At 41.5% G+C, this 115,343-nt stretch carries 96 protein-coding genes; 48 read left to right on the forward strand and 48 right to left on the reverse strand.

All coding sequences use genetic code 11. The annotated features are described in order from the left end of the window. The 7 genes from R8P61_35620 to R8P61_35650 form a co-directional block, all read right to left on the reverse strand. A partial coding sequence (locus tag R8P61_35620) for a flavin reductase family protein (protein MDW3652461.1) occupies window positions 1-593 on the reverse strand: 593 nt, incomplete at its 3' end. A 6-nt stretch (window positions 594-599) separates the two neighbouring features. After that, window positions 600-1,835 carry a fumarylacetoacetase gene (gene fahA, locus R8P61_35625; protein MDW3652462.1) on the reverse strand — a complete coding sequence of 412 codons (1,236 nt, stop codon included), beginning with the start codon at window positions 1,833-1,835 and terminating at the stop codon, window positions 600-602. A 50-nt stretch (window positions 1,836-1,885) separates the two neighbouring features. After that, window positions 1,886-3,049: a homogentisate 1,2-dioxygenase gene (locus R8P61_35630; GenBank protein MDW3652463.1), complete on the reverse strand. Its 1,164-nt coding sequence runs from the start codon at window positions 3,047-3,049 to the stop codon at window positions 1,886-1,888. A 141-nt stretch (window positions 3,050-3,190) separates the two neighbouring features. After that, window positions 3,191-3,667, reverse strand: a complete 477-nt coding sequence (locus R8P61_35635; protein ID MDW3652464.1) for a DUF1569 domain-containing protein — start codon at window positions 3,665-3,667, stop codon at window positions 3,191-3,193. Between the two features lie 733 nt (window positions 3,668-4,400). Further along, window positions 4,401-4,928, reverse strand: a complete 528-nt coding sequence (locus R8P61_35640) for a hypothetical protein (protein ID MDW3652465.1) — start codon at window positions 4,926-4,928, stop codon at window positions 4,401-4,403. Window positions 4,929-5,025: 97 nt separating this feature from the next. Then, window positions 5,026-8,559, reverse strand: coding sequence for a COR domain-containing protein (locus tag R8P61_35645; GenBank protein MDW3652466.1), 3,534 nt, complete (start codon window positions 8,557-8,559; stop codon window positions 5,026-5,028). Window positions 8,560-8,626: 67 nt separating this feature from the next. Continuing rightward, window positions 8,627-9,061: a (4Fe-4S)-binding protein gene (locus tag R8P61_35650; GenBank protein MDW3652467.1), complete on the reverse strand. Its 435-nt coding sequence runs from the start codon at window positions 9,059-9,061 to the stop codon at window positions 8,627-8,629. A gap of 566 nt (window positions 9,062-9,627) precedes the next feature. Between R8P61_35650 and R8P61_35655 the strand changes: the two genes are divergently transcribed. From R8P61_35655 to R8P61_35700, 10 genes are all read left to right on the forward strand, one after another. After that, window positions 9,628-10,626, forward strand: coding sequence for a ThuA domain-containing protein (locus R8P61_35655; protein MDW3652468.1), 999 nt, complete (start codon window positions 9,628-9,630; stop codon window positions 10,624-10,626). Window positions 10,627-10,671: 45 nt separating this feature from the next. Further along, window positions 10,672-11,520: a sugar phosphate isomerase/epimerase family protein gene (locus tag R8P61_35660; protein MDW3652469.1), complete on the forward strand. Its 849-nt coding sequence runs from the start codon at window positions 10,672-10,674 to the stop codon at window positions 11,518-11,520. Between the two features lie 21 nt (window positions 11,521-11,541). Further along, window positions 11,542-12,351 (forward strand): alpha/beta fold hydrolase, encoded by an 810-nt coding sequence (locus R8P61_35665; GenBank protein MDW3652470.1) that lies wholly within the window; start codon window positions 11,542-11,544, stop codon window positions 12,349-12,351. 86 nt (window positions 12,352-12,437) lie between these two features. Further along, on the forward strand, window positions 12,438-13,253 hold the full coding sequence (locus R8P61_35670; GenBank protein ID MDW3652471.1) for a sugar phosphate isomerase/epimerase: 816 nt from the start codon (window positions 12,438-12,440) through the stop codon (window positions 13,251-13,253). A gap of 89 nt (window positions 13,254-13,342) precedes the next feature. Then, window positions 13,343-14,998: a ribulokinase gene (locus R8P61_35675; protein ID MDW3652472.1), complete on the forward strand. Its 1,656-nt coding sequence runs from the start codon at window positions 13,343-13,345 to the stop codon at window positions 14,996-14,998. After that, window positions 14,999-15,697: an L-ribulose-5-phosphate 4-epimerase gene (locus R8P61_35680; protein MDW3652473.1), complete on the forward strand. Its 699-nt coding sequence runs from the start codon at window positions 14,999-15,001 to the stop codon at window positions 15,695-15,697. Between the two features lie 726 nt (window positions 15,698-16,423). Then, window positions 16,424-18,208 carry a DUF1800 domain-containing protein gene (locus R8P61_35685; protein ID MDW3652474.1) on the forward strand — a complete coding sequence of 595 codons (1,785 nt, stop codon included), beginning with the start codon at window positions 16,424-16,426 and terminating at the stop codon, window positions 18,206-18,208. Between the two features lie 8 nt (window positions 18,209-18,216). After that, window positions 18,217-19,635 (forward strand): DUF1501 domain-containing protein, encoded by a 1,419-nt coding sequence (locus R8P61_35690; GenBank protein ID MDW3652475.1) that lies wholly within the window; start codon window positions 18,217-18,219, stop codon window positions 19,633-19,635. 11 nt (window positions 19,636-19,646) lie between these two features. Continuing rightward, a complete protein-coding gene (locus R8P61_35695; GenBank protein ID MDW3652476.1) occupies window positions 19,647-22,565 on the forward strand; it encodes a hypothetical protein in 2,919 nt (972 codons plus the stop codon). Between the two features lie 19 nt (window positions 22,566-22,584). Further along, window positions 22,585-23,682: a T9SS type A sorting domain-containing protein gene (locus R8P61_35700; GenBank protein ID MDW3652477.1), complete on the forward strand. Its 1,098-nt coding sequence runs from the start codon at window positions 22,585-22,587 to the stop codon at window positions 23,680-23,682. 201 nt (window positions 23,683-23,883) lie between these two features. Here the strand turns inward: R8P61_35700 and R8P61_35705 are convergent, their stop codons facing one another. Further along, window positions 23,884-26,658, reverse strand: coding sequence for a glycoside hydrolase family 2 TIM barrel-domain containing protein (locus R8P61_35705; protein ID MDW3652478.1), 2,775 nt, complete (start codon window positions 26,656-26,658; stop codon window positions 23,884-23,886). A gap of 148 nt (window positions 26,659-26,806) precedes the next feature. Between R8P61_35705 and R8P61_35710 the strand changes: the two genes are divergently transcribed. Beyond that, the gene (locus R8P61_35710) at window positions 26,807-28,372 is read left to right on the forward strand and encodes a 7TM diverse intracellular signaling domain-containing protein (GenBank protein ID MDW3652479.1); all 1,566 of its coding nucleotides are present in this window, start codon (window positions 26,807-26,809) and stop codon (window positions 28,370-28,372) included. Between the two features lie 134 nt (window positions 28,373-28,506). Continuing rightward, window positions 28,507-30,540 carry a T9SS type A sorting domain-containing protein gene (locus R8P61_35715; GenBank protein ID MDW3652480.1) on the forward strand — a complete coding sequence of 678 codons (2,034 nt, stop codon included), beginning with the start codon at window positions 28,507-28,509 and terminating at the stop codon, window positions 30,538-30,540. Here R8P61_35715 and R8P61_35720 read toward each other — a convergent pair whose 3' ends face one another. Then, window positions 30,541-30,831, reverse strand: a complete 291-nt coding sequence (locus tag R8P61_35720) for a putative quinol monooxygenase (GenBank protein MDW3652481.1) — start codon at window positions 30,829-30,831, stop codon at window positions 30,541-30,543. Between the two features lie 293 nt (window positions 30,832-31,124). Here R8P61_35720 and R8P61_35725 point away from each other — a divergent pair, with 293 nt between their 5' ends. Genes R8P61_35725 through R8P61_35735 form a run of 3 tightly spaced genes read left to right on the forward strand, consistent with a single transcriptional unit; the run spans window position 31,125 to window position 32,657 of the window. Continuing rightward, window positions 31,125-31,481, forward strand: a complete 357-nt coding sequence (locus R8P61_35725) for a hypothetical protein (protein MDW3652482.1) — start codon at window positions 31,125-31,127, stop codon at window positions 31,479-31,481. Between the two features lie 39 nt (window positions 31,482-31,520). Next, complete coding sequence (locus tag R8P61_35730; protein MDW3652483.1) at window positions 31,521-32,078, forward strand: hypothetical protein; 558 nt, start codon at window positions 31,521-31,523, stop codon at window positions 32,076-32,078. Window positions 32,079-32,096: 18 nt separating this feature from the next. Next, window positions 32,097-32,657 carry a hypothetical protein gene (locus R8P61_35735; GenBank protein ID MDW3652484.1) on the forward strand — a complete coding sequence of 187 codons (561 nt, stop codon included), beginning with the start codon at window positions 32,097-32,099 and terminating at the stop codon, window positions 32,655-32,657. Between the two features lie 57 nt (window positions 32,658-32,714). Here the strand turns inward: R8P61_35735 and R8P61_35740 are convergent, their stop codons facing one another. The 4 genes from R8P61_35740 to R8P61_35755 form a co-directional block, all read right to left on the reverse strand. After that, complete coding sequence (locus R8P61_35740) at window positions 32,715-33,809, reverse strand: Gfo/Idh/MocA family oxidoreductase (protein MDW3652485.1); 1,095 nt, start codon at window positions 33,807-33,809, stop codon at window positions 32,715-32,717. 50 nt (window positions 33,810-33,859) lie between these two features. After that, on the reverse strand, window positions 33,860-34,894 hold the full coding sequence (locus tag R8P61_35745) for a hypothetical protein (protein MDW3652486.1): 1,035 nt from the start codon (window positions 34,892-34,894) through the stop codon (window positions 33,860-33,862). A 131-nt stretch (window positions 34,895-35,025) separates the two neighbouring features. Beyond that, a complete protein-coding gene (locus tag R8P61_35750; GenBank protein MDW3652487.1) occupies window positions 35,026-36,906 on the reverse strand; it encodes a PAS domain-containing protein in 1,881 nt (626 codons plus the stop codon). Between the two features lie 199 nt (window positions 36,907-37,105). Then, window positions 37,106-38,050: a sugar phosphate isomerase/epimerase family protein gene (locus tag R8P61_35755; protein ID MDW3652488.1), complete on the reverse strand. Its 945-nt coding sequence runs from the start codon at window positions 38,048-38,050 to the stop codon at window positions 37,106-37,108. Between the two features lie 87 nt (window positions 38,051-38,137). Between R8P61_35755 and R8P61_35760 the strand changes: the two genes are divergently transcribed. Both R8P61_35760 and R8P61_35765 read left to right on the forward strand, forming a co-directional pair. Beyond that, on the forward strand, window positions 38,138-39,853 hold the full coding sequence (locus tag R8P61_35760) for a GMC family oxidoreductase (GenBank protein ID MDW3652489.1): 1,716 nt from the start codon (window positions 38,138-38,140) through the stop codon (window positions 39,851-39,853). A 2-nt stretch (window positions 39,854-39,855) separates the two neighbouring features. Beyond that, window positions 39,856-40,575, forward strand: a complete 720-nt coding sequence (locus R8P61_35765) for a gluconate 2-dehydrogenase subunit 3 family protein (protein MDW3652490.1) — start codon at window positions 39,856-39,858, stop codon at window positions 40,573-40,575. A gap of 113 nt (window positions 40,576-40,688) precedes the next feature. Here the strand turns inward: R8P61_35765 and R8P61_35770 are convergent, their stop codons facing one another. Both R8P61_35770 and R8P61_35775 read right to left on the reverse strand, forming a co-directional pair. Then, window positions 40,689-41,633 carry a retropepsin-like aspartic protease gene (locus tag R8P61_35770; protein ID MDW3652491.1) on the reverse strand — a complete coding sequence of 315 codons (945 nt, stop codon included), beginning with the start codon at window positions 41,631-41,633 and terminating at the stop codon, window positions 40,689-40,691. 136 nt (window positions 41,634-41,769) lie between these two features. Next, entirely contained in the window at window positions 41,770-42,036 is a 267-nt protein-coding gene (locus R8P61_35775; GenBank protein ID MDW3652492.1) for a GlsB/YeaQ/YmgE family stress response membrane protein, read from the reverse strand. A gap of 214 nt (window positions 42,037-42,250) precedes the next feature. Between R8P61_35775 and R8P61_35780 the strand changes: the two genes are divergently transcribed. Continuing rightward, window positions 42,251-44,746, forward strand: a complete 2,496-nt coding sequence (locus R8P61_35780) for a DPP IV N-terminal domain-containing protein (protein MDW3652493.1) — start codon at window positions 42,251-42,253, stop codon at window positions 44,744-44,746. A gap of 86 nt (window positions 44,747-44,832) precedes the next feature. On the opposite strand, the gene R8P61_35785 is transcribed toward R8P61_35780, so the two are convergent. Next, window positions 44,833-45,453, reverse strand: coding sequence for a hypothetical protein (locus R8P61_35785; GenBank protein ID MDW3652494.1), 621 nt, complete (start codon window positions 45,451-45,453; stop codon window positions 44,833-44,835). Between the two features lie 42 nt (window positions 45,454-45,495). Here R8P61_35785 and R8P61_35790 point away from each other — a divergent pair, with 42 nt between their 5' ends. The 5 genes from R8P61_35790 to R8P61_35810 all read left to right on the forward strand — a co-directional run bounded on the left by R8P61_35790 (window position 45,496) and on the right by R8P61_35810 (window position 51,932). Beyond that, window positions 45,496-46,668, forward strand: a complete 1,173-nt coding sequence (locus R8P61_35790; GenBank protein MDW3652495.1) for a 4-hydroxybenzoate 3-monooxygenase — start codon at window positions 45,496-45,498, stop codon at window positions 46,666-46,668. A 64-nt stretch (window positions 46,669-46,732) separates the two neighbouring features. Continuing rightward, on the forward strand, window positions 46,733-47,875 hold the full coding sequence (locus R8P61_35795) for a helix-turn-helix domain-containing protein (protein MDW3652496.1): 1,143 nt from the start codon (window positions 46,733-46,735) through the stop codon (window positions 47,873-47,875). 105 nt (window positions 47,876-47,980) lie between these two features. Then, window positions 47,981-48,580: a hypothetical protein gene (locus R8P61_35800; GenBank protein ID MDW3652497.1), complete on the forward strand. Its 600-nt coding sequence runs from the start codon at window positions 47,981-47,983 to the stop codon at window positions 48,578-48,580. Window positions 48,581-48,590: 10 nt separating this feature from the next. Continuing rightward, entirely contained in the window at window positions 48,591-49,778 is a 1,188-nt protein-coding gene (locus tag R8P61_35805) for a serine hydrolase domain-containing protein (protein ID MDW3652498.1), read from the forward strand. 531 nt (window positions 49,779-50,309) lie between these two features. Beyond that, window positions 50,310-51,932 carry a T9SS type A sorting domain-containing protein gene (locus R8P61_35810; GenBank protein MDW3652499.1) on the forward strand — a complete coding sequence of 541 codons (1,623 nt, stop codon included), beginning with the start codon at window positions 50,310-50,312 and terminating at the stop codon, window positions 51,930-51,932. Between the two features lie 52 nt (window positions 51,933-51,984). Here the strand turns inward: R8P61_35810 and R8P61_35815 are convergent, their stop codons facing one another. Beyond that, a complete protein-coding gene (locus tag R8P61_35815; GenBank protein ID MDW3652500.1) occupies window positions 51,985-52,620 on the reverse strand; it encodes an START domain-containing protein in 636 nt (211 codons plus the stop codon). Between the two features lie 126 nt (window positions 52,621-52,746). Between R8P61_35815 and R8P61_35820 the strand changes: the two genes are divergently transcribed. The 4 genes from R8P61_35820 to R8P61_35835 all read left to right on the forward strand — a co-directional run bounded on the left by R8P61_35820 (window position 52,747) and on the right by R8P61_35835 (window position 56,182). Further along, window positions 52,747-53,607, forward strand: a complete 861-nt coding sequence (locus R8P61_35820; GenBank protein ID MDW3652501.1) for an N-acyl homoserine lactonase family protein — start codon at window positions 52,747-52,749, stop codon at window positions 53,605-53,607. Window positions 53,608-53,641: 34 nt separating this feature from the next. After that, a complete protein-coding gene (gene bla / locus R8P61_35825; GenBank protein MDW3652502.1) occupies window positions 53,642-54,640 on the forward strand; it encodes a class A beta-lactamase in 999 nt (332 codons plus the stop codon). 118 nt (window positions 54,641-54,758) lie between these two features. Next, the gene (locus R8P61_35830) at window positions 54,759-55,166 is read left to right on the forward strand and encodes a hypothetical protein (GenBank protein MDW3652503.1); all 408 of its coding nucleotides are present in this window, start codon (window positions 54,759-54,761) and stop codon (window positions 55,164-55,166) included. Between the two features lie 5 nt (window positions 55,167-55,171). Next, window positions 55,172-56,182, forward strand: a complete 1,011-nt coding sequence (locus R8P61_35835) for an IS3 family transposase (GenBank protein ID MDW3652504.1) — start codon at window positions 55,172-55,174, stop codon at window positions 56,180-56,182. 61 nt (window positions 56,183-56,243) lie between these two features. On the opposite strand, the gene R8P61_35840 is transcribed toward R8P61_35835, so the two are convergent. The 3 genes from R8P61_35840 to R8P61_35850 are packed head-to-tail and all read right to left on the reverse strand — an operon-like array spanning window position 56,244 to window position 57,960. Then, window positions 56,244-56,624, reverse strand: coding sequence for a hypothetical protein (locus tag R8P61_35840; protein MDW3652505.1), 381 nt, complete (start codon window positions 56,622-56,624; stop codon window positions 56,244-56,246). Window positions 56,625-56,629: 5 nt separating this feature from the next. After that, window positions 56,630-57,061, reverse strand: a complete 432-nt coding sequence (locus R8P61_35845; protein ID MDW3652506.1) for a VOC family protein — start codon at window positions 57,059-57,061, stop codon at window positions 56,630-56,632. Beyond that, window positions 57,058-57,960 carry a helix-turn-helix domain-containing protein gene (locus R8P61_35850; GenBank protein ID MDW3652507.1) on the reverse strand — a complete coding sequence of 301 codons (903 nt, stop codon included), beginning with the start codon at window positions 57,958-57,960 and terminating at the stop codon, window positions 57,058-57,060. The genes R8P61_35845 and R8P61_35850 overlap by 4 nt, the downstream gene beginning before the upstream one ends. Window positions 57,961-58,600: 640 nt before the next feature. Between R8P61_35850 and R8P61_35855 the strand changes: the two genes are divergently transcribed. Genes R8P61_35855 through R8P61_35865 form a run of 3 tightly spaced genes read left to right on the forward strand, consistent with a single transcriptional unit; the run spans window position 58,601 to window position 64,299 of the window. Continuing rightward, the gene (locus R8P61_35855; GenBank protein MDW3652508.1) at window positions 58,601-60,217 is read left to right on the forward strand and encodes a tetratricopeptide repeat protein; all 1,617 of its coding nucleotides are present in this window, start codon (window positions 58,601-58,603) and stop codon (window positions 60,215-60,217) included. A gap of 5 nt (window positions 60,218-60,222) precedes the next feature. Beyond that, window positions 60,223-61,596, forward strand: a complete 1,374-nt coding sequence (locus R8P61_35860) for a tetratricopeptide repeat protein (protein ID MDW3652509.1) — start codon at window positions 60,223-60,225, stop codon at window positions 61,594-61,596. A gap of 27 nt (window positions 61,597-61,623) precedes the next feature. Beyond that, a complete protein-coding gene (locus tag R8P61_35865) occupies window positions 61,624-64,299 on the forward strand; it encodes a TonB-dependent receptor (protein MDW3652510.1) in 2,676 nt (891 codons plus the stop codon). Window positions 64,300-64,687: 388 nt separating this feature from the next. Here the strand turns inward: R8P61_35865 and R8P61_35870 are convergent, their stop codons facing one another. The 5 genes from R8P61_35870 to R8P61_35890 form a co-directional block, all read right to left on the reverse strand. After that, a complete protein-coding gene (locus R8P61_35870; protein MDW3652511.1) occupies window positions 64,688-65,155 on the reverse strand; it encodes a hypothetical protein in 468 nt (155 codons plus the stop codon). 66 nt (window positions 65,156-65,221) lie between these two features. Further along, a complete protein-coding gene (locus tag R8P61_35875) occupies window positions 65,222-66,235 on the reverse strand; it encodes a c-type cytochrome (GenBank protein ID MDW3652512.1) in 1,014 nt (337 codons plus the stop codon). 83 nt (window positions 66,236-66,318) lie between these two features. Further along, complete coding sequence (locus R8P61_35880) at window positions 66,319-66,996, reverse strand: Tat (twin-arginine translocation) pathway signal sequence containing protein (protein ID MDW3652513.1); 678 nt, start codon at window positions 66,994-66,996, stop codon at window positions 66,319-66,321. A gap of 476 nt (window positions 66,997-67,472) precedes the next feature. After that, a complete protein-coding gene (locus R8P61_35885; protein MDW3652514.1) occupies window positions 67,473-68,858 on the reverse strand; it encodes a S41 family peptidase in 1,386 nt (461 codons plus the stop codon). 107 nt (window positions 68,859-68,965) lie between these two features. Beyond that, complete coding sequence (locus tag R8P61_35890) at window positions 68,966-69,763, reverse strand: AraC family transcriptional regulator (protein ID MDW3652515.1); 798 nt, start codon at window positions 69,761-69,763, stop codon at window positions 68,966-68,968. Between the two features lie 133 nt (window positions 69,764-69,896). On the opposite strand from R8P61_35890, the gene R8P61_35895 reads away from it, so the two are divergent. Beyond that, window positions 69,897-70,367, forward strand: coding sequence for an SRPBCC family protein (locus R8P61_35895; GenBank protein MDW3652516.1), 471 nt, complete (start codon window positions 69,897-69,899; stop codon window positions 70,365-70,367). Here R8P61_35895 and R8P61_35900 read toward each other — a convergent pair. From R8P61_35900 to R8P61_35930, 7 genes are all read right to left on the reverse strand, one after another. After that, window positions 70,349-71,596 (reverse strand): sigma-70 family RNA polymerase sigma factor, encoded by a 1,248-nt coding sequence (locus R8P61_35900; protein ID MDW3652517.1) that lies wholly within the window; start codon window positions 71,594-71,596, stop codon window positions 70,349-70,351. The two genes, R8P61_35895 and R8P61_35900, sit on opposite strands and share 19 nt — an antisense overlap. Continuing rightward, a complete protein-coding gene (locus R8P61_35905) occupies window positions 71,589-71,921 on the reverse strand; it encodes a YciI family protein (protein ID MDW3652518.1) in 333 nt (110 codons plus the stop codon). The genes R8P61_35900 and R8P61_35905 overlap by 8 nt, the downstream gene beginning before the upstream one ends. A 77-nt stretch (window positions 71,922-71,998) precedes the next feature. Continuing rightward, window positions 71,999-73,267, reverse strand: a complete 1,269-nt coding sequence (locus tag R8P61_35910; GenBank protein ID MDW3652519.1) for an OmpA family protein — start codon at window positions 73,265-73,267, stop codon at window positions 71,999-72,001. Between the two features lie 258 nt (window positions 73,268-73,525). Further along, entirely contained in the window at window positions 73,526-74,365 is an 840-nt protein-coding gene (locus R8P61_35915) for a hypothetical protein (protein ID MDW3652520.1), read from the reverse strand. Between the two features lie 16 nt (window positions 74,366-74,381). After that, a complete protein-coding gene (locus R8P61_35920; protein MDW3652521.1) occupies window positions 74,382-74,777 on the reverse strand; it encodes a VOC family protein in 396 nt (131 codons plus the stop codon). 31 nt (window positions 74,778-74,808) lie between these two features. Further along, on the reverse strand, window positions 74,809-75,213 hold the full coding sequence (locus R8P61_35925; GenBank protein MDW3652522.1) for an AraC family transcriptional regulator: 405 nt from the start codon (window positions 75,211-75,213) through the stop codon (window positions 74,809-74,811). Window positions 75,214-75,285: 72 nt separating this feature from the next. Then, complete coding sequence (locus R8P61_35930) at window positions 75,286-75,834, reverse strand: calcium-binding EGF-like domain-containing protein (GenBank protein MDW3652523.1); 549 nt, start codon at window positions 75,832-75,834, stop codon at window positions 75,286-75,288. Window positions 75,835-75,990: 156 nt separating this feature from the next. On the opposite strand from R8P61_35930, the gene R8P61_35935 reads away from it, so the two are divergent. Further along, the gene (locus R8P61_35935; GenBank protein ID MDW3652524.1) at window positions 75,991-77,868 is read left to right on the forward strand and encodes a CocE/NonD family hydrolase; all 1,878 of its coding nucleotides are present in this window, start codon (window positions 75,991-75,993) and stop codon (window positions 77,866-77,868) included. A 155-nt stretch (window positions 77,869-78,023) separates the two neighbouring features. Here the strand turns inward: R8P61_35935 and R8P61_35940 are convergent, their stop codons facing one another. Then, complete coding sequence (locus R8P61_35940) at window positions 78,024-78,302, reverse strand: DUF2262 domain-containing protein (GenBank protein MDW3652525.1); 279 nt, start codon at window positions 78,300-78,302, stop codon at window positions 78,024-78,026. Window positions 78,303-78,364: 62 nt separating this feature from the next. Between R8P61_35940 and R8P61_35945 the strand changes: the two genes are divergently transcribed. Next, a complete protein-coding gene (locus tag R8P61_35945) occupies window positions 78,365-78,982 on the forward strand; it encodes a hypothetical protein (GenBank protein ID MDW3652526.1) in 618 nt (205 codons plus the stop codon). 4 nt (window positions 78,983-78,986) lie between these two features. Here R8P61_35945 and R8P61_35950 read toward each other — a convergent pair whose 3' ends face one another. The 6 genes from R8P61_35950 to R8P61_35975 form a co-directional block, all read right to left on the reverse strand. Continuing rightward, window positions 78,987-79,541, reverse strand: coding sequence for a Crp/Fnr family transcriptional regulator (locus R8P61_35950; protein ID MDW3652527.1), 555 nt, complete (start codon window positions 79,539-79,541; stop codon window positions 78,987-78,989). A 51-nt stretch (window positions 79,542-79,592) separates the two neighbouring features. Next, a complete protein-coding gene (locus tag R8P61_35955) occupies window positions 79,593-80,168 on the reverse strand; it encodes a hypothetical protein (GenBank protein ID MDW3652528.1) in 576 nt (191 codons plus the stop codon). 633 nt (window positions 80,169-80,801) lie between these two features. Then, window positions 80,802-81,254: a hypothetical protein gene (locus R8P61_35960; protein MDW3652529.1), complete on the reverse strand. Its 453-nt coding sequence runs from the start codon at window positions 81,252-81,254 to the stop codon at window positions 80,802-80,804. Window positions 81,255-81,332: 78 nt separating this feature from the next. After that, window positions 81,333-82,613: a T-complex 10 C-terminal domain-containing protein gene (locus R8P61_35965; protein ID MDW3652530.1), complete on the reverse strand. Its 1,281-nt coding sequence runs from the start codon at window positions 82,611-82,613 to the stop codon at window positions 81,333-81,335. 107 nt (window positions 82,614-82,720) lie between these two features. Further along, window positions 82,721-83,365, reverse strand: coding sequence for a class I SAM-dependent methyltransferase (locus R8P61_35970; protein ID MDW3652531.1), 645 nt, complete (start codon window positions 83,363-83,365; stop codon window positions 82,721-82,723). Window positions 83,366-83,399: 34 nt separating this feature from the next. Next, entirely contained in the window at window positions 83,400-84,293 is an 894-nt protein-coding gene (locus R8P61_35975; GenBank protein ID MDW3652532.1) for a LysR family transcriptional regulator, read from the reverse strand. Here R8P61_35975 and R8P61_35980 point away from each other — a divergent pair. Continuing rightward, window positions 84,292-84,435 carry a hypothetical protein gene (locus R8P61_35980; protein MDW3652533.1) on the forward strand — a complete coding sequence of 48 codons (144 nt, stop codon included), beginning with the start codon at window positions 84,292-84,294 and terminating at the stop codon, window positions 84,433-84,435. The genes R8P61_35975 and R8P61_35980 overlap by 2 nt on opposite strands. Before the next feature lie 16 nt (window positions 84,436-84,451). Here R8P61_35980 and R8P61_35985 read toward each other — a convergent pair whose 3' ends face one another. From R8P61_35985 to R8P61_36015, 7 genes are all read right to left on the reverse strand, one after another. Beyond that, window positions 84,452-85,000, reverse strand: coding sequence for a DUF1697 domain-containing protein (locus R8P61_35985; GenBank protein MDW3652534.1), 549 nt, complete (start codon window positions 84,998-85,000; stop codon window positions 84,452-84,454). A gap of 140 nt (window positions 85,001-85,140) precedes the next feature. Then, window positions 85,141-85,902, reverse strand: coding sequence for an isocitrate lyase/phosphoenolpyruvate mutase family protein (locus R8P61_35990; protein ID MDW3652535.1), 762 nt, complete (start codon window positions 85,900-85,902; stop codon window positions 85,141-85,143). 77 nt (window positions 85,903-85,979) lie between these two features. Beyond that, a complete protein-coding gene (locus tag R8P61_35995) occupies window positions 85,980-86,645 on the reverse strand; it encodes a hypothetical protein (protein ID MDW3652536.1) in 666 nt (221 codons plus the stop codon). Window positions 86,646-86,932: 287 nt separating this feature from the next. Then, window positions 86,933-87,415 carry a nuclear transport factor 2 family protein gene (locus R8P61_36000; GenBank protein MDW3652537.1) on the reverse strand — a complete coding sequence of 161 codons (483 nt, stop codon included), beginning with the start codon at window positions 87,413-87,415 and terminating at the stop codon, window positions 86,933-86,935. Window positions 87,416-87,447: 32 nt separating this feature from the next. After that, the gene (locus R8P61_36005) at window positions 87,448-87,993 is read right to left on the reverse strand and encodes an ankyrin repeat domain-containing protein (protein ID MDW3652538.1); all 546 of its coding nucleotides are present in this window, start codon (window positions 87,991-87,993) and stop codon (window positions 87,448-87,450) included. A 400-nt stretch (window positions 87,994-88,393) separates the two neighbouring features. Further along, window positions 88,394-88,861, reverse strand: coding sequence for a nucleoside 2-deoxyribosyltransferase domain-containing protein (locus R8P61_36010; GenBank protein ID MDW3652539.1), 468 nt, complete (start codon window positions 88,859-88,861; stop codon window positions 88,394-88,396). Window positions 88,862-88,992: 131 nt separating this feature from the next. Beyond that, window positions 88,993-89,334: a hypothetical protein gene (locus R8P61_36015; protein ID MDW3652540.1), complete on the reverse strand. Its 342-nt coding sequence runs from the start codon at window positions 89,332-89,334 to the stop codon at window positions 88,993-88,995. A gap of 203 nt (window positions 89,335-89,537) precedes the next feature. Between R8P61_36015 and R8P61_36020 the strand changes: the two genes are divergently transcribed. The 13 genes from R8P61_36020 (at window position 89,538) to R8P61_36080 (ending at window position 111,938) form a co-directional block, all read left to right on the forward strand. Beyond that, entirely contained in the window at window positions 89,538-90,866 is a 1,329-nt protein-coding gene (locus R8P61_36020; protein ID MDW3652541.1) for a GntP family permease, read from the forward strand. A gap of 267 nt (window positions 90,867-91,133) precedes the next feature. Next, window positions 91,134-92,009, forward strand: a complete 876-nt coding sequence (locus R8P61_36025; protein MDW3652542.1) for an AraC family transcriptional regulator — start codon at window positions 91,134-91,136, stop codon at window positions 92,007-92,009. A gap of 228 nt (window positions 92,010-92,237) precedes the next feature. Continuing rightward, entirely contained in the window at window positions 92,238-95,321 is a 3,084-nt protein-coding gene (locus tag R8P61_36030) for a TonB-dependent receptor (protein MDW3652543.1), read from the forward strand. 79 nt (window positions 95,322-95,400) lie between these two features. Beyond that, window positions 95,401-96,981, forward strand: a complete 1,581-nt coding sequence (locus R8P61_36035) for a RagB/SusD family nutrient uptake outer membrane protein (protein ID MDW3652544.1) — start codon at window positions 95,401-95,403, stop codon at window positions 96,979-96,981. 75 nt (window positions 96,982-97,056) lie between these two features. Continuing rightward, window positions 97,057-98,970: an FG-GAP-like repeat-containing protein gene (locus R8P61_36040; protein ID MDW3652545.1), complete on the forward strand. Its 1,914-nt coding sequence runs from the start codon at window positions 97,057-97,059 to the stop codon at window positions 98,968-98,970. Window positions 98,971-99,107: 137 nt separating this feature from the next. After that, window positions 99,108-100,250 (forward strand): mandelate racemase/muconate lactonizing enzyme family protein, encoded by a 1,143-nt coding sequence (locus tag R8P61_36045; protein ID MDW3652546.1) that lies wholly within the window; start codon window positions 99,108-99,110, stop codon window positions 100,248-100,250. A 3-nt stretch (window positions 100,251-100,253) separates the two neighbouring features. Then, the gene (locus tag R8P61_36050; GenBank protein ID MDW3652547.1) at window positions 100,254-101,912 is read left to right on the forward strand and encodes a sulfatase; all 1,659 of its coding nucleotides are present in this window, start codon (window positions 100,254-100,256) and stop codon (window positions 101,910-101,912) included. A gap of 60 nt (window positions 101,913-101,972) precedes the next feature. Then, window positions 101,973-104,822 (forward strand): glycoside hydrolase family 2 TIM barrel-domain containing protein, encoded by a 2,850-nt coding sequence (locus R8P61_36055; GenBank protein ID MDW3652548.1) that lies wholly within the window; start codon window positions 101,973-101,975, stop codon window positions 104,820-104,822. Between the two features lie 40 nt (window positions 104,823-104,862). Further along, a complete protein-coding gene (locus tag R8P61_36060) occupies window positions 104,863-107,424 on the forward strand; it encodes an alpha-L-rhamnosidase N-terminal domain-containing protein (GenBank protein MDW3652549.1) in 2,562 nt (853 codons plus the stop codon). 154 nt (window positions 107,425-107,578) lie between these two features. Continuing rightward, a complete protein-coding gene (locus tag R8P61_36065) occupies window positions 107,579-109,357 on the forward strand; it encodes an amidohydrolase (protein ID MDW3652550.1) in 1,779 nt (592 codons plus the stop codon). A 61-nt stretch (window positions 109,358-109,418) separates the two neighbouring features. Further along, the gene (locus tag R8P61_36070) at window positions 109,419-110,246 is read left to right on the forward strand and encodes a hypothetical protein (protein ID MDW3652551.1); all 828 of its coding nucleotides are present in this window, start codon (window positions 109,419-109,421) and stop codon (window positions 110,244-110,246) included. Window positions 110,247-110,276: 30 nt separating this feature from the next. Next, window positions 110,277-110,984: a galactosamine-6-phosphate isomerase gene (locus tag R8P61_36075; GenBank protein MDW3652552.1), complete on the forward strand. Its 708-nt coding sequence runs from the start codon at window positions 110,277-110,279 to the stop codon at window positions 110,982-110,984. A 33-nt stretch (window positions 110,985-111,017) separates the two neighbouring features. Continuing rightward, entirely contained in the window at window positions 111,018-111,938 is a 921-nt protein-coding gene (locus R8P61_36080; protein MDW3652553.1) for an ROK family protein, read from the forward strand. A 20-nt stretch (window positions 111,939-111,958) separates the two neighbouring features. Here R8P61_36080 and R8P61_36085 read toward each other — a convergent pair whose 3' ends face one another. Both R8P61_36085 and R8P61_36090 read right to left on the reverse strand, forming a co-directional pair. After that, window positions 111,959-112,657, reverse strand: a complete 699-nt coding sequence (locus R8P61_36085; protein MDW3652554.1) for a response regulator transcription factor — start codon at window positions 112,655-112,657, stop codon at window positions 111,959-111,961. A 299-nt stretch (window positions 112,658-112,956) separates the two neighbouring features. Then, window positions 112,957-114,210, reverse strand: coding sequence for a HAMP domain-containing sensor histidine kinase (locus R8P61_36090; GenBank protein MDW3652555.1), 1,254 nt, complete (start codon window positions 114,208-114,210; stop codon window positions 112,957-112,959). A gap of 180 nt (window positions 114,211-114,390) precedes the next feature. On the opposite strand from R8P61_36090, the gene R8P61_36095 reads away from it, so the two are divergent. Beyond that, window positions 114,391-114,801, forward strand: coding sequence for a hypothetical protein (locus tag R8P61_36095; protein MDW3652556.1), 411 nt, complete (start codon window positions 114,391-114,393; stop codon window positions 114,799-114,801). Window positions 114,802-115,343: the final 542 nt, after the last annotated feature.

The following is a 115,343-nucleotide window of genomic DNA, read 5'->3' on the forward strand; positions in this document are numbered from 1 at the left end:
TTTGCTCGGCTATACCAGGCTCCCCCCATTCTCCCTACCAGATCAATTTTTTCAGTATCTACTTTCCGATTTTCGTCCAGATACTTTTCCTGATAATGCATGCGTAAAACTCTGCAAATCACCAGATTACCTGAGCTGCCTTCATTCCCTAGTTCAATTACTTGTTCTACTTTACACTCAAAGGCCGCAGGTGCTTCGGCTACCCGGGGAGGTTTTACTACATCAGAAGCGATTTCCGTAAAACCTGCTTTTACAAATTCATTTACTCCTTTATCATAAGCTGTACTCGCGAGTGACATTTGTTCTACCATAGGATAGTTGACAATATTGATCACTACTTCCGCGACTTCTTTTACATTTTGATGCGTATGTTTTTCTGATCCATCTCTTCCACTTCTGGCCGGAGAAAAGATCATGATCGGCGGATTTGAGCTAAATACATTGAAAAAGCTGAAGGGACTTAGATTTACCGTTCCTTCCTTATCTACTGAACTCACAAAGGCTATTGGTCTTGGTGCTACAGCAGCCAATAAATAGCCATGCCTTTGTGGAACAGGCATTTCCATAGGGTCGAGACTCAGGTATTTTGACATAGATATTTACTTTGCAGGTAAAACTTTGCCACTAACAGAGCCGAATCCCACCCGTATGCCTTCTTTTTTTGCATATCCTTTTAAGGTGACGGTATCTCCATCCTGAATAAAGGACCTGCTACTTCCATCAGAAAGTGTGAGTGGGTTTTTTCCTCCAGATGAAATTTCCAGCATAGATCCATAGGAATGTTCGTCCTTGCCGGAAATCGTTCCAGAGGCCATCATATCTCCAACTTTCACATTACAGCCATTGACTGTATGGTGGGCGAGCTGTTGAGCTTTATTCCAATACATATACTTATAATTGGAATTAGAGATGATATTTTCCTCTCCGTTTTCAGGTGTCAGGCTTACTTGGAGATTGATATCAATATTACGATCTCCCTCATATTGCAGATAGGACAGTACCTCAGGTTCCTGTTTGGGACCTGCTACTCTAAAAGGAGCCAAAGCTTCGAGGGTTACGACCCAGGGAGATATGCTTGAGGCAAAATTCTTTCCCAGAAAGGGTCCAAGTGGGACATATTCCCATTTTTGTATATCTCTGGCCGACCAATCATTGAAGAGAACCATTCCAAAAATGTAATCCTCGGCCTTTTTGGTCGAAATGTTTTTACCCAGCTTGCTATTCTTTCCGATAATAAAAGCCATCTCCAATTCGAAATCCAGACGCGCGCAAGCTTGATACACCGGATCGCTATCGACAGGTTTTACCTGACCTTTGGGACGATGAATCGGACTTCCATCCAGAATAATGGAAGAAGCACGGCCATGATAACCTACGGGAAGGTGTCGCCAATTGGGTAAAAGGGCATTTTCGGGGTCGCGCCACATTTTACCAAGATTGGTGGCATGCTCAATACTCGAATAGAAATCCGTATAATCTCCCACTTTTACCGGCAGATGCATTTTTACGGATGACATATGATAGAGCAGGCCATTTTGATCCTTGTGAATAGGAGAATCTGCATCACATAACCAGTTTTGCACCCTTTCTCGTACATCGCCTGTGATAGATTTCCCCAAGCGGATGAAACTATTGAGGTATTTCCTTCTGAAAACTTTGGGATCAACGATGATATCAGCAAAAACGCCACTTTTGGCCAGCTTATACATATCGATGACATGATCACCTATTGCTATACCGACGCGGGCACTTTTTTTCCCTTTTGAAAAAATGCCAAAAGGAAGATTGTATATACTAAAATCTGAATCTGGCGCGATTTCCAGCCAGGATTGCAGTTCTTTCATATGGATATTGTTAGTGAGATTGACAAATATACTGTATTGGCTTAGCTATGATCAAGCCAGGATTGATAATAAATTCCATCATCAATATTCAAGGCATTTTCTGTGATTTGAAGCGGCCTGAAGGTATCGATCATAACAGCCAGTTCTTCGGTTTCTTTTTGTCCGATACTTCTTTCATATGCACCAGGATGCGGTCCGTGGGGAATTCCTCCGGGATGTAAAGTAATGTAGCCCTGGTCGATATTGTTTCTGCTCATGAAATCTCCATCTACATAGTAGAGCATTTCATCCGAATCAATATTTGAGTGATTATAAGGAGCCGGAATAGCTTTGGGATGATAATCATACAATCTTGGGCAGAAAGAACAAACCACAAAAGCTTTGGTCTCAAAAGTCTGGTGAACGGGTGGGGGCTGATGAACACGCCCGGTAATGGGCTCAAAATTATGGATCGAAAAGCCATAGGGGAAGTTATAGCCATCCCAGCCAATGACATCAAAAGGATGTGATGCATAAACCAATTCATGCAAATGTCCCTGCTTTTTTATCTTCATCAGGAATTCACCCGATTCATCATAAGTCTCTAATTCTTCCGGTAGTTTGTAATCTCTTTCGCAAAATGGAGAATGCTCCAACATTTGTCCAAACCAGTTTCGATACCTTTTAGGAGTATAGATAGGATGGAAAGACTCTGAATAAAGGATACGATTTTCCTCTGTATCAAAATCAATCTGATAGATCATGCCGCGGGGTATGACCAGATAATCTCCATATTCAAAACGAATATTACCTACGAGGCTGCGTAAAGTTCCACTTCCTTTGTGAATAAAGAGCAGTTCATCGGCATCAGCATTCTTATAGAAATACTCTCTGAGAGATTTTTTTGGGGCTGCAACTCCAATATGGATATCACTATTGACCAATAAAGGGACCCTGCTTTCCAGGTAATCATCTTTGGGGGGAACATTGAAACTGACAAGCTTGCGGGCCATCATATTTTTTCCGACCGCAATTTTTGGCGTGAGATCTATGGATTCCCCTATATGCTTTACCATGGTAGGTCTTTGGACATGATAGAGTAGGGAAGACATGCCATCAAATCCAATGGTACCAAAGAGTTGTTCGTAATAGAGGCCTCCTTCAGGTTTTTCAAACTGGGTATGTCTTTTGGGAGGTAATTTTCCGAGTTTATGGTAGATAGGCATATGAAAAATCTTTATACGAATGAGCGTTAGTAAAAATACTAACAATTGATACGATGATCAAATAGTAAGAAGACTTTCTGAAATAAAAAATCCGTAGCACAATACAAAATCATGCTACGGGAATTCTTTTCGTATGGGTAATTAAACTACCTCTTCGGGTTCAGCTATGACGGAAAATTGCATGAGGTGATGATCCAAATGCTTAACATGAAATTCCAGCCATTCTGGATAGGTGAAGGTGTTCATGAAGGGGTGGGGATTTTCCTGCTCAGGATGTCCCTGATAGTGATCCATAAATTCCTGCACGGATTGCTTCATCATGACTTTGGCAGCTTCCATGTTTTCCGATTTCAATTCTGGTGGACTGGGTGGGTCCTGGCTCTGCAAGGGTACACGTCTTGGAAAGGGGTAAGCAGTGCTGAAAAAATGTGCTTTTCCTTTAGCGGCTTTTTCTTCGTCCCCACTAAAAGGAACACCAAATTTGCCTGTAGAGAATTCAAAAACGGAAGCGAGGTGCTCGACCATGTGTTGTGGTCCCATCACCCCCCATTTTCTGGAGGAATCGTCACTGATCTCGTTCAACACTAACTGTACCTTATCTTGGAGTTGTGTTAGCATGCTGGAAATTTCTCTTAAAAATCGTTGCTAGACAATAGGAAGTTCATGGTGTGTAAGTTTTTAACTGTGAACGGTTATAAATCCTTATTAAAATTGTAGGATAGATATAGTAAAGAGTACAAGATTCTGAATTTACTCTGCGAAATACAGGTCAAATGAGGTTAGAAAGTGTAGAAAAATAAGCTAAAATGGTTCGCTATTTGCGAATAGCGAACTAAAACAATATGACACTTATTTGAAATATCAATAAATGTAAAGCATGTATGACTGATTTAAATAGATCACTTACTGCGAAACATTTCATCCCAAAATGACCCCTTTTGTATCCTTTTCATCTCAATGGTGCATGAAATTCATTGCTGATCTATTGAGGGGCGGATAGGTCAACTTTAAGTGCTTTTGTATAATGTATTGATATATAGGGATTTATAGAAAGAGGTATTTCCATACTTACTCAATGCCGCCTGGGAAAGAAAATAGGCCTGAAATGCTATAGAATAAAGATATTTTGCCCCCATACCCTTAATATATCTATAATAGAAAGAGATGCCCTGAATTACTCGTCAATACTTTTAGGCCAAAAAGCACTCTTTATTTCAAGTATCAGAAGATTAACTCACTGATAAGCAGCCTATAGCTGCTGGGGATGTTAAATGCGAGAATTTCAGGGAGGCTATGTGCTTTATTTAGGAAGGATTTCTTTGTGCGAGTCAATCAGGGTAGGGGCCCATGATTAGGGCAGAACCAAACTGATTGCCTGACTCTCTTCCGCCTTCCAGCTAGCGTTTCCTTTCCACTTACTGAATGAATTTTTCCCGGAATCATGACAAGTATCACAACTACGGATGAGCTTAGCATAATGGCTGCGAAATTTTTCCTGGTCTTTATCCCGGATACTGAATTCGATATTAGCTAAAGTTTTACTTGAAGTCCGTTGGAAACGAGGAGTTAAGTCTTGATCTCCCACCGTTAACTGAAAGCTTTCCAAATCATGCAATAAAGCTTTTAACTCTGTGTAGTATAGATCTGCCTTATTCCAGTTATTACTTTCTCCTGCAATCCAGAGCTTGGTGCTATAGCGCTGTAACTCTTGCATAGAATGCCTCAGGATTTTTTTATCCTGATTTTCACTTTTCAGAGATTTGATTTGTTGAATTTCGCTTTCCATAGCATCAATCCTGTTCTGCGATCTATGCAAAGAAAAGCCGGTAAGCAATATGCTCATGCCTAGCAAGAAGGATAATACGGGTTCGCGTTTCATAAAAGCAAGCTAGACAGCTGATTCATGAAATGGGAACGTTATGCAGTTGGAATATAACCTATGTAATAATTGTTGCGAGATCCAATAGTTGGCATAATTATCTTTTTGACCTATCATTACTGATTAAGATCTGCAAAGATGATTTATTTTTTTTGCTAAAATTCAAGCTTCTTTTTGCAAATTCGAAGGCAAACGGAATTGCTTTACCATTACATAAAGCATCATAAAAACTTGTTGCAAACTCTATTGCTTGGCTATCCTCAATGGTTTCTCTAATCCCAATAACGTATGGAACATGATTTGCTATGTGCTTAGCCTGATTTTCGGTATAACAAGCATTTAAGATTACGCATTCAACTGTATCAGAGAATAATTCGAATAGACCATCTAACTCTTTGGGCTTTAATTTCTCTAACCTCTTATTTTTTGTTTCTATGTGTATTCCTGATTCACTATCTCCAGAACTTGTAAAATGAATTATTCTAGGAGTTTCTTCTAAAATTGCTCTACTTAAATCTCTGCGATTTAAAATAGTCCTAGTCCTAAAGGAAAATGTGTCTCTATTTTTGGATCTTTTTATACTCTCTAATATTTCCCGTTGTTCCTGTCCTAATCGTTGTCTACCTGTATCGGTTGGTCTTGATGCTAAAAACAATATCTTGATTTTCTTATCATCTGAAGTTACTGGTTCATATAATGGTACTAAATCTTGTTGTGTTTTTTTCAATCGATTTTCTTTTATCTCCTGTTCTCTATTTTCACTTCTGGTAGATTTTGATTCGTAGCCATCTAGTAGGGTAGCGACTGAAAAAGATTTTCTCAGTCCAGGGCTAAAAAAACTATCTATACCTTCTTGTTCCATTACCAGTAAGTCATTATAGTTGTATAAGATTTTACTTTCAATATCTAAAGGAATATATTCTTCTACTTTAATCCCAGAGAGAGTCTCATGAATATTTTTTAGATATCTTCTAATAATGGATAACAAGCCTCTTTTATTCCCAATCCCAACAACTTCAATATTTATTGTTTTTTCTCCTGGGTCAGCTATAATAAGTGCCTTACAGTTTTCCTCAGATATAATTACTCCCGAACGCCAAAAGTTTTGTTCTAAAATTAAGTCATGGATATTTGATATAAAACGAGAAATAATAACATCTGGCATTATGTTGTATTGATATTGGAATTTGAGCATAGGAGCATTAGAGTGCTCCCATTTTATCGACTTAGGTCTATCAAGCGGAAAAGCTCCTGGAATAAAAAATTTCCCTTCTAGTTGAGGTAATCGGAAGCTCAATTGGAATCTCTCCATCATTTCCATAATAAATCTCCATTCTTTTATAGAGGGATATGATTCCGATTTTAGTAATTTTCCAGCTTCCTTTAATGTTAATATACCTTTTCGTTTATTCAGATATCTTGAGGTAATTATTTTGTATACACCTTTTGTGACCCACTCTGGATTTAAAACCTGAGTTTCAGCTAAGGATTGGCGGATGTCATCTCTGAAGTTTAACATTACTCCAAGATCATGCAATAATTTTATTAGTCTTTCTTTCTGGTAAGATTCCATTTCTGGATACAGGTTTTTACATAATTTTTCATATTCTGGATAAGACATATAGTCTTTGTTTTTTAGCTCAAGTTCTCCTTTAATTTTTAAGTCGCCTTCTAACATTATATCGTCAACGTGCTGCATGTTTTTCTGCTTTAACGCATTAATAACTTGAGTTTTCAGGGAATCTATTCCAATTTCATTTCTAGCCGAGGTTTCGATAATTTCGACTATATTGGGATATTTATCCATTAAACTTCCTTTACCAATATCCATTTTATGTGCATCGCACTTATTCAGACAAATAATTATTGGGATTTTAGCGCCTGCATAAGAGTGTATTATTCTAAGCCAGTAATCTAATTCTGTATCACCGTATTTGTCGTCCATTCTGGAGGTAACGACTAGCACGTAGATTGACCTCTTCGTCATAAAAAATCTATGTGTAGCATGCATAATTTCTTGTCCTCCGAAATCCCAAATATTAAGTTTAATATTTGTTAAATCTCGATTAATTGCCCAAGGGTAAATATTTATTCCCTCAGTCATAGACTCCTCTTTATTAAAAGGCTTTCCAAGTAAACGTTTAATAATCGAGGTTTTACCAACTTCACCTGAGCCTATAAATATTAATTTTGCTTCGTGTAATGGTTTCGCTTTTCCAAGTTTCAGAGCATCTTGAACTGATAAAATATGATCGATTTGTCGTTTAGGAGAAAAATTAAATATTTCTTCAGGTAAGCCAAAATTATTTCCTCGCAGGGATATTATTTCAATTGAAGCTAAATCTTTAAGTGAAGACGGCAAATGTTTTAATTGGTTATTAGATAAATCAATTATTTCAAGGTTGGTTAAATTCCCGACAGATTTTGGTATTTTTTGTAATTTATTCCCTGAAGCAATTAAGATTTTTAAACTCCTTATATTTCCAAGACCTTCATCTAAGCTTGTTAAGTTATTTCCTGAGACATCAAATCCCTCCAATTTTTTTAAATTTCTAATTACTTTAGGAAATTCTTTTAGTCTTGTTTTGGCTAATATTAAATGCTCTAACTCTAAATCTTTGAGATAGGTTGGAATTTCTTTTAAAGGGTTAGAGGACATATATAGAACTCTTAATTTGCTTAGACTTGAGAAAAATCTAGGAATTGAGCTGATTTTATTTTGTTGCCCATTTATATATTCAAGTTGTGTTAATCGTCCTATAAAGTCTGGAATTATTTCAACCTCATTGCCCCAGAAATATATTTCATTTATTTGATTAAGATTCTCGATTACCGGAGGTATTTCTCCAATTTTATTTCCACCTATATTTAAAATTTTTAGGTTTTGTAATTGCTCAAATTCTGAGGGGATTGATAGGATACGATTACTCCATACCGATAATCTCTTAAGGTCAATAAGATTACTTAAGAAAGTTGGAAGCTCTTTTAAATTGTTAGATCCTAAGATTAAATCTTCTAAAGATTTATTAAGAAGGATAGATTCAGGTATGTAGTCAATTGAATTATGTGACAAATCCAATTCTTTGAGAAGTTCTAACTTTTTCAAAGAGTTGGGGATAACTTTAAGATTATTAGTTGATACATTAAGTGTTTGTAAATTAGAGCAACTAAATATGGAATCTGGAATTTCATCTAAACCACAGCCTTCCAAATTTATTGATTTTAGATTCGGTAGTTTTTTAAGAAAAGAAAATCCTGATATTAAGTTGTTTTTCGATAAATTAAAGGACTCCAGCTTCTTCAAATCGACAATATAATTTGGTATTTTAGTGATTTTGTTCTCACTTATATCAAGGTGCCTTAAATTGCCCAACCGCGTAATCTCTGGAGGTAACTCTAGTATCTGATTTCGTCTATTATAGAATTCTCTTATTTGATAATAGGTATTGAATTCTGTATCATAAATTGAATTTCTAGTATTCCCAACTAGAAGTTCTTCAAGCCAATTCAATTTGAATATTTCAAATGGAATCTCTTTCAGTTCCAAATTTCTTAGGTCTAGAGACTTAGATTTTTCAGAGATACATTTTTGGATTCTTTGATCAATAAACGTAGAATTCATTTCAGGCATATAGCATTGCTTAGTGTTTTCTAACTTCTTTTTAATATTTCTGAATTCAGGTTATTTTAAATTTAAATCATCCTTGAAAATCAATCTTTTTGTGAGAACCGTCGCAATAGGGTTTATTATTTGATGCCCCACATCTGCAAAAGGCTGTCATATTTTCCTTAGCTACCTCAATTCCTTCAACATCTATAACTATGCAACTTCCTTTAAGGATCAGCGGACCATTGGGTGCTACCTGGATAGACACAGGATCGGCAGAAGCCTTTGCCTGCTGTTCTCCTTCCGCATTTGAGAAATAAGAAAGAGCTCCGGATGGGCATGTCTGTACTTGCTTTACAATGGTTTCAGAATCACTGGCTTCAACATTGACCCAGGGCCTTTGTTTAGGATTAAAGACACGGGGAAGTCCGTGGAAACACTTTTCAGAGTGAATACACATAGCTGGCTGCCAGACAACAGTTATCTCGCCATTGCTATAATGTTTGACAATTTTCTTCTCGCTCATATTGATTTCCTGCTTTTTCTTAAACTACAAATTTCTACCGATTTTATTCATACTTCATCCTGTCCATAAGGGATAAAAGATTTGCTCTTTAGCTGAAGAAGTAGAATAGCAGATGATTTCAGGAAATCCTTTAAGGAGATTTATGTACTACTCTTATCCTTTTCAGTTGTACATATGTGTTTTGAAGTAGGAAGTCCGAATCCCGGCTGAATACATTTCCCAAAAAGAAAAAAGGCTCCATACCCTGAGGGCAGCAGCCTTTTCCCTTTCCAACCTATTTTGTGTGTTAAATTTGACTTGATATATAAGTCCCTTTAAGACAGTTAATTAGGTCTTTTTGTTTAAAGTGTTTGCTCAATAAAATGGCTTAAAGTATTACTTGATTACCCCCTTAGAATAGGATTCATGAATTAGTTCTGCAAGGGATAAAAAGTGTAATGTGGAAAAGGATTTTTCCCAAATAATGAAAATGGGCCAATTTGTTTTTCAGGAGATTGCTCTCTAATATTAAGAGGAATTTAGATGCTATACTACGGGTTATTAAGCTACTACAAATTTAACCTGACATGAAATATAAAATACTACTACAATTGGCAGGCCTCGCTTGTCTTATTGGATTCCTAATTTCCTGTAAATCCACAAGTGGTGCAGAGGACAAAAATTCTGTTGAATCACCGCCACTTAAAGCCCTGATCATAGATGGCCAGAATAACCATGATCATTGGCCAAAGACATCTATCATGATGAAAAGCTATCTCGAAGCCAGTGGACTTTTTGAGGTGGATATAGATCGAACAGCTTTTGCCTGGAAAGGAAAAGATAAGCTCAAAGATTATGCTCTGGCAGATCAGCCTACGGAATTACTGGATGAGCCAAAGTCTGATCCTAATTTCAAACCTGATTTTTCTTCTTATGATGTCGTCATTTCCAATTTTGGCTGGAATGCAGCAGATTGGCCAGAGCAAACCCAGAAAGCCCTGGAGGATTATATATCTAAAGGAGGTGGACTAGTTGTGGTCCATGCAGCAAATAATTCCTTTCCTAATTGGGAAGCTTATAATAAGATGATTGGTCTTGGTGGTTGGGGAGGAAGAACGGAAAAGGATGGTCCTTATATCTACTTTAATGAAAATGGCGAAGTAGTTCGGGATGAAAGTCCCGGAAGGGGAGGAGCACATGGTCCTCAGCATGAATTTACCATCACCATACGGGATAGCGAACATCCCATCACAAAAGGGATGCCTGCACAATGGCTGCATAGCCAGGATGAATTATATGACAGATTGCGAGGACCTGCTGAAAATATGACGGTAATAGCGACTGCATTTTCCTCAGAGGAAAATAAAGGAACGGGAAGACATGAACCCATGCTGATGGTTCTGGAATATGGTGAGGGGAGAATATTTCATACACCCATGGGGCATGCCGACTATTCTTTTGAATGTGTAGGCTTTATCAGTACTTTTAATAGAGGCACTGAGTGGGCGGCTACTGGCAAGGTGAGTCAGGCCATCCCGGATGATTTCCCGACTGCAGAACAAACAAGTACAAGAGCATTTAAATAAAGGAATTCCCTTTATTCACCTTAGTAATAAAATCACCCAATAAGAATGAAAATAGGAATGAACCTGTTGTTGTGGACAACAGATATCAATGAAGACCTTTATCCCATTTTAGATAAGATAAAAGAAACAGGATTTGATGGGGTAGAAGTTCCCATCGGAGATGAAGGGAAAGAGAATTATACCAAGCTGGGAAAGCGGATCAAAGAATTGGGATTGGGCTGTACTGCTGTCACCTCAATTTTTGAGGATGGAAATCCGGCTAGTTCTGATCCTAAAGTGAGGGAGAAAGCTGTAGATCAGATGAAATGGAGGATAGATATGGGAGCTGAATTAGGAGTAGAAGTGATTTGTGGACCTTATCATTCTGCATTTGCCTACTTTTCCGGGGAGCCTCCTAGAGAAGATGAACGGAAGTGGAGTACAGAGGTCATGCGCAAGGCCGCCGAATATGCCGAGGGTACAGGAGTTATCCTGACACCTGAAGCCCTCAATCGTTTCGAATGCTATCTCTATAATACCCTGGCCGATATCTCTGTCATGATCCGGGAAGTCGATCATCCCAATATGAAGATGATCTTTGACACCCATCATGCTCATATAGAAGAAAAAAGTCATGCCGAGGCCATCGCTACTTATGCAGACTTGATTGGACATGTTCATATCTCTGAAAATGATCGTGGAACGCCCGGTAGTGGTCAGGTTGCCTGGGAAGATACCTTCTCCGGATTACAGGAAATCGGATATGATGGCTGGCTAACGATAGAAGCCTTTAGTCGAAACAAACCCGAATTCGCCTCCAATATCAATGTCTGGAGAAATTATGCGGATTCTATGGAAGCCATTTACAAAGGGGGCTATGATTTCATCAAAGCTATGTGGGCCAAATACGCCTAGTACATTCCTCAAAATTGAACTATGAATACGAAAAACGGATATGTCGACTCAAACGGCAGCCAAATCTACTACCAGGAAAGGGGAGAAGGTGAACCCCTTGTTTTGCTGATGGGCTTTGGAGCAGATGGAAATGTCTGGGAACTCCATGCGGCCGAATACGAAAAACACTTTCGGTGCATTATCCTTGATAATCGGGGAGTAGGTCTTTCGGCCCAACCTAAAGGGCCTTATTCGACAGCTATGATGGCAGATGATACGGCTGCGGTGATGGATCATCTGGGGATAGCAAAAGCCAAAGTTGCTGGAATCTCCATGGGAGGGGCCATTGCGCAGGAACTTGCCCTCAATCATCCAGATAAGGTGAGTTGTCTAGTCTTGATCAGTACCTGGCCAGTGTTTAACAATTACGCCAAAACGGTTTATCAAAACCTGATCAAACTCCGCAGAACTTCCAAAGCGGATGATTTCATGGAGCTTTTGCAATTATGGATTTTCGCTCCTCCTTATTATGAAGATAATATGTCTGATCTTAAGGAAGGCCAGGCTGGAGCAGCCGCCAATGAAAATCCCCAAAGTCAGGACGGCTTTGAAGGACAGCTCCATGCCTGTATGAATCATGATAGCGTTTCTCGACTTCATCAGATCAAGGTACCGACCCTGGTCACGATTGGGAGTATGGACATTTTTACCCCTCCGCCTTTCTCTGACATTTTGCATGAAAAGATTGCCGGTTCAGTTATGGAAACTTTTCCTACGGGTGGGCATGTACATCACTGGGAGGATTTGGAAAGATTTAATCGAGTAACGAGGGATTTTTTAATTGATAATTAAAAATGTGTTAGCGTTCGTGGGTGTTAGGGTATTAGAGTTCTCTTATAACCCTCGCATGCTAACACACAAACACACTAACACCAACGATGAGTAACATCAAACTCGCCTGCGAGACCTATACATGGCAAATGCCAGGCGAACAATATAAAGGAAGGCTTGAGCACATTATGGAGGTAGTTTCTCAGGCGGGCTTCACCGGGATTGAGCCAGAGACCAGCTTTATGCAGCATCTGGAAGATCCGATCCTGATGAAAGAGGCTCTGGATACGTATGGACTTGATCTGTCTGTTTTATGTGTGGTAGAGGATTGGTTGGGGCCGAAAGAAAGTCCGGAAGAACGGGCGCGAGCTGATAAGTGGATAGACTTCTTGCAGCATTTTCCTGATACCATCCTGCTGACTGTTCAAATGCCTCAAGCAGATCGTAGCAATCTGCGCGAGCGCCAAAACAATATGATTGCCTGTGTCAATGATTTTTGTCGCAGAGCAAGCGAGAAAGGCATTACTTGTTCCAATCACCCTAACTCTCCAGGAGGATCAGTATTCAGGATAGCCGAAGATTATGAAATCCTCCTGGAAGGTCTGGACCCGGAAGCTTGTGGATACTGTCCGGATGTAGGCCATATCGCCAAAGGAGGAATGGATCCCCTCGAAATCGTTAAAAAATATCGCTCCCAGATCAATCTTATGCATTATAAAGATATGTATACAGATGGTCGTTGGGCAGAAACCGGTAAAGGAGCCATAAATTTTGCAAGCGTAACCAAAGAGCTGGTCGATACGGGCTATGAAGGCTGGATCATCATGGAAGATGAATGTGATGAGTGCATCACCGACCCGGATGGAGTTACAGCCAGGGATGGGATTTATATTAAAGAGGTGCTTGCGCCGATGTTGAAATAAAAAATATGTGTTTTAGTGTTATGGTGTTGTAGTTAAGATACCTGATTACTACCGTACGATAACACTATAAAACGACAACACTTTTAAAAATGAACAACTCTCTCGTCATAGGCCTGGATTACGGATCAGATTCCGTGCGTTCCGTCTTGATAGATACTGAAAATGGAGCCGAACTGGCTTCAAAAGTCTTTTATTATCCTCGATGGTCGAAGGGAATGTACTGTGATGCACCCAATAATCAGTTTCGCCAACATCCACTCGACTATATTGAAGGTCTGGAAGAAAGTATAAAGGGATTATTTGAGGGCGAAAGAGCAGGTCTGGCCAAAGCTGTAAAGGGGATTTCTGTAGACACAACGGGTTCTACACCTGTTGCAGTAGATGCAAGTGGAACTCCCCTGGCCATGTTGTCAGAATTTTCAGAGGATCCTCATGCGATGTTTATTCTCTGGAAAGATCACACAGCCATCAAAGAGGCCGAAGAAATCAATAGACATGCTGAAAAATTCCCAACAAATTACCTGAAATACGTAGGGGGAATATATTCCTCAGAATGGTTTTGGGCCAAAATCCTGCGAACTTTACGCGTTTCAGAAGCCATGCAAAAGCATGCGCATTCCTGGGTGGAACATTGTGATTGGATTCCCTTTTTGCTGACAGGAGGAAAGGATGTACGGGAAATGAAAAGAAGCCGATGTGCAGCAGGTCATAAAGCCATGTGGCATGAAGAGTTTGAGGGATTACCTCCTGAGGAATTCTGGGCATCTTTGGATCCCTTATTGGCAGGATTGAGGGAAAGATTGTTTGCGGAAACCCAAACCTCCGAGCTCTCAGCAGGGAACTTGACCGCTGAATGGGCAGAAAGATTGGGCTTGAGCACAGATGTAGTCGTAGGAGTTGGAGCCTTTGATGCACATATGGGAGCTGTTGGAGGAGAAATAAAACCTTATTCTTTTTCTCGGATCATGGGGACATCGACCTGCGATATTCTGGTGGCCCCAATGGAAGAAATGGGAGATTATTTGGTAAAAGGGATTTGCGGACAGGTAGATGGCTCTGTTTTACCGGGTATGTTAGGAATGGAAGCTGGGCAATCTGCCTTTGGAGATGTTTATGCCTGGTTTAAAAACCTCATTTCCTGGCCGATAGATGAATTGCTGCCTACTGATCTTCCAAATCGTGCGGAGGTCGCTGCCAAAATGAAGGATAATATTATCCCAGCTCTCAGTAAAGCAGCGGAACAAATCTCCCCTCAGGAAAGTAGTGAATTGGCACTTGACTGGATGAACGGAAGACGGACACCCGATGCAGATCAGTCACTGAAAGGAGCCATTTTCAACCTCAACCTGGGTTCTGATGCCCCCAGGGTTTTTCGCGCTTTGGTTGAAGCAACCTGTTTTGGGGCAAGAGCAATTGTGGAAAGATTTGGCAGAGAAGGTGTACCGATCAAAGAGGTGATTGGACTAGGAGGCGTAGCCAAGAAATCTCCATTCGTAATGCAAACCCTGGCAGATGTTCTGAATATGCCCATTAAAATTGCAAGATCAGAGCAAACCTGTGCCCTCGGGGCCGGTATGTTTGCCGCAGTTGCTGCAGGCATTTTCCCCAATTTACAGGAAGCTCAATCAGCTATGGGACAAGGATTTGAAAATTCTTATGAGCCGATTGCTGAGCATGTAGCCTTATACGATAAGCTTTACGCCTCTTATATGAAAGCTGGGGCATTGGTGGAAAAATTGAAATAAATGTCTGATTATCAGAAGATAAAACAAGAAGCCTACGAAGCCAATATGCGCTTGCCCGAACTGGATTTGGTCCTCTTTACCTTCGGAAATGTAAGTGTGGCTGATCGGGAGAAGGGGGTCTTTGCCATTAAACCCAGCGGTGTACCATACAAAGAATTGGACCCGGAAGAAATGGTTATTGTGGATTTTGATGCGAATGTAGTGGAAGGGCAATTACGGCCTTCTTCTGACACAAAAACCCATGCCGTCTTGTACAAACATTGGGAAGAGATTGGCTCTGTGTCCCATACCCATTCTACCTATGCTACTGCATGGTCCCAGGCACAAAGAGATATTCCCATTATGGGTACCACGCATGCAGATCACTTAACAAATGATATTCCCTGTGCGCCCGTGATGAGTGATGATATGATAAAGGGAGATTATGAATACCAAACCGGATTTCAAATCCTCAATGCCTTTAAGGATAAAGGCCTGGATTACCGTGAGGTAGAAATGGTTCTAATTTCCAATCACGCTCCTTTTACCTGGGGGAAAAATGCCCAAAAAGCAGTCTACAATAGTGCTACCCTGGAGGAAATTGCCAGAATGGCTTATTTAGCATTGCAGATCAATCCCCAGGCTCCTCGCCTCAAGGATTCGCTAATCGACAAACACTGGCAACGGAAACATGGAAAAGATGCCTACTATGGTCAATAAAGGAAGAAACTAAATTTCAGACCTTTTACGCAAAGATCGGATTTCTGTGAAATCGCTCTTACAAAGGTGCCTTAGGCTAAATGCCTTCATATGAGTATGCTAGCACTGTTTTTTGTAATTTTTTAAGTTAAATTAATATTCAAAAAATAATCGAGCTTTCGTACTATTTCTGAAATGGGAGGAGATTTTAGGAATAATTTCTATCTTTACTGCAAGGTACTATTACACATTTCCCAGACAAACATACAAGCAAATCGAGCAGTTTGAGCTTATCAGCAGGCTTGAGTAATTAGGTCTTATTGAAAGACACTGTTATCGATACTTTGAAGATGTAGGGACAGACAATAGGGGTAGGACGAATTATATAAGAAGCTCTGATGAAAGGGTGGTTTGGGGACCACAATCGTCTTTTTTGTTCATATGCAGGATAGGCTTTGCTGCCGAAATATTTCCATTGTAACCTCTGGAAGGGCTATCCATATGGAGACTCTTTCAGAAAATAAAAGAGATGCTCATTCATAAACTTTACCTGACTTTAACCGATTCCTTGCCATTAAACCCACCAAAAAACTCCCGCATTCCGCCGGGGGATTATCTACCATTCTATCTAAACCATTAAAAGAGAGGCAGTTGATCTCAAATATGAGGCATTTTGCACGCTCAAAAGCTGTTTGGGCTCATTTCCTGCCACTAACCAATTAACACGATTGTTTTAAGCCATTCAAAATGAAATTACCCAAGACTAATTTCAGGATTTTCACCTATGCTATAGCAGGGATTCTTTGTATGTGGGGAGGCGAAAGTATAGGTCAAACCTATAAAGACTATTTTGGGAACGGCCACCAGATAGGAATACAAGCCACTTCAAGTGATACTTCAAGCACAGATCATGCGACTGAAAGTATTTCCGGAACAGGCATGATTCCTGATCTCAAGGGTTCTTCCCGTTTTCTTGCTCAGGCAACCCTGGGATACAACTATGATGATATCCAAAACCTCAGCCAAATAGGTATTGATGCCTGGTTGGATGGACAGTTCGCCGAATCTGATACTTCTTATTTACAGATGTACTGGTCCCAATTGGGCATGACGGGCCTGCCAGATGTAACTGATCTTCAGGATCTTAAAAGTTACTATCTGAGTAGAAGCTTTTACTATAATGTGGTAAAACGGGAGGATCAACTCAGACAAAAACTGGGATTCGCGCTCAGCCAGATTCTGGTTACTTCCATCGCAACAGGTGGAAACTGGGGAGACCAATACGCCGAGTATTATGATATCCTGTACCGCAATGCATTTGGCAACTACCGAGACATTTTGGCTCAGGTAACCTATTCGACAAGTATGGGAAGATACCTGAGTTCCATCAAGAACCCCAAAGCGGATTATGGGCTAAATACCCTGCCGGATGAAAATTATGCCCGTGAGATCATGCAGCTATTTACTATCGGATTGTTGGAGCTCAATAATGATGGGACCCTGAAACTTGATACAGAAGGCAATCCCATTCCGACTTATACCAATGAAGATATTCAGGAAATGGCCAAAGTTTTTACAGGATTAAACTATGCGACAGACAGGATGGGAGCCCCCAACAATAACTGGAACATAGGATATAATAGTTACGGGCGGATAAACGGAATGAAAGTCTTTCCGAACTATCATGATGTTACCTCAAAACGGATGATAGATGGGACTGTTTTACCAGCTGGTAGAAGTGGCAATCAGGATATTGAAGATGTCATTGATCTTTTATTTAATCATCCGAACACCGGACCCTTCGTCAGTATTCGGCTTATTCAAAATTTTGTCAAATCCAATCCTACTCCTGCCTATGTAAATCGGGTAGCTACTGTATTTAACAACAATGGCAAAGGAGAAAGAGGAGATTTACAAGCCGTAATCAGAGCCATTCTGGTTGACCCGGAAGCAAGAGATTGTTCCTGGATAGATGATCCTCAAAATGGAAAACTGGCTCAGCCCATCGAGCGGACAAGTCGCTTGTTGGCAGCTTTTAATGTATATGATACACCGGATACCCTCTATTTAAGAGATGTTTCAGAAACACAATTGGGACAAACTTTTATGAATGCACCTACGGTATTCAATTATTTCTCTCCTTTTTATCAGGAAGAAAAATACATAGCGCCTCAAAACCTCGTTTCACCGGAATTTGAAATCCTAAATGATGTAACAGCCATTGAAAACCTCAACCTGACGGAAAACCGAATCAAAAGCAGGCCTTTCAGGAACAGGTATCCCAATGGAAATAATCCTGCATTGGACCTGAGTGAGGAGATCAATCTGATGGGATCACAGGGTATTTCTGCTGTTTTGGATCGTCTGGATATCCTCTTGTGCAGAGGACAACTTTCCACAGAAACCAGGAATACCATCATCAGTACCATCGACCAGTACAAGGCCAATATCAATAACTACTCTGACGAAAGAGCAGTTGAAGATGCCATTTACTTCCTGTTGGTATCTCCTGATTATCTCATCATCAAATAATTGAAAGCATGTCTAAGAAGAAATATTCAAGAAGAAATTTTATAACAACCTTGAGTGGGGGCTGTGCATCTGTAGGGATTACCTCTGCGTTGGCAGGAATTACCAATTTAGGTTTGGTAAATGCTGCTGCGGCTGCTAATCACTCGATGTTTAGGCCTCAAAACACCTACAAAGCCCTGGTTTGTGTCATGTTTGCCGGAGGAAATGATAGCTTCAATATGCTCATTCCCAGGGGGAATGACGAGTATAATGAGTATGCGACAGTCAGAACCAATCTGGCCATTCCCCAAAACCAGCTCCTTCCCTTGAATCCCTTAAATCAAATGAATAAGCAATTGGGGCTGCATCCCAATTTGCCAGATGTGAAGCAGATCTTTGATAATGGGGATATGGCTTTTGTCTCCAATGTGGGAGCACTGGTAGAACCGCTGACAAAATCAGTATACCAAAGTAAGCTGAAACCCGTTCCGGTGGGTTTATTCTCTCACTCTGATCAGCAAAAACACTGGCAGACTTCTGTACCTCAGGATCGGAGAGAAATCCATGGCTGGGGAGGACGATTGGCGGACATCATGTACACCAATAATGCCAACCAAAATATCTCCATGAATATCGCGATCGATAATGGAAATATTTTTCAGAAGGGCCAGAATGCTTTGCCCTATGTAATCAAGAGCAATGGAGGAGGAGGGAGTATTGTGCTGAATGGAAGTAGTAACAATAACTTTTACGAAACCCTTAAGCGCCAAACCCTGGACAACCTCCTGGATGCTACTTACCAGAATGTGCTCGAAAAAGGCTATACCAATTCTGTACAAAATGCAGTAGGTTCTTCTTTCGAATTCAATTCTGCACTTTCCGGAGCTCCACCTCTCACAACTACATTTCCTGACAACCAATTTGGCAGGAGATTGGAAATAACGGCCAAGACCATTGCTGCAAGAAATCTGCTCAATGTCTCGCACCAAACCTTCTTTCTGCAAATTGGAGGATTTGATACGCATGGCTCAATAGATGATCATAGCGATTTGATGACTGTGGTAAATGATGGCTTAAAAGCCTTCTATGATTCCCTGGTCGAAATGGGCGTACAGAATGATGTTACCACTTTTTCCATCTCTGATTTTGGGAGAAAGCTGATCTCTAATGGCACGGGTTCTGATCATGCCTGGGGAGGAAATGCGATTGTAATGGGGGGTGCCGTAAACGGCCAAAGAATCTATGGAGAGTATCCGGATTTGGCTGAAGGAAGTTCTCTGGTATTTGGAGGGGGACGGGTATTGCCGACCACTTCCTGCGATGAGTATTACTCAGAACTGGCCCTTTGGTTTGGCGCATCTACTGCTGACCTCCCTCAAATTTTTCCTAACATATCCAATTTCTGGCTACCGAATTCCGGCTCAAGCCCCCTTGGATTCATGAGCTAAGCATCTAAATAATGAAAAATATATACACCTTTATTATAAGGCCCATATATCTACTGATAAGTACTTGCTTTTTGCTCATGATTTTGAGCAATAATTCATACGCTCAGTGTGTGGATGATGGTAATACCTGGAACCAAAGTTGGAAATCCTGTATCCTTACCCCTAATCCTAATGCTGCTCGTTTAAATTCTCACTGGTTACTTTTTTCCTTTGATGAACCCCAGAACATAGATTCTACCCATATCTGGAATGCAAACCGGGCGGGGGAAAGTATTGATGGAATCAAAACAGCTATTATCGACTATTCTGTTGATGATAGTACCTGGATACAATTAGGGAGTTTCAATTTCCCACAGGGTACAGAACAAAGCGATTATGAAGGCTTTGACGGACCCAATTTAGGAGGTATCTGGGTAAAGAAAATCCTGATTACCGTTCAGGAAACCTATGGAAATGGCAGTTGCGCTTCTTTAGCGGAGATTCAATTTCAGGTTGATGAAGATGCCTGTTATGGAGAAGTGGATGCTTGTGGTAACTGTAATGGACCGGGCGAAACGGTTTGGTACAAAGATGAAGATGGAGACGGTCTGGGTACACAAAGTATAGTTACAATGGCATGTGAGCAGCCTATTGGCTATGTAGAGAATGCTGATGATGATTGCGACAATGGTTTGCTGGGATGGAATGAGATTGAATTCATTTTCATGGAAAATGGCTGTAGAGGTTGCCACGGAACCAATGGCGCAGGAGGACTTGATCTGACTTCTTATGTAAGCACCATACAAGGTGGTAACAATTGCGGGACAGATATTCTGACTGGAAACACCCTTGCCAGTATCATCATGGTAGATGGATATAATGGCTGTGGAACTCCCATCAGCTCGCCTTCTATGAATGCGAGAACTGGTGGAATGATAGATAGTACAGAACTTGCCGCTATCCAGACCTGGATAGATGCGGGTGCACCTGAAAATTGTAATTGTGTTGCCGGAGCTCCTGATAATGATGGCGATGGAATCTGTGATGCCGTAGATGAATGTCCGAATTTCAATAATAACCTCATCGGAACAGCCTGTGATGATGGACTGGTTTGTACAGATAATGATGTATGGGTGGCTACTTGCGAATGTAAAGGAACTCCTCGCCAGGATACAGATGATGATGGCGTATGTGATGACGAGGATTTGGCTCCCAATAATCCCTGTACAGCTGATGGCGTAATGGATGGAGTAGAACCTGCTGGATGGATTCCCAATCCCCTCAATGATTGTGATGTCGATGGAGTAACGGTTGTACAAGGAGACTTGAATGACTATGAAGCTTGTGTAAATGAAGTTGGAAGTCTTACGACAGCCGCTTGTAATTGTGGAACAGCTGTAACCGTAGAAGGAGGAACCTATATTAGCTCTGTTGGGATAAATAATGCACAAAGAGCAGATGGTTTACCAGACAGTAGTTTTACCAGTTACATAGGAGGAAATGATAGTTTGTATTTGCAAACCTCTTATTTAAGTGAAGGAGAAATCGTGTGTATAACTACCCGCTTTACAGATCCGGATGGGCGTATTAGGGTAGAAGCCAATGGCGAATTATTTACCCTGCTAAATGGAGATCCTGGAAATGATCAAAGAATCTGTTACGAAGTTCGAACGGATGGAATTCAGAATATTCTAATTAAAGATGGAGGTGCAGGCGGTATTTATATCGATGGACTGGATTACAACTATTGTCCCTGTACGGACTTTAGTGTGAATGGTGATCCTGATACCAGTGCAGTAGTGAAGGCCTATTCCAATCTTACCGGATGGCAGATACTTACGGATGCGACCTTCTTTGTTTGTGAAGGTGATTCATTGGCCTTGGGCCTTGAATCAGGAATAGCAAGCAGTTTTGATTGGACCGGTCCCGGGATTGGTCTGGTTCAGGCGCCAGAATTAGCAGTAGGTATTGCAAGCCCGGCTGATGAAGGCCTATATACAGCTACCTATACCAATTCCAACGGATGTGTAGTCCGCAAAGATATACAAGTCTATGTTGAAGCGGCTCCACAGATCAGCTATGTGAAGGTTGATCCGGTTTGTACAGATCCTAGCTCGGGCATTATCACCTTTAGTTTTGACAATAATCCGAATAGATCAAGCCTTGAGTTCAGTATAAATGGGCAAAACGGTCCATATCGTACGGTTGCTGATGATATTGGTAGCTTCAGTATGACGGATCTGGAAAGTGGAAGTTATGATCTTTGGGCAAGATGGGAGTCCAATCATATTGAAATCAATTTGGGGCAAGTGGTATTGATGGGCTGTAATGAGGTCGAGGTTTCTGCCTTCCTGGAAGGGCCTATGCGAAACGACAGTATGGGAACCTTTATCATAAGTCAAATGGACAATCTCGATCCTTATCTAGGATTAGATAGTTCTGCAAATATTCCTTCGAATGTGGTGGATTGGGTGCTTGTTCAAATCAGGGACAGTGCCGATAGCCGAATCGTACTTGCCCAACGGGCTGCCTTTATCACCAGCCAGGGACAAGTTATATCAACTGGAGGAAACTCGAAATTGGGCATGAGAGAGAATATTCCAGACAGGGCCTATATCGCGCTGCTGCATAGAAATCACCTGGGGGTTATGACGGCTGATCCGGTAGATCTCTCTCAGCCCCTTGATTTTAGTGATCCTAATACTGCAGTTTATGGTTTGAATCCACGCAAAATGATCAATGGAAAAGCGGTCATGTACGCAGGAGACTGTAATCAGGATGGCAGTATCAATGCAGTCGATAAAAACAACTATTGGAGATTGCAAAATGGACAACCCTTTGAGTACGGACAGGGAGGCGGTGATATGAACATGGACGGTTCAGTCAATGTCATAGACGCCAATGGATACTGGCGAATCAATAATGGTAAGCTTACCCAAATCCCTAATTAAGACCTTTCAAATATTTATCATGAAATCGAATATCATATATTACTTGAGTACATGCTTCTTCCTGGGACTGCTAGTGGCAGGGCAGGGGCTATGGGCTCAAACCACATATAACCTTTCCTTTGCCAATCCCAAACTCACCGCAAATCCTCTACAGCTTTCTGTGGATGTGATGCTCTCTTTCAATCAGGAAGGGCAATTGGGATCAAGCAATCTTGCGATCGAGTACGATCCCAAAGTGCTGACACGCCCTCAATTGATTGCCCAGCATCTATCGGATGTGCCGACTTATCTCGAGCCGAACCTCACCCTTCAAATGGAAGGGAGAGTAGCGTTAAATATTGAGCTGCTGGCCAATGGTCAGGGAGATGAGATTGGCCTGGATGGAAATGATGTCAAAATAGCTCGCCTATCTTTTGATCTCTTTTCTACCGAAGAATTGATCAATCTGAACTGGTATGAGTCTGGGACAGTAGGAACGGTAGTCTTTAGTGATGATCCGAACTTTACCCAACTGAATCCTGCAAAACTGGAAAATATGACCTTCAATCCTGCAGATTTTCCAGCCCAGGACCTTATTCTTACAGCTGTTCAGGTAGGACTTGATGCGGAACTGGAATGGGAGGATGTCGCGGATTTACAGGCCTTGAATTATGAGGTAGAAAGGTCGGTAGATGGAGATTTGTTTGAAGTGATAGCGACTGTGGATAAAAATGCCAATCAGGGAACGGGTCGAAGCTACACCTATCTGGATGAAGGGATCGTACACTCGCTGGAGGGAAGAATTTATTATAGAGTGAAGCAGAAGGAAGTAGATGGTACCTATATTACCAGTAATACCGTCGAGCTCACGATCGATGAGGTAAATGCCCTGGGTTTAGAGGCTTTCCCCAATCCTGTAGTAGATGAGGTGAAGATTCAATGGGTGGATTTGGGAGGAAAAGCCGAGATAAGTTTACTTGATGCAAAAGGTCAATTGGTAAAAACTGCCAAAACAGAAATGGGTCAATCCAGTCTCGATTGGGACTTAAGTAAGCTCAGCTCAGGCGTATATTTTATCGAATACAAAAATCTGGACCTCCAGAGCATGCGTGCTTCTGTGACGGTGCAGGTTAAATAATATTCAATTTTCAATTATAATGGTAGGTTGGTTAATTCCAGCCTGCCATTTTTCCTTTTTGGCAATCCGGGACCAATGAGAAAAACAAATAATTACATCCCTTTGAGCCTGTCGCGGGGTCTAATTATCTTCTCAGAAACTCAGATAGCTATTTTGACATAAGGGCTCTGCGCATAAGTCAGGAATGACCCTTGTCTGCTGCTATTTCTTCAACACCAAAGTAGGATCAAGAGGATACCTGCCGAAATCTTTTCCATAGATGGCAATCCCACCATTTCCCTGGGTCCTGATATCAATTTTCAACATGCCGCTTCTTGCGGCATCCCTAAATTGCTTTCTGCTAATGGGAACTTTCAGCAAAAAACCATAAGAACCGGCTTCCTGAAGTTTTGCATCCTTTCTTTCTTTGGTTTCGATCTGCGCGTGCCAGGAAAGCACCCCTCTATGGTCTGCCGGATCATCTGGCAAAGTGGTTTCCATGAGCTTCTCCCCATTCACATAAATATTGATTTTTGAGGGGAACAAATTTTCATCCGTCATAGGGTAGGAGTTGGGGTTACTGCTGGGAGCTACCCGGGAGCCCTTCATATAATCCTGGTTATTGTCGAAGGCTTGTTGATCTTTGACAAAAAATTCTTTGGCTGATGCTTCGATCAGGAAATAACTTTCCCTGGGACGGAAATCAAGGGTATTGCTTCGAATGGGAATTTCATAGGTGATAACTCCACTTCCCGCAGCATTTATTTTTTTCCCATCCATGACTTTCCAGACCTTTTGGGAAAAATTTGCATTGCTGTAATCCTCTGCAGCTACACTTACCGTTTTTGTCCCTTCTATTCGACTTTCAGAATTGATTACAAAATGCATGAAGTTCCGACCCAGGATTTGTCCACGTGCATCACTGATTCGGAAGGTTAATCGTCCTAAACCCGGCATATCCGGCATGCTGATTTTGAGGGGATCCAATTCTTTCTGCATCCAGGCCTGATAGCTGGTTTTAAAAGAGCCCGAGCTATACTTTCGACTATCCCCCACATAGTTGTCTACAAAGAGATCGTAATTTATCAGCAGCTCTGAACCATGATCTGCACTGGTCATGGCAGAGAGAAATAGGGGAATTTCAACTTCTGTTCCGCCCAATACCTCTTTACATATTTCATTTCCTGTACTGATATAAATAGGAGCATGTAAGTCGCTAAGTGTCATCCCATTAACCATCTCCCCAAATCCGGTTTCCTTTTCAGAACGGTCAAAGCGCCAATAGCCATTCCATTCATTGATGACATCATGATGCTCGGTATAAAGCCAGCCTCCGATTTTGGGGAACATGCGGAAACTATTCATCATCCGGTGATAGTCCCAACTCCAGTCAACATCTCCTGTGCTACCTGTATATCCCCAGACATTGCCACATTCCGAATTGATATTGGGTTGTCGAGCTTGTTTGAATCCTTTTTCGAAATGATGACTGCTACCTTCAAAGGTTTGTTCGTCTATATTCTTCAAATGCTCATCCCACATCCATCCCGGCAGATATTCATGCCAGCTATTGATGTCTGTTTCTGTATGTCCAGCTCCACAACAAATAGAATTATCTTCAACCAAACGACTGGGATCCAAGGATTTTGCTAAATAATACATGGATGCTACCCAGGATTGGGTTTCAGGCAGGTATTCATTTTTCTTCCCATCTCCATTTGTATCGGTTTTCAGCCCCCAGGTCTCATTGAAAACGACCCATGAAAAGATAGAAGGATGATTATAATCCCTTTTAATCATCTCCTTGAGGGTATACTCTGATTCTGCACGCATCCTCTCATCAGGTTCTCCCCAGCTATTTGGGAGATCCTCCATGACTAATAAGCCCAGTTTATCTGCCCAGTAAAGCTTGCGTGGCACTTCTATTTTGATGTGCGTTCTGATCCCATTCAGACCAATAGATTTACTTCTTTCGATTTCCTCCTTCATGAATCGATCACTGGGGAAGGTATAGAAGCCTTCCGGATGATAGGACTGATCCAAAGCCAGTTGGAGATAAATGGGCTCATTATTTAAGGCGATATAGGGATATTCTGTCCCAGGGAGATCCATGACCGATATTTTTCGCATACCGAAATAGGAATTTACCACATCATCTCCGACTCTTGCCTTTACTCCATATAAATATGGGTCATCCAGAGTCCATAAGCGGGGACTAGCTAGCTTGAGACTAAATCGAACTTTCGCCTCTCCTTTTTTAATGCTAACGGAATGAGTAAGAGGGGTTTCATTTCCCTGAATTTCGACGATTAAATTCAAATCCTCTTCTGCTTCCTCTCCTAAATAGGCTACTCCACTGATTTGCTCCTTGTCGATATCGGGAGTGATATGGAGAGCGTCGAGGTAATTTTGTCCTCTTGCTTCCAGGTAGACCGTTTGCCAAATCCCCCGGGCATTTCCATAACCCTGTTTGCCATATAAAGTGAATTCTCTTCTTGAATCATCCACTCGGATCGTGAGTTTTTGGTCACTGCCTGATTTGATATGGTCTGTAAGCTCAAATGAAAAAGGGACATAACCTCCCTGATGACTGCCAATCAGTTTTCCATCCAGCCAAACATGGGTTTCCCAATCTGAAGCTCCGATGGTAAGGAAGATCCTTTTGTTCTGCCAGCTTGAGCCTATGCGTATACTTCTTTGGTACCAGGCGATATCTGCCTCATCTTTTTGTCCTGACAATTCTGATCCCCAGGGAAAGGGAACCTGTATGCGTCTGGAAAAAGTTTTTTTCCCATTAGCCCAATTTGCATCCATTCCTTCATCATTAGCATCAAATTCAAAGGCCCAGAAGCCATTGAGATTTTGCCACTGACTTCTTTCGAAGTCCGGTCTGGGATGTTCTGCCAGAGGAATATTTTGGGCGAAAAGGGGGCTGGATAAAAGAAAAAGGAGCAGGAATGCCGCTAATGTAACGCGGCTTGATAGTAAAGTAGTCATTGTTTGAGTCCTTTTGGGCTTTCGAGTGTTTGGGCCGATCCGATGTTCCTCTATCCCGAATGTATCAATGTTTTTTCAGGATTAAAAATAGTCAATTTGAATCCTGTATTTCTGGCAGGGGAAAAATATGACTAGTCAAAATAAATCTATGCTTCTTCTACTGCTTTATAGCCTGGCTAAAGGATCCGAGATAAATGAGCTGAATAAACTGTATATTGCTTCTCAGGCAAACATAGCTTTGAAACGCATTTCCAAAAGCATTATAAGTCTCCTGCTCTTCTTATTTCTTGCCCAATTATCCTGGGGAGCCCATACTTCTTTTGTCTTTTCCTATCTGGAGGACAAGGAAGGAATCTACAGCCTTGAGGAAATTGCAGGAGGGGATTTCGCAGACAAATTTCAGCAAAGCCAAATGCATGCGCATGGTTTTGGTATCATAGCTTCACATTTTTGGATTAAGCTGGAGTTTGAGCAAAGTGAAGCTTTTACCGAAGAACACTACCTGATCCTTGAAAACCAATTGCTGGATAAGATTGAGGTCTTTGTTGAAAGAAAGGAGAATTATGAGTCAATAGGTAGGGCAGGGGCCAAGGTTCCCCATAAAGATTGGGCCATATCCAGCAATGTGCCTGTTTTTGAACTTCTCCCTACAGATCTTTCTTCAGCTATTTACCTCCGGATTTCTGTTTCTACCTTATCCAATTTGCCTATAAGGCTATTAGGGGCCAGGGAGTATTTTGAAGCAGAAGGGAAAGATCATACCCTCATGGGTATTTTCTTTGGAATTCTCTGCCTTTTCCTGCTGTACAATAGCCTGATATATGTTCGATTTCGTGCACGAATTTTCCTGTTCTACATTCCGTTTATTCTCCTGGTATTTCTATGCTGCACGATTTTTAGTGGATATGCTTATCGTTTCTTTTGGCCGAGCTTCCCAGCATTCAACTATATCGCTCCTGAATTTGCCACGAGCCTGATCACAACGGTCGCTGTACTCCTGGCTGCCTTCGTGCTTCGTGTGGAAGAGCTTTTTCCCCGATTAAAACATACTTTCCGCATACTAGCTATCCTTCCGACCCTCCTGTTGGGGATCAGTTTCTTTTTGCCGAAACCACTTACAGTCAGATTGTTTAATTCGGTCCCTCAATTGATCATGATTTTTCTGGTTGTGCTTAGTTTTTTTTCCTGGAGAAAGGGAAATCGAGCAGCTCTCTTCTTTTTTCTGGGATGGATCAGTCTCTTTTTCGGAGTGCTTATTTTCATATTGAAGGATTTCGGCTTACTCCCCTTTACTTTTATTACAGAACATATCATCCTGTTAAGCATACTCATTGATATCCTCATGTTTTCTATTGCTATGGGAGAAATTGTCAGTCAAAGCTTTGCAAAAAGACAGGAATCTGCCCTTAAACTAAAGCAATTGTCTCTGGAAGTAGAATTTCTGAAAAAGCAAGTTCAGTTGCATGGGAATACCGATGTAGAATTACCCCTTGAGCGGATCAATCTTTACCTGGAAGATGCCTTGAGCAATAGGGAGATGGAAGTTTTGGAATTACTTATTTCCGGCAAAAAGAACAAAGAAATATCCGAAGCCCTTTTCATTTCGGAGAATACCATCAAAAAGCATGTCTCTTCCATTTACCGAAAACTTGAAGTAAAGAATCGCGCCCAACTCAGTACCAAAGCGATTACCCTTGCAAATCATAAAAAGTAGGCCCCAAAAAAGGTCTTTTCCTGCATTTTCTGTCCGATTTGAGTAAAAACTACCCGAACGGGTAATTGACAAAGCGCCTCCTGATTGCAAGCTTTGTTCAAGCGACAAATAGCCATCCATTCTGTATATCCATCATGAATCCAGTGAAACCTTCATTGCAGGACCTTGCTCTTTATGCCCTCACTTTTCTGAAACATCTGCTTCTTTTGATCCTGCTTGGGGGCAGCTTTTCTCTGCAGAGCATGGCTCAACTTAATGGAAATTATAGCATAAATCCGGCTCTTCCAGCAGGGCCCACAAATTACCCTTCCTTTGCACTTGCATTCCAGGCCTTGGCAAATCAGGGAATCAATGCTCCGGTACATTTTGAGGTAAGTCCGGGCACCTATAATGAACAGCTTAGCATAGGTCCTGTCACTGGGGCCAGCGAAACCGATCAGATCCGTTTCTATTCAGCAAGTGGCAATGCCACAGACGTAATAATCGAATATGCTTCTATCCTCACTGGCATTAATTATGTCTTACAGCTGGATGGAGCGGATTTTCTCATCTTCGAGAATCTGAGTTTCCGAGCCCTAAGCAATAGTTTTGCTCGTTTATTGGAGTTGGACAATGGAGCGGATAAGAATTCTTTTCTCAATTGTCGATTTCTGGGCCAGATTCCTCCCGGAAATTCAAGCAGCAGTGATTATGCTTTGGTCTATTGTCGCGAATTTTCTAACAGTAATAGTTCGGATGCTAACCTTTTTCAGGGCAATCTCTTTCAGGATGGAAGTTGGGGAATGTATTGTCGAAATGACGGAGGCTCAGATAAAATCAGAAACTTTCAGCTGATCGATAATCAGTTTCTTAATCAGAACTGGACAGCTCTTTACTTCTATCAAACAGAGGGAAATGTGATCCGGGGAAATGAGATTCGCTCCAGTGCCATTTCTAATGGGATGTTTTTGCGGGGACAAAATGAGGAAGACTGGTTGATCCAGAAAAATCTCCTGGTGCTCAGCAATCCCAGCCGTTTAGTTTATGGCTTGAATTTAGGTATAGGAAAGCTCGGTTTTCGTACAGAAGTCAGCAACAACCTCATCAACATTGATAATAGTTCAGGTTCAGCTGGAGCAAGGGGAATATCAATAGCTTTTTGCCGGGATATGGACATCCTGTATAATACCGTCCAGGTCAGTTCAGGAAGCATCCTTCCTTCCAATTCCCAGGCTGTGCATGAGAATACAAGTTCTAGCAGTAGTTGGGGGCCGGTCCACTTTCAGAATAATATCTTTTCCAATCTGAGTAATGGCTATGTCTATAGTTTTAGATTGAATCCTTCTGCAGGATTAGGAGTCATGAACCACAACATCTACCATACTCAGGGTACGCATTTGTCCGATTGGGCGGGTACACCTCTGGCAGATATCGCTGCTTTACGTAGCAATACGAGCAAGGATGCCCAATCTGTGGAGCGGAATCCCCAACTTATTGCTGTTGATGGAGAATTACTGGTCGATGCCAGTGTCTTTACACAGCCAGATTTTGCTGCAAGTCCTATTGCTTCTGTGAGTGATGATTATTTCGGAGATCCGCGTGATGCGAACATCCCAAGAAAAGGGGCTTCGGAAAGAAATGCTTTGGGCAATATTTTTCCGGTCGAATGGCTCTATGTTGAGGCAGAGCAAAAGGGAAATGAAGTGCTTATTTACTGGGCAACAGCACTAGAACTCAACCATGACTATTTCACGATTCAAAGAAGTAATACATCCCTCATATGGCAGGATCTGGCTAGGGTTTCTCGGCCCGTTTCGGAAGGACAGGTCCGTGCCTATGAGTGGACAGATCCTAGACCCCTTTTAGGAAATGCTGTTTATCGCATAGCACAAAAAGACATAGATGGGAGCCTCAGGTACTCCAAAGGAGTTGAAATATCTTTCCAGGCAGAAGTAGATATGCGGTTTTACCCGAATCCTGTGGAAAGGAAGCTCAGACTTTCTATGAGTCCAGAGATAAGGCAGATCACTCTCAGGGATATAAGTGGGAAGCTATTGTGGAAAAAAGACCTTTCCTCTTCAGATGATCTCGTCCTCGATCTGGCAAAGCTCAATGCTGGAGTTTATCTCCTAAGTGGGCTCAATCAAAATGGCCAAAGACTTCTTACGAAAAAACTAATCCGAAATTAGTTATCCAGCATTTACCTGATCCATTTTATAGATCTTCATGCTGGCAATCTTTCCTTTACTCACCGTACGATAAGCCATAATATGCGCACTCTGGGCATGTTTGGCCAGATGAGCAGCACTCTCCCAATTTTCGTAAAAAATGAAATGATTTTCATCCTCCTGATCCTGGTGGAGATCATAATTGATACATCCCTCCTCTGCTCGTGTAGGTTCGAGGAGTTTGATCATTTCGGCTTTGAGTTCATTTGCAAAGCCTTCTTTTACATAGCATTCGGCAACAACGGATAGCATATCTTTATTTTTTTCAAAACTAGGCTTTTTCTGCATTTCCTCGATGATTTCCAGGCGCTTTCTATTGTTGATAGAGAATAGATTTTTGCATAAATCCGTAAATCTCAGAGCTGATGTCAACAATAATATGGGTTTACCTAAACCGCAACACCTGGCATAGAGACAATTCGGCTGTATCCTTATTTCCATTAGCTGCTGATTATAAATCCTTTAGGCTAAAGCTGGCCCATCTATTAGCTTGAGTTTGAAAGCCGAATCCCTTGTTTCCCCTTTACAATCCAAAATTGCCAGCTATGATTCTTATAACCTTCATTATTTTCCTCATACAAAATTTGAATCGCCCTATCGAGCGCTTTAAGAGTCAGCTTATTAAAACCAATCCCAATCCTTTCCCTTCATTCTTCAATCAAGTACGAGAAAATGGTTCGGAGGTCATCCTGAGGTATTGGGATGAAGAAGTAAAGGCTTATTACAATTTAGGCCTGGAAGAAATTCAGGTCGGACCCAATCGATTGAGAGGAGTTTTGAAACATCTTCCGGAAGTTTTCTGGGGGGCAGTTGTAATCTATGTCTTTGATCCTGTGAAAATGGGTCCTGTTAAACTGGATTATCAGCAAATCGAATATGTTGATCACTTTTTTGAGCAATAGAAACTAAGACTTATTTCATCTTCTACTCGTCCATATATTATGATTGCCTACTACTACCGAACCATAAGCTATTGTCTGCTGCTTTTTTCCATGCTGATTAGCTCTTCATGTAGTTCAACTTACTATCGTGAAATCCTGCATACTCGAGATTTTTCACATAAAGATTGGAAGCAACATCTACAAGAGAGTATAGCGGATGCAAGCATAATTATAGTTAAGGATCAGAACCTTCTTCTTTCTCACTATGGGACTTCTGGCTTATACCGTTTAGGTAATATAAGTTTTGAAGAGGAAGGACTAAAAGGAGTCCTTCTTTCAGCTCCACCTTATATGCATGGAAGCCTTCCGGAAAGGAATCGTATTTCGGCTTATTCAATACCAACCAGGGAACGAGATTTAGTATTCAACAGTCTTCGAATCCACTTGAATGTCGAACTATCGGGAGATGAAGAGATAATTTTATACCGAAATATGATTCTGACGGAATCCTTTGATCGACAAGGTTCTTCCTATAGTGGATTTCGGCGGACAGGCGATACAAATAAGAATACTGCTGCCTCTTTGATTAGCCTACTGCTTTTTATACTTCTATTTTAACTCACAGCCCTTATTTTCATGAAAAATTACAAGCACTTATCTCTGTGGATTGCAAGTACAATTTTACTGCTATGTACTTCCTGTAGCTCCACCTATTACCCTGAGGGTAAAAATAGAGATCATTCTTATGATTGTGAGTGTCAGTGGAGATCCTATATCAGGTCTTATGCCAGTCAGACTGCCAATATTGTTGTAGCTGGCCCTTCCAAAATGGAATCGGGTGTTATGAGCCGGACCATCTATTTAATAGATGATTATACATTTGAGGAGAAAGGCTTAAAAATTCAGCTAAAAACAGCTCCTCATTACTATCGGACTTTTGTTGAGGAGGGTAAAAAACTTGATCATCGTAATTTCAATCTGGCTGCTTACAAGACAGAGCTAATCAATACCATGTATATAGATATAGAAAAAGAAGTCGGTAGAGATCGGACGTATATTTTCTATGACGAAATTGATTCAATAGATCGGATTGAAAAAGTGGAAAAAAATGGACTTAAAGTTTTCAAAATTGTAGGACTTACGGTAGTAGGTACCTTGGCTAGCTTAATTGCTATTTTGGCTTTATCTGATTTTTGAAAGAGAAATTTGTCGATTAAAGGAGATTCGAAAAGACCAGTTTATCCTGGATGAGACCTATTTCCTTCTGAATTTTCGAAATTCCCTTAATTTGTCAGCTGTCTCCCTTACCAATCTTTGAACTGCTAATCCATGGGAAAGATCTGGTAGAAAGCTATCTGTCCGATTTCCAGTAAGGAACATGTAATGGGCATGCACCATAGACCTTAACCATCCTGTAGGAACATGTTTAGAAGGAAAGCTGCTTATGGGTTCATAACGGCTGCTGACAATTTTTTTGCTCCATTCGCCGCTTTCTTCGAGATAATATTCAAAGTAGTCGGCCTCATGCGTGGAAAATTTCAGGGTTCCCTTTTCTCCATACAGCTCAAAAGCGATCAAATCACCCGTTCCGGAACTGATCCGACTGGCTGACATATGCCCCACGGCTCCTGTCTTCGGTTCATACAAGGAAAGGCTGCTAAAGAGATCTGAATCTTCCGGAACATCTTCAAAATTACCTGCCTGGAAAGCACTCTGAATTTGAAGGTTTTCTCCGAGAAAGGCACAGAGCAAACTGATGCCATGTGAACCTAAATCTGCCATAGCGCCTCCATCCGGGGCGGGTGTCAATCGAGTTCTTCTTTTGTCGCGATAGGCTTGCTGGAGGTAATCTCCATGATAATATTTCAAGTCAAAATGCAAGGCTTTCCCCAGTACACCTGATTTCCAGAAATTCAGGGCTTCTCGAATAGATGAAATCTGCAGGTATTGAAAGCCGATCTGGATGCTCGTGGAAGCAGGAATGCTTCCAAGCAATTCTCCAAGGGCTTTTTCCTCTTCATGGGAGCCACAAACCGGCTTTTCCAAGTATATTTTATCTACCTGAGGCATACTAAGAGCCACTTGCAAATGCTCAAAATGAACCTTATTAGGTCCCAGAATATAGACCGTATTAATCTGAGAATTCCTGGCGAAGTTTTGCAAATCCTCTGCCTTTTCAAATGAATATCTCCGGGCAAAAGCCTCTCGACTCTCGGCCCTGCTTGAACATACCGAACTCAATTCGACTTTTGGAAGACTTTCATAATAAAAGGGAAGGGCTGTGAGCGCATATACATGGGCCTTTGCTATGCCTCCTGAACCAATAAATCCGACAGATACTTTTTCCATAATGCTGGTGAATTTAGGGATAAATCCACTCAGCAAAAAAGAGCCATTAATCAAGGTTCACAATAGGATAGAAAATTCCTTTTCACAAGGGCAGGATTTTCGATGATCTTGAAAAAATCTGCGAGATATCGCTGGATGTAAAAGCTGCTTTTTGCATCCAGATGCTCGAAGTCTGCGACTACTGCCATAAAATCATTCTCTTTGGCTTTGAATTCCTCCAGAAGTTGATACAATTCCGGATCTGACTGACATACTCCCATATAAAGTCTTTGGGTGACAGAACTGAGACCTAATTTGTCATGAGGGATTGCATAGCTGGCATTTACGAGTCCTGCATAGTCAAAGTCATAAGGAACGGCATAAACTCTTCTGTCTACCGCCGGATTGCTTTGTAGCACTTTGATGTTGTGAGTGTTCTCAACTTTCCAATCGGTATTGCCTATCGCATATTGGAAAAGGGCGACTTTCGCCATATAGTTTTGCTCAACCAGTTTTTTGCTAAATCTGGCAGGCTCTATTTCATGGCTGTCAATCCTGTCTGCCAATTTATCTACATGCTCTATTAGAAAACCATAGACCTGCATAGGTTTTCTTTTGTCCTGGCTATCGGTCAAGTTTAGCTCAACCAAACGTACTTTGAAGCTGATATCAGAAACCAGATTGAATAGTTTGTATGCTAAATACTCTTTATAGACATACTGCTGGAAAACCTTGCTATTTCGGCAAGGAACTACAAGTTTCAGCGTAGTTTGCCCTAAAAAACCGGTTTCTTTAGATTTTTCGTCTTTAAAATTCAGTTTTAGTGGGGGTAAGCTACAGTAACTTTTTCGGGAGTTTCCTCTGGCCCGAATGCGGATACTTTCTTCTATTAGATCTCCGTTCTCAAGGGTTAAATAGAGAGAAGCGGGTACATAAAGTTCTTTGTATTTCCCTTTCAGTAATTGCTTGATATCAAAATCAAGATGAATTTTTAATACTTCATCCGAAGCAAAGAGATCATAGGTCTCAGGCTTTGCAGTAAGGGATAAAAATGACTGGAGAATAAAGGCTATACAAATAATACCTTTCACATAAAGACGTTCCATGTCCTTGAATTTGAATGATTACAAACACGGAGGGATAGTCTTATTGAAATCGGAGCCACTTATTTGTACGCCTGTGAGATATTTAGGTTCAAATATTGGCCGTATTGTCAAAGATTTTACATTAAGTTAATCTAGAGACCCTGCAAATAGATGATAAATTCTGTTCCAATTCCTACTTCACTTTCTACCTGAATAAAGCCTCCCAATGCCTCTATCTGATTTTTGGTGATAAAAAGCCCTATGCCTTTGGCTTGTGGATGCTCATGGAAGGTTTTGAACATTCCAAAAACTTTCTCTTTATGGAGCTTGAGGTCTATTCCTAGACCATTGTCTTTGACAGAAAGTACAGGCTTCCCATTGTCAAAATAGGTTCTCAATTTAATGTGAGGGTTTCTGTCGGGATGTCTGTATTTAATGGCATTCGAGATAAGATTTTGAAAAATACTGTCCAGGTATGCCGGCACATAGTTGATATGGTTCCAATCATTGAAATCAGTCTCAATTATGCATCCTGTTTGGGTGATATCCATGCTCAGGATATCAAGGGTTCTATTTAATACTCGATTTATTCCGAGGTATTCTTTTTGTTGGCTGATTTCAGTTTGTATTTCTACCACTTTACTGAGATGATCAATCGTCTCTTTCAAACGGCTGAATGTCGTCTTGCCCATATCGAGAATTTTATCCAATTCACTTTTCTCGGAAGTTCGTTCGTATAATTCAATCAAGAGGGTGAAATTACTGATATGAGATCTAAGGTTATGTGATACGATGTAGGCAAAATTGGAGAAGCGTTTGTTCTGTTCGCTAATGATCTCGATGGACTTATTTAAAGAATTCTCCCTCCTTTTTTGCTCCTCTATATCCTGAAAAATTCCGCGAAGGGCTGTTACTTCTCCCTCATCATTTTTGATGGGTTTGCCTATTGCCCTAACCCATCGTTCTTGATTCTTTTTGGTTAAGATTTTCAATTCGAGATCATATTCCTTGCCTTCATTTATAGCTTTTTCAACGGCATCAGAAATGAGAGCCCGATATTCTTCCACATAAAAATCAAAGGCCTCTTCAAGATTAAGTTTATAGCTGGGTTCGACTTCATGAATTCTATAAACTTCCTCGGACCAAATGGGGGTCATTTTGTCTAAACATATTTCCCATCCTCCAACCCGAGCCATTTTGGCTGTTTGATTCAGAAGGAATTCCTGTTTCTCTACCTCCAATTGAGCCATTTTACGATCATTGATATCTCGGAGGGAACCTGCCACTCTTAAGGCATTTCCTTCATCATCTCTGATACTTTGGCCAGAGGTCTCCATCCATTTATACTCCCCATTACCCGTCAAGAGCCGAAGTTCTACTTTATAATCTTTTTGATGGTATAAATGGTCGTGAAACTTTTTTTCCATATAGGCCCGATCACTGGGATGAACCAGACTTTTGAAATGGGCATAGGAAGGATGAATTTCTCCGGGCTCATAATCCAGCAGTTTGAAAAAATTGGAAGACCACCATTCTCTGCCTGTTCGGAGATCATGGCTCCAAATCCCGGCATCAATTCCTCGCACAATCAGGTTGAAATCTTCGACTGCTCTACGCTTTTCCATTTCATGGATGCGCATATCCGTGATGTTTCTGAAGGTACAATATATCTGCTGATTCTGTCTGTCAGGTACTGCATTCCATTGGAAATAAACATAATCCTCATTTTTCTTTCGAAAGCGACTGACAAAATCCATGGAATTTTCCTGCATGTCGATGAGACGATGTACTTCAATAAGCGTCTTTTCCTGATCTTCCGGGTGGATAAAATTCAAAAAAGAGCTAGATAACAATTCTTCTTCTGAATATCCTAATGTATCTGTAAAAGCCGGATTAATGATTTTTAAAAAGCCATCAAAACCAGCAACACAAAGAGGATCGAGGGAATGTTGAAAGAGCCTAAGGATATGCAGTTGCTCCTCTCCAGAAATTACAGTTAATTCTTGTAAGGAGCTATTTGTCAGGATATTCATAGACAAAGAGGGCTTTCGGGATGAATACCCATATTTATGAATAGTACTGCCAATTTTCCTGCGAATTTCGGCCTTTCCTTAAGGAAGGTAAGATTTGCAGGGAAGCTGTAAATTTTATGCGGGAATAGTGCAGGCGTTTTGCAAGCTTCCAGGCCAAATAAGAATTTGGCTTTCTAAAGTAAAGAAGATATATACTTTTCTATATCAAGGAGAAGCTCTCACTCATGGCTTTATAGGTAGCAGCAAGTGCATCATCATTTTCCATGTCCCATAATACCTTATTAAAAGGCTCAGCCCTGACGGGGCCATCATATCCCAACTGTGTTAAGGCTTGTAAAAAGGATTTGAGGTCAATCTCTCCGGAGGCACCTGGTAGTTCCCGTTTTCCATCTATTTGATCATCTGCTGAAATACCAGCTCTTGCATCATTGAGGTCTACAGCCACTATGTCTTTATTCTCAAGACTCAGGATATCTGCTGCACTTTCCCCTGCACAAAACCAGTGAAAACTATCCAGAATAAAGCCCAAATTGTCTTCATCCACTGCTTCTATGAGCTCTTTCAACTCTGCCATAGTTCGGATAAAGGAATATTTATCCCGACTCATAAGGGTTTTGGGACCAACATACTCCAAGCCAAATCTGATACCGTGATGACCCAGGATGTTGCTAATCTCTTTGATCCTTTTCTGGTGCAGCTCAAAATTTGCTCTATAGGTTCTATCAGCCTGGGTAGGCATGATCCAGGTATTCATTCTGCTAGCTCCGACTTCCTCCATAGCTTTTGCTGCCTTGGGTAAAGCCTTCAGTCCTTGCTGATAAGTGGCCTCATCTTTACGGAAATCTAAGGGGAGTCCTGCAGATCCCCAACTGATGCTTTTCGCTTTCATTTTATCTACCAACTCATCTGTCTGCCGGGCATCCATAGAAAGGAGGTCTTTGGTATTGCAGGTCATGGCCTCGAAGCCGTATTTTATGGCATAATCGAGGACTTCCAATTGATTGCCTGAGACCCCAATCGAGCCAGCATTGAGAGACATTTTAAACTTTCTGTCTGAGGAGGAAGAAAATAAGGATGCGGGAGCAATTCCAATTCCTAGCATAGCAGTAGTTTGGGTGGCGATAAATTTCCTGCGGTTAAGCATAGTTTCTTAAATAATTTGAGCTAATATCGAATAAATCGAGCAAGTTTACTAACTTGATTTCCCTCTTAAAACCTCAAAAACTACTGCATGCAGATCATAGAAAATTCTCAAGAGTATGATGCCATAATAGTTGGCTCGGGCGCAGGTGGGGGCATGGCTACTCATATGCTTGCCAATGCCGGCTTAAAAGTGGCGGTTGTAGAAGCTGGCCCTTATTTCGATCCCAAAGATGAAGAAACGCGAACCCAGTTAAAATGGCCCTGGGAATCTCCTCGCAGAGGTGCCAGTACGAATCGGGCCTTTGGCGATTACGATATGTCCTGGGGAGATTGGAAAGTTGATGGGGAGCCTTATACCCATGAAGAAGGCACAAAATTTATGTGGTGGCGTTCCCGGATGCTTGGTGGACGTACCAATCACTGGGGGAGAATATCTCTTCGTTTTGGCCCTACGGACTTTAAGCACAAAGATGTAGATGGTCTGGGCGATAATTGGCCGATCAGTTATGATGATGTCAAACCTTATTATGACAAACTGGATAAACTGGTAGGGGTATTCGGTTCCAATGAAGGCCTTCCCAATGACCCGGACGGATTTTTTCTACCCCCACCTAAACCGCGTCTGCACGAACTCTATTATATAAAGGCTGCCAGAAAAGCTGGAGTGAGGGTTATACCCAGTCGTCTGTCAATTTTGACGAAAAAACTCAATGATGATCGGGGTGTTTGTTTTTACTGTAGCCAATGTGGGCGTTCCTGTACGCAGTACGCTGACTTTTCTGCCAGTTCTGTTTTTGTCATTCCTGCGAAAAACAGTGGGAGAATAGATCTCTTTACCAATTGCATGGTCAAATCGGTAATGACAGATTCAGAAGGGCGCGCAACGGGGGTTTCTTATATCAATAAAAATGACCGTCGTGAATATCAGTTGAAAGGCAGAACGGTAGTACTAGGAGCTTCAGCTTGTAGTTCTGCTCGTATCCTGATGAATTCGAAAAGTAGCCAGCATCCCAATGGATTGGGAAATAGCAGTGATGTAGTAGGACGTTATCTGCATGATTCTACTGGAGGAGGGCGTGCAGCTTTTGTACCTCAATTGATGAATCGTAAAACCTACAATGAAGATGGAGTAGGAGGTATGCATGTATATTCGCCCTGGTGGCTGGATAATAAGAAACTGGATTTCCCAAGAGGATACCATATTGAGATTTGGGGAGGAATGGGAATGCCTAGTTATGGTTTTGGTTTTAATCATACGGAATTCAATAAATATATCGGAGGCGATATTGGAGGCTATGGCGACAAGCTTCGAGAAGATGCCAAGCGTTTTTACGGAGCGGTAATTGGTCTTTCCGGTAGAGGAGAAGCCATTGCTCGTTATGACAACCGCTGTACGATTGACCCCAATGTGGTCGATCAATGGGGAATACCTGTATTGAAATTTGACTACAAATGGTCGGATTATGAAAGACTGCAAGCCCGTCATATGCAAAAGACCTTTGAAGAAGTTTTTGATGCTATGGGAGCTCATGTACTGGGAGATACGCCAGGAAAAGATCAGGATTATGGTCTTTTGGCGCCTGGTCAGATTATCCATGAGGTAGGTACGACCCGTATGGGCGATAATGCGAAAACCTCGGTTACCAATAAATACAGCCAACTCCACGATTGTGACAATGTATTTGTGGTGGATGCCGGAGTATTTACTTCACAGGCTGATAAGAATTGTACCTGGACCATTATGGCCCTCTCTATGCGCACTTCGGAATACATCATTGATCAAATGAAAAAACAGAACATCTAGATATGGACAGAAGAGAATCTCTTAAAAATATATTGATTGGTACCATAGCAGGTGCCACGGTCGCAGGTGCAGCCACTTCTTGTGAGAGCCCTGCTGAAGTACAAGAACAGAAAGTCGAGGGAAAGGAAGAATATTACGGACGAACTCCCAAGGAGATTGAGCATGATAAGAAAGTCATGGCTGAGGTCTTTTTAGTTGAGCATGAATTGGAAACGATAGCCGTTCTGTGTGATATTATCCTTCCTGCAACTGCAACTGCAGGCTCTGCTACGGATGCAGGTGTTCCTGAATTTATTGAGTTCATTGTCAAAGACCTTCCTAATAATCAATTGCCAATTAGAGGAGGATTGATGTGGTTGGATGGAGAATCAAATCTTCGCTTTAACAAACTATTTAAAGCAGCTACTCCTGAAGAACAAATCCAGATTGTGGATGATATCGCCTATCCTGATCCAGACAATAAAAAGCCAGAAATGGCATATGGAATCAAGTTTTTCAATTTGATGAGAAATCTGACCATGACCGGATACTATACAACCCGTATGGGAATTGATGATCTGGGGTATAAAGGAAATGTACCGAATGTTTGGAATGGCGTACCTGCAGAGGTTCTGGCTGAACATGAGGTGGACTATGAGCCTGAATGGATTGCCAAATGTGTGGATATCACCAAGGCCGGCACCAAGGCAGAATGGGATGAAAAGGGCAACCTAATTACATAAAAAACGATAGGGGCAGCTGATGAGCTGTCCCTATCGTTTTGATTAAAGGCGAACTGGCTAAGTTGCTTTATTTCAATAATTTGTAATATCCTATTTGTCCCAGTACTTGAATCCTAATACTTCTCAAACCAGACTTTCTTCCGTTTATAATCCATACTGAGTTTGTAGTTCTTAAGAATCCCATTTCCCATATTCCCGGCCCGTATTTCCATAGGGACTTGAGATTTTTTGCTTTCCAGGTCTGCAAAGATGGTTTTCTCCTCAGGGATCTTCCAGTCTTGCAGTAACAGAGAATGCGCAGCCAGACTTTTCACTTTTTTTTCTCCTCCATATCCCAGACTAGTTTTCCCTGGCAAGTCCTTTAGTTGTCTTTCCAGTTTGAGTTCCCTTACTGCTTCTGTATAAAGGGTAAGGGATTGATTATAGCCTGTATCAAGGGTTACCCGTATTTTTTTACCATTTATTATCAATTCGTCGATCAAGGGAAAGCTGCCTTCATCAATAAATTGGAGATTCATGGCCAAAACTCCTTTTTCACCAGCTGAATAAAGCTCATGATCTGCAGGAAAGAAGTGAATCTCTTTCTTCCTATAGTCAATTTGAAAAGCATTATCGCGTAGGAAATTATGTCCTAATATGCCATGAATCGGCATTCCCATTTTTTGTGAGATGGGCTTTAGGTCCAGACCCAGAAAAAATTTGCGACTTGCTGGCATATCTCCCAGTCGAAGTTTAAGGGGGGCTGGTAAACTTATTTCTATGGGTTGATTTTCTCCTACTTCCTGCTTTCCCAATGAAAACTGAACAAAGCTCAGTCTTTCTGCCAACTCTTTATCTATCACACTGGGATCTGTACCGGTATCGAGGATAAAATTATAGGGACCAATGCCTTTCAAATATGCCTCTACGATAATGACATCTCTTTCAAAATTGAAAGAAAGGCTATGTGTTTTGTCAATGTTTGTTGTACCGGGTAAATGAAGGACAATCAGGATAAGGATGACCAGTAAATTGATTCCCAGGAGGAATCCCAATAGTTTGACGATCTTCAATAGCATATAGCTGGTTTACCAGCTAAGATGAAAAAGACAGCCAAATAGTTGCATGAAAGAAAAAATCCACCTGCCAGAAGCAGACGGATTTGATATTTTTCTCCCAATAGGGAAATCCTTTATTCAAGCTAAAAATGGAAACTTAGGTAGCTTTCTTAAGCAGTCCCGCTACAAAAAGTAATACGACAGCTCCTCCCACTGCTGTGAGGATACTTGGGACACTGAGGCCACCGGTTTGTGCGCCAGCTATTCCCAATTGAGGAGCTAGCCAACCCCCAAGAAAACTACCGAGGATACCGACGATGATATTTCCAATCGTACCAAATCCACGTCCTTTCATGATCTGTCCGGCTAACCAGCCTGCGACGGCGCCTAAGACAAGCCAGATTACTAAACTAGTGAGATCCATGATGTTAAAATTTAGAGTTAGAAGGTGTAGAGCATTCCAAAGGCTAATTATAAATTATCCATTTAGAGCGGAATAAAAAATTTTGTTTGGCTTTTTCGAATAAAAATTTTCGATGATCTGAGCTACTTCATAGACAAAGAATGCTGTGTCTCTGGATTCTTGTTCCCATTTTGCAGGATCAATTTAATCGAGATCAACATCTAATCTATTTGCTATGCGTTCACTCCTAAGCATAATATGCCTGCTGGGCTTGATGGCCTCAGCTACGGCACAAAACACGCCCATAAACAAGGCTAATTATTCTCTGGCAGCCAGATTTTCACCTGATAATCTGAAGAGAATGGTTTTTTCAACCTCTGTAGATCCCCATTGGCTAAAGAATAGCAATCGCTTCTGGTACACTTATGAAACCAGTGACGGGAAATTCTACTATATCGTTGATCCGGCCAGAAGGAGCAAAACCCAAATGTTCGACCGGGATGAGCTAGCTGCAGAAATGACTCGTCTTACGGGAGATCCTTTTGACGGCAAACACCTGAATATCGAGAAGTTGAAATTCATCAAAAATGAAACCCATATCATGTTTGAGGTGAAAAGTAAGTTGGTGGAAGTAGAAGCGGAAGAAGAAGGTGACTCTCAGGATAGCGATAAGCGCAAGAACAAAAAGAAAAAGATGGAGGCCAAGGTCTGGTATTTTGAATACAATCTGGGCAATGGGGAACTGCGTTTGCTGGATGATTATGAAAAACCCAAAAAGGATCAGAGCTGGGCTTCTATCTCACCCGATAGTTCTATCGTCCTTTTTGGCCGTAAGCATAATCTCTATTGGATGGATATGGAGAACTACCTGAAGGCGAAAAAAGATGAGAAAGACACCACAATTGTAGAAAATCAGTGGACAGAGGATGGAGAAATGTACTACAGTTATTCCCGCGCTGGTAGAGGGCAGACCAATGTAGACCTGGAGAAGAACAAAGATAAAAGACAAAGGGTATTTGTGAGCTGGTCCCACGATAGCAAGAAGTTTGCTATGGTTCGGACAGATAGCCGAGACGTAAAACCGCTTTGGGTGATCAATTCAACTGCTAATCCCAGACCTACACTCGAAACCTATAAATACCATATGCCCGGAGAGAAAGAAGCAGCTAAGTCTGAGCTTTTGGTCTTCGATCTTGCGAGTAAGGGCATTCAGAAAATTGATACAGATACTTTCCCTGATCAACAATTAGGACTTCTATATGCACCTCGCTTAAAGAAAAATCGGGATGATGAGCAAAGACCTGCTCTATGGCTTTCCTCAAGCTCGGATAAAATCTACTTTGCCCGTACAAGCCGTGATCTTAAGCGCATTGATATTTGTGTAGGAAATACTTCCGATGGAGAAAGTGAAGTAGTAGTAGAAGAAAGACTCAATACCTATGTAGAGATGACAACTCCTGCTTTGGTCAATGATGGAGAAGAACTCATACAATGGTCCGAGAGAGATGGCTGGGCGCATCTGTATTTATATAATGGAAATGGAGAGTTGAAAAACCAAATCACCCGCGGCCCCTGGCATGTAGAGAGTATTGAAGGAGTAGATGAAGCAAATCGTTGGGTGTATTTCCGGGCAAACGGAAGAGAACAAGGAGAGGATCCTTATTATCAGCATTTGTATCGTGTCAATTTTGACGGAAGTGGTTTGAGGCTTCTCAATAAAGGGAATTTCGATAGCCGGGTGAGTTTGAATGATGAGGAGAGCTATTTCGTCAGTAATTATTCCCGGGTAAATACAGTTCCCCAATCGGATCTTTTCGACAGAAGCGGAAATAAAATCATGTCTCTGGAGAGCGCAGACTTTTCTATGCTATTTGAAGCAGGATATAAATTCCCGGAACCTTTCAAAGCAAAGGCGGGAGATGGAATCACGGATATTTATGGGGTGATGTACAAGCCTTTTGATTTTGACAGTACCAAACTCTATCCTCTGATTGAGTACGTTTATCCTGGTCCACAGACGGAAGCTGTCAATAAAGCATTCTCATCACGAATGAACCGTACCGACCGCATGGCTCAGCTTGGTTTTATCGTCATCACTTTGGGTAATAGAGGAGGGCATCCGGATCGCAGCAAGTGGTACCATAATTATGGCTATGGCAACCTGCGAGACTATGGTTTGGAGGATAAAAAGGTAGTAGCAGAACAAATCGCCTATCGCCATGACTATATCGACATTAATAAGGTCGGAATCTTTGGCCACTCCGGAGGAGGTTTTATGTCCACAGCGGCTATGCTGGTATATCCGGACTTCTTTAAGGTAGCTGTATCATCCTCCGGTAATCACGACAATGCTGTTTACAATCGCTGGTGGAGTGAAAAGCACCATGGAGTGAAAGAAATTACCGATGATGAAGGCAATGTCAGTTTCAAATACGACATCGACAAGAATCCAGAGTTAGCCAAAAACCTCAAAGGAAAATTGATGATCACGACTGGGGATATCGATAATAATGTTCATCCGGCCGGAACCCTACGCATGGCCCAGGCACTTTTAAAAGCCAATAAAAGATTCGATTATTTTGTCTTCCCTGCGGCTCGTCATGGCTATGGTAGCATGACGGAGTATTTTTTCTGGTTAAAGGCAGATTATTTCACCCGACACCTGATGGGAGATAAGACAGAAAGACCGACGGATATTTTAGAGATGAATATGGGGAAGCCAAGAAAGTAAGGATGTGCTCATGTGTTCTTGTGTTCAGGTTTTTTATGAAAATCGGGAACACAAGAACACGAGAACACCTCCAAAAACCTACGGTTTTATCTTATCTGCCCATCCAAACTCTCCTTATTTAAATCCATGATCTCTCCTGCGATTTGTAGGAGGGCAGGGGAGGCTTTGGCGCGTGAAAGATTGTGTCGTTTTGCGACAGATCGAAAGAAAGGAGGCATATGCTCTACATATCTCTGCATACCACCCAGATCGTCTTCCGCCGCGTAATGGATGCCTTTGATTTCGGAGTAAAGCAAGCGGGTGAAACACATCGGGCAGGGTTCCAGAGAGGAAAAGAGTCGGAGGCCGTTATCCTTATTTTCCAAAGGTCCACTGAGGTGGGATTCCCATTCATTGAGAACCACCATTTCAGCATGCAGGTCTGAGCGATAGTCGGGCTTGAAGCTGTGATTGTGGCCTTGTATGAGAATATCTCCTTTTTCGTCTACCAGTATTGCTCCAACTCCAAAATTGCCTTCAGATACCCCGAAAAGTGCTTCTACGCAACTGAGCCAAACATAAGAATCGTCTTCCAGCTGCCAGTTACTCTCCCAGTCCAGCAATAGAGCTCTCTTTTCCTCAATTCCCGGATAGCTAAGTGGAAGGGCTTCCAGGATTTCCCTTCCTCTACTTTGTATTTCTTCTTTCCTCAGGATTGGTTTTATCATGCCTGTATTTTTTGTAAATATATCTCTGAAGGAATTAAGAACATGAAAAAAATTGAGACACAGTTAGGGATAATTGGTGCAGGCCCCGCTGGATTATTATTGGGGCAAATGCTGTATAAGCGGGGAATAGACTCTGTGATCATCGAGAAAGAGAGCAGGCATACCATCGAAAATCGGGTCCGTGCTGGGGTTTTAGAAGCAAGAGCAGTTAAGACCTTTGTGGATGAGGGAGTGGGGGAGCGTTTGCTCAAAGACCGAATGCTTCATAAAGGGATAAGTATTGCTTTTAATGGGAGTCTTAAACAGCTTGATTTTGAATCACTTGAAGGAGAAGGTGTTAGCCTCTATGGCCAGCGCTACATTTCCCGAGATATGATAGAAGTAAGGCTGAAAAATGGACAGGAAACATATTTTTCAGCAGAGGCAAAAGAGCTAAGGGGCTTGGAAGATGGAAAGGCTGAAATTGTATTCGAAAAGGAAGGCGAAGAGCATCTGCTTATCTGCGATTTTATTGCGGGTTGTGATAGCTATGAGGGAATAGGGCAGGCGAGCATCCCTCAAAAACTCAAAAATCCGCAAAAATACCTCTATCCTTATGGATGGCTCGCTTTATTGGTTGAGGCTGCCCCAAGTTTTGATCAGGTCCTATATGCTCATCATCCGCGAGGATTTGCCCTGGCGAGTATGAGAAGTCCTGAGCTGTGTCGATATTATCTCCAATGCGATCCCGGGGAAGATCCTAATCACAGAAGTGAGGAGGAAATTTGGGAGGAATTGGAACTACGAATCGGTCGGCCGCTGAATCGGGGAAAGATGCTAAGTAGGGCGGTTACTCCTATGCGTAATGAGTATGATACCTGCATGAGTTTTGGAAGACTTTTTCTGGCAGGGGATGCTGCACATATTGTTCCTCCTACAGGTGCAAAAGGATTAAATCTGGCTATCGGAGATGTGCGGGTGCTGGCAAAAGGCCTGGAAGATTATTATACACGGGGAGATAAGGAACTTCTTGATAACTATGCAGAGATCTGTTTAGATCGAATCCTGAAAGTACAAAGCTTTTCCTGGTGGATGACGAATATCTTTCATATTGGGAAAGGGCATTCTTCTTTTGATCTGAGCATGCAAATAGCGTCTCTGAATCATGTATGTTCTTCGAAAGCAGCCGGAAGAGCTTTTGCAGAAAATTACCTGGGTTTGCCTTATGCCTATTGAGTTTTAGCGAACCTTTTTCCTTTTTCGCAGTCCTTCAAGGAAGAAAAACAGGGAGCGAACACACATGGAAGTAAATTTACTCGACATACTGGTCATGTTGAGCCTTGCACAAGGCTTTATTTTCGGATTTGTGCTGCTATTTTCTCCCATTTTTAAAGGCAGTCCCAACAAATACCTGGCCTTATCCTTTATTATGATCTCTATCATAGGGATGAATCAATGGTTGAGTGATTGGGGCTTTGATGATCAATATTATTTCATAGACTATTTCGGAGATGATGTTCCCTGGATTCTGTTGGTATTTGTTCCTGTACTCTTTTTTTTCCTGAAAATCACCAAGCATTCCTGGGGAAACAAAAGGGAATTTCTTTTGCTGAGCATTCCTTTCGGTATCTATGTAATTCTCAATCTCATCATCAATTTTGAGTACGATTTCCAGTGGTACAAAATGCCGGGAATGGAAAGCTTTAGGTATTGGGTGTATTCCACGGAGTCTTATCTGGGGCCTATATATAGTTTACTCCTCTGCATCATTAGTTTCTTTATCATTAGGCAGGCTAAAGTTCCTCCAGAGGAAAAAATATGGATCCAGAGAATCTGGCATTTCTTTCTCATACTTGTAATTCTTTGGCTGATCGTGAGTTTTATCCCTTCAGATTTTATGCTGATTGATTCTGCTTTTACCTACGGACTCTGGTTGGCGATCTCATTCTTTATTTACTGGATGACTTATAAAGGGCTTTATCAATTGAGATTGGTGCAGGACAAGGCTTTGTTGAAAAAACTTTTCCACGAGGAGGCTACTGAAGCAAATAAAAGCTCGGTGATAAGGACAAAAGAGGTTGTAAATAATCCAACTTTCGACAAAAACAATCATTACTTACTTGAGTTGGACCGTTTGCTTTCAGAGGAAAAGATTTTTCTTGATCCGGATTTGAGTAGAGATCAGGTCGCCGAACGATTGGGGATTAGCTCGGGCTACCTTTCCCAAATAATAAATACGGCTACTTCCACCAATTTCACCAGCTATATCAATCAGCATCGGGTTGAAGAAGTTAAGAAGATGATCCTCGATCCTGAAGCTCAAAAGTACAGTTTGCTAGCGATTGGCTTGGAGGCTGGCTTTAAATCTAAATCTGCTTTTTACACTACCTTCAAAAAGCAGACAGGAAAAACCCCCACAGAATTCAAAAAATCGCATAGATAGGTTCTCATTTCTCAGGTTTTAACAATCCAAAACCCCTTCTCGCTTGAGATAAGCCACCTTTGAGTCATCGAGGGTATCTATTACGGAAAACTTAATCCCTATCTCATGCAGAACAAATGTTTGCTGGCTTTGGGCCTCTTTATGATGGTCTTTTTTGCCAACACAAAATCCCAAAATGATTCCCAAAACTTCCCACTCAAGATTTCGGTGCTGGATGAAAGCATCACTTTTCCAAGTTTCAATTTCCTTTCATTCGATTATAATCCCGCCATCCTTATCGGGACGGAATATCAATTGAAAGAGAATCGCAATTCCGAATGCTTCATTGCAGGAAACCTGGGCTTCCTTCATCATAAAGAGATGCAGACAGCCGTATTTCTGACTACAGAATTCGCCTACCGGAGATATTTCGGTCCACTTAGCCTTAGGATAGGATTGGGGCCTGGCTATCTCTATGGATTTGCTACCGGACCTGTGTATCGGGTAGAAAATGGGAACTATGAAGAAATAGGCAATAGTGGGACTCCCTATTTCCTGGTATCTGCAACTGCTGAACTAGGCTATCGATTGGGGGAAGATAGATACAGTCCCGAACTCTTTATCAGCTGGTCCAATAGCGTCGAACTTCCCCTTAATGCCTATACGACTGCTCACCAATTGGTCGGCATAGGCATCAAAATTTATCCTTTCAAAAAGAAGCACTAATCCAGGAATCATGAAAAAATACTTCATAATATGCTTATCCCTCATTAGTTTCTATGCCTGTGAAACAGATGATGTTGTTGCTCCAGCGACTTATAACTGTCAACTAAGTGGTCCCGATAATACAGACGCTCACCCCGATAAAGCCGCTATTGATCGGGCTTTGGAGGAAATAGGTGCTATATCCGTCGGTGTACAAGTTTCTGTCAAGGACAAAAACGGCCTTTGGTACAATAATGCGATGGGAAAAGCTGATATCCCCAATGATGTAGTTCTGGAAGCCTGTACGAAAACCATGGTAGGGAGTATTTCAAAAACATTTACGGGCGTCCTCATCATGCAATTACAGGACGATGGAATTTTGTCGGTGGATGATATGCTCAAGGATTGGTTGGATGAGTCTGTGATCGGGGAGATTGAAAATGCAGATCAGGTTAACTTAGGTCATTTGCTCACCCACACCAGCGGGATCAGAGATTACTTAGGCGTCAAACAGTACATCAATGCTTTGAATACTTCTTATTTGTTGGAAACTCAAGAAGAGAAACTGCGCTATATCTATGGGAAAAAGGCGGAATTAGCGGTTGGAGAGAAATATTCTTATTCTAATAGCAATTACGTATTGCTGGGGTTGGTCATAGAGAAGGCTAGAAATATGCCCCTTTGGGATGCGGTAGATACCTATATCGTAAAACGTCTGGGATTGGAGAACACAGAAATGGGAACGCATGAAAACCCCATTCCGGAAGGTACGGCAAGGCCTTATAGAAACATCAGCGGAAGAAGGTTTGAAGATGTTATGCACATTGCGGTTTCTGATGCAGCTACCGGGGATGGAGGAATCGCTAGCAATATGCAGGACCTCAACCTCTTTTTCGATGGACTTTTCACTGGACAATTGATGTCAAATGAAGCTTTCCAGCAAATGACAGATTCAGAATTGCTTATCGTAGGGGAGGGGGAAGAAGATTATCCTCAGTGGCCAGATGAGTCTTATGGGTTGGGGATCAGCTTATGGAATACCCCTAAAGGTGTGGCTTATGGACATACGGGATCAACTTCTACCTATGAAGCCTATAGTTTTTACTTCCCGGATACTGGGGTTGCTATATCAATCGGATATAATGCAGCAGAAGGAAATGGATTGGGAGAGAAACAACGAGCTTTTCGGGAAAAGTTGTTCGACATTCTATTGGATTAGCAGAAAAGCTTGGCCTTAACTTAAGGCTCTTATTAGAGAGCCTTTTTTCTAGCTTATACTTTATCCGAATTTCGAATATTTCGAGTTGTGACGTTTTTTTGTCAGAGGGCAGGATAGCTGTATATATTTGAAGGTAAAAATGCTTAGACTTAGGTGATATTCTTACATAAAGTATTTTGATTTTAGGATAAATTGAATATCCGTATAATATGTTGTTAAACATCTGAACATCATATAGTTATAGTTATTTAGTTTTGTTTCCGGAATAACATTTATTCCGAATTAATAAAATAATACATGGATATTTTTTAAATTGGACTATTTTTATTACCTTGTGATTCTATAAGATCTATCAAAAAAACTCCCATTATTTAATCTTACCATTTATTGCCTTCTTTCTTTCCTGAGAAATTAGATGTTTAACCCAGGGGTATTATTATACAATTCTCGGGCAAATCCATCGGGTCTAATCTTTGATTGGGACCGCTAAGCTTTGTAAGATCAATTGTACTCCATGAATTGACAATTTTAATGGAACAACTTTACATTTTTATTAAACCTTCCCGAAGGTATCGGGACCTCTTCTTTAGCTTTCCTTTGATTCTGATCCTATGTATGGGCATGTCCTATGCACAGGGTAGTGCTTTTTGTGATGGTAGTGTTGCAAATGCAGGCAACATTAAACTTAACGGAGATTTTGGCAATCCAACTTTGCTGAATCCTGATGCAGGATCTGGAGATGCCAACATTTTTCAGGGCGGGAGTTATAATGCACTCTCAGGTGTTCCTGAAATGGACCAGTTTGAAGACCTTATCTCTCTTGGATTCAATGACTCAGGTTTTGACCAAAGCGGAATTTATCCTTGCAGCCAAACCAATCTGGATTGGATTGCGCTAGAGGGAGTGGTAAATGGTGAAGAACCGCATAATGATCTCAGCGGAGGTTCAGCTTGTGGTGCGACTGACATTGTGCATAACGGATCGAATGCAGGTTACGGATTTTACACAATTGTTGACCAGGATTGTAATCCTACGACTTCTACAGATGCCTACCTGATCATTCGTATGAGAATAGCCAAAGAATCCGCCGGTGCTTTTGGTTTTAGCTTGTTGGTAGATACTGACAATAGCTGCAACGGTTGGATTCCGGATGTAGGTTCTAACTGCGCTTCTCACTGTTTTGATCGTGAAATATGGTTAGGAACAGGTGGTGGAAACACTGGTCTGCACATCAAGAATATATCCGGCGGTGTTTCTCCGGGAACAGAAGTAGGTTTTATTGATATCAGCGAAACACAGGTTGCCTGCACGGCTTTGGCTCCGGCGGCTTGTAAAACGGGAAATCATAGCACCATCTTCTATACCTTTGGAGTTCCACTTTCTGATTTGGGAGTAACTTCCGGTTCTTTCGATCTTGGATTGGCTCCTGCAACATCCAATAGCCCTGATGACGTAATTGATGGCAACTATGCTTTTTCAGATGTGGGTGGAGTTGATGGAAGCGCAGCAGATGCGACAGGTTGTAATTGTACCGGTTTGACAGGAGACTGCCTAAATGCTTGTATCCTTACCTGTGCGACTAATAGTAATAATGCTGTATTCCCAGTGGAATACCTTGATTTGGTAGGAGAATATGTAGGACAGGAAATACTACTTAGCTGGTCTACCGCTAGAGAATTGAACAACCAAAAGTTTGAAATTGAGCGTTTAGATGCATTCGGTGAATTTGTACAAATCGGGGAGAAAGTTGGAAATGGAACAACTCAGGAAACATCCAGATACGTTTTCCGTGATCAGCAGCCCTTGTTGGGAAGCAATTACTACCGCCTTAAGCAAATCGATTTCGATGGACAATTCCATTATTCTTCTATTCTCGAAGTTCGGCCTGGAGGTAGTGAAACTGAAATCAGAATCAATCCAGCTGTCGTTCAGGATGAATTAGGAATCGATGTTTTGAGTTCCAGTAATGAAAGCTATGAGCTTCAAATATTGTCCGTGAATGGGCAGATTCTTTTCTCCGAAAAACAAGCTTTTCAAAAAGGATCTCAACGATTATACTTCTCAGCGGATAATCTGAGTAGTGGAATGTACTTTGTACGGCTGATGGATATAACTGGGAGGGCAATAGCTCCTGCCAAGTTTATTAAATATTAATAGAAAGATCTGTTATGCAAATCCCTTACCCTTTCAAGAGGGTAGGGGATTTCTAGTTTTTTATCCAGGGTACATTTGCATAAATGAAACTTTCTTTCTTGCATTCCTTTCTGAGCCCTTTCATGGTTTCAAAAGGACCATCCAACAAAAATAGATTTACCAACCAGGCAGGCAAAGCACCCGGATCAGCCAAGGATTGGTAGGAGATCTTTAATTTCCCTTCTGGGAGCTGTTCTATTTTCCATTCTGTATCTACTTGAGCCAGTCGAACAAAGTCTTCTTTTTCAGGCACAAAAGAGGGAGCGGACTTTTGTTTAATGATGACGGTTCCATCACTTTTTTGGCTAGCAGTGGTAGCACTGATTCCGTCTCGATCTGTAAGTGGCCAGGGCATGGAAACAGTATAATAGGTCCAGGAACCCTGAGGTACATTGCCTTTTAGTTTTTTTGTACTACTGAGTTTATATACCCAATTGGGATAGTTGGAAGCCTGGGTTAAAATGGCGGTAACTGTACTCATCCGTGCTTCCAGGGTCATATAGGCTTTGAATTCCTTGAGGTCTTTTCCGCCTGAAGTCCGTGTATATATAGTAATGCCGTCTTTTTCTTTCTCTTTTTTCCACTCAGACTGTCCAAAACTGGAACTAAAGAGGAATATACTTAGTAGAATGGCAATGGATTTTTTCATGTGTTGAATGTTTGCTGAAAGAACTCTTCCGAAGGAAAATAGTTGGTTTATGGGCAAAAATTAATTCAAGGCTTCAAGTTGTCGACTTTTTCTTTCTGTATGTATATTGAATCCATACAGAATATTATGGAACGCATCACGAAAGAACTAAGTATTAAAGGAGTACCCATCAAGGTGCATGGTATGTCAACCGGTTTAATCAGCCTCAAAGAAAAGGCTGTTAATGTAAAGAGTCCGGGTATGCTGAGCCTGCTACCTAGCTTTTTTACTAAGAAATTTGCACCGATGATGCCGATTTGGTGTTGGTTGGTTGAGCATCCGGAAGGAAATATCCTGATTGATGTGGGGGAGACGAGCAAGGTCCATGATCCAGATTATTTTAAAGTCCTGGATGCGGTTTCCAGCTACTATTTCCGAACACAAATGAAGTTTGATGTCAAGCGGGAGGATGAATTGGATATACAATTGAAAGAGCTTGGCTTTACTCCCGAAGACATTGATCGCATTGTCCTGACCCATTTGCATTTGGATCATACGGGTTGCCTCGATTATTTCCTCGATCATACTATTGAAGTCAATCAAGTGGAAAATGAGAAACCGGAAGGGGTCTTTCCTCAGTTATTCCCAGAAGGATTTTCTCCTGTTTATGTAAGCCTGGAGGATGCATATGAGGTTTTTGGGAGCTGCAGGTATTTGACAGAGGATAAATCCATGCTGATGGTTCCCACGCCAGGGCATAGCTACGGTCATAGCTCGATTTTACTCAAAACGGATCAGGGCGAAATTCTCTTTGCCGGAGATGCGGTGTATTATGAGGAGCAACTGGCTGCGGACAGATTTTCGGCTACGGTAGCTAATAAGGAAATGAGTATAGCGAGTATTGGCAAGATCAAGGAATATGCAAGCAAGCATCAGATGGTCTTTTTGCCAAGTCATGATGCGGATGCCCGTAGGAAGCTTGCGGATATGGTGTTTTTGAAGGGATAATCTGCGGTTAATAACTAATTAAACTACTACGAAAATGAGAAATACATACATTAATTACCTGCTATTCCTGGCGTTTTTCCTTTTTATTCCTACCATCTATCACGCACAGGAAGGAAATCCAGACCGACTGAAAGGAGAGATCCAAAGACTAGAAAAGTTATCAGGAGGTAGAGTAGGGGTAGGAATCATTCACTTGGAAAGTGGGAAGGAATTCTTTTACAATAAGGATGTGATTTTTCCCATGGCCAGTACCTATAAAATTCCGGTTGCGGTGAAAATGCTTCAGTTGGTGGAAGCGGGCGAATTGCGTCTTGACAGTATGGTAACAATAGGAGAAAAGGATATCCATCCAGGAAGTGGAACCATTTCTCGCCTCTTAAATGATCCTGGATTAGCGATTTCTGCCTTGAATTTGATGGAACTAATGATGTTGATCAGTGATAATTCGGCTACAGATTTGTGCATGAAACTGGCGGAAGGGCCAGATGTGATCAATGAAATGCTAAGGAAATATGGAATAAAAGATCTGAGTGTGGATCGTCCGACTGTAGCTCTGATAGCGAATTATCTGGGGATTGATTTAATGGCAGATGAAGAAATGTCCATGGATGAAATGATGAAGAAGCTTGAAGACATTGATGAAAAGGAGCAGGAAGCGGCCATGGCAAAATTTTCTGAAGATCCCAGAGATCAATCTTCTCCTTATGCGATGGCTAAATTGCTGGAGAAACTATGGGATGGAGAAATGCTGAATAAAGAGAATACAGAACTTCTGCTCGATATTATGTTAAGATGTGAGACGGGCGAGAATCGCTTAAAGGGGGTTTTACCACCCGGAACAGCGCTTGCGCATAAAACAGGAACCATAGGAGGTACAACTAATGATGTCGGCATCATTTATTTGCCTGAGGAAGCCGGACATGTGGTAGTGGTAGTATTTGTAAAGGATTCAGAGAAGGAAATCCCTCAAAGAGAGAAATCGATCGCTCATATTGCTCGGGCGGCTTATGATTATTTCTTGTTTCATCCCTAAACAGAAAAGGATTCTTCTGCTGAGGAGAATCCTACTTTATTCAAGAAAGTTAACATAAGATAAATTATCGAGTCAAAGGTCTTGCGCTGGATAAAGGGGACACTTAGTAAGTAAGTGTATGAAGATTAACGATTTAGAGAAGCTTAGTAGCGAGCTGCATTCTGGTGAGTTTAAATACCGGCTTGTCAGTCGCTATCGTATGGGCTTGTATAGTCCGTTGGAAATTTGGCAAAGCTATGGAGTAAGTCGTAGCTTATTACATAAGTGGAACTGCCAGTACTACCGAAATTTCATTTTATCTGTAAAACCACCTAACTCTATGAATTCCAGGAAAAACTCCAACAAGCAGCGCATCGCTCAGCTAGAGCGTCAGCTTCGCGAGCTCAAAGCCGCCTATGCAGAAGAAAAACTCAAACGTCAGATGTACGAGAAAGTCATCCGTATAGCTGAAGAAGAATTTGAGATGCCGGTTAGAAAAAAGGCTGGCGCCAAGCAGTTGCGGAAGGACGCAGGGACTACCCCTTAGTGAGTATGACACAACTCTGCCGCGTGTTTGGCCGACATCGTCAGGCCTGGTATCGAGCCACCCTGACTAAAGAGCGTCAAGATATGCAGGAGCTACTGATCCTGGAGAAAGTTCGGCGCATCCGCAAGGAACTTCCTCGCATGGGAACAGAAAAGCTCCACGTCTGTTTGAAGCATTTTTATCGGGATCACTACATCAAAATGGGTCGAGATCGGCTGAATCGAATTCTGAAGTCAGCGGGTTTATTGGTTCCCAAGCACAGCCGTAGAGCGCGTACAACGCATTCCCGGCACAGATTCCGGAAATACGCCAACCTGATCAAGGGGCTGCAACCTGCTCGAGCTAATGAGCTCTGGGTCAGTGATATAACCTACATATCTGTAGGCGGATACTTCTGTTATCTCAGCCTGGTAACAGATGCTTACTCTCGTAAGATCGTTGGCTGGAATCTGGGCAGAACGCTCGAAGCCAAGGGCCCTATAGCTGCCCTAAACATGGCCATTAAGCAGCGAAAGGATCCTAAGCAAACCCTCATCCATCATTCTGATAGAGGCATCCAATACTGCTCTCATGCTTATGTGGAAATCCTGGAAGAAAACCAGATACAAATTAGTATGACAGAGGGAGAATCCTATGAAAATGCCATTGCTGAACGGGTCAATGGGATGCTCAAGAATGAGGTGTTTATGACACAAGGCTTCCCCAATTTTGAACTGGCCCTGGCAGAAGTACAAAGAGGTATCAAAGCCTACAATACCCTGATGCCACATAGATCCTGTGATATGCTAACACCAGCTAAGGCGCACAAAAAGAAAGGTGTGCTCAAAAGAAGATGGAAGGACTATCGCAAACTCAAACTTCAGGCCCTGGATTACGAACGAGACTCCCACGATCCAGTATCGTCCGTCTCTCCTCCCCTGCCCCGCAAGACGCCAGACACAGAGTCCGGGAGGAGAATGAATACCTTTTTGAATCTTGAACAATCAATTAAAAACAGTCCGAATAATCCAGGGTAAGAGTAAAAAAACTTGCTTTTCACGCGACAAATCTGGTTGACACACAAATCATCGAATTCAATTATGTCTGCAACAATCCATCTTCCTGATAGAGTTTAACTGATCTTTTTACCAGGTCCCGGAGGTTATTCACAAATTCTTCATCCATTTTTTTGATATGGAAGCAGGATTTGCCTTTGAGAGCCTTTTGCAAATTCTCAGGCAATTCCCCCAATTTCTCTTTGTGTGTATAACAGGGAAAAAAATAAAAGCGGACATCTTTAGCCTTCGGAGCAACGGTAGAGAAATAAATTCCTTCAACTTTTTTCTTGCCCTGCATGGCCTCTATGGTTCCCGAAACTTCAAATTTTTCGTAGGAATCAACATTTATTTTCAAAACTTCCAGATGCTCTTTCAGCATATCTACAAGTTTCTCTCTTATTTCCTGAATATCAGTTATCATATCTATTAGTGTTGATCGATTAAAATGGAATTTTCATCTGGATCGAGCAAAACAAAAGAGCAAGGGCCTCTTTCTTGTTCGATTCCTCTTTCAAATGAAGTGGATATCCCCTCCTGCTTTAATATTTTGTAAACTCCCCTAGCCTCTGTAGGATTGAAAGTCAAGGTGTTAGACGGGAAAAAATCCTGAAATAATCCGATTCTACATTCTCCATTTGAGAGAATTATCCATTTTTCTTCTACACTACCCATACCTTCCAGGGGTTTAAAACCCAGTTTTGTATAGAAATCATAGGATTTTCGAACATCTTTTACGCTTAAAGAAAGGCTGTATTGTCCCAGATCTGAACCCATTTGCCCGGAATAATCTGGAAAAGTAAAGGCAAGAAATAGCGCAGTACAGAGGCTAATCGCTAAAAGGGGAATTCTAAGATTCATCTTTTGAGTTTTTTTATAGGTACACGACATTTGAGATTGAAACGATCCCAGCCTATCTCCTCTGGTCCCTGGATAAACTCTTCTAAAGCAGGATAATGTATGGGTACATAGTCGCTAAGGGGTAACCAGTCTCGGTAGAGGTAATCCCAGGCTTTTGCTACCTCTTCCAGATTCCCTTCTAGCTGTACCGTCGCATAATCTGCTTCAGGAATCAAGCCAAATTCAAGGCCTTCAACTGAAGGGTATTCCTGTTCAATTCGAAGAGCAAAATCGTATCGATACTTGCTGGCTGGCGTAACTTCCGGATTATCGATTGACATGCCAAATCTTCGTAAAGGACCCTTTATTTCGATTTGATTTTCTGCTGCCCATTCCATCAATTCCAGATATTTTTCCACCAGTCCCGAACCATCTGCTCCGAAAATTGCTTTTCCGTAGACGATAGGAATAGCTGCTAATCTTTCAAGCTCAACAGTAAAATCGGCTTTACTCGATTTTCTACTGTTTTCAATGTGAAGGTAAAAGTCATTGGGACTAAACTCTTGATAAATCCTGCTATTGTGAAGTTCTTTGTTCTTGCGAAAGGCACTGGGGCTGATTTGAAAACGAGTCTTGAATTGGCGGGAGAAGTTTTCTATGGAGGCAAAACCACTTTCAAATGCAATATCCGAAATCTTTAAATTGGGTCTATACTTTAGCAAGAATATGGCTTTCTCCAGCCTTAGCCGCTTGATTGAATCATAGGGTGATTCTCCCGTTAGAGCCTTGAAAATCCTGTGAAAATGAAAGAGAGAAAAATTGCTGATTTCTGCCAGAGATTTGATATCAATATCCTCGCTTAAATGCTCATCTATGTGTTTCAAGGCTTGGTTGATGCGAGTTTGGTAGTAGGATTTCAAATTGTGTTGTGATTAATGAGTTTAACTGCCTAAGATAAAGACTATTGATTATTCAGGTATATCTGTAGCTTGAGTCAGGCTCAAGAAAGGAAATCTTGTGGGGAAAATAGCTCGTATTCTGCTCTCCCTCCCTACCCTATTTCAGCAATTCAAATACTTACTTTACAGAAGGAGCTTCTTTTCACAGTTCATCCTATAAATCCTCTGATTATCTGTAAATTACGAGTATTGAATAAGTAGGAAATCATGAATTTATCCTCTAAAAAGTTGCAAAAATTTCAGGATTATTGAAGAATCAGAGCATGCAAATTTCCGACTAAATTAAACACCTATTTAATTAATAATCAGCTTATTATCCCCGGTATTTTTTAATTGTCAATTAATTAACCGTTTACATCTGGATATTCTCTCTCCAGCAACAGATAATGACTATCAAAACATATTTTCAACCAGACTATAAGTGATTTTACCTAGTTTTAGAATCTAGAATATTTGATTTTTCAAATAAAACCCCCTTACCTCATTTCTATTTTCTCTTGTTGTGCTAAACAGATTTTTCTGTTGATAAATCAGTAATCCACGAAAGGATTTTGGATAAGGAACTTCTATTCCTATATGCAACGCCTAAGATAATATTGTAATGCCTAAGTTAACCGACGAAATTCGCCTGCTCCTTGAGCAGAATCAAGTTTTGCAGGCAAAAGAAAGACTTTCTTCAGTATTAAAAAATGGGAAAGAGGAAGTCTATGCGCATTCTTTAACATTCGCCTATACTGAACCAAATAAGGCTAAACATAGAAAGAGATCAAGCTCCAGCTCCAGGCAGCCGGATAATGATCCCGAACTAATCCTCAGCTTTCTTGACCAATTGGAAAGTGATGAAGAGGAAATGCTTGAATTTTTGTCATTCATCGAACTTGCCGATCAATATGAAAGGTCTGGAAAATGGCAGGAAGGCAAAAGAGCATATGAACAAGCCCTGGACAAACATTTAGACTCTTTCTACATCAGCAAACAAGACATTGATTCGAGAATTTATCTCTGCAATGAATCCATAGCGATAGAGCAACAACTGCAACAAGGCGATCATTTTTTTGAGGAGAAAGATTGGAGATCCGCGAAGAAATCCTATTCAGATGCACTAGAACTGATTGGACAAAGGATTGGCTTTGAAGTGGAAAACATACAACACAAGCTTGTAATATGTAATCAGGGCATTTGGTTCAAAGAATACATAGACCTGGCAAATGTCTATTTAACCCAAAACAAATGGAGCCTGGCTATAGAATATTTTCAAAATGCCCTGAAAGTACATAGAGAGGAATTTTACCTAACAGAAATTGAAATCAAGCGCTGGATTGAGAACTGCATGTTGAGAAATCAGTCTAAGAAACAAAAACAACTATTATCCCCTGCCCTTATGCAAAATTTAAAATCTTACCTCATTCCTATTTTAGGAATAATTGGTATCCTCATTATTTATATCTACTTCCCTAAACTGGATGCGTATTTTGAAAACAAGAAGGAAAGTCAAGCGATTACATACAATGAACAATCCGGTGTCACAGTTGAGTTTGTCAAATCTCAAGATACACTCGCGGCGCTTGATATTGAGATGATGGATGATTCTGTTTATACCGATTCTGGGGAGGCTACAGAGTTTTTGGCTGAGGAATTAGAAGTTGAAGAGTCTTTAGCAAATCCTGCAGAAGAAATTGTCGCAGAAGAACTCCCCGAGATCCAAATCCCCAGTATTCCTAGCTATACCCCTTCTCCAGGTGAGATCAAACGTTTGATCAAAGCAGACGAGGAAAAGGCTGAAAAAGCAGAAGCCGAGCAGAAAGTTGAAACCTTTCAAAAGGGAAGAATTGCGATTATACCTTTCTGCCATGACCTGAAAGATGAGTCTTTCGCCAAGCGAATTTATATGGATGCGCTATTTGTCGTCCGGACAAATATGAATACCGATCAAACTACTGTTTCCAAAAATCTGGTACAGAATACTGTAGAGAGTCTGGGCTACCTCAAGAAGAATGTCTGCTATGAAAAACCGGCCATGGACATAGCTAAAGCCCTTCAGGCAGAAAGTATTCTTTCTGGAAAAATCGTTCAGTTACCTAATTCCCAAATACAAGTTTCTTGTGGAATTCTTCATATCCCTAGTCTTAGAAGCAGTAAAGAAATAGTGCTTGTAGATCATGATTTCCAAAGGTTAAGAAACAAACTAAAAAAAGAGATACAACAGGTTTTTAATTAATCCACATGCCCTATCCAATTATCAATAATCGCTATAGCCATTATTGCGTCTACGCCTTTCTATTTTGGCAATTTCTAGTATGCCCAACTGCTTATTCTCAAACAGAAGCCGCCGAAAATAATCGTGCAGCAGATCCTTTAAAAATTACTGTCCTGCCATTTTGCGAAGAATTATCTTCACAGGATACAGGGACTGATCTCAATTCATTTGAAATGTATGATGCCATCATGGCATCCATCAAGGTTTTCTATGATTGTGCGGATCCCCTAGAGTGGGTGAGCAAAAACGGGATGGGTAACTCTGTTAGCACTTCTCTGCTCAAAAGCAGGGATAATGAAAGAGGCAATACTTCCTGTGAGCAGGATGCTTCGATCAATATTTGTGAGAGTGTAAATACAGACCTGATGGTCAGAGGTGAATACCTGATCAGTGATGATAAATCCGTTGAGGTCTATTATTCTTATGAAAATTGCAAAGGAATCTATTCTTCCCAAATAGAATACCTCAGCAGTCAGCCTATCGTTGGCTCCCTTGATGATCTACCCAGTCTGTACAATACAGTTGGCCAGGCTATTCAAAAAGATTTGCAAAAATTTCTGGATTGCAAGTCCGGAATGACGACCATTGAGCTCAGCAATAATATGCGTGAGGCCAAGGAATTTTTTCACCAGGGAGATGAGAGTGTCCTCAATTATTTAAAATCAATCGAGCTATTTGAGAAGGTTGAAGCTTCCCAACATGATCTCCCGGATGCAAAGTATCATTTGGGTCTGGCTTATTTTTCTTTAGGAGAATATGAGAAGGCCAAAAACTATTTTGTGCAACTGGAGGCATATAAGGATGCGGAGGAGTACACACTCTACTGTGATCTTGAAGCAAAGCCTGCGATTTGGTATAACAATCCTCAGAGGAGAAGAATGTGGTGGGACAATATTAATAGTGACTGGAAAAAAGCTATTTGTTCTCAGGTATTCCATTTGCCTGTCACTGAAGTTCCACCGGATCAGAAACTGGATTCCTTGTTCAACATAAGTTCCTTGCAACTAGAGCGAGTACCTTTAGCTGATATAAAAGGGATACAGGCTCTGACCAAACTTACGCAACTGAGTTTTTTCAAAACAGAGCTTAGAACATTGGATGGCATAGAGAGTCTTGTAAATCTGGGGCAAATTTCTCTGAATAATAACAAAATCGAATCCCTCAAAGAGTTAAAAGAATTGCCGCTGCTTACCCGAATTTATTGTAGGAATAATCCCCTGGAGAGCCTGGAAGGGGTGGAAAACATGGCTCCCAATCGATCCGTAATTTTTTGCGGAGGGAGTGTCTCAAATAAAGAGATGAAAAGAATCAGATCCTTAGGAATAAAAGTTCAGCCCTAATTATACATTACTATTTTGAAACTATTTTTGATAAGATTAATTACTACTGCTGTAGTAGGAATCCTTATTGGCTTTCCCATCAGCACCCTTGCTCAAAATCATAAGCTAGAAGGCTTTATTTTCGATGAATTTGGTCCCTTATCGGGTGCAAATGTTGAACTTGAAGAGTTAAAAGTATTTACTACTACAGACATAAATGGATTGTTTTCATTTAACCTTTCTGAAGGAGTTTATACCCTCAAAATAAGCTCTATTGGCTTCGAGGAATTCAAACGACAAATAACATTAAGAAAGGATACGACCATTTCGATCACCCTGCGCGCGCCCATTATTGAGATTGGAGGTGAGGGCGAACCTGTTGAAGTCGTTTCAAGAGAAGATATTGCTAACTCTTCTCGTCAAAATCTTGGCGAATTGCTTCAATACCTGATTCCCACTTTTCACTCTACCCATCAGACTATTTCAGATGGAACCGACCACATTGATCCTATTTCTTTAAGAGGCTTAGGTCCGGATCAGGTGTTAATTCTGATAAATGGGAAGCGCTTTCATACGAGTTCTTTGGTGAATGTGAATGGAACCATTGCGAGGGGGGCTGTAAGTACCGACATCAATGTAATTCCTTTGGCAATGGTAGAGCGAGTAGAGATCCTGAAGAATGGAGCTTCTACTCTTTACGGATCTGATGCTGTAGCAGGGGTAATCAATATTGTATTGAAAAAAGATGTGAAACTCACAGAAGCCGGTATCCAGACAGGAGTTACCGGTCAGGGAGATGGCGTTTATAGTCGTATTTATGGAAGTTCTGGTTTTGCTGTAGGCGAAAAGGGCTATGTACATGTAGGGGGCGAATATATTAACAGAGATCCCGTAAATCGATCAGGAGCTTATACAGGTTCTGTTTATGGAGATGAACGAGACAATAACCTGGGTGATTTCTTTGCGAATACGGGATACACAGATCAGAGAGTAATGTCTATTGGAAGTGCGGGAACCAGAGATGCACGGATTGTAGCTAATGTGAGCTTTCCCCTCAATGATTTTGCAGAAGTATATGGATATGCTGGTCGTAATTATCGCATTGGCAGAGCCAATGGCTTCTACCGTTTTCCTCAAAATGAAGCAAGGGTTATTTCACAAATCTATCCCTACGGATTTTCTCCCAGCATACGCACAGACATCGTAGACAACTACATCACGGTAGGTGTTAGGGGTAAGATTGATGCCTGGACCCTCGACTTTAGCAATACCATAGGAGCCAACTCCCTGGATTTTACCATTCAAAACTCAAACAATGCCTCTTTGGGACTAGCCTCCCCTACCCAGGCCTATGCGGGGGGATTCCGTTCCAGACAGAATAATACCAACTTCAATGCATATCGGGGATTTCGTCCGGTTTCAGGAGTAGATACCCTGACCCTGAAATTTGGAGGAGTGTTCCGGGATGAGGGCTACGAAATTGTACATGGAGAAGATGCCTCCTGGGTTCAAGGGACTGATACTACCAGTACAGGTTCATTACGGGCGGCTGGCATTCAGGTCTTTCCCGGCTTTCAACCCATCAATGCCATCAAAGGAGACAGAGCAAATGTTTCTACCTATGCTGGAGTGGATATTGATATCTCCAAGAATCTATTCCTGGCGGGAACTATGAGATATGAAGCTTTTAGTGAATTCGGAGATAATTTTAGTTGGAAAATTTCAGCTCGCTATAAGTATCGCTGGCTAAGTCTGCGATCTACCTTTAGTACAGGCTTTCGTGCTCCCTCTCTCCACCAGGTGTACTTCAATAATGTGAGTTTGCAGTTTATTGGAGAAACCCCTTTGAGAGTAGGAACCTTTGGCAACAATAGCGCAGTTTCCAGAGCATTTGGGATTCCTAGTTTGAAGCCGGAAATTTCTGAAAACCTCACCTTTGGGTTCGTTATCAAGCCTTCCGTAGATCAAAACCTTTCTATCACCGGAGACTTCTACCAAATTGACATCAGAGATCGTATTGTTTTGTCCGGTAGACTAAATGCACTTGATGGAAGTGGGGGCCCAAGTTCTTTCTTCACGATTCTGGATCCATTGGGAGTTGGGGCTGCCCAGTTTTTTTCAAATGCGATTGACACACGTACACGAGGATTTGATTTGGCCATTACTTACAAAGGAATAAAACTCAATAGAGGGGAATTGGATTTATCCCTGAATTCAAACTTTACTGAAACTCAAGTCGCTTCTGAAATCACTACTCCTGATCTTCTTATCGGAAAAGAAGAACTCTTTTTCAATAGAGAAGAAAGATCTCGCCTTGAGGTAGCATCTCCTGCCAATAAGATCATTTTCATTGCCAATTATCAGATAGGCAGACTTCAAATCCGTGGACAACTCACTAGCTTTGGAAGCGTGCAGTATATCCATCCATCAGATGGCAGTCAAGGTTCCTGGGTGCTCAATGAACTCAGCGGCCAGATTGAATCCAGAGATCAGGTCTTTAGCCCAAAGGCCATCGGAGATTTGGAATTTTCTTATAGCTTCCCCAGTGGTAAAAGCGGTGAAATCCGGCTGGCTCTGGGAGCTCATAATATACTGAATACGTATCCGGACCAACATACTCACTCAGCGAACATTAGCTCGGGAAGATTCCCATATAGCAGACGTGTTCAGCAGTTTGGCGTAAACGGCTTTTCAGGATATCTGAAGTGTTCAGCAACCCTATAAAACCTGGCCTACACCCGGTTTACCCCTATGTGTCTCTTTTGAGATACGTAGGGGAATTTTTTTTTATTAATTGGCTAACAGAAATGCTGTCACAGTGAGCGAAGTCGAAAGTCTCTCTCTTTTTCTTTGTGACAGGCTTTTAATTTAGGAGGGTAATTAGGAGATCTCTTTCCCCTTTTTTAGAAAAAGGGGCAAAAATCGCATCGCCCAAAGCCAGCCCTGCATGCCGCCCCAGTTCCCGATGGGCGCTGCCGGGCCATCGCGCATGTGCAGACTTCGATTTCTTTAGAATGGTTTTTTTTGAGGCTAATATAAATGCTGTCACAGTGAGCGAAGTCGAAAGTCTCATTCTTTATTCAAATGTAAAGGAAGCAACAGGTGTATATCTTTATCCATATTCCTCAATCAGACCAAATTGCCAAAGGTGGTATCGGCAGTGCTGATAGTGAAAGAGTTCCAACTCCGCAAAGCTCAGACTTCCCATTATGGGGTTGAAGGGGATATGGTCAGGATTGGCTTCAAAGAAATCGTAAAATCGTTGTATAGCGAAGGGGATTTGTTCCAAGGCTTCTTCCAAAGAAGCATATTTCAGCTTTCCGACTTCTGCATCATCTTTTGGGAAATGTTTAAAAACGGCACCATTAGCGATGAATTGCTTAAACTTCAATTGACCTTTGCTGGGTTCTTCCGGTGCTTCTCCATAATTTTTAACACTGGATTTGATGATCCAGGTAAGATGCTCAACCATATGTTGGGCAGTCATGATCCCAAATGAGGGCTTGCTGTCTTTGCTTAACTTTTGTAAAAGGCTAGATAGCTCTGTGGATAGGAAATCTTTGTGAGTAATAGTTGACATCTCGATCTTTATTTCAAGATAATCCTATAAACTCTGCAACAGATTAAACCAGGATAAAAACGTCTTTTATTTACTTTTCTGTAAATCGTATTCCTCTTTGTAATATTGAATGATGGGAGGAAATGGTCCAAATTTATGTTGTTCGGGAGAAAAATTATCTGTCCAGGGACCATAAGGAGTAGATACCGGTTTTAAGGTTTTGTCAGGGAAATCGGCCTGAAGATTAGCTTTGGCAGGCCGCTCAAAGGTATTGATATAAGAAGCGACATGGTAGGCTTCCTCATCCGTCAATACGGGATTATCCCAGCTTGCACCGAAAGGCATATTCGCTTTGATAAACTGTGCGGCAGTAAGGACGCGATTCATCCCTGCACCATTATTATATGAATCCTTCCCTCCTATGGGAGGATAAAGATAGCCGCTAAATTCTGCACCTGGAATGGGAATTCCTTCTCCCTTTTCCTGATGACAAACCAAACAATGGAGTTGATACAAATTCTTTCCCTTCAGGGTATCTGCCTTGAATTCAGGAATCTCAATCTTTACATAGCCTTTGTACCTCTTTTCCTCCTCCGCCGGCACATCCTCACTCAGCCATTTCATATAGGCGATAATGGCTTGCATTTCCCGACTGTCTTCCTCCATGATGCGGCCATTCATACTCCTTTCCATACATCCATTGATTCTTTCTTCCAGACTTCCTATTTTATTTTCTCTTCCCCGAAATTGAGGAAAGCGATTATAAACCCCCACAAATGATCCTGCGCCTATTTTCCTTCCACCGCCTAAATGACAGTTATTGCAACTTAGGTTATTGCCTGCAAAGCGCATTTTTTTTTCTTTTGCCAGGGGACCTATCTTTTCGGAGGTTTCTGTAATCAGGATATACCCATACTTAATTTTGGCTCCTTCTTCACCGGGAGGGAGATCTGACTCAATACTCTTTAACTTCCACTGTTTTTCCCTGGGAAAATTTTCGTGAAGAATACTTGGATAAGCTGCGTGAAGCATCCAAAAACTAAAAAGACCCAGAGATAGTCCTACAAAAAAGTAGAGAAATTTTAAATACTTACTATTCATAGCCAGAAAATCCTGCTCGTTTTGTACAAGAAATATGAGCCATCTCCTTTCCAGGTAGATGGCTCAGGAAATATATAGATAGCTTACCCTCCTGCATAAATATATCCGCATCCCATCTCCTGGGCTCTACCAAGGGCCCATACACCGGAAGGAACCGCCTGAACTCCGGGAAGAATTCCTGCATCCCATTCTGCCTTTACGTCCTCTGGCTTCATATTCATTGATTGAGCCATTACTCCACTGTAAAAAGTCAGTGCAAGATCGCATACACAAAACATAGCTCCTCTATCCTGCATTTTTTTGATTCCATCTATGACTGGAATTGGAAAATCTCCTTCCTTTGGGGTGTAGTAAGGATTGCGAATTGCTGGTTTTTGAGTAGTGTTGTCATTGATCCCAAAAATTTCTCCAAATTTATACTTGGCCCAAAGCTCATCTTTCATAGCGAAAGGAATGGCATTGTGCCTCAATACACATAATCCCGTCATATTGGAATCATCTACTCCTGTTTGATTGTTTGTCATATAAAAGGCCCAGGTCCAAATAATAGGAAATGCATCATGTGGTTCAGGTCCATCATAGGCAATACGATGCTCTCCTTTAAGCCCCTTTTTTAACCAGTCTTCTGCATCTCCAACAAGGGCTGGGTTGATGGGACTTGCTGCTTGCATGATAGCAGGTAGAGTTCCCAGGCTTGCCATAGTGGTCCCTGCTACAAATTTGCCTAGAAATTGTCTTCTGTTCGTGTGTACTTTGTTCATGTTTAAGTGAAGTTTTTGATTAAAAAATAGGGTGAACGATTCCAGGAGAATTTCAAGAAATGAAATCCAGTATGGGTTTCGCAGACTACCTGCCTGCTTAAGCAGGTATCACGGAAATTGATTACTAGCGTATTATATGTTTAGTATTGATTCACATAATTTTTGGCATTAAAGTATTCTGTGCAATAGCCAGAAAGTTCTGACGTAGCACGTCTTTAATTATTTAATGTGTACGGGAAAAGCGGGGGAATTTGGAGATTCTTAGGTGTGGCTCAGGGTTATGATAAGAGACTGACTTTTGTGCCAAATTCCCATAAAGACTTTTGCAATAAGTCTTATTTGAACAATCGTATCTTCCGATAATATAGATAAATTAATAAGCATTGGCAAGCACTATTACTGCTTATTGATAATTTATTCAGCTAAAACAGAAAATTATTATTGTTTTTTTTCAGTATTTACAGGAAAGGATTATTTTATTTTGGATGGATCAGTTTGGAAAGCACATATTCTTTTTTGCTATTCTTTCGATCTAAATAATCCTTTATAGTCTGCTGCACTTCGTAATCTGGCATCACTCCCCTACTCTTTTCTTCAGGCTCAACATTTAGCCTGAAATGAACGGCTGGAATGGAAATTTTTATCCGGGAATGAGGCAGTTTAATTTCTGTCGAATAGCCACTGACATTTCCTTCATAAGCTCCGCCAGTCTCCTCTCCTATAAATATAGCCCTCTCAGTCATTTTGAGCATGCTCGCAAATTCTGCTCCCCCACTAAAGGTCACTCCTCCAATCAATGCATATACTTTTCCTTCATAGATCAAATCTTTCTCAGGTTTGGTGAATCCCTGATCCGAGTAATAGTCACTTTGCAGGCTAAAATCTCCTCTTAATGCTCTATTTTTTTCCATTTTCCATTGATCAAAGGCTCGTACTTTTTTGCCGATGTGTTTTTCAAAAAACTCTGGATATGTTGAGACAAAGGCATATTTCTGGAAAGCTTGAGGACTTAAATAACTCATAAGAAGATTCTCATGCCCTTCTGTGCCTCCTCCATTGTATTGAATATCTATGATCAAATGTTTGATTTTCTGCTCCTTAATGGTCTGAAAGTGAGCCTTTAATCTCTTTGCATAGGCTTCTGCTTCCCGGGAAAAGCCATTTACTGCCAAATAAGCAATGCTGTCCTCTATGATTTCAAAATCAAAGGCCTTATGTCTGAGCACGGGAATATCCCAATAAGCATTTTTACTTTTGAGCTGAGTAGCTTTTATGGGAGCTAAGTTGATCGACTGAATTTTCTCCGACTTTCTTGCTTTAAAGCGGATTTCAAATTCTTCTTCTGGACCAAAAACGAGTCGATAATAGAGAGGGAATTGCCAACTCAGCCATTCATAAGCAGAAGTCCAATTAAATCCATCTGTAGGTATATAGGGAAGGACTTCCTCCATGATCTCTTCTATCTTGCGACCGTTTATGGATAGCAATTCTGCGCCTTTTATAGGGGCTATTTGCTCCTTGTCATAATACTGACTGAGGTAGGCTTTTTTGTTAAAAATTCGGATGCTCAATGGAAAAAAAACCGGCTTTGTACCCATTTGTAGAAGTGTCTTCCCAGGTAAACGGGCTTCTGTATGACCTTCATGCGTGAGGTACAAGAGAGCATTGATATGCTTGAAAAAATCAGGACGAGACATAGGGCTAAGTTCGGCTCTCAAACTGTCAACCTTTCGAGAAAAGTCCTTTGGAGAGAGGTGTAGCTTTATACCCTGATGTTTTTCTTCGAGATTTGCTACCAAATAGTCAAAGTCCTCCTGAATTTTCTCCAGGGAAAGGATTTTTTGAGAAAAAACAGGAAGCATATAAAACGCCATTAAACTGAAGCAGAAAATTCTTCTCATTATTTTAAATCAGGTTTACTTAACAATGATAAGAATTAAGACTTTGTTAGACTTGTATGATCTTGACTTTAGTTTTTATAGAGACTTTTTTTATAGCTATTGGGAGAAAGGCCGATAAATTTCTTGAAGGTTTTGGAGAAATGTGCCTGGTCTGCAAAAGCAAAGTCATAGGCTATTCCGACAAGTTCACTCTCTTTTCGAATCTGCTTTTTTGCTGCAAACACCTTTTTCATCAATACATAATTGATAGGAGACATCCCAAATTTGCGCCTGAAACTGCGAGAGAAATGGTATTTGTCCATGTGAACAAAATCCGCAAGGATCTCAAGGCTGAGTTTGTGTTTTAAATGCTGGTCGATATAAAGAATTAATTCAGACCATTTGGCATCTTTCTGGACAATATCTTTTCCAGGGTGCAGCTTATCTGATTGAAGTAAGAGTTGGAGGAAATAGGGGAGAGAGTTTCTCAATGTTTGCCTACTATCAGCTTCTTTCATCCCTCTCTTAATGTCCTCAAAAGCTGCTAATACCTGAGCATTTGTATAGACACGCTGATGAAAGCTACTTTTCTTTCTCCCTAAATAGTGATCAACGATGTCCTGAGATAAATAGAGCGTATCAAATGAAAGATGCTGTTTGCCGGACTCAATAGGATTTGCGTGGATTTCGAAAGGATTGGTGAGAGAGATAGCATTCGCAGGGCAAAAAATGGATTCATTCGCCATCTTGATTGTTTCCAGCCCGCAACGGATAAAAGAAATGCAAAAACTCTCGTGATAATGCTCCGGGAATGCCTGAGATTGATTGTGAATACTCAATAATTCCAAATTATCCATAGAGTGTAAACGCGTCCATTGTTCTTGCATAATCATTCTGCTTCTTTAGCATTTAACGGCAAAATACGGATCCCAGTTTTTAGAGGCTTGTACAATCTTGGCGAAATAAAATGGCAAGATGCTGTCCTATTTCTTTCTGCTTGATTGATATAAGCTAAAAATTATGAAAGAAAACAGTCCTCAGAGAGGTACAATATTATCAGCATCGACTTTCATACAGGCTCCTCAGGAAAAAGTTTGGCAAGTGGTCCAGGAAATTGGAGATATTCAATCCTTTCATCCCCTGATCAAAAAATCCTATCGGCTAAATGAGAAACATGGCCTGGGCGCGGAGCGGCATTGTGAATTGAAGCCGATGGGAGTTATGGATGAACAGATTATTTCCTGGAAGGAAGGAGAAGGATTCACCGCCAAAGTCATTGGAGGGAAAATGTTGCCACCTTGTGAATATATGTTGGGAGATCTGTCCTTGAAAGCAGAGGGAAGAGGCACGCGGGTGAGCTTCACTTTTAGGTATGCAATGAAGTTTGGCTTGCTGGGTAAAATCATGAATCACTTGCTTATCAAGCCTCAATTCAAAGCAGCACCCCTAAAGTATGTAGAAGGATTGAAAGTTTATGTAGAAAAGAATTGATTTCTGCGAGCAAGAATCAACTTCCTCTCAGCCTCGGAAGTAGCGAATTTAGTGGCCTTTTCGAATGCTAAATCTGCCGCTTCCAGCTGAAGGTTTTTTGCCAGTAAAATCGCTTTGCTTAGCATAAAGGGAGCATGCGAATGAAAATGGGCATCTTGTTCGAGTTCTTCCAAAGCCTTTAAGGCATTTATGCGATCTCCGCTAAAAAAACGGGCGATTTCTCTATTCAGGGCAATGAGGGCCTGTGGATTTAGATGAAATAGTAACTCATACTGTTTAAGAATACTCTCCCAATTGGTGGAATCAAAATCCGGCGCCAGGCAATGTTCCGCCATAATACCAGCCTGCAACTGGTAAATATTGGGGGAAATAGCTTTCATAGACTGGCTCAAATGTTTCATCCCTACTGCAATCATCTCTTGATCCCACTGTGACCTATCCTGTTTTTCAAAGGCAATGAGCCCTCCGAAAGGATCTATTCGACTTTGAAAACGCGCAATAGAAAAATACATAAGTGCCAATAAGCCTTGCAGTTTGGGAGAGCGCGTATATGCGGTTTCTTCGAGCCTGTTTAGTAATCGAATCCCTTCATAGCAGAGGTCGATTCTAATCTTTTCTTCATGGTGGAGAGAGAAATATCCTTCATTGAAGAGTAAATAGAGAACTTGTAAGACACTGTCCAGCCTTTCTGGCTCATCTGCAGCTGGATTTTCCAGTTTGATTTCTCCAGATCGGAATTTCTCTTTTGCTCTGTATAGACGCTTATTTATGTTGGCTTTGGTTGTCAACAGACTATCGGCAATTTCCTGAACGCTGAGGCCGCATAAGGTCTTTAATGCAAGGGCTATTTGTGATTCGACAGCCAAAGCCGGATGACAGCATGCAAATATCATTTTCAAATCACTGTCTTGCTGCTCAACTTCCTTAAAGCTAGCGGCCTGGATTTGGAGACTTAATTCTTGGGCAATTTTCTGATCGAAAAGGCTTTTACGCTTAAGAAAATTGATGGTCTTCTTCTTTGCGACATCCATCAGCCAGGCTTCCGGATTGTCAGGGATCTTAGTTATACTCCATTTCTGCAAAGCTTCAACTAAACAATCCTGCACAATATCCTCAGCAATTTCTAGCTGTTCTAAGCCAAAATAAGAGCTCAGTATAGCGAGCATTTTAGCATACGTATGTCGGAAAAAATGCTCGCTGAGTTCTTCTGGAGAAAGCTTCTTATTCATAAGGCAAAACCATCGGCCTGAGCAGAAGGTGAAAATAGTTTATCAAAGGAGAATCCTCAAAGATTTGAGTTGCATGATCCAGACTATCTGCCTGAATAATGATAAAGCCAGCAATGATCTCTTTCGCCTCTAAAAAAGGACCATCTGATTTTACCACACCCCGGCTTTCAATCATATGCCCTCTTTGTTCCAGGCGATTGTCTTGCAGGATTGTATCTCCCAATTTATTTGCCCAGGCTCGGTATTCTTCCAGACGTTTTTGAAGTTCTTCTGGAGAATAATCCAACTCTTGTTTCCCTTTGAGCAAGATGAGGAACTGCTTCATGAAAAAGAATAATATAGGTGCTTTATACTATGTCAATCCTGATTTCCAAAATAGGACAAATCGAAGGAGCTTTTCCGTCAATTTCTTCCGCTCTTTAATTGCTTAAGTTGTTTTTTGGAAATTTTGTACCGAACATAAAACTTATCCTTGTAGCGCTTGAAAAATAAAAAGCCAGTCTTACTTTTATTCCGTTTACATACCTTCCTAACAGAATGCTTAAACTCGCTTAGCGGGATCTTTTCTCCTTTAATGATTGAACCATATCGATCCTTCATCTGGAAATATACAAATCCTTCTTCTGCTACTAAATCACAAGGAATACCTCCTCTGGCCTTGTTTTTTTTCCAGCGCTCGAATCGATAATTCCCTGTGGGATTATCATAGATAACATTGATTCTCCCCAGCCTGTATTTTCGCGGCCATTTAAATACGATATTGTTGTTGCCACCTATTCCTGTTTTATCTTCGCAATCACAATTGACTTTCATTGGACAGTCAACGATGAGTTCATAGAATTTTTTCCCCTCTATTTCTACTATTGTTACCTCCTTTTGGGGATCGAGCCTCCAGCTGCCATTGGATATGAAATTGTAAAAACCTGCTGATTCACAACGGGGACAGTCCTCTTCCGGAAATGGGAAACGAAGCTTGACACCTCCATCGAAACAGCCATCTTCACAGCCTTCTTTAAGCTTTATCTCAATCATGCCGCAGCTAATCAGAGGAGTTCCATTGGGAGTCATGGTCGAAAGTCCTTGTTCCAAAGCCTCCCTTCCATCCTCTATAAAATTGATCTCCAGACAATCTTTATACTTTTTGTACTCCTTTTTTGAAATAAGAAGCTGAGCTTCATCTACCAAAAGCAAGGTATCTCCTATTAGCGCAGTTTCCTCTTCCGTTTTTGTAATGAGGATGGGATTCGGAGGAATAATTTCTTCTGCTTCTGTAACTTCTTCTTCTATTTTGAATTTGAGTAAAAGCTCTACCCTACGATTCTTTTGTCTCCCGGCTTCATCTTCATTTGTTGCCTTTGGTAAACTTTCTCCAAAATATGCTGCATCTATTAGCCTGTCATTAATTCCCTTATTCAAGAGGTAGGCCCTGACGCTTTCTATACGTTTGCGGGATAGCTCGATGTTATAGTCAACACCTCCCCTTTCATCTGTATGCCCACTCAATTCGATCCTCTCTATAGGTGTATGAGTTTGAACAAAGGAGTCGAGTCGGCTTTTTTCCAGCTCAGACAATGTGAATTGATCGAAAGCAAAATTTACCTCCAATCGGACCTGAGCTGGTAGTAGTTGACTTAAGTAGAAAAAGAGTAGGAATAAAAGCAGTTGTTTCATCTTGTGCGAATAGTTCTCAGGCATCTCAACATTGATCAAGTATCAATCTATGAGAAAAAGTTGGGTTTTGGAATCCCTTTTGAAATCCCTCCCTGGCAGGAAAACCTATAAGTCGGCTCGCTATTTATTAAGGTAAGCGTAAATCAGGAGAAAGCTCATGTCTTGCATTGCGAGAGATATGTTTGATTGAGGGCTTACCCTACAATTCATCTTCTAGCTTATTATCCATATAACCTCTTCGCTACCGGATAAGCTTGCCTAGCTCTCGGATTGTTTCTTCCTGTATCTGGAATGGAAAACATCCAATAGATATTCCAGGCGGCTTCGACTTGCATTCGCCCGAGCTATATCTATTTCTTGGTGTCCAAAACTATCCGGGGAGGTCTGGAGTATTAAATATGTTTTTTGTTCATTTCCATAGCCTTGATGGATAACTTCAAATTCCCTGATTTCTGTCCAGGGAATTTGTATTCTATTTACTTCAATAGATTCTGAATTGAGGGTCATGAAGATTGCCCCTTTCTTTCTATGATTGATAAAGGTCCAGAATCCGAAAAGAGCAAATACCATAAAACAAATAGCAGCAATTGTATTTTTTATGATAAAGAAAAAAACGACTGCTACAAGAAGCAGGATTATACCTATATAAAGGCCCGTTTTGCTAGCAGGAATTTGATATTCTTCAGGAATACTTTCATCTACAATCCACTCTTCAACTCTGGGCAAGTCCAGCTTTTCTTCCAGAATGTCTAATCTCTTTCTCCTTTCCCCAAATCTCAATTCCGTTTTCTCGTACTTATGATCCTGAGGCCAAATCAACCTGGACGAAACAGCCCTTCGATATAACAGATGAACATCTTTTACTTTTTCCAGACCTTCAATTTTCCACAATACGACCCAATAACTCCACCACAGCCATCCAATTGATATGCTGAGAACAATTCCGAGGCCGAGCACGATCGCGAATGATATCCCCTCCAATTCTCCAATAAAATTGGTATATAGAATTGTCAGGGCTATTCCAGCCCCCATGATGAAGAGTGGAATGATAAGGAGTAAGGTTCTTCCTTTGTTAAGGTGCTGATAAAGTGGAATCATGGGTTTTCAATTGAATTTACAGCATCTCCACCAACTGAATTTTATTCCCGCAAGTATCATCGAAGACAATAATTTTCACAGTTCCCATTTCTGTGGGTTTTATTTGGAACTGAACGCCTTTTTCTGCCAATCTATCATATTCCGCTTGCACATCATCTACATCAAATTGCGTCCAGGGGATTCCAGCATCATACAGGGCTTTCTGAAAAACTTTGGCAGGTTCAAAATGGAGAGGAGCAGGTTCCAGCAATATTTGCGGACCATCAGGCAGCTCTTTTGAAACAAGGGTAAGCCATCGATTTCCCTCTCCAAGCGGGATGTCCAGTTTTTTCTCAAATCCCAGGACTCCTTCGTAAAATTCAAGTGCTTTCGCCTGATCCATAACAGGGATGCTGATTACACTGATTCTCATTTTGTGATGTTTTTAAGGTAAAAACCGAAGATCAGGATTTATCGCCATAAAATCTTGTCGAAAATTGCGCTTTTCGGAAGCTGGAGGGACTACAGCCAATTCTGTCTTTAAATAAGCGAGAGAATGAGGCAGGACTTTCGAAACCAATAGCATAGCAGGTCTCTCCAATTTTGTGGCCCTGGCGAATGAGATCTTTAGCTTTTTCTATGCGAAGGGAAATTTGATATTGGTGGATGCTTTGCCCGTAGTAATGTTTAAAAATACGGAGAAGGTGGTATTTTGACATGCAGGCAATTTGAGAAAGATGATCGAGATCAAGCTTCTGGTCAAAATGCTGCCTGATATATTTTCTAAGCAGAATGAGTCGATCGATTTGACCCTGATTGGAATAACAGAGTGCTTTTATACGTATTAATTTTTGCTCGTAAAAAGTCATAGATCAGGATGAAACCCACATGATCATCCCAATCTACGATCTTTTTATATTCTTTTAAGGAATAGAATCTCCCTATTGGTCAAATTCATAGCTAACTCGCATCCCCATTTCTATGCCTCCGCTTTCGATAGAGATGTTTCTGGGGAAAGCTTTTCCTTCTTCATAAGGAATGAACTCTACTTCTCCAATCAATTCGTCTTCATCCGGCGCATCCGAATCATACCAGCGAATCAGGTAGCGAGATTCAGGGAAATCCATATCAGCATTGATGGATTCGAAAGGATAAAGGGTTCCGGTTTCGGCATCCTCAAATATCGTATTGGCTGTATAGATAACTTCATCTCCTTTTAATAAAACAAAATAAAGGTCTGCACTGCTATTGCTGTCCCAGTCATCATTGCGGGATCTGCTGGTTGGAAACTTACTGATGCTTACTTCTTTGAGCAACATCTTTGTAGGAACATCTTCCGTCCCACAATCAGCTCCCAGGAATCCTGTTGCACAATTACAATCACCATTGATGCAAATGCCATCATTACGACAAACGGTATTTGCACAGGGATTTTGGCAAGAGATTAGGGTGAAAAGGCTTAATACTGCGATGATTGTTGCGGATCTCATGAGTAAATGTATTTGTGTTATATGTTTGATTTTGTGGTTTCACACTAGCCTAGTGACATCCGCCTTCATCAAGGGCTGCATCTATTCGGAGAATTTCGTGGAAGGATAAGGACCAAATTCTATTTTATTAAGTAGTTTTAGCTTAGATATACAAAGATGAAAAAACTAGCTACTGCCCTACTCTTCTCTCTCTTATGGGGAATCATTCCTTTTGCTTTTTCCCAAACGGATTTTGAAAAACTGGAGGGTCATGAAGATCTTTTCGTTAAAAAAAATGTCATGATCCCCGCTCCCGATGGAATAAAACTAGCGACTGATATTTATAGAAAAACTAAGGGAGATAAGCCTGATGAAAAACCTATGCCGGTTTTGCTTCAGCGTACTCCTTATGGAAAAATGAGTGAACGTTTTGTAAAGGTGATCACACATTTGGCTTCTAAGGGCTATATCGTAGCCATTCAAGACTTAAGAGGGCGCTATGATTCAGAGGGAGAGTTTCAAAAATATAATCCTTTGGAGGGTTCTGATGGAGCAGCAACGGTTGAATATCTGGCCCAACTGCCCTACTCCGATGGCAGGGTCGGCATGTGGGGAACTTCCTATGGAGCACATACCCAGGCCGATGCGTCCAAACTCAATCCCAAAGGCCTGAGTGCGATGATCCTGAACATGGGCGGAATGACCAATGCCTGGGATCATGCAGTACGACAAGGCGGAGCTTTTGAATTGGGGAGAGAATTGACCTGGGCTTTCAAGCAGATTCCGGCTGAAATCAAAGATCCAGTGGTTCAAAAACACTTTGAAAAAGAACAGATTAATGACTGGTACATGGCCTGGCCTTTCCGCAAAGGATTAAATCCACTGTCTATTGCTCCCAATTTTGAGGACTATATCCTGGAAGAATTGACTCATTCGGATTATGATGAATTTTGGAAAGCGATGGGTATCAATTGGGAAGAGTATTATGCACAGACTGCAGATGTGCCGATGGTACATGTAGGCGGATGGTATGACATATTCCTGCGAGGGACAATTAGAAATTTCCTGGTGCTGGACAGCTTGCAGGAGAGTCCCAAATGGTTGATCCTCGGTCCCTGGACACATAGTGGAAATGGACGAACCTATTCAGGGGATGTAGATTTTGGGGAAAGTGCGGCTATTCCGGATTTTCGCGTGGAATATCAGGGCCGCTGGTTTGATCATTTACTGCTGGGGAAAGATCAATCAGATTTGAATACCGATCCAATACAACTCTTTATCATGGGAACAGGAGATGGGAGTAAAAATGAAGCAGGCCGGTTAAGACACGGAGGATACTGGCAAAGCTTTGAGCACTGGCCTCCCCTGAAAATTGAGAAGCAGACTTACTATCTAGGAGAGGAAGGAACTCTTGGTAAGGAGAGATCCTCAAAGTCCATGTCTTCCACTACTTATACCTTTGATCCCTCTCATCCGGTTCCTACTCTTGGAGGCAATGTATCTGCTCGCGTAAAAGATGGGGCCTTCAATCAAAGAGAACGAGCGGATTTTGCAGGAAGCAAGCCACCATACTTACCGTTAAAAGCCCGGCCAGATGTAGTGGTATTTCAAACAGAACCTTTGGAGGAAGACCGGAAAATTGTAGGGCCCATTGAATTGGAACTCTATGTTTCCTCTTCTGCTGTAGATACAGACTTTACGATAAAATTGCTAGACATATACCCTCCCTCTGAGGATTTTCCAGAAGGCTTTGACCTAAACCTCACGGATGGGATCGTTCGTATGAGCTATCGAAATGGGAGAATCAGTCGGGAACTCATCGAGGCGGGCAAAGTGTATAAATTGAAGGTTGATCTTTTCCCTACCGCCAATGTTTTTAAGAAAGGACATCGAATACGTGTGGACATTTCGAGCAGCAATTTTCCTCGATGGGATGTAAATCCGAATACAGGAGAAGCTTTGGGAAAAAATCGGAGGATGATCAAAGCCGACAATACAATTTTTCATTCAGCCACATACCCTTCCCTAATTATCCTGCCGATCTTAGAGGATTGATTAGGATATTGGCTGAATTTCTGTTTCATGATTGCCTGGCCGAAGAAGATCTGCCTCAGGATGCTATACCTTTCGCTCGAAGGATTAGAACTAATTGTATTAACCCTCTATTCCCCCCTCTTTCAATGTCCCCAAAAGATGTCTCCATCTGCATACTAAAACTGAAATTCCCCTCCTCGAAATACAACAATACTTTCCAACTTGATCTTATGGAGGAATTCTTTTTTGCTTAAAGGCTTTTCTCCTTCTTCCAACCAAGTCTCATTTTTCAAAGAAAGCAATCCCTCAAGTATTTGCTGCTTTCCTTTCAGGTCCCACTCTTCTTCTTTGGCAAATAGTTCGAGGGCTATTTTGTCCACCAATTCCATTTCTCTTAGTTCAGGAGTACTAAAAAGAGCTGGAAATTTGCAGGATGCCCGGATATCAATTTTCATTCTTGATCAAAGTCAATGAAACTGATTTCGATAAGTGCCTATTTGGAGAAAAACTCAATATTATGAAAGTTAAAATAATTGCATTTCTCCTCACCATCTCTTGCCTTCTGGGCAACTTACACGCACAAGACAAGCAAACAGAGTCAAAGTTTCGCAGGCACTTTATCGGAAGTACAGCCTTTATTATCATGACTCCTCTGCTTGATCCTTCGCCTCGTTATTTTCAGTTGAATTATGGATATCGTTTGACTCCCAAAGATGTACTCTCAGTAGAGGCCATCACCTGGACCTACCAGGGACCTTTGGGTCGGCCTTATGGACCTGATTATGAACAGTCGAGTAGCAATTTTCCCGGAGAGGTTCGAGCTTATGGTCTTGGTTTGGCCTATAAGAGATTTCTGTGGAAAGGAGCTTATGCACAGATTCATTCGACCGCTTTCCACCAGAATTATTTGGATGAGGGCGACAATAAGATTCAAAGTGGCTTCCAGCTATTTAATATCTTTCGTTTGGGCTATCACTTTGATCTTTTCAAAGGACGCATGTTTGTGGAGCCTTCTATAACTACGACCTGGTGGCCGATCAATACGAATCTTCCAGAATCTTTCCAGCGAGAAGAGGATAAATGGAATAAATACTTCTTGTTTGAGCCGGGTCTACATTTCGGCTTTAATTTTTAGGCCCTTACTTTTTAAGGGTAATTCTGCGCCTGATCCGACTCAAAGTTTCAGGCTTTACCCCTAAATAACTGGCCAATTGATATTGAGGGACCCGGTTCAACAAACCGGGTCTTTCTGCTAAAAGAAAAAGGTATCTTTCTTCAGGAGTTGAGGTAATAAAACGCGTAAATTCTGCTTGCCTTGCTCCCATAGCACTTTCCATATTGGTTCGGCAAATGGTCTCAAAATGCGGAAAGCGTTTGTAGAGTTTATTTTCTTTGTCCTGGTTGAGGATGGCAACCGTCGTTTCCTCTACGCATTCAAAAAAGAGATTGGAAGGTGTTCGCTGAGTCAAACTTTGAAAGTCCACGACCGATTGTTCTTCGACAATGAAATCGAGGGTTTTCTCTTCCGCATGTTGCACTTCGTATTTTCGGATACATCCTTTTACCACATAAAAAGCATCCTGGGCTATCTGACCTTCCTTTAGCAAAAAGCTTCCTTTAGGATAGGTCTTGATGGGAAAGGATTCTTCAATCGCCAGAATTTCTTCTTCGTTTAAGGCGACCAACTGTGACATAATTTCAACTAAGACATGCATAAGTGTAGGCTTAATGGAAGCTATAATTTACTAAGAGACCAGCTCAGACCAAAAAGGGATGGACTTGACTGTTGAAGGATTTGAAAAAAAATCAGGCAATTGGAAGTGAAATTCCTGGGAAAAGTAATCTGCCAGTGTTCTTCCATAGTAAATGATATCTGTTTGATGAACAGAGAATACGGGATTTCCAGCTTCTGAAGGAGAGCCAGGCATGTATCTATGTGAATAAATGGGGATCAGCCAGGAAGCTTTCAGCAAATGCTCATAAGCAATGGTTTTTTGTTCCTGATACGAATCCGGTTTTTCTCCCCAATCCTTCATCCAGAATCCATTATGTCTGATGTCAAAGTAAATTCCCTCAGCAGGCCCATTCAATCTATAAATGATTTCTTCTTTGCCCTTCTGAGAATTTATGCCGTATCTCCAATGAACAAAACCAACTGAAACAGGGAGTTTTGTTTGAAGGAAGGCTTTCAAGTCCTCAGGAAATTCAATCTGAAAGCTGGTTTTGACCTGAGCGATCTCCACTTCCGAAAGTCCTTTATCGAAGGAAACTCCTTTCGCTGAAAGCAGGTCAATAAGGCTATGGATTTCTTTCTCTGTCATGTTGTGCTGCCAATTTACCCAAAGATTTACAGCTTTTTTCTTAAGCCTGTTTTTCTACTCCCATCAGAAAACCAGCCCGAATGGCTTTCTCCTTCGCTTTAGATACTTATTGAGAATCAAGGGGATTGCTTCACTTTGCTCGCAATGACAGCGCTGCTGAATGTTTTTGAATGATAAAGAACCAAATAGGAACCAAAGCAAGCCTGTCATTGCGAGCCCAAAATTTGGGCGAAGCAATCTCCTTCGTTTTAGATAATTATTGGGATTCAAGGGGATTGCTTCACTTTGCTCGCAATGACAGCGCTGCTGGATGTTTTTGAATGATAAAGAACCAAATAGGAACCAAAGCAAGCCTGTCATTGCGAGCCCAAAATTTGGGCGAAGCAATCTCCTTCGCTTTAGATAATTATTGGGATTCAAGGGGATTGCTTCACTTCGTTCGCAATGACAGCAGTGCTGGATGTTTTTGAATGATAAAGAACCAAATAGGAACCAAATAGGAACCAAAGCAAGCTTGTCATTGCGAGCCCAAAATTTGGGCGAAGCAATCTCCTTCGCTTTAGATAATTATTGGGATTCAAGGGGATTGCTTCACTTCGTTCGCAATGACAGAGGTGCTGGATGACTAAATTTTCAATCCTCCGCCGGTCTCCATAAAGGTCCCACTGCCAATAACAGAAACAGAAGATTGAATAAAGCATTGGAGGCATTGCCGGAAGCAATCGAACCCACACTATCGAGGAAAAACCAGGAAAGAGCGCCGTATAAAACTGCCTTCCTAACAGCTTCAGGAGCTTTATCATAAACAGAGGTAGAGAGAAACCAGATCATCACTCCCCAACCCAGCAAAAATCCTCCAGTCAAAGCTGAGAGAAATCGCGTATCAGGAGATTCATAAGTGGTCATACCATCCAGTGGCCAACTCAAAATATCCAGGGTCAAACGGGCAGGTTCCATGGTGGCAATCATAGTCCCCAGAAAAAAGACAGGCCCAAAGGAGCCCACGACAAAAGCCGTAATCTTTAACCAAAACTTATTAAAGGAATGCGATCTGTATTTGCTGATACTTGAAGTTTGTGTACTCATAGAGAAGGAATTATTATTTCCTTCATATTAGGGAGAATAAGCCTAAACCTTTAGACGGCAGCGTCCAATCAAGATAGTCTAGGGCAGTTGATGGCCTTCGAGTTGTTTGGTGAGTAGCTCAAATTTTTCCCAGGGGAAATCTTCATCCCATTCTTCGGGCATAGAAGTAAGTTTTTTGTTCTCATCCCAGGTCCAGATATAATCTTGTCCCTTATAGGTCTTTTCTCCAAGAGCTTCATCTCGGGTCATATCTATTTTTTTAATAGAGTTACTGGAATCGTAATACACATAAAGATTGTGGCGTAAATCAGCTTGACATGCGGGACCCTTTGTTTTCCATCGAAAGACCTGACTGGAAAGATTACCTTCTTCATCAAATCTTTTACTTCCGTTTGGGAAAACGATTTCCCGAAAATTCCCATTCTCATACCATTTATAGAGGGTATCATTGCTCAACAGATATTCTCTTTGACCATCTCTGTAAAAGGTCTCTTTATATAAGGTTTCTGTTCTTAGGTCTGCCTCCTCAAAGCAAGGATTCAATTCACTCCTAAGTATGTAAGGATAGGAAAGCACGAGAGATTTCTCAGCTAATTTTCGATTTTCAAATTTTCTAAAAATATACTTGAAGCTGGTATCCCCTTTTGTATAAGAAAACTCTTCTGCCCTAATCTCTCTATCTTCAAACCAAGCTTGTATACTATCCTTCCGATCAAAGTAAATGAGCTCTCCTTCTTTATTATACCTCTTATACCAGATAGCTTCAGAATCCTGGTACTGCACATTATTCGGAAATTCTCCATCGTATTCTACTTGCCCGTTTTCATGAAATACCATCCATCTTCCTTCTTTAAATCCGTATTTATTGGTAAAGTTGATCTGCTCACCCCTGTACATTTCATATGTTACCTTCTGGGTTTCGTAATGCTCATCCGATACTTCAATTTTCTTCCCATTAAAAAAGACTTCAAAAGTCTTTCCTGATAAACCCGCTATTTTATACTCCAGGGAAAAACAACAATTGCAAAAACAAAACTCATTATCTTCCTGAGTGGCTGAAACAAGCTCCAGCCGATTATTTGCAAATGTGATGTCTGGCGTAAAATCTGCACAACAGTTATCTGCAAAATTGACCCGAATATGTAACAAGCCATCCACTTCTTCCATAAAGCTAATCCGACTCTTTAATTTGTAGGGATCATAGGTGTCATCACAATCCATGGATTCCCAATCGACCAGAAGAATTTCTTCCTCGGTATGGGTGGATAATTCCTGAGCTAATAGTTCAGGGAAGCAGGAGAAAAAAAATGAAAAGAGGAGCAGAAGGCTAATGTGTGATTGTGCGGGGATTCTATTCATGTGCAGGGCAATTCTTTCTATCTTAATCTGCCAAAGTTTTAGGAGAAATAAAAGGGATTTGAGAATCCCTCAAAGAGCTCATGAATCTGCTTCGAGGGCACTAAGCCTCACTTTACAGCCTTGAAAAGTGCGTAGTTATTGGCTGTCGTTGGATTATCAACCGACTTCTCATACTCAGCTAAACATTCCACTTTTGAAAAGCCTGCTTTTTGAAGCAATACTAGCTGTTCGCTGGGTTTTATGCGCCCTCCTTCATATTCAAAATCAGATTCCTCAGGTTTGATAAAATCACCATTTAGCAATACTCCTCCTTCAGCTAAACATCCATATGCATCCCTATAAACTTTCAATATGTTTTGAGCTTTAAAAAGATCATGCAGTGCCCAGGTAGATACAATTGCGGCAGGCCTGTTGCTGAGTTTTTTGGGCCAATTTTCTTTGACAAGATCCACCTGACAAAAGGCTATTCTTTCTGAATATTTCCGCGTCCTTTTTTGAGCAATGTCCAGCATAGCCTGAGAAAAATCAAGGCCTACATAGCGCATTTCTGTAAGCTGCTCCAAAAGAAAAACAGCCAAATAGCCGGGACCTATTCCTAGCTCTAGGATAGGATTTTCATTGGAGATCAAAGGAGCTATCTGTTCTTGAATATCCTGAAAAAGGCGAGTCCTGTCCGGATTAGGAGTAAATCTGTCTGCCCAGGCCTGGGAAAATTCAGGATCGTGAAAATCGTGTAAGGCTTCTATTTTCATGTGGAGAGGCTTAGGTTAAGTGATGATAGAAGAACTATAGCTTGCCGATAAATTCTTCCTCAAAGGTTTCCACGAAATTGCTAATATATTTTTTCTGTAGGGCTGCTTTTTTTATGATCAAATAATGGGTTCGTTTGAGTCCATGCAGCCCAATTCGTTTGAAAGTAAGTTCTTCTTGTAGCTTAAAGCAATTCAATTGCCATTTAGGAGCGCATAGCACGCCAATATTTGCAGCTGCCATAGCCAATGAAATTTCTGTAAAGGGAATGGCTGATATTTTTTTGGGATGTATGCTTTGATGGCGCAAGGCATGTTCATAGACAGCAACTCCTTCCAAAGGAAAAGAATTGATGATGAGATGACAGTCTGCAAACTTGCCAGGAGCTACATAGTCCTCTTCATTGAAAAAATGCTCTTTATTAACTACCCCAAAAATCTCATCCCGAAAAACCTCCAGGCATAGCAAGTCTTCTGCTTCTGGTTTAAAGGTTGCCAAACAAAGGTCGATTTGATTGGCTTGTACTTTTGAGATCATTTCATTTCGCGGACCTGTATCTAATTCGATCTCTATTTCCGGATAGAGGATGCCCATTTTCTGAATAAAGCCTGGGAGTTGTTGAAAAAATGACTGGCATTCTACCGATATTTTTATCTGCCCTTTTGAGCCTTCTTTAATCTGTTTGATTTTACTGAAGCCCTTTTCAATGGAATCAAATAACTGATTCGCCAAAGCATAGATTTCCTCTCCTTCTTGTGTCAGCTTCCACTGATTTCGTTTTCGCTGAAAAACTTTAAAACCCAGGCGTTCTTCTACTTCTCTCAATTGATGACTTAAAGCCGACTGAGTCAGAAACAAGCGCTCTGATGAATTCGCGATACTTCCCTCTTCAGCTATGGTTTTGATTAGCCTGAAATATTTAAGTTCCATGGAAGTGAAATTACGATTTATTGCTGATCTCCAGGATGAATCCAATGCCGGGCGGAGCTTTAGAGATGATATTGAAAATAGTTTATTCAGCCTTCAAGCTGAGCATCCTCTCCTCCTGAAATTCAGTTTTCGTTTTAATTGAACTTCAGCAATTGCTGTTATGTCTGGGAAAGTTTGCCGACAATGCGTTTGATGGTGTTCCAGTTTCGAGTGGTAATATCCTTGCCGTAAAATTTCTCCAGAGCTTCCATGGCTTTTGGAGTACCTGATACAGCGAGATCGAGAACACTGAGAATATTTTTTTCTCTTTTTGCCAGAATTCGAAAAGAAGTATCAGGACTGGACCAGGGAATAGCTGGCTCCAGTTCTTTGTTTTCTTTTAATAAAGAGATATACAATCGAATTCCTTTATGTACTTCAATAGCTGAGAAAGGCTCTTCCGAAAAAAGGCTTAATATAAAAGATGCCCTGCGAAGGATACAGGGAATCGGAAAAGCAAAGTGTTTTTCAAGATGCTCAGAAATTCTCCCTTCAAGCTCTTCCAGATTCGTAGCTTCCGTTTCGAAAATGATATTGCCTGTATTGAGGATTGTCTGAATATTGGCAAATCCCAGTTCTTTAAGGCAATCGCGTAATTCCTGCATGGGAACTTTATGATGTCCCCCAACATTTATTCCTCTCAAAAAAGCCAAATAGGTTTCTTTCATCTTTCCTTTATCTTGAGTCTCTGCCTACGGATGGAACACAAGGATGTTTTTGATGTACTTTAGTCGCAAACTATCTGAATGGTATCCATACTACTTAAAAAAAAATGGAATTTCGATCTGAAAGTCAGAATGAGTTGATCCTAGTCTTGGAAAACGGGGCTAAAACTTGACTTCGTTTTGATCTCGGCCATAAGATTCTGGAGGTATGCAGCTTTACGATTAAACAGAAAATTTCCCATGGAAATACGACTTACTCCCCATGATTTTAGTTCGGAAAAATCCGCCAGCTCCGGCATGCACATTACATTTACAGGTAGAGAAGTCGCTGCAATAAGTGATTTTATATCTTCTTCTTTGCTTATGCAAGGAACAAATAATCCGTCTGCTCCAGCTGCTGCATAGATTTTAGCTCTATGTATGCTTTCCTCCAAAGGCTCAGGATGCCCTAGCAGAAAAGGATCGGTTCTTATGTTTAGGAAAGTATTAATTCTATTCTCTTCCAAGACTACCGAAAGTGCTCTGAGCATAGCGGCAAAATCTTCTGCTTTAACTAGCTGCCTGTTTTCCTTCCATAGACTATCTTCCAAATTTAGCCCCACTACCCCTAATCGGTCCAAGCTGCTTATATATTCTGCGATTTTAAGGGGATCTCGACTGTATCCGGCTTCTAAATCTACAGAAAGCGGAAGCTTTACATGGCTAATGATCCTTTCCACTATATATAAGACTTCTTCAAAGCTGATCTCTTCTCCATCCCTATATCCGAGCATACTGGCAATGGCTCCACTAGAAGTAGCTATGGCTTGAAATCCTGCTACTTCTGCAGCCTTTGCACTGCTGACATCCCATACATTGCAGATAATAAGGGGCGCTTCATTTTTGTGTAACTCTTTGAAATTCATATCTTTTTTTTGATACAAATCTCTAGCCCCAATTTTTGATCAGCAACCGATTTTTGGACGAGTATTTTTTGTAGATATTATTCTCTTGGCATGTTGGACATCCTCTTCAATCCATAGGCATAGACATAAAACATAAATCCCAGGATAATGCCCATACACAAAGCCGAAGGCAGGTATTGGCTATGAGGCTGATAGGCCTCCAAAACTGTTCCTGCAAATGCAGAAAGCAAAGCCGAGAATGCACTCATCATTTTATAGATATGCTCATAAAGCCAAATTCGATGTCTCTTATATGCTTCTTTAGGAATGAAGTAGCGGAGAAAGTCATAAAGTAGCACAAAGAGTAGAGCTCCAACTGTACTATAAATAACAATGGGAGACCATATCATCCCTATTGATTGGAAATAGTAAAGGAAATAGGCCAATACAATCAAGCTGATTATGGAAAGAGCGATATCTGTTTTGTTTACTTCATTGTTTTTCGATTTTAAAACCCGATATCCGGAAAGCGAAACGTATCCACTCAAAACCGTAATTACCAATAAGAAGGTGTTTCGCTCGAAAACAAATACCCCAATCAATCCCGTGAGGATGACAAAGGCAATTAGTCTTAGGAAATAACGTCCAACTAAATTGTGCTGTTTAGATCCTTTGATGGTCAACAAAGCTATCAGCCCCAGAATCAGAGCTATGGTCCCTGAGGCAAGGTGAATGAAGATATTGGCTTTGTGTAGTAGTTCCATGTCTGAGGGTGAATATAAATAAGAGACCTTAGCAGGAAGGATTTGTTGCATGTTTAGGGCAATGCATGTTTCTCCATAAGCAGTTTTTTATGTAATAAAGTAGGTTTCTCAGCTAGATCATCATGACTCCTCCATTGATATGAATACACTGTCCTTGAATATGGCTGGAACCATTACTGATTAGAAATAGAAGCAGATCAGCTATTTCCTCCTACTAAAACTATGTGCGTATTTTCAGATTGGTAGCTTTACTGTAACACGTCTGCAATTATATTCTAAAGGGTGGGTCAGGGAAAGAGGGTATAATGTCCATGAATGCATAACCATTTCCCATCCTCTTTGACAAAGATTCTGCTTGATTTACCACCAGAGGAAAATTTCTCTCCCTGACTGATCCCCTGATCTTTCCAATAGTAGGTGATCCAGGCTACAGTTCCTTTAACTACTACCCGGGGTTCCAGCATTTCAGTGTGGATGTTGGATGCATTTTCAAGCCATCCTCTTACTCCTTCTACTTCTTTTTCCTTACCAATATTTAAGGAAGAATCCATTTCCCCGAATTGCGTAAAATCCGGATGAATAAATTCCGCGTACTTCTCGACTTCCTCATATTCGATAGCTTCCCACATCTTTATAAGCGTCTCCTTAATGGCTTCCTCTTCAGCCAGCAGACTTTCCCTGCTTTCCACTTTAAGAGAAGATGGGGAATTTGTACAGGCAAATGCTGACAGGAACAGCATAAGGAAGATGAATAGCTTAATAATATTCATAAGTGTAATTATTTATCAGGATTTCTTTGAAATTAGTCCTCAGCAAGCAAAAATCTCAGGTCCCAGCTTTTGTCATTATGACCGGCATCTATTCCTCCTCCTATCATTTCAGCTACACTTCTGGGGGAACTTCCATGAAAATTTGCAGTATCCCATGATGCTCCCTTATCCCTCAAGCTTCTGATCATTTCCAGCGCTCCGGGATTCGCTCTATAGCCCATGACAGCTTTGAAAAGAGGGGTGTTCCCATTTTTATCCTGGAGATCTACCTTTGCTCCTCTTTCAAGAAGATGCCTGGCGATTTCAAAATTTTTAGTCGCGATGGCTTTATGGAGAGCCGTCTCCCCATTAGCTCTTCTATTCATTTTATGATTTATATCGAGGCCACAACTCAGCAGAAAATCAATCATTTCGTCTGAGCGATAATTTTGGGTATATCCATAGGTCGAATAAGAAATCAGGAGATTAGCATCAGTAGAGAGATCATGGATCGAAAAATCCAGACCCTTAGATTTGGCAGTCTTGAGTTCGGCAAGGCTAGCATCATGCAAGAGTTTCAGGAGTTGGGAGTATTCCATTGGATTCGTTTAATTGAAAATTTATCAATTTTCGCTGTATGCCGTTCATGATTGATAAATGTTTTTGCGAAGCTAAAATTAGCGGAAAGTCTCAGGGAAATCAGGCCAAACATTCCTTATTTCAGAGCAATCTCACTCAAGGGAGAGTCATTGAGACCAAAACTATCTTCGATATCTTTTTCAATTTCGGAAATTAAGGAGGAATCTATTTTTGTCTGCTGATCGTCTGACTGGCAAGAAATGAACAATAACCCATGCCAAGTAATATACTGAGCAATAAGGGAATAGGAGAAGCTTTCATAGGGAAGTATTTAGGAGTGTCTTTTATCAAGTTACAGAAGCTCCTTGAGTTTTCTAAACCAGATCTACCCCTATGAGGGGCTGGCTTGAATTATGAGAATTACCTGGATTTTGGAAAGTGTTTTGCCAGGAGTTCATCCAGCTTTTCGTAAACAGGTATGTGATATCTTTCACATACAATATCTACATTCCCCTTTCTCCAAAATCCAGTTGGGCAGCAGAGCAATACTTTCCCACTAGCAGCAAATAAGCCTAACTCTAAAAGTGAAATGGGAGCTTTGGTATCTGGACTTACATACCAAATGATCTTATCTGCTCTTTCCAGCCCCTTCAGTTCCCAGTTGACTTGCTGATAGAAATTTGGGTTCTCAAATGCTTGTACCCATGAGGAATCCCAATCGTCCCTTCGGGGATTTAAGAGGGTATATGTTGCTAGATCTTTGAAATAGTTTTCTACCCTGCTCTGCCAGTCTTCTGCCAGCCCCATTTCTATTGATCCTGCCAGGAAGATCAGTTTCTCAGTCCTGAAATTTTTGGAAATGCTTTCAGGTGCTTTGATTACGTGCATGCTCGAAGAGATAAATTCAAATAAAATATTTGCGTAAATATAACACAAATTATTCAATCTCTAATCTCACCCAAAACAAAAGAGTTCACAACAGCTGCTATGAGCTCATTCAGATCAAGCTCTGATAAAGCTTATCGGAAGATATAGGATAGCGTAGAGCTGCCCCAGTGATTTTTTACTTGAGAACTTTGCGGAGTATCATTTTTAGCCACATTCATCAGCCCATAATTGATGATACCGCCCAACTGCAATCGATTGGATACATCGAGACTGATCTCCAAAGGAATTCCCCAGTCTGAACCTGTAAAATCCTTTCGACTAAGCCCGATTCTGTATTCCCAGTACAATCCCCCAATTAGGCCCATCCGCTTTTCAGCCTCATATCCTTCTATGCTGGATATCCCCCCACCGATTTGAATGCCGAAAATATTCTTTTTGCCTTCTTCCTGCGCCAGCACACCAGAATTCATCATACACAATGTAAATACCGATAGGAAAAGCTTCACAAATATTTGGAGATTTCTTTTGCAAAGAATTATGCAGGATTCTTAACAAGAATGAGAGTTGATGGGAGAGAAGAATGGATTGAATAGGACCATATATGGTTAATATCTGGCTAGTGCCATCTGTACCTATTCATTATTTTCCCTATTCGTTCATTATCCAAGTAAAAACTATGCTCTGGAACCTCCTGTCCTTACTGCTGATCCTGATCCTCCTGGTCTATTCGGTATCAAAATGGAAACTACATCCCTTTATAGCCCTTATTCTGGCTGCGATTGCTCTGGGCTTTTCACTGGGAATGGGAGGAAAACAAAGCCTGGAAGTCTTACTGGAAGGATTCGGAAACACGATGAAATGGATTGCCATAGTCGTGATTTTGGGAGCCTTTATCGGCGAGGTCTTGAGCGAGACCGGAGCCGCCCAAAGAATTTCAAAAGCGGTCGTAAAAAGAACCGGAGAAAAGAAGCTTCCCTGGGCAATGGGAATAACCGGATATTTGGTATCTATTCCTGTTTTTGTAGATGTAGCCTATATCATTTTACAACCTATCACAGAAGCTTTATCAGTAAAAAGTAAAAGGCCTGTTTTGGTTTTAGGTCTTGCGCTGACAGCTGGACTTACCGTTTCTCATACCTTGATCCCCCCTACTCCGGGTCCCTTAGTGGTTGCCTCTTTATTAAAGGTGGATTTGGGGAAAATGCTACTTATCAATTTGGGAGTTGGAGGCCTAGCTATGGCAGCAGGAATTCTCTGGGCTTCAAAAGCCTGTAAAAATCAATGGCTGGAATATGATCAAAAGCTCCTGGCTCAAAAAAAAGAAATTGATACAGAGACTGAGCATGCCAATATTCCGGTAATTATGGATCTATTACCCATCCTGGTGCCAATCCTCTTGATGGCTGCAGGTGGATTTCTGGAATTGGAAGAAGGCTCATACTCTCAGGAAATACTTGCTTTCATCAGTACTCCTATTATAGCAGTACTTATTGGGGCTTTTATTGCTTTCTTGCAATTCAACAGGACTTCTGGAAAAGCCGAATTCAATAGATTGGTAGAACAAGCCATTGTAAAGTCAGCATTGGTAATTATGATCACTGCTGCTGGAGGAGCTTTTGGCAATATCATAAGAGAAAGTGGAATGGACGCCTCGCTTTCTGACTTCTTTATTTCCTATCCTGCTTTGGGTATAATGTTACCCTTTTTACTTGCAGCAGTCCTTACAACGGCTACCGGCTCGATAACTGTTTCCCTGATCGGAACTGCCTCAATTTTGGGGCCTATGGCCTCAGAGATGAGTTATTCTCCAGAGATTATGGCTGCCCTGATTGGCTGTGGATCCTTTTGCGTTTTTCATGCCAATTCGAGTTTTTTCTGGCTGCTCAATCGTCTGCATGATGTTCCGGTTCACATCCTCTATAAAACCTATACACCTCAATCTGCAGTAATGGGTTTTTCAGGTTTAATGCTTGTCCTCTGCCTCCATTTTTTGGGTCTCGCCTAGATTTTTTTTCGATATCCATATGCGTCCCAAAAGAATCTATGATTCCCCAGATTGTATTGGCCCCCTGTCATGCTGTTGATTTTTTCAAGAACAAACTTCAAATGTAAAGATCCCTTACAAAATTCCGGGTTTGAAGAGAAGACTGGTACATTTTTATCCCTTCTAAATCCTTTATTATGCAATCTCATTATTTTCTTATCCATACAAAATTCTATATATTAAGTTGACTACTACTACACTTGCCAGGTAAAGGAAGTGTTCATTATTATGAAACTTCAATACAAATCCACCGAGAAGGACATCCGCTCCTCAATTTATGTTAAAAGGGTATTCCAGCCATATCTGGGAGGGAATTGGCATTTCCATAAGGAATTTGAACTCATATATTTCCTCGAAGGCCAAGGCCATAGAATCGTTGGTGACCATATCTCTCATTTTCAAAAAGGTGAATTAGTCCTCGTAGGCGAATGGCTCCCTCATTTATGGAGGAATGACGCAAATTTTGATGGAAAAGCGGATTTTATTGTGGTAAAATTTGCCAAAGAATTTTTAGGGGTAAATCTCTTTTCACTTCCCGAACTTAGCGAGATTCGAGTATTGTTGCAGAAGTCTTTCCGGGGAATTCTTTTTTCCAAAAAAACCCAAATGGAAATAGGCAAACTTTTGCTGCAATTAAGTGAGAGTAAGTCTGTTGATTTGCTGATCAACTTCCTCAAAGTCCTGAACATCCTATCCAGAGATGAGGATTATCAGCTCCTTTCTAGTCCTCATTTTGTGCTTCCTTCTTCGGGTTCCAGGGAAAATCGACTACAAAAAGTTATTACCTATATTTCAAATAATTATTCCCGGAATATAAATCTGGAAGAGATTTCAGGTATTGCCCATATGACCCCTCCTGCTTTCTGTCGATTTTTCAAGAACAGTACCCATAAAACTTTTTCCCATTTCCTAAATGAGGTTCGTATAAGTAAGGCTTGTCAGCTCCTCATCAATGGCGAGATTTCCATTAAAGAAATCTGTTATGAAGTCGGCTTTAATTCACTCACCAATTTCAACCGGACATTTCGTAGCATAAAGGGAGAAACTCCTAGTAGTTACAGAGCAGCCTATAGTCTTTTTCGACATTCCCTTTCCCCGGTATAAGTAAAAAAGTATATCCTCTGTATTACATATATTTTCCCATATATGTTAAAATACGTTTAGCCTCTGTTAATAGCTGCATACCTTCTTCTTTCATCCTTTCCTAATTTATGCAATACAGATTGGGGAATAATTGTGTGATTGATTTGCCTATGCTAAAAGGCAAGGTAATGCCACTCGCATCTATTCCCATCTAATTGACATCATGGACTATCTACTAATTATTTTTTTATGAAACTGACTACTACTATTCACTACTTTTTTCGATGTAGTCTTCTTGTTTTCAGTCTGATTTGCTTTACAATTTCCAGCGTATCAGCAGAAGTACATCCAAAAAACGATCTCGATAATGAGTTCGCCCAAATCAGCGGAACTGTCCTGGATGAAGATGGTGAAGCTCTCATAGGTGCTAGTGTTCGTGCAAAAGGGACCACAGCGGGAGCACTCACAGATGAGCAAGGGAGATTTAGCTTTGATGTTCCAGATGGGGTTACTACCCTTATCATTTCTTACATCGGTTATAAAACCCTGGAAGTAAATATTGAAGGCAAAACAAGTGTTACCATTGATATGGTTGCTACGGCAAGCACACTGGAACAAGTAGTTGTTACCGGATATACTACGCAAAAGAAAGCTAACCTGACGGGTGCTGTTACAGCGGTAAATGCAGATGCTATCGAGAACCGCCCGATTACAAGTGCGGCTGTGGCTATGCAAGGTGCCGCACCCGGCGTATTTATCAACCAAAATTCGGGACAGCCGGGACGTGATAATGTCCTGATTCGGATTCGAGGAGTCGGTACCCTGAATAATGCTAACCCTTTGATTCTGGTGGATGGGATTGAAGCCCCAATTAGTAATCTAAATCCAGATGATATAGAAAGCATCACGATCCTGAAAGATGCTGCATCGGCAGCTATTTATGGATCACGTGCTGCAAATGGGGTTGTACTGGTTACCACCAAAAATGGAAATGGCCGGGAAGGAGTTTCCTTTAATTACAATGGATATATTGGTACTACAGAAGGAATTCGTTTACCAGAACTCATCACGGATGCAGCTGCATTTGCGGAGTTGCACAATGAGGCCCAGACCAATTTCGGCGAAGCGCCGAAATATACCGATCAGGACATTGCCAATTTCCGGGCAAATGGTCCGAATTCGAATATTATGGACGAATTATTTTCTTCAGCCCCTATCCAACAACATAACTTTAGTGTGGCAGGAAGTTCGTCCAATACAGATTTCAGATTTTCATTTGGCTACCTGGATCAGCAAGGGATTATGGAGAAAACAGGATTTGATCGATACACCAGTCGATTTAATCTTAATACCCGGGTAAATGAGCAGGTCACCATAGGTGTAAACCTGGCCTTAACCCGTGGGGATCGAATAGGACATCAGGAAAATCCAGGCAATCTGATTGCCAATATGTTGAGATCATTGCCGGTCGATAGAATACGAAATGATAATGGAGATTTGCTTCGACCAGTTTTTGGTGTCGGAAATGCGTGGTTCAACGTTATTGAAAACGAATTCAATCGTAAAGAAAATGACGTCCTGGGTTCTACATTTATTGAATACGAAATTATCCCTGGCCTGAGAGTAAAAGGTACTGCAGCCATAAATTATCGCCATAACTTTGACCGCACCTTAAGATTCACCTCTCCTTCTGCGGATCCTCTTACTAATGTTGTCACGGTGGGACCCAATGAAAGTAGGTCGGCTTCTCGTGCTACCTGGAATGGGGTCAATATAACTACCTGGCTTCAGGCTACTTACGAAAAGACTTTTGGTAAAAATTACTTCAAAATTCTGGGAGGATTTAATCAGGAAACCAGTCAGTCTGAATCTTTCTGGGCAGGACGAACCACCTTTATCTCAAATAATGTTCTTACACTGAATGCAGGAGATCCATCTACTGCTACCAATAGTGAAAGTGCAACTCAATGGGCGCTTCAGTCCTATTTTGGAAGGGTAAACTATGTCCTTGACGATAGATATCTCTTTGAGGCCAATTTGCGCTATGATGGTTCTTCAAGATTCCTGAATGAAAAATGGGGGCTCTTCCCCTCATTCTCCGCAGGCTGGATTATTTCCAAAGAAACTTTCTTCAATTCTTCTGCTATTGATTTCCTGAAAATCAGGGCATCCTGGGGACAATTGGGGAACCAGAATATTGGAAACTTTAGCTATGCAAGGACTTTGAGTTTATCAGAAAACTACAACTTCGGAGGAAGTATTGTCCAGGGAGTCGCCCAGACTTCATTAGGTAATCCTGATCTGGTATGGGAAACTACCACTTCCTCTAATATTGGGATAAATGCAGAATTGTTTAATTCTCGAATTCAGCTTGAAGCGGATTATTTCATTAGAACTACTGAGGATATTCTCTTTAATGTACCTGTACCTACCATTTCCGGATTTGGTTCGCAAATTCTTAACTCTGCCGAGGTAGAAAATAAAGGGTGGGAAATTAGCCTCTTCTACAGAGATAATTTTGGAGACTTCCGCTTTGGAATAGGAGGAAATGTAACCCATGTAAAAAATGAAGTATTGAAGTTGAATAAACTACTGGGAGAAGAAGAAGTTGATCGTAGAATTTCTGGTGCCAATGCAGGTCAAACGGTGCTACAGCCAGGATCGCCAATCGGCGCATATTTTGGCTATAGATCTCTGGGGATTTTCCGCAACCAGTCTGAATTTGAATCAGCCGCAGACCATACAGGTATAAATGCTTTGTATGGACCGGGTGATGTACGATTGGAAGACCTGAATGGAGATGGAGTTATTGATGCAGAAGATCGACAGGTCATTGGGAACCAGGATCCAAGATGGATCTATGGACTGAACCTTGACTTTGGTTGGAAAGGATTTGACCTGGCTGTTTTGGTACAGGGAGCAGCTTCCTATCAGACTTATGGAAGTAATGAACTCTTCTGGCCATTTAATAACCTCCATACAACAGATACACGCTGGTTGGATCGATGGACACCTGATAATACAGACGCTACTTTCCCAAGGGTATTTCTGGGAGGAGATGGTTGGCCATCTACCTCAGCTTCCAATAGTTTCTGGTTATTGGATCGCTCTCACCTCAGAATCAAAAATGTCCAGTTTAGCTATACCTTACCTCAGAGTTTAATGGACAATAGTTTTCTGCAAAGTGTTCAGATCTACGTCAACGCTCAAAACCTGGCGACATTTACCAGTTTCCCCTTTTTCGATCCTGAAAGACCAAGAGGGGTAAACCGTGCCTGGGATAGTTTCCCAAACCTTAGGATCATTTCCGGGGGAATAAATGCAAGTTTTTAACCTAAGGTGAATTGTTTCAAATGATCAATTCAAGCCCTTGTTTAACTCAAATTATTTGGAAAAAATAAGCTAAGATAAAATGAAAGATTTTTTAAGAATCATATGTGTATCGGTCCTCATGTTCGCAACAAGTTGTGAAGACACCCTGGACCTCACGCCCATTGATACAGGATCTGTAGATGGATTTTTCACAAGTACTACAGATGTCATAGCCGGAGTAAATGGAGTTTATAACTCCTTTACAGGTTCCTGGTGGGGAGGAGCTTTCATTCATGTTCAACCTCATTTTGAAGCTGTAACTGAAAACGCTGTTATCTGTTGCGCCTGGGAATACCAGTATAAAGCCATTGCCCAAGGTACATTTAGCCCCAATACGGGTGGAGTGGTTACCTGGAAATGGGATTATGGGTATCGCGCAATCTTTAGAATCAATTCCATATTAGAAGTTATTGAATCCGGAGTGATAGAGGATTTGGATTCCTCTTCTGACACTTACAAACAAATTGTAGGAGAACTCCGATTTTTGAGAGCCTATGTCTATCATGAGTTGACCTTCTTATATGGGGATGTTCCTTTAGTATTAAAGACGCTTACACCCGCGGAGGCTCGTGTAATTACGCGAACAGCCAGATCTCAGGTAGAGGATGCGATGTATGCAGATATGGATTATGCGATAGCCAATTTGCAAGAAACTCCTTTCCAGGGTGAATTTGGCAGACCTACCAAGCAGGCAGCTTTATCTTTGAAAGGTAGAGCCCAATTGTTCAGAAATGATTTCGCAAATGCTGCTTCTACCCTGGCTCAGGTAATTGCTATGGAAGGTGGAGCGGTGGATTTGGATCCAAATTATGAAAGCTTGTTTAGAGGATCCAACGAACAAAGTCCTGAAATCATCTTCTCACTTCAATACGTTGATTCTGAAGTAGGTGCTGGCGAAGGAAATTTCCTGGGAGCACATTATGGTCCTAATCAATTGGCAGGAACCACTGCTTCACAAGGACAGGGCTGGGGAGCTTTTCAGTTTACTCAGCATTTGATCGACGATTATTATATGACAGATGGATTACCCTTTGATCAATCTCCACTTTATGATCCAGATAATCCTTTTGCCAATAGAGATTCCCGTTTTAGTGGTACATTTTTCTTTCCCGGAGAAACCTATCGAGGAACTGTTTTGATCGAAAACAACTTTAACTCCAATGGCGCAGTAAAGGACATCCCGATTGCGTCCAGAAAATGGAAAAATGAAACCTCTAACAACAGCTTTAGCAGCAATGGTGGAGAAGACTTTATTCTAATTAGGTATGCAGATATCCTCTTGATGTGGGCAGAAGCGACCAATGAAATTTCCGGACCTACAGCCGCTGTATATGAAGCTGTTAATAAAGTTCGTGCACGTGTAGGCATGCCAAACTTTGATGTAGGTAGTCATACGATGGAAAGCATGCGAGATGAGATCAAGCATGAACGAAAAGTTGAGTTTTTCATGGAAGGAACCCGCTATTACGACCTGCTTAGATGGAGAGATGCTGAAACCGTTCTCCTTATGCCTAACATTAATGAAGCGAGAACCTTTGACCCAGGCAAGCATTACCTTTGGCCTATCCCTCAATTTGCGATAGATCAAAGTCCTAGTATTACGCAAAACCCTGGATACTAAATGGATAAATAATAATTAGATCAATAGATTGAGAGGCCCTGGCTGACAAGGCCTCTCATTTTTTAGACTTTTATTATGACGGAATATCTACGCCCTATATTCATCGCTATTCTGGTTCCGCTTTGCTTTCTCCCTGGAAAAATGTTTGCTCAGCTTACATTTACAGATGCCACGGAAGAAGCTGGAATAAATCATAGTTTTCAGGTTTTTCAAGGAATATTTGGAGGCGGTGCAGCTGTTATTGATTTCAATCAGGATGGTTGGGAGGATGTCTTCCTGAGTGGTGGAGCTGGCCCCAATCAGCTTCTCCAGAATATGGGAGATGGGAGCTTCCAAAATGTAAGTACTCAGGCTGGATTAAATAGCCTGGATGGTTATGTAACCCAGGGAGCAGCAGTGGCTGATGTAAATCGTGATGGATGGCCTGATCTATATGTTACTACCATTACCTTCGTTTTCGGAAACACATTCGGTGAGGCACCCAATATCCTCCTGATTAATAATAAAGATGGAACCTTTTCTGATCAGTCTTTGAGTTTTGGTCTGGTTGAAGGAAGTTTTTCAACCGGAGCATCTTTTGGAGATGTAAATCGTGATGGCTATCCAGATCTATATGTATGCAACTACTTTAGCAATTTTGAAGGAAGCCTCGATGAATTCGAAGGCCCATTGGTAAATGGCAACACTTCCCCTGCGGCTGATCTTTTGTACATCAATGTGGATGGTGAACGATTCGTTGAATCCTCCCAACTTTATGGCATTGAGAGAGCCGGCCTCACTTTTCAAGCCTTATGGACGGACTTCGACAATGATAACGACCTTGATATTCTGGTAGCCAATGATTTTGGTGACAGGGAAACCCCCAACCTGGTGTACAGAAATGAATTTCCCCGTGCTGCTTTTACCGAAATAGGAGAAGCCATGGATTTTGATTACGGAATCAATGGAATGGGATTGGCAGCTGCTGATGTGAATATGGATGGATGGTTGGACTATTTGGTTACCAATATTCAGATTTCTCCCTTCTTTATTAATGAAGGTCCCGATAAACCCTTTCGTGAGAAATCCTACAATCGGGGCATAGGCTTTAGTACGATCGGCACCAATGATGGGACGAGGGTCGTTCCCGTAAGCTGGGGAGCCAATTTCTTTGACATCGACCATGACATGGATTCAGATCTCTACATTTCAAATGGATGCCTGAATCCTTCCCTCCTACCCAATCCCAATCTCTTTTTGGAAAACCGGGGTGGACTCTATCGTGAATTTGGATTCGAAACCCAAACCAATGACCACTCGATTGGTAGAGGCTCTGTGGTCTTTGATTATGATAAGGATGGGGACATGGATTTACTGGTTATTAATCAAACCCCCTATCAGGAAGAAAATCCCGAAGATTTCTTTCGCCCCAGTCGCTTGTACAAAAATGAAAATAACAGCAACTATCATTGGCTAAAAATAAAACTGGAGGGCATAAAATCTGAAACAAGCGGCATCGGTAGTCGAATTGAAGCCCATCTGGGAGGAGGAGAAATCCTCCTACGGGAAATCTATGGAGGTTCCAGTCATGAATCTCAAAACAGCACAATTGTCCATTTGGGTCTGGGTCCTTACGATAAAGTCGATTCTTTGGTAATTAAATGGAGTGCTTCGGGTAAACAAGTCTTGCAGAATATACAGGCAGATCGCCTCATCGAGATTGCAGAGGATAGTGAGGAGTTAAGTTTTCAAACACCCGGATTCGAAATCTATCCAGTCCCTTTCACTGATCAGTTATGGATTGATGTTCCCAGCAAAGATATCGGGAAGACCCTTTTGCTCAGGCTTTTTGATATACAGGGCCAGGAAATTTATCGAAGGTTAATCCCCAGTACCAAAGCTCTGGGCAATCAGGTTGATATCAGACACCATTTAGCCGCTGGAATATATGTCGTAAAACTGGAAGGCGAAGGTTTCAATTATAAAACAAAACTCCTGAGAACAAATTAATTTTAGTTCATCTTATCATAGGTAATTTATGCTCGAAATTGGATAATTTCCATCCAGCTAAATTCATGTCTCTGGTTTATTTTAAATCTGATTCGGTTTACAGCTATTAATCTACTGCACACTACAGCTTTGCATCAATGAATATAAGTAGCATAGAAACCTTTGTTTTGTCAGATAAGCTAGGGAAGAGTTTCTCATTTTCTCAATGGGAATACAGTGAAAGAAGAATCTGCATCGTAAAGATTACCACTGATGAAGGCCTGGTAGGTTGGGGAGAAGGCTATGGGCCTGCAGATGTGCTGGCAGCTGGCATAAAACTTTTATGCCCATTGCTCATGGGAAAAGATCCCCTGGAGCAGGAAACCCTATGGTTTGAAATGTATCGGAAAACCCTGGATTTTGCCAGAAGAGGGGTTCTGGTAGCCTCAATTAGTGCCCTCGATATTGCATTGTGGGACTTGAAAGGCAAAGCTTTGAACTTACCTGTTTGCAAACTCCTGGGAGGGCAATTTCGGGATAAAATTATGCCTTATGCGACAGGACTCTACTTTACAGAAAGTCCGAACCTGCCAGCAGAATTGGCCGATGAAGCTCGAAGCTATGTAAAGGAAGGATTTAAGGCCATAAAAATGAAGGTCGGTTTGTCGGTAAAAGCAGACCTCAGACATGTGCAAATGGTGAGAGAAGCCATAGGTAATGAGATTATGCTCATGGTGGATTCCAATCATGCCTATTCTCTAAGAGAAGCTGCTGAGCTCGCCCGCCTTATTGAACCCTACAATATTGGATGGTTTGAAGAACCCGTTTCTCCTGAATTCTATCATCACTATAAAGAACTAAGGAGTAAAACTAGCATACCCATTGCCGGGGGAGAATGTGAATACCTCCGTTATGGATTTCAAAAACTTTTGCAGAACGATTCTGTAGATATTTTACAGGTAGATATATGCGGAGCAGGAGGACTGACAGAGGCTAAGAGAATTGCAGCGCTTGCCAGCACCTATGGAGTTGAAATTATCCCCCATACCTGGGGTTCGGGCATAGCCTTTCATACGGCTTTACATTTTATTGCCAATCTGGAACCGATTCCAGGTCGCCTGATCAATCCCGATTTTTTTATTGAGTATGATCGTACCGAAAATGGCATTCGAGAGCAACTAACTCACCCAGCTATCCAAATGGAAGGAGGCATGATTTCCGTTCCCCAAAAGCCCGGTCTGGGCATTGAAGTTGATGAGGATATCATTCGATTTTATTCAGATGAAATGCTAATCAATTGAGGGATGATGGCTATTCAAACATACTTTGCGATCAAGGATTTGGGGGAAAGAAAAATCTTATTTCTTGTTCTGCTTTTTTCCCTGCTTTTCTCACAAATCCTGTCGAAAACTCCCGCTTCCGACAAGCCCAATGTTTTGATGATCATGATAGATGATCTCAATGATTGTATTGAAGGAATGAGTGGGCACCGACAAAGTATCAGTCCTCATATTAAGAAACTGGCTGATTCAGGCGTCTTCTTTAAACAAGCCTATACCAATGCTCCGATGTGCGGTCCTTCTCGTGCCAGCTTGTTCACCGGAATTTATCCTCATCATTCCAGAAACTTCTTCCAGGCTCCCTGGTTCAAAAATGAAGTGCTCAATAATAGTCGAACCATCATGGAGCAATTTAAGGATGCAGGCTATGGGGTTTACGGAACGGGGAAAATTATGCACCACAATCAAGAGCATCTTTGGACTGAGTTTGAAAATCCGGCCGATTATGGACCATCTCCCTTCAATGGAAAGGAAAGAGTCCCCCACCCCGATGTTCCAGCTCCCTTTTTTGACATCGGATGGGTAGATGGTTCCCTTGGTCCTTTTGTAAATCTGGAAGGGAGAAAGGATCAGGCAGGGAAAGCACTTCTATGGACCACCGGAAATGGAAACAACATTCCCTACAAAGAAATGAGATACCGAAATGATGAGGATCGAGACCCTACACCTGATGAGGTAAATGCCAATTGGGCAGCGAATATGATTCGAAATTTCTCTAAAAATAAGTCCGATCAAGCTTTTTTTCTTGCAGTAGGCTTTTTAAGACCTCACACTCCCTTGCTTGCTCCTCAAAAATATTTTGACCGTTTCCCACTCGATGAAATTGAATTGGCTACTATAAAAGAAGGAGATTCAGATGACACCCATTTGAATGTCGCATATAAAGGAGATGTATTCACCTTAAGATTTGGGAGGGAAATGCATGAAGCAATAAGCAAGGCTTATGGAGGTAGAGAAATGGGATTAAAAAAGTGGACGCAGGCCTATTTGGCTTGTGTGGCTGCAGTAGATGACAATGTAGGGACGGTAATGGATGCGCTCAACAATTCTCCTCTTAAAGAAAACACCATCGTCATATTGGCAAGTGATCATGGCTTTCATATGGGAGAAAAAGCCTATCTCTATAAAAACTCTCTCTGGGAAGAAAGTACACGCATCCCTCTGATAATGCGAGTCCCAAATATGACAAAAGCAGGAAGCAGGATTGAGCAAAGTATTTCCCTTATCGATGTATATCCTACCCTAATTGAACTCTGCAATTTGCCAAATGAAACAAAAAAGAATTCGAAAGGGCATGCTCTGGACGGAAGGAGTTTGCTTCCCTTGTTAAAAAATCCTAAGACCACATCCTGGAAGAATAAGCCTGCCTTGACTGTAGTTTATGCCGGACCTGAGTATCTGAATGATCCTGCAAAACAGCACTATGCTTTGAGGTCCAATCGCTATAGATACATCCTTTATAATAATGGACAGGAAGAACTCTACGATCACAAAAAAGACCCTTTTGAATGGGCCAACATAGCCCACAAAAAGAAAAAAAGACGCAAGCTATTTCGACAAGAAATTCAAGCCTACTTTAAAGAAAATAAATTGGGCGCTCTTGAGAACCTGCAGCTCCCATAAATACAGGAAAAAATGATGGACTACCGTACTAGCATATTCTTAGCCCTTATCATCTGTCTTATGACATGCTCCCTGTTTTCTCAGGAAGAAAGAAGTCTCTCCCTGGACGGAGCTTGGGAAATCATTTTTGATGAACATAATGAAGGGCGAGAAGCTGACTGGATGAAGGACAAAATATTTTCCAATCATGCTTCTAAGGAATTCATTCAGCTTCCAATCGCCTGGGAAACCATTAAGCAAGACTATGAAGGAGTCGCTTTTTATCGCAAGGAATTTGAAGTGCCAGCAGACTGGGAAAACAAACTTATTCGTCTGCACTTTGGCGCGGTAAACTACCTCTCCGAAGTATGGATCAATGATGAAGTAGTTGGCTACCATGAAGGAGGATTTAGTCCTTTTGAATTTCGGGTAGATGAAATGATTAAGGTGGGTGAAAAGAATGTCGTAACCCTACGAGTTGTCGGGCCTCTGTTTTTATCCGATAAAGAAATCGACGGGATGAAAGCTCTTGAAACTCCTCAATGGAGAGGAGGTATCTCCGGAGGGATTTGGCAATCTGTACAGCTTTTGGCCAGCGAGCAATTGTATATAGATGACGTATATATCCAACCCAATATCCAGAACAATACGGCCAGCATTCAAGTACTGCTTGATTATACAGGAATTCAGAATAAAAATATAGAGCTGCAACTCAACATTTATGAGGTTAATGAAAGCAGTGAAGTAGGACTTCACAAGGAAATTTGGGAGCTTCATTCAGGTAAAAATCAGCACAGCTGGACCCTGCCTATTCCCAAGTCCCATTATTGGTCTCCGGATGATCCTTTCTTATATCGCTTGGAAGTCACTACCCATATTGATGGGGAAATGGCAGATAGTTGGTCCGGAAGATTCGGCATGCGAGCCTTGACTATCAAAGACAAAGATTTCTATCTGAATGGAAAGAAAATTTACCTCAAAGCCTCTTTTTTCGAAGGACTCTATCCCAATGGAATTGCACATCCCGACTCCAAAGAGATGATCCGGAAGGAAATTCAAATGGCCAAGGATGCAGGTTTTAATTTGATTCGACCCTGGAGGAGGCCACCGGTTCCACTTTGGTTGGATTTGGCGGATGAAATGGGAGTTCTGGTTGTAGGCAGTCCCGCACTTGAATGCATGCAACTCCCCTTCTCTACTCCCTATTTGCCTATGCGAGTAGAAAATGAAGTCAGACAAGCCATTCTCCGCGACCGAAACCGAGCCTGTATTATTCAATGGGAATTATTCAACGAACTCCATCGACCTGTACTAAAGCAAATGATGCGGCCTATGGCCATGCTTGCCCGTGAACTAGACCCTAGTCGTCTTATCCTCGATGAGTCAGGTGGTTGGGCATTTGGAGCAAATATGTATCTCCCCTATGAATACGAAGCCACAAAATTCAATGATATCCACAATTATCCGGGACCATTTATCAATAAGGACCGCTATGATGGATATTTATCGATTGGTATGACTGAAGAAGAAAAGAAAAGGGCAGGATATACGGCCCGGACACCAGGTAGAAATGTCCTTCCCGGACTCATGTCTTATGTTTCTGAATTAGGCTACGGGAGTTTGCCGGATTTGACGGTCAATAATGAAAAATTTGCACAAGTGGGCAATCCGCTTACTCCCGCTTTTCGCTATCACAAACGACTTCATGAAGGTCAAGTAAGAATACTGGAGGAAAGTAATTTCAAATACCTCTATCCGGATATGCAGAAATTCTACCTGGAACAACAGCTCATTCACGGAACGGCTAATAAGCGAATGATAGAAGCAGTCCGAGCAAACCCTGAAGTGGATGGATATTGTATCCATGCATTGGTGGCAGGAGATTGGATCATGGGAGCGGGCTTGATGGATTTATGGCGAAATCCTAAATCCTATGCCTATGAAGGAACCAAAGCAGCAAATCAGCCCCGGATACTGAGTATCAGAAGTATTCCACGAAACATTTATGCTGAAAAAGGAAGTAAAATCGAAATAATCGGAATCAATGAGAAAAATGAGATAGCAACTGATTTATGTATAGAAGTGCTTTCAGAGAAAGGGAAAAAGGTGTATTCCCAAAAGCTTGAAAAAAACTGGGAGGAAGGAGTCTCTACTTTATTTAATCATAGCCTAAACAGCTCCAGAATGAAAGGGAGCTATCAAATAAAAGCTAAAATTCTCGATTCGGATGGGAATCTACTGGCAGAAAATTCAACTCCTATAGACGTATTTCGATCCAAAGACCTCCAAAGCAAAAATAAAGAAGTCCTCATTCACGATGAACAGGGTAATCTGAGTCGTTTTCTAGAGCAGAGAAATATTACCCTTTCCGAACTTAACAGCTCTAGCTCCATTTCTCTGCCTCTTCTTGTAAGTGGAAATCCGGCAAACTTTGAGGATGCCCTACTGGAGCAGATTTTACAACACAGCAAAAAAGGTGGGAAAACGGTTTTTATCGAAGGCTTTGCAAATGCATTTCAGGAAGAGAATTCAAAATTTCCCTTCCAGGCCAGGGTTCATCCATCTGTTGGGCTTTGGACCTGTATTCCTCACCTGATTCGAGAACATCCCATTTTCAAGGGTTTGCCTTCAAATGAAATGATGAAAGACATTTACGAGAACGTTTGGGCAAATAGAACCCTGCGTAACCTTAAAGCTGAAGATGGAAAGTTGAATGTGCTAGTAGGTTCTATGGGATTTGATTGGTTCTCACGTGAACATAAAATGCACTATTCTGGTCCGGGAGAAGAATGGTGGGGTTCAGATGTTGCAGAGCTAAGTTATGGCAAAGGGAGTATCATATTCTCCCAACTGAGACTGGTAGAGCATCTGGGAAAAGATCCTGTGGCTGATAAGATTTTACTCAATCTACTCAACTACCTGACTCCTTAAGGAAAATCTGTTTCATTCTTTATACTCAACATTCTCAGGTATGTCCATCAAATCCCAAAGGCTATTTCTCCTGCTTTTTTTATTGGCTATTCTTCCAGCTAAGATCCTCTTTTCCCAAACTGCAAAAGGTATTTGGACGAAGATGCTCCCTCTTGAAGAGCAAAATCCTGTTTGGAAAGCTCATTGGATATGGGTAGATGAAAGCAAGGGATATGATGTCATCCTTGCAAGAAAGACTTTTGAATTGGAGCAAGAAGAAAAGAAGGCCCGCTTGTATATTTCTGCAAGTTCAATTTATCGCCTATATGTAAACGGAAAATATGTAGCCCGGGGGCCTGCCCGTTCCGCCCCACACCACCAGTATGTAGATGCCTGGGAGATCGCCGAGTTTCTTCAGAAAGGCAAAAACACCCTGGCCGTAAGGGTACATAGTCAACAAAACAAACATTCCTATCATGACGAAGGAAGGGCCGGTTTATTTGTTCAATTGGAAATGGCTGCAAAAACCCTGATTTCAGATAAAAGTTGGAGAGTCTCTGCGGATCTTTCCTGGGATTCCAAGACACCCAAAATTAGCCGTTTTCAACAGATAGTTACGGATCGGGTAGATTTCAGGGAATATGCACATGGGTGGCATATGTCTGACTTTGACGATGGAAAATGGGAATATGCGACTCCTTTGATGCGAAATGTGGGTTGGCCCAGTCCTCCCAAAGATGCAGATCCCATTCCCCTCACTCCTCCCTGGACTTCTCTTTTATTGCGAGACCTTCCTTATTTAAGGGAGAAGAAGCAAATAGCCATAGTTCCCATTCAGGCTTCATATGTCAGCAGAGAAGAAATTGATCAAGGAGTAAATCTGGATCGGAGTCTGGACAAAAGAATTAAGAAACAATGGGAATCCTATGCCAGGCAGCAATCTTCACTGGAAATTTCGACTCCGCACGAAAAGGGATCATTCTTTATCCTTTTTGATCTGGGAAGTTTAAAAAATGGTAGCCCTCAGTTGGAGATTGAGGGGGAAGCAGGTACAGAAATAAGCATATTATGTGCACCCTTTTTGGTAGATGAGGTTTTTTCTCATAAGGTGGTTTTCTCTGATTTTGAAGACAAGATCATTTTATCAGGCAAAAGGGATAGCTGGGAAGCTACTTATTTTAAACCGGCTCGGTATATGGGAATTTTGATTCCAGCTTCTTCAGCCCCTGTCAATATCCATTATGCTGGTATTCGATATATAGAATATCCCTTCGAACGTAAGGGCCACATCCGTTCCCCTCAGGCTCCCTGGATTCAGGCCTATATGGATGCTACCGATCGTACCATCAAAGCCTGTACGACTGATGGATATACCGACAATTATCGAGAAAGACGTCAGTATGCGCAAACAGGCTACTATGGGGCTATGGGAAATTACTGGCTCTTTGGGGATCATGAACTTCAAAGAAGGTATTTGGTTCAGGTTGCTCAGGAACAGGATGCAAACGGAATCATGCCTGCTTATGCACCTCTGGCCGCGGATGATTTTATGATTATCCTGGATTCCAACTGTCTTTGGATTCGTAGCCTGAGAAACTACCTGCTCTACTCCGGTGATTATGAGACAGCCAGACACTTGCTTCCTGCTGCCCATAAACTTATGGATCTCTTACACAGCTATACCAATGAGCTTGGGATGATCAACAATCCCCCTTACCCTTATTGGTTGGATCACGCACAAATTGATCGGAGAGGGGCCAATTTCACCCTCAATGGGCATTACTTAGGAGCATTGGAAGATTTTGTGGAAGTGCTGAACTGGATTGGCGTAAGGGATCTTCAAACCTATGAAGATAGAGCCCAAAAACTGAGGACTTCTCTTTCTACTGAACTATGGGATCATGAGCAGGCTTTGTTTTCAGATGCATATATCGATGGTGGCATTTCCAAACGATTTTCAGAACATACACAGGCCATGGCGCTTAGCCTGAACCTGGGTTCACAAAATCAAAGAGAGCAAGTAATTGCAAAAATTTTGGAAGAGGACAAGCTCAATTATGTAAATCGTGAATCGGGTATGACCATGGTTACACCGGCCATGTCCTATTTCCTCCATAAAGGTCTCTGTGAAAATGGATACATAGATGAATCATTCGACTTGTTTCGTCGACGGTTTGATAAAATGCTTGCTCCTGAGGGGAACCAAAGTCTTTGGGAAGAATGGTGGCTGGATGCTACAGGAAGGAGTGGTGAAAAAAGGAAAACTTCCCGAAGCGATGCCCAAACAGAAAGTGCCTTTCCCCCTGCCCTATTTGCTGAATACCTTTTAGGACTGAATCCAACAGAACCGGGCATGAAGGAAATACTCATTCATTTACCTAAAACTTCCCTGGAAAATATTGAAGCTGAAATCCCTTCGCCTGAGGGTACATTAAAACTCTCATGGCAGTTAGGGCAAGAAGAAGGCAAGCTGATGCTGGAAATACCGGGAGAGATGCAAATCAAACTGGAGCCTGAAAGTTTTGGGGAAGAAGTTTTAAGGAAAATGAGGATAAATGGGAAAGCACTTAAAGGCGGGAATTTCCCTCTTCTTTCGGCCGGAAACTATGAGATTTCATTTTAGCCAAATGAATAGGTAAGAGTAAGTTGAAAAGATGCTATAGGCTCATATGCCTTCGGTAAATTATTTCAAGGAGGATTTATACTTCTTCGTGTAGCAGCTTTTTGTATCTTCCAGGCACGTTAGAAATGGATTTGTCCACCCTATCCTAAATGAAATGAAAAGACCTACTACTACACGGCTTTCCAAGGCTCCCTGGATTTTGCTTTTAAGCAGCTTTCTTTTGCTTGATATTTCTTGCGGGCCCTCACAAACAACAACTTCAGAAGCTGACCTTATTATTCACAACGCGAAAATCTATACCCTGTCCTGGGAGGATCCGGATGAAAATGGAACACCAGCAGCTGATGCTCCGTTCACGGATGGAAGATGGAATCCGGATGCGGAGGCAATTGTCATTAAGGGCGATAAACTCATCTACATCGGAAATAAGGAATCCGCTCTAGAATATAAAGGAGATAAGACACAAATCATCGATGCAGAAGGCAACATTCTTATCCCGGGCTTGATAGACTCACACACCCATCCATTTGGCTTTGGAGCAAATTTGGGGAAAGTAGATCTCACAAATTTGAAGGATAAGGAGTTGATTGTTCAGACCTTAAAGGAAGAATCAGATCCGAATATTAAAAAAGGAGATTGGATTCTGGGTTTTGGATATGACGAAGGCAATCTTTCGACAGAAGCCCTTCCCAATGCAGATCTGCTTTCCACTCATTTCCCTGATAATCCGGTCTATCTGCTCGGTGCTCATGGCTTTTCATCTGTTGCGAATCGGATGGCTATGGAATTGGTAGGAATAAATTCAGACAGTGAGGCTCCTGTTGGTGGTGAAATCGTGAAAGATGCACAAGGTAATCTCATGGGCATTTTTCTCAACAATGCCAGCGGAATGCTCGCTGATGCCTTACCGGCTAAAAGCCTCGAAGATTATAAAAAAATCGGACTGTATGGGCTGAACGTAATGGCAAAATCTGGATTTACTAGCATTCACGATGCAGGCATGGGCCGAACGAATTATGAAAGCTATCAAGCGCTCGAAGATGAAGGAAACTTGCCCATACGGGTATATGGAATGATACGAGCTACGGATACTTCCCTGGTTAATCAGCTTAAACAGCAGGGGCCGGATCAGGACATGGAAGAAATGTTTGTAGTTCGATCGCTTAAGGCATATTATGACGGTTCTTTAGGAATTCGAGGTGCCAGAATGATAGAGGATTATTCGGATAAAGCCGGTCACAAAGGTGTCAGCGGTGAGGCATATGGCTATGATGAAGCCCTGGTTGCTGAAATGATGAATCTGGGTTACCAAACAGGTATACATGCTATTGGGGATGCCGGGAATCGGGAAGTACTGAATTTCTACAATAGAGTCTATGAAAAACACCCGAATGCTCGAAAGAATCGAAATCGCATTGAACATGCGCAAGTGGTTCATCCCGATGATTTTGATCGCTTCAAAAGCCTGGATTTGATTGCTTCAATGGAACCTCCTCATATGGCCGAGGATTTAGATTGGGCAGAGGATCGAGTAGGACGTGAACGCATCAAAGGGGCTTATGCCTGGCGAACGATGCGGGAAAAAGGAGTACCCCTGACTTTTAATTCGGACCTTACGGGTTCAGACCACAGCATTTTTTATGGTTTGTATGCAGCCATTGCCCGAAAGAATCGCGACAAAAAACCTGATGGCGGCTGGTATATCGAACAAAAGATGTCTCCTGAAGAAGCATTACGTGCCTACACCATTTGGGCGGCATATGCTGGGTTTCAGGAAAAGGAAATCGGGAGCCTGGAAGTTGGAAAAATGGCGGATATCACCATGCTAAATATTGATGTACTCAATCTGGGTTTGACGGATCCGGATAAATTATGGGACGGAAAAATCCTGATGACAATGGTAGGAGGCAAAATAGTTTATGAAGGAATGTAAGGCGCTTGACCTTTGGGAATTGAGCTTGTCTTCATTTTGCCAGAAAATCAAACCAGATCAGATGTCTCTACAACACATAGAAATACTCAGAAGAAGCATAGGAATCACATTCTGCCTCCTTATCATTTTGTCATGCAGCCAGATGGAAAATGCGGACAAGGGAGTATCCAGGGAAGAGGTAAAAAATCAAGTTTTGGTCCTGGGCACTATTCATAGCGGCCATTTAAAAGATAGCGTTTATAATATCTCATACCTGGATAAATTGATTCGTGAGATCGATCCCGATTTTATCCTGGCCGAGATTCCTCCGGATCGTATGCAGGAGGCCATGGAAGGATTTTTGAGGGATGATAGCATTTCTGAGCCACGTGTCATGCGATTTCCGGAATATGTGGATGTCGTTTTTCCTCTACTCAAAGAAATGGATTTCGAAATTATCCCCACAGCCGGATGGACCCAACCTATGGCTCAGGAAAGAAGCCAAAAACTGAGAGCTATTAGTGAAAATCCAGATCGTTTGGATGATTGGAAAGCATATCGGGAAGCCAATAGGCAGTCAGATTCGGTTTATGAAGCTAGCGGAAAACGCAATGATCCCTATTTTATCCATACACATAGCTATGACAGCATTCAGGATATCGCTTTGCAAGTCTATAATCGCCTGTTTAATGTGGAATTGGGCTTAGGGGGATGGGACAATATCAACATCGCGCACTACTGGAATATTCATAAGGCGCTGGAGAAACACAAATATGCAGGAAAGCGATTCCTGATTATTTATGGAGCGGGCCATAAAGGTTGGTTTCTCAGGGAATTGAAACAAAGAGATGATATTCAACTGCTGGAGATGCGTCCCTTCCTGGATGCCATTTCTGAAATGAGTCCTTAAGAATAATGAGTCTGCTGATGTTATAGATATATGAAAGTTGAAGTCCTGGTAGATAAAGATGCATTAGCAGAAACAGCTTCAAACTTTCTGCTAGAAGAAATTAGGAAGCATGCAAAATTGCTATTGTGTGCTGCTACGGGAAATACTCCTATTGGAACCTATAAAAAGTTGAGCGAAAAGCTGAAAAGCGATCAGGCAGAAAAAATCCGATTATTAAAACTCGATGAATGGGGAGGCATTTTTATGGCTCATCCCGAAAGCTGCGAACAGTATTTACAAGAAAGTCTTATAAAACCCCTGAAAATATCGAAGGATCGCTACTTCTCTTTTGAGAGCGATCCAAATAATCCCGAGCTAGAGATCAAGCGCATGCAGAAAATCCTGGATAGAGAAGGCCCTATTGATCTCTGTGTATTGGGTTTAGGGGCGAATGGACACCTTGCTTTTAATGAGCCAGCAGATCAATTAATTCCCCATTGCCATATTGCTGATCTTTCTTCAGCAAGTATGCAACACAGCATGGCGCAGGCTATGGAAGAAAAACCCACATATGGATTAAGTTTAGGAATGGCTGATATACTTCAATCCAAAACTATTGTCATATTGATTAGTGGGAAGCATAAACGAGCCATAACAAAAGCCTTTCTCTCTCAAAAAATAAGTACCCAGCTGCCTGCCTCTTTCCTATGGCTGCATCCTCGAACCTACTGCTTTTTGGATCAGGAAGCTTTTGGATAAACATTCCATTCCACAACTTTAACGATCAATCTCATGGTAATTCAGGCAGGTATCGGAATAGATTTGGGGGGCACAAGCCTCAAATATGGTATCGTAGATATTGCTCGGAAGGTCCATTGGGAAAGTAAAAGGCCCAGTAAAGCCAAAACCTCGCGGAGAGAAATTGAAGAAAACATCCTGGAGTCTGCCAATGAAGCCCTCATACAGGCAGAATCCTTGGGAATCAATATTCAGGCAATTGGAATAGGGACTCCGGGAGTTGTAAATGGGGCGGGCTTAGTCCTGGGTGGTTCCCCTAACCTTGCAGGCTGGGATCAGGTTCCGCTGGCAAAGATTCTCCAAGAAGCCACGGGCCTTCCTGCTGTTGCAGCCAATGATGCAGATATGATGGCTATAGGAGAAACACATGCTGCAGGAGGAGAAGCTACTACGGCCATATTCATCACCCTCGGTACAGGAATCGGAGGAGCTATGATTATCAAGGGGGAACTCTTCACCGGACATTTTGGTCTGGGAGGAGAAATGGGCGTAATCCCGATGCTGATTGATGGGAAAGTGTATAGCTGGGAAGATGTGGCGAGTACAACTGCTTTGGTAAAGCGCTATCGGGAAACCAGACCTGAAAAAGAGGGGGAAATAGATGGCAAATACATCATTCAGAAGTATTGGGAGGGTGAAGAATTAGCTAAAGAGAGCCTGGAATACTTTAGTCAGTTAGTTGGAATGGGGATAGCTGCCTTCATCAACATCTTCAATCCGGAAATGATCATTATTGGAGGCGGGATCTCTGAAGCAGGAGACTTTCTCATAGAGAAGATCAAAACCCATAGTTTTAGATATGCCCTAAAGCCTTGCCAGCAAGGAGTCAAAATTTTGCGAGCAAGTTTAGGAAATCGAGCGGGATTCATGGGCGCGGGTATGTATGCCTTATCTCAATATCCAGCAAGCCCATAACTTGGCTTCAATCGACTGCCTCAGTTTTTAACACTTCCATCATTCAGCATAAAACCTACCTTATAAATATTCTGTATCTCTACTTTCGGATCTTTGCTTAGCAGCTTCCGAATCCGAGAAATATACACATCAAAACTCCGACCCAAAAAATAATCCTTCTTCCCATAAATATGCTCCAATGCATCTTGTCTTTTGAGGATGCGGTTTTTATGCAGAGCCAAAAGTCGAAGGATTTGATTCTCTTTTTCTGTAAGGCTAAAGCTTTGCCCTCCAAACATTAACTCCTGTCGGTTGAAATCATACTGAAATTGGCCGATTTGAAATTGAGTAGGCGCATCTTTGAAGGGATCGCTTTTATACTTCCGCAGTACTACATGGATTTTGCAAAGTAATTCATCTTCGTCGAAAGGTTTGGTTACATAATCTTCAGCACCCAAATCATAGCCTAGCAATTTGTCCTCTTTCATCGATTTGGCTGTGAGGAAAATGAAAGGGGTTTCCAGGCCTTTGCTCTTCATTGCACGAGCCATATTGAAGCCATCAAATTTGGGCATCATTACATCCAGTAAACAAAGATCAAAATGTTGCTTCTCCAATAATTCCAAACCCGCCAATCCATCCTTGCAGAGTTTGACCTGCATATTGGCGGATTCGAGGTAGTCCATGAGCAAGAATCCAAGATTTAGGTCGTCTTCGACTAAGAGTATTCTTTTCTGCATTTGATTGTTATTTGGAGCTTTTGCCACTTTTTTACGAAAAAAAGTGGCGCAAAAACCGGCAAGATTTTAAACCAGCCGCACTGTCCGCCCCGACCACCATATCTTGTGGGCCATCGCGCTTGAAGGAGGGACGGATGTTGGGTACTTATATTTAAAAACAACCCCAAAGCGCGTTGGAGATGGAACGAGAATTTAGGGGATGGAAATGCGGGTTGGCTGGTTCTTTCGTTCCGACTTCGTTTTTCCACTTTTTCTCTCAAAAAGAGGAAAAAGACCCTCAAAAAATGAAAAACAAACATCTATAAAGAAGGAATTAACAATTGAAACAAACTCCCCTTTTGCAACTCACTATCAACCTTCACAAAACCTTTATGCATCACCATAATGGTCTTGACGTAAGATAAACCTATCCCAAAACCCTTGGCTTCACGAACATTTCCGGTATTGACTCTTTGGAATTTTTCAAAAATATGATCCAGATCCTTTTGGCTGATCCCGATGCCATTGTCTTTAAACAAGAGTCGCACGTGTTTATCATCTTCGGAAAGGGAAATTTTAATTCGCGGAGGATCTTTGGAATATTTCAGGGCATTATCGATCAGGTTACGGCAGACGTTGCTGAGGTGGTAATAGTCCCCCATGATCTGTAGACTTTTCTCTGGCGTTTCCCATTCAATCTCTCCTCCTCTTTCCTCAGCTATCAAACTCATTTCATCTATCACCTCACTCAGCAAGCTCCCCAGATCAAGTACCTCTTTCTTTAAGCTATATTCTCCATTTTCAAGTCTGGCTAAAGAAAGTACCCGCTCAATCTGATAGGCCAATTTCGAATTCTCCGCTTGAATGATCTGGGCGTACTTATTGTCTTCTAGCTCAGTATGTTTACGTTTGAGCAGTTTAAGTGCCAGTGAAATATTGGTCAATGGGGTTTTGAGTTCGTGGGCCGTATTGTTGAAGAAGTCGATATTATTCTCTGTGATCCTCTTTTGTTTGACCAAAGACCATAACACCATAAAAGAAACGGATGCCAGTAATAGGAAGATGAGAATGGATGAAAGGATCATTGAACCCATTTTCGAATAGGTATAATCCTCTCTTGAAATAAATGAAATACCCAGCATCATGGGATCTTTACAGCTACTACTCATATTTATGGCCGAACAATAGGTCGGGGCAAAATTCCCCTCATTTGCCGCAAAAATGCCGACCCTGTATTTTTCATCTATCCCATAGCAGGCCATATAAGTACTCAATCTTTCCTCCAGCAACTCCTGATCTCCGAAGCTGATGTAGGGAATTTGGGTTGATAGATAATTGATATAGTTGGTCGTTCCACATTGCTTTTGAAGGGGAAACCCTGGTTCATCTTTCAGTCGGTAGAAATCGCTCAAGGCGCTACCCATAGCAAGATTCACTTTCTGGTCAAACTGCTCTTCAATCAGCTTTTTAGAGGTAGTGAGCCAATGGATTTGAAAGGCCATTAGGGCGAATAAAGCCAGGCAGACAATTCCGAAGAGATAAGGGACTTGTTTGAAATGAGATAATTTCTTCAAGGTTTTAGGCTTTTATGCTAAACAAAGAACCTAAATTTTCAGCTTCGAGGCTGGTCTTTAACAACTTTTTAACAAGCTGTTAGGAGCTATTAAACAAGTTCGTATCTACTTGATGGATAATTTTGGACTAGATTATTCGCTGCCTTATCAGCAGTACCGAAAACATTTAACAATAGAATTATGAAAAAGATGATCAGCCTATGCTGTGTTTTCCTCTTCCTTGGTTTCACTGCTTTTGCTCAGTCTGCCGAAGTTTCCAAAACCGCTGCCAAAACAGAGAAGACCAGCTGCAAACCTGTTCCACCTGAAGTATGTGCAGCCAAAATGGGAATCAGCCTGGAAGATTACCTAAAAAGAAACAAGCAGTGCAAAACTACTTCGACTGCATCAGCTGAGAATTCAGCTCTACCCATCATAAGAGTTGCCAATACTTCTACCAGCACTAAAGCAAATAAGAAAAGCTGCGGTTCAATAGAGGAATGCGCCAAAAAGATGGGCATGTCGGTCGAGGAGTGTAAAGCCAAATGTGGATCAAAAGTAGCTTTAGCGGATGAAAAGGTTTCTGCTGAAATCGCTGAATCCCGGCAATAGCTGTTTAAGGAGTTGATGTACTAATTATAAAGAAAGTCTGTGTCTAATCGGCATAGGCTTTTTCCTTTTCTGTTGTCAAATCCTGGATTTTTAATTGCAAAGAGCCGGACAGAAGCCAGGCTTCAAAATGACAAGGGTTTAAAAGCTTTCTTCACATATTTTTATCCCATCTTCCCCTCCCCTTTCATTTGCTCAATTTTGTCGTCCGAATATCCCATTTCCGTTAATAGATTCTGTTTATCTGCACCGATTTCCGGAGGATCATTTAAGATTTCGGCTTGTTATCTGAAATAACCGGACCTATCTGTGCCTCTTCCATTTTAGGGTAAGCCAATTTTACAGCTTTAGCCTTTTGGATCCAATTTATAAGCATTTCCAAACAAGCCTTGTATTGCTATTAGCTATTGCTTTCGCCTAAAGGAAAACTGCTTAGGAAATATTCAGGCAAAACTACGACTTCTGTGTAGTGTCCAATGAATGCTTTTAAGGTAGGTGCTTTGAAGTGCGAGGGCTTTGTAAAAGTTTGTAGCGAAATTTACAAA

Source organism: Bacteroidia bacterium (assembly GCA_033391075.1).
Lineage (GTDB): Bacteria > Bacteroidota > Bacteroidia > J057 > J057 > JAWPMV01.

What these genes read in the sequence shown, in the direction of transcription:
- R8P61_35630 (MDW3652463.1), bottom strand. Translation starts at nt 3,049, where the DNA reads ATGCCTATCTACCATAAACTCGGAAAATTACCTCCCAAAAGACATACC.
- R8P61_35635 (MDW3652464.1), bottom strand. Translation starts at nt 3,667, where the DNA reads ATGCTAACACAACTCCAAGATAAGGTACAGTTAGTGTTGAACGAGATC.
- R8P61_35640 (MDW3652465.1), bottom strand. Translation starts at nt 4,928, where the DNA reads ATGAAACGCGAACCCGTATTATCCTTCTTGCTAGGCATGAGCATATTG.
- R8P61_35645 (MDW3652466.1), bottom strand. Translation starts at nt 8,559, where the DNA reads ATGCCTGAAATGAATTCTACGTTTATTGATCAAAGAATCCAAAAATGT.
- R8P61_35650 (MDW3652467.1), bottom strand. Translation starts at nt 9,061, where the DNA reads ATGAGCGAGAAGAAAATTGTCAAACATTATAGCAATGGCGAGATAACT.
- R8P61_35655 (MDW3652468.1), top strand. Translation starts at nt 9,628, where the DNA reads ATGAAATATAAAATACTACTACAATTGGCAGGCCTCGCTTGTCTTATT.
- R8P61_35660 (MDW3652469.1), top strand. Translation starts at nt 10,672, where the DNA reads ATGAAAATAGGAATGAACCTGTTGTTGTGGACAACAGATATCAATGAA.
- R8P61_35665 (MDW3652470.1), top strand. Translation starts at nt 11,542, where the DNA reads ATGAATACGAAAAACGGATATGTCGACTCAAACGGCAGCCAAATCTAC.
- R8P61_35670 (MDW3652471.1), top strand. Translation starts at nt 12,438, where the DNA reads ATGAGTAACATCAAACTCGCCTGCGAGACCTATACATGGCAAATGCCA.
- R8P61_35675 (MDW3652472.1), top strand. Translation starts at nt 13,343, where the DNA reads ATGAACAACTCTCTCGTCATAGGCCTGGATTACGGATCAGATTCCGTG.
- R8P61_35680 (MDW3652473.1), top strand. Translation starts at nt 14,999, where the DNA reads ATGTCTGATTATCAGAAGATAAAACAAGAAGCCTACGAAGCCAATATG.
- R8P61_35685 (MDW3652474.1), top strand. Translation starts at nt 16,424, where the DNA reads ATGAAATTACCCAAGACTAATTTCAGGATTTTCACCTATGCTATAGCA.
- R8P61_35690 (MDW3652475.1), top strand. Translation starts at nt 18,217, where the DNA reads ATGTCTAAGAAGAAATATTCAAGAAGAAATTTTATAACAACCTTGAGT.
- R8P61_35695 (MDW3652476.1), top strand. Translation starts at nt 19,647, where the DNA reads ATGAAAAATATATACACCTTTATTATAAGGCCCATATATCTACTGATA.
- R8P61_35700 (MDW3652477.1), top strand. Translation starts at nt 22,585, where the DNA reads ATGAAATCGAATATCATATATTACTTGAGTACATGCTTCTTCCTGGGA.
- R8P61_35705 (MDW3652478.1), bottom strand. Translation starts at nt 26,658, where the DNA reads ATGACTACTTTACTATCAAGCCGCGTTACATTAGCGGCATTCCTGCTC.
- R8P61_35710 (MDW3652479.1), top strand. Translation starts at nt 26,807, where the DNA reads ATGCTTCTTCTACTGCTTTATAGCCTGGCTAAAGGATCCGAGATAAAT.
- R8P61_35715 (MDW3652480.1), top strand. Translation starts at nt 28,507, where the DNA reads ATGAATCCAGTGAAACCTTCATTGCAGGACCTTGCTCTTTATGCCCTC.
- R8P61_35720 (MDW3652481.1), bottom strand. Translation starts at nt 30,831, where the DNA reads ATGCTATCCGTTGTTGCCGAATGCTATGTAAAAGAAGGCTTTGCAAAT.
- R8P61_35725 (MDW3652482.1), top strand. Translation starts at nt 31,125, where the DNA reads ATGATTCTTATAACCTTCATTATTTTCCTCATACAAAATTTGAATCGC.
- R8P61_35730 (MDW3652483.1), top strand. Translation starts at nt 31,521, where the DNA reads ATGATTGCCTACTACTACCGAACCATAAGCTATTGTCTGCTGCTTTTT.
- R8P61_35735 (MDW3652484.1), top strand. Translation starts at nt 32,097, where the DNA reads ATGAAAAATTACAAGCACTTATCTCTGTGGATTGCAAGTACAATTTTA.
- R8P61_35740 (MDW3652485.1), bottom strand. Translation starts at nt 33,809, where the DNA reads ATGGAAAAAGTATCTGTCGGATTTATTGGTTCAGGAGGCATAGCAAAG.
- R8P61_35745 (MDW3652486.1), bottom strand. Translation starts at nt 34,894, where the DNA reads ATGGAACGTCTTTATGTGAAAGGTATTATTTGTATAGCCTTTATTCTC.
- R8P61_35750 (MDW3652487.1), bottom strand. Translation starts at nt 36,906, where the DNA reads ATGAATATCCTGACAAATAGCTCCTTACAAGAATTAACTGTAATTTCT.
- R8P61_35755 (MDW3652488.1), bottom strand. Translation starts at nt 38,050, where the DNA reads ATGCTTAACCGCAGGAAATTTATCGCCACCCAAACTACTGCTATGCTA.
- R8P61_35760 (MDW3652489.1), top strand. Translation starts at nt 38,138, where the DNA reads ATGCAGATCATAGAAAATTCTCAAGAGTATGATGCCATAATAGTTGGC.
- R8P61_35765 (MDW3652490.1), top strand. Translation starts at nt 39,856, where the DNA reads ATGGACAGAAGAGAATCTCTTAAAAATATATTGATTGGTACCATAGCA.
- R8P61_35770 (MDW3652491.1), bottom strand. Translation starts at nt 41,633, where the DNA reads ATGCTATTGAAGATCGTCAAACTATTGGGATTCCTCCTGGGAATCAAT.
- R8P61_35775 (MDW3652492.1), bottom strand. Translation starts at nt 42,036, where the DNA reads ATGGATCTCACTAGTTTAGTAATCTGGCTTGTCTTAGGCGCCGTCGCA.
- R8P61_35780 (MDW3652493.1), top strand. Translation starts at nt 42,251, where the DNA reads ATGCGTTCACTCCTAAGCATAATATGCCTGCTGGGCTTGATGGCCTCA.
- R8P61_35785 (MDW3652494.1), bottom strand. Translation starts at nt 45,453, where the DNA reads ATGATAAAACCAATCCTGAGGAAAGAAGAAATACAAAGTAGAGGAAGG.
- R8P61_35790 (MDW3652495.1), top strand. Translation starts at nt 45,496, where the DNA reads ATGAAAAAAATTGAGACACAGTTAGGGATAATTGGTGCAGGCCCCGCT.
- R8P61_35795 (MDW3652496.1), top strand. Translation starts at nt 46,733, where the DNA reads ATGGAAGTAAATTTACTCGACATACTGGTCATGTTGAGCCTTGCACAA.
- R8P61_35800 (MDW3652497.1), top strand. Translation starts at nt 47,981, where the DNA reads ATGCAGAACAAATGTTTGCTGGCTTTGGGCCTCTTTATGATGGTCTTT.
- R8P61_35805 (MDW3652498.1), top strand. Translation starts at nt 48,591, where the DNA reads ATGAAAAAATACTTCATAATATGCTTATCCCTCATTAGTTTCTATGCC.
- R8P61_35810 (MDW3652499.1), top strand. Translation starts at nt 50,310, where the DNA reads ATGGAACAACTTTACATTTTTATTAAACCTTCCCGAAGGTATCGGGAC.
- R8P61_35815 (MDW3652500.1), bottom strand. Translation starts at nt 52,620, where the DNA reads ATGAAAAAATCCATTGCCATTCTACTAAGTATATTCCTCTTTAGTTCC.
- R8P61_35820 (MDW3652501.1), top strand. Translation starts at nt 52,747, where the DNA reads ATGGAACGCATCACGAAAGAACTAAGTATTAAAGGAGTACCCATCAAG.
- bla (MDW3652502.1), top strand. Translation starts at nt 53,642, where the DNA reads ATGAGAAATACATACATTAATTACCTGCTATTCCTGGCGTTTTTCCTT.
- R8P61_35830 (MDW3652503.1), top strand. Translation starts at nt 54,759, where the DNA reads ATGAAGATTAACGATTTAGAGAAGCTTAGTAGCGAGCTGCATTCTGGT.
- R8P61_35835 (MDW3652504.1), top strand. Translation starts at nt 55,172, where the DNA reads ATGACACAACTCTGCCGCGTGTTTGGCCGACATCGTCAGGCCTGGTAT.
- R8P61_35840 (MDW3652505.1), bottom strand. Translation starts at nt 56,624, where the DNA reads ATGATAACTGATATTCAGGAAATAAGAGAGAAACTTGTAGATATGCTG.
- R8P61_35845 (MDW3652506.1), bottom strand. Translation starts at nt 57,061, where the DNA reads ATGAATCTTAGAATTCCCCTTTTAGCGATTAGCCTCTGTACTGCGCTA.
- R8P61_35855 (MDW3652508.1), top strand. Translation starts at nt 58,601, where the DNA reads ATGCCTAAGTTAACCGACGAAATTCGCCTGCTCCTTGAGCAGAATCAA.
- R8P61_35860 (MDW3652509.1), top strand. Translation starts at nt 60,223, where the DNA reads ATGCCCTATCCAATTATCAATAATCGCTATAGCCATTATTGCGTCTAC.
- R8P61_35870 (MDW3652511.1), bottom strand. Translation starts at nt 65,155, where the DNA reads ATGTCAACTATTACTCACAAAGATTTCCTATCCACAGAGCTATCTAGC.
- R8P61_35875 (MDW3652512.1), bottom strand. Translation starts at nt 66,235, where the DNA reads ATGAATAGTAAGTATTTAAAATTTCTCTACTTTTTTGTAGGACTATCT.
- R8P61_35880 (MDW3652513.1), bottom strand. Translation starts at nt 66,996, where the DNA reads ATGAACAAAGTACACACGAACAGAAGACAATTTCTAGGCAAATTTGTA.
- R8P61_35885 (MDW3652514.1), bottom strand. Translation starts at nt 68,858, where the DNA reads ATGCTTCCTGTTTTTTCTCAAAAAATCCTTTCCCTGGAGAAAATTCAG.
- R8P61_35890 (MDW3652515.1), bottom strand. Translation starts at nt 69,763, where the DNA reads ATGCAAGAACAATGGACGCGTTTACACTCTATGGATAATTTGGAATTA.
- R8P61_35895 (MDW3652516.1), top strand. Translation starts at nt 69,897, where the DNA reads ATGAAAGAAAACAGTCCTCAGAGAGGTACAATATTATCAGCATCGACT.
- R8P61_35900 (MDW3652517.1), bottom strand. Translation starts at nt 71,596, where the DNA reads ATGAATAAGAAGCTTTCTCCAGAAGAACTCAGCGAGCATTTTTTCCGA.
- R8P61_35905 (MDW3652518.1), bottom strand. Translation starts at nt 71,921, where the DNA reads ATGAAGCAGTTCCTCATCTTGCTCAAAGGGAAACAAGAGTTGGATTAT.
- R8P61_35910 (MDW3652519.1), bottom strand. Translation starts at nt 73,267, where the DNA reads ATGAAACAACTGCTTTTATTCCTACTCTTTTTCTACTTAAGTCAACTA.
- R8P61_35915 (MDW3652520.1), bottom strand. Translation starts at nt 74,365, where the DNA reads ATGATTCCACTTTATCAGCACCTTAACAAAGGAAGAACCTTACTCCTT.
- R8P61_35920 (MDW3652521.1), bottom strand. Translation starts at nt 74,777, where the DNA reads ATGAGAATCAGTGTAATCAGCATCCCTGTTATGGATCAGGCGAAAGCA.
- R8P61_35925 (MDW3652522.1), bottom strand. Translation starts at nt 75,213, where the DNA reads ATGACTTTTTACGAGCAAAAATTAATACGTATAAAAGCACTCTGTTAT.
- R8P61_35930 (MDW3652523.1), bottom strand. Translation starts at nt 75,834, where the DNA reads ATGAGATCCGCAACAATCATCGCAGTATTAAGCCTTTTCACCCTAATC.
- R8P61_35935 (MDW3652524.1), top strand. Translation starts at nt 75,991, where the DNA reads ATGAAAAAACTAGCTACTGCCCTACTCTTCTCTCTCTTATGGGGAATC.
- R8P61_35940 (MDW3652525.1), bottom strand. Translation starts at nt 78,302, where the DNA reads ATGAAAATTGATATCCGGGCATCCTGCAAATTTCCAGCTCTTTTTAGT.
- R8P61_35945 (MDW3652526.1), top strand. Translation starts at nt 78,365, where the DNA reads ATGAAAGTTAAAATAATTGCATTTCTCCTCACCATCTCTTGCCTTCTG.
- R8P61_35950 (MDW3652527.1), bottom strand. Translation starts at nt 79,541, where the DNA reads ATGTCACAGTTGGTCGCCTTAAACGAAGAAGAAATTCTGGCGATTGAA.
- R8P61_35955 (MDW3652528.1), bottom strand. Translation starts at nt 80,168, where the DNA reads ATGACAGAGAAAGAAATCCATAGCCTTATTGACCTGCTTTCAGCGAAA.
- R8P61_35960 (MDW3652529.1), bottom strand. Translation starts at nt 81,254, where the DNA reads ATGAGTACACAAACTTCAAGTATCAGCAAATACAGATCGCATTCCTTT.
- R8P61_35965 (MDW3652530.1), bottom strand. Translation starts at nt 82,613, where the DNA reads ATGAATAGAATCCCCGCACAATCACACATTAGCCTTCTGCTCCTCTTT.
- R8P61_35970 (MDW3652531.1), bottom strand. Translation starts at nt 83,365, where the DNA reads ATGAAAATAGAAGCCTTACACGATTTTCACGATCCTGAATTTTCCCAG.
- R8P61_35980 (MDW3652533.1), top strand. Translation starts at nt 84,292, where the DNA reads ATGGAAGTGAAATTACGATTTATTGCTGATCTCCAGGATGAATCCAAT.
- R8P61_35975 (MDW3652532.1), bottom strand. Translation starts at nt 84,293, where the DNA reads ATGGAACTTAAATATTTCAGGCTAATCAAAACCATAGCTGAAGAGGGA.
- R8P61_35985 (MDW3652534.1), bottom strand. Translation starts at nt 85,000, where the DNA reads ATGAAAGAAACCTATTTGGCTTTTTTGAGAGGAATAAATGTTGGGGGA.
- R8P61_35990 (MDW3652535.1), bottom strand. Translation starts at nt 85,902, where the DNA reads ATGAATTTCAAAGAGTTACACAAAAATGAAGCGCCCCTTATTATCTGC.
- R8P61_35995 (MDW3652536.1), bottom strand. Translation starts at nt 86,645, where the DNA reads ATGGAACTACTACACAAAGCCAATATCTTCATTCACCTTGCCTCAGGG.
- R8P61_36000 (MDW3652537.1), bottom strand. Translation starts at nt 87,415, where the DNA reads ATGAATATTATTAAGCTATTCATCTTCCTTATGCTGTTCCTGTCAGCA.
- R8P61_36005 (MDW3652538.1), bottom strand. Translation starts at nt 87,993, where the DNA reads ATGGAATACTCCCAACTCCTGAAACTCTTGCATGATGCTAGCCTTGCC.
- R8P61_36010 (MDW3652539.1), bottom strand. Translation starts at nt 88,861, where the DNA reads ATGCACGTAATCAAAGCACCTGAAAGCATTTCCAAAAATTTCAGGACT.
- R8P61_36015 (MDW3652540.1), bottom strand. Translation starts at nt 89,334, where the DNA reads ATGATGAATTCTGGTGTGCTGGCGCAGGAAGAAGGCAAAAAGAATATT.
- R8P61_36020 (MDW3652541.1), top strand. Translation starts at nt 89,538, where the DNA reads ATGCTCTGGAACCTCCTGTCCTTACTGCTGATCCTGATCCTCCTGGTC.
- R8P61_36025 (MDW3652542.1), top strand. Translation starts at nt 91,134, where the DNA reads ATGAAACTTCAATACAAATCCACCGAGAAGGACATCCGCTCCTCAATT.
- R8P61_36030 (MDW3652543.1), top strand. Translation starts at nt 92,238, where the DNA reads ATGAAACTGACTACTACTATTCACTACTTTTTTCGATGTAGTCTTCTT.
- R8P61_36035 (MDW3652544.1), top strand. Translation starts at nt 95,401, where the DNA reads ATGAAAGATTTTTTAAGAATCATATGTGTATCGGTCCTCATGTTCGCA.
- R8P61_36040 (MDW3652545.1), top strand. Translation starts at nt 97,057, where the DNA reads ATGACGGAATATCTACGCCCTATATTCATCGCTATTCTGGTTCCGCTT.
- R8P61_36045 (MDW3652546.1), top strand. Translation starts at nt 99,108, where the DNA reads ATGAATATAAGTAGCATAGAAACCTTTGTTTTGTCAGATAAGCTAGGG.
- R8P61_36050 (MDW3652547.1), top strand. Translation starts at nt 100,254, where the DNA reads ATGATGGCTATTCAAACATACTTTGCGATCAAGGATTTGGGGGAAAGA.
- R8P61_36055 (MDW3652548.1), top strand. Translation starts at nt 101,973, where the DNA reads ATGACATGCTCCCTGTTTTCTCAGGAAGAAAGAAGTCTCTCCCTGGAC.
- R8P61_36060 (MDW3652549.1), top strand. Translation starts at nt 104,863, where the DNA reads ATGTCCATCAAATCCCAAAGGCTATTTCTCCTGCTTTTTTTATTGGCT.
- R8P61_36065 (MDW3652550.1), top strand. Translation starts at nt 107,579, where the DNA reads ATGAAAAGACCTACTACTACACGGCTTTCCAAGGCTCCCTGGATTTTG.
- R8P61_36070 (MDW3652551.1), top strand. Translation starts at nt 109,419, where the DNA reads ATGTCTCTACAACACATAGAAATACTCAGAAGAAGCATAGGAATCACA.
- R8P61_36075 (MDW3652552.1), top strand. Translation starts at nt 110,277, where the DNA reads ATGAAAGTTGAAGTCCTGGTAGATAAAGATGCATTAGCAGAAACAGCT.
- R8P61_36080 (MDW3652553.1), top strand. Translation starts at nt 111,018, where the DNA reads ATGGTAATTCAGGCAGGTATCGGAATAGATTTGGGGGGCACAAGCCTC.
- R8P61_36085 (MDW3652554.1), bottom strand. Translation starts at nt 112,657, where the DNA reads ATGCAGAAAAGAATACTCTTAGTCGAAGACGACCTAAATCTTGGATTC.
- R8P61_36095 (MDW3652556.1), top strand. Translation starts at nt 114,391, where the DNA reads ATGAAAAAGATGATCAGCCTATGCTGTGTTTTCCTCTTCCTTGGTTTC.